Genomic DNA, 115,343 nt, shown 5'->3' on the forward strand with positions numbered 1-115,343 from the left:
CCACGCTATTTGGAGCACTTTTCCAAACAAGGTTACTTGTTTAAAGCCCTATGAGTTGGCTGATAGTCTTTTGCTTTTTCATTTCTTTAATAACTATTTTTTCAGACATAGTTTATTGTGTCATTTGGGTGAGAATTAAAAACCCGTATTCAGGGGCTCACACCATTATCAATAATAATACATGTAGGGTGTCTATACTTGTTGCTGCCAGAAATGAGGAAGAGAATATCTCTAGATGTATAGAAAGTCTTCTTAATTTGAATTATCCGCAGAATAAGATTGAAATTTTAATTGGTGATGATGATTCTGAGGATGAAACTTTATCTATTATAGATAGCTATTCATCTAGGTATCCAAATGTGAAATGCTTTAGGGTTAAAGATAAATTGGGCAATGCCAGAGGAAAGGCTAACGTGCTTGCCCAATTGGCTACACAAGCCACAGGAGATTACTTTCTTATTACAGATGCAGATATAGAGGTGCCTGTATCATGGGTGCAGCATATGATTGCGCCATGTATCACTAATCCCCATTTAGGCATTGTTACTGGAGTTACTTTAGTGCAAGGAGCAAAATTTCAACGAATAGATTGGATGTTTGCATTGGCCATGATAAAGGTATCGTCATTATTGAATAAGCCCGTTACAGCCATGGGAAATAACATGATGATAACGCGAGAGGCTTATGAAAGTATAGGAGGATACGAATCTATTCCATTTAGTGTAACCGAAGATTATGAGCTGTTTAAGCAGGTGAAGCAAAAGGGATATGGTTTAATACAATTATATAGTAAAGAGGTGCTAGCAGAATCTCAACCTATAGCAACCGTTCGTCAACTTTTACACCAGAGAAAAAGATGGATGAAAGGAGCCGTGCAGTTGCCAACCATTCATGTGGCACTGCTATTATCCCAAGCATTGTATTATTTAGTCTCAATTGTACTTTTAATTGTTTTTCCTCTTTTAGGCATATTTACTTGTGTTTTCAAAGTTATTGTTCAAACTCTATTCATTAGCTTAGCTGCTAGCAAGTTGAGGCAAAAGGTCTTTTTGGCCGATTATGTAAAGTATGAGGTTTACTCATTGCTTTTGTCAGTATCTTCGGGGTTATTCTATTTAATGCCGATAAAAGTGAATTGGAAAGGGCGTAAGTATTAATCTGTATTGCTCACTTGTGACTTTTAAATAGTTGTGAAATTATATAAGTGAAATGAGACAATTAGTAGATACACATGCACACATATACTCTGATAAATTTGAAGGAGATGTGCATGATACTATAGAGAGATCGATAGAGGAGGGAGTTTCAAAGATATATATGCCAAACATTGACCATGAGTCCATTGATGGTATGATGGAGTTAGAAGAGAAATATCCTGATAACTGCATATCCATGATGGGATTGCATCCTTGTTCTGTAAATAGAGATTTTGAAAAGGAATTGTACGTGGTAGAGGAGTGGTTGGCAAAGAGGCCGTTTAAAGCAATAGGAGAGATAGGAACTGATTTGTATTGGGATAAGTCTTTTTGGGAGCAGCAAAAAGAAGCCTTTGAAATACAGGTGAGTTGGGCTAAAAAATACAAACTACCAATAGTTATTCACTGTAGAGATTCTATGGATGAAACTATAGAGATGGTAGAGCAATTGAAATCAGATGATTTAACAGGCGTATTTCATTGCTTTACAGGATCTGTAGAGCAAGCCAAGCGAATCACAGATTTAGGATTTTATCTAGGGTTGGGGGGAGTTTGCACTTTTAAAAATGGAGGTATGGACACTGTAGTTCCTCATTTAGATATAAATGATATAGTACTGGAAACAGACAGCCCTTATTTACCACCTGTTCCACACAGAGGCAAAAGAAATGAGCCATCGTATATTCCTATTATTGCTAAAAAGGTGGCCGAATATTTAAAATGCGATATCGATCATTTGGCCGAGGTGACCACCGCAAATGCTCAAAAGTTATTTAAAGAATGAAACAGTCGACTAATATAAAAATAATTACTTCATCTAAAAGAGAACCACAGTCTTCTGTTTTATTAATATATACAGGAGGTACACTGGGTATGGTGCACGATGAATCAGGTACGTTAATACCTTTTGATTTTAGCTCCATATTATATCATGTGCCTTCGTTAAAGCAATTAGAGCTTAACCTTACTGTAATCTCATTTGATGAGCCAATAGACTCTTCTAATATAAGTATAAAAGAATGGCAGTTGTTAGGCAGTATCATATATGAAAATTATGATAAATACGATGGTTTTGTAGTGCTGCACGGCACCGATACCATGGCCTTTACAGCTTCTGCTGCCAGTTTTATGTTAGAGAACTTAAACAAGCCAGTGGTATTTACGGGAGCACAATTGCCAATATCTTCATTGCGTTCCGATGCTAGAGAAAATTTGATTACAGCATTGGAAATTGCCTCTAAGAGTGAAGAGGGAGAGCCTTTAGTGCCAGAAGTATGCATTTATTTTGATTCTTCATTGCTGAGAGGAAATAGGGCCAAGAAGGTTGAAAGTATTCATTTTGATGCATTTCAGTCAGAAAATTACCCTAAGCTGGCCGTGGCAGGAGTAACTATTAATTATAATACCGCTGTAATAAAAAAAGCAAAAAAGAATAAAAAATTAATTCTACATAATAAATTTGACCCTAATGTAGTTATACTAAAGTTACACCCAGGTATTACTGAAGGAGCTGTTGCTGCAGTACTTAACACTCCAAACCTACGAGGTGTAATATTAGAAACGTATGGTGCAGGAAATGCACCTAGCGCTAGTTGGTTTATTAATTTATTAAAGAGTGCCACTGCACGTGGAATCGTTATCGTAAACGTATCTCAGTGCCCCGGAGGGCGAGTGATGCACGGTAGGTATGGCACAAGCCAACAATTACAGCGGATAGGTGTTATAGAGGGTGTTGATTTGACTTTAGAAGCCGCAATCACAAAACTTATGATGGTACTAGGAGAGGAGGATGATATTGAGAGTGTTAGAAAAAGGCTTATGGAGCCAATGAGCGGTGAATTGACGTTGAATTAATGATTATTAAATTTATTTTATGCTTGCATAAAGCGTTTTTTATTGATTTATTTGTGCTGCTTGTGGAGCGAAAGGCTTTGCTAAATTAGAGAGGTGACCGAGTGGTTGAAGGTGCTCGCCTGGAAAGTGAGTGTGCCCCAAAAGGGTACCGGGGGTTCGAATCCCTTCCTCTCTGCTAAACATGTAACTATTTAACTAACTTTTAACTATAAATTGTAATCGTTTAACAATCTCTGCAAACTGAGAAATATTTAAAACTTGAATTATGAAAAAACTATTTACATTACTGGCGCTAGTAGGGATTTTTACCCTTGGATATCAAGCTAATGCTCAATCAGACACTACTGATACAGCATCTACAGAAGTTGATACTACAGTAGCCGAAGAGCCAGCTATGACTGAAGAAGAGCCAGTTATGACTGAAGAGACAGATGTTGAAGCAGTAGAAGAAGATGCTTCTTTCCAACAAGTAGTAAAAGAAAAATTTATAGAAGGTGGTGTAGAATGGATGACGCCAGTATTAGTTTGTTTGATTTTAGGATTAGCAATCGCTATCGAGAGAATCATTACTCTTAACATGGCTACTACAAACACTGATAAATTATTAGCAAGAGTTGAAGACGCTTTAGCTTCTGGTGGTGTTGAAGCTGCTAAAGAAGTAACAAGAAATACTAGAGGTCCTGTAGCATCTATCTTTACTCAAGGATTAATGAGAATGTCTGAAGGTATCGAAATGGTTGAGAAATCTATCATTGCTTACGGATCAGTAGAAATGGGTAGATTAGAAAGAGGTTTAGTATGGATATCTCTTTTCATCGCTCTTGCTCCAATGCTTGGTTTCACCGGTACTGTAATTGGTATGATTGGTGCATTCGACTCTATTCAGGCTGCAGGTGATATCTCTCCTCAAGTTGTGGCAAAAGGTATTAAAGTTGCGTTATTAACTACAGTAGCTGGTCTTATCGTAGGTATTATCCTTCAGGTATTCTACAACTACTTAGTATCTAAAATTGACTCTCTTGTAAACCAAATGGAAGATGCTTCTATCTCTTTGGTTGACTTATTAGTTAAGCACAAGCTTACTGGAAGAGCTTAATTAAAGCTCCTCGTTAAAAGTTAAATAAGAGAACCAATTTATTAAATTAATTAATATGGAAAATTTCATAGATATTGCTCTTTGGTTAGCAATGGGTATGGTAGCCTTAGCAATTTTAGCTGCGGTTGTACTTCCATTGATTAACTCTTTGAGTAATCCAAAAGTATTAGTAAAAGGAGCTATCGGTGTTGTAGCAATTGTAGTATTATTCTTAGTAGCTTGGGGTGCCTCTAGCAACGAAGTAACTAATGCTTATATTGATGCAAATGTGGATGCCTCTACTTCTCAATTAGTAGGAGGATCATTGCTTACCATGTATATTCTATTTATTATATCCGTAATAGGTGTAATATTTTCTGAAATCAATAAAGCAATTAAGTAATGGCTAAGAAACAAAGAGAAGAGCCTTCAATAAATTCAAGTTCGATGGCAGATATTGCCTTCTTACTTTTGATCTTCTTCTTGGTTACTACTACTATAGCTAATGACAGAGGTTTGAGTTTGCAATTGCCTCCTAGTCCTGAGGACATTGTAAATACAGACGTTAAGATACCAGAGAGAAATTTATTTACTATTCTGGTAAACTCAGCCGATAAAGTAATGGTGGAAGGTGAACCAATGGAGAACGTGGAGGATTTACGAGAAGATATCAAGACTTTTGTGCTTAATAACGGTAAAGACCCTAAAAGTTCAGATAGTCCTAAGGATGCAATCGTTTCATTTAAAACAGATAGAGGTACTAGCCAAGAGATGTTCATTGAAGTGTTAGATGCAATTCAAGGTGCATACTATGATATGTATGCTGAAAGAATTGGTGTAACTAATGAACGTTGGAGAGATATCGCTAATGATTTAGGTGATCCTGAAAATAAAAGGTTATATGATAAAGGCCGTGGCTTGAAAAATGGTGAATTGGAATTTCCAATGAACATTTCTATCGCGGAACCATCAAAAACATCAAACTAAGGAGGTTGAAGTATGTCAAAGTTTAAGAAAAAAGCGAACACTAAGCAGGAAATCCCTACTTCAGCATTGCCTGATATTATCTTCATGCTATTGTTCTTCTTTATGGTAACTACGGTTATGAGAGAAGTGACAGTAAACGTGAAGCAGAGAATTCCTGAGGCAACTCAATTGAGAAAACTTCAACGTAAATCTTTAGTTTCATACCTTTATATAGGTCAACCAAAGAAAACTGCTGAATTTGGTTCTGAACCAAAAATTCAGGCTAACGATGTTTTCATTACTCCTGATGATGTTATTCAGTGGGTAAATGAAGAGAAAGACAAGTTAGATGAGGTTGAAAGAGACCAGTTGACTGTTGCAATGAAAGTTGACGAAGAAGCAAAAAGAGGTATAGTTTCTGACGTAGAATTGGAGTTACGTAAAGCAAATGCACGTAAACTTCTTTACACTACGCTTCAAAAAACTATAGACGATTAATTTGCTTTAGAATAAAATTCACTAAAAGGGCTACTGCTTAGGCATTAGCCCTTTTTTTATTTAATTATTTTAATGGAACTTAATAATAATAAAGTAATAAACGGGTGGTGTTTGTATGATTGGGCAAATTCTGTTTATTCTCTCGTTATTACTTCAGCTATTTTTCCAATCTATTACAACAGCGTTAGTGTTTCTGCTGAGCATGGTGATAAAGTACGGTTTTTGGGAATAGAAATTACTAATTCAGTTTTATATGCCTACTCACTTTCCTTCTCATTCTTTTTTGTAGCGCTGATATTACCGTTATTGTCAGGTATAGCTGACTATAGCGGTAAAAAGAAGCTTTTTATGAAGCTCTTTATGTATTTAGGGGCATTGTCATGCATAGGCTTATATTTCTTTACAGGCCCTAGTAATGTTGAATGGGCTATATTGTGCTCGGTATGTGCAAGCATTGGCTACTCAGGGAGTATTGTCTTTTATGATGCATTTCTTCCTGAAATAGCTACTGAAGACCGATTTGATAGGGTCAGTGCCAAGGGATATGCACTTGGTTACATCGGTAGTGTATTGTTGCTCATCATTAACTTACTGATGATAGAGGGATATGATTATTTTGGCTTTAGTGATAAAGGAATAGCCACGAGGACATCTTTTTTGATGGTAGGTGTTTGGTGGATTCTATTTGCACATATTTCCTTCTCTCGATTACCAGATAATGTATATAAACGAGAAGCAAAAGGCAATATTTTGATAGAGGGGTATGCGGAATTAATAAAGGTTTTTAAAAGAATTAAGAAGCTGAAAGTAATGAAGCTTTATTTATTGGCCTTTTTCTTTTATAATATGGGAGTTCAGACTGTAATGTATCTTGCCGCTACTTTCGGTTCTAAAGAGTTAAAGCTAGCAGATGAAGAGCTCATTATTACAGTTTTAATTATTCAGTTAGTGGCCATAGTGGGGGCTTATGTATTTGCGTTTTTAAGTAAACGTAAAGGGAATAGGTTTTCACTAATGGTAATGGTGCTTATATGGATATTCATTTGCCTAGGAGCATATTTTGTTTATTCTAGTATGGAATTTTTTGTATTGGCTTTTGTGGTAGGTTTGGTTATGGGAGGTATACAGTCACTTTCCAGATCTACATATGCTAAACTTATTCCTGCTGATAGTATAGATCATGCCTCATACTTTAGCTTTTACGATGTTACTTTAAATATTTCAATAGTGGTAGGTACTTTTGCATATGGTGCGATAGAGCAAATAACAGGTAATATGCGTAATAGCACCCTCACTTTAATGATATTTTTTATAGTTGGAATGAGCTTTCTTTTACTATTAAAAATCCCAATGGATAAGGTGCTAAAAAAGAATAGAGCTTAATTCATTATATAAATACGTCTTTATAAAGTAGTATAATGCAGCATAGTACGGTAGCCAAATATAATATGGTAATAGGGAGGCCTATTTTGAAGAAATCTTTAAAATTATAGCCTCCTGGGCCGTATATAATCAGGTTGGTTTGATAGCCAACAGGAGTAAGGAATGCTGCTGATGCGGCAAATGCCATGGCCAGATAGAATGGTGCACCATTAAGGTGTAAGTCTGTAGTGATGGCCAATGCAATAGGAAAGGAAATAGAAACAGCACCTACATTCGTAATGAATGATGTTAACATGGTAGTCACTATCATAAGGCCTACAAGAAGGTATATTTTGCCATATGGAGCTAGTAGATCTACTACGGTATTAGCTAATAGTTGACCTGTACCTGTGTTTATCATGGCTTCTCCCAGTGCCAAAGATAGAACTAGTATGGCCACCATGTTTACATCTAAGTCTCGCTTTATGTTTTGGATGGTAATTAGCCTCATGGCGGTCATTAAGCTGAAAATGATCAGTAAGGATACAAAGAGGCTAAACACCTGTGTAATGGCTAATAAAGCTACCAGACCTAATATTATATATAGTTTGCTGTTTTGATTTTGAGAAGGTTTAATTTCCTTGTTCTCTCCAGTGATGATGTATAAATCTTTGTAAAGATCAACGCGGTCATTAAAATCTTCACCTGCATACATTAAAAATACGTCTCCAGCTTTTATAGTAATGCGGCCTATTTTTCCACTTAGCTTTTCTCCATTTCTATGTACAGCTACTACAGCTGCATCGTATCTTTCTCTAAAATTGCTGGTCTTTATGGTTTTTCCTATCAAGCTGCTATTAGCACTAACCACACTCTCTATGACCCTTACTCGCCCGTTGGAGGCAGGAGAAAGGTGATCTGGTAACTTTACGCCAAAATCTGCTAGCGTTAAGTCTACTATATTAGAAGTGTTTCCTGCGAAAATAAGTACATCGTCTGCCTGAATTATTTCTTTGGGGCTTACGGGTGAAATGAGCTTGTTGTTTCTAACTATTTCCACTAAATAGACTCCGTTCAAATTTCGTAATCCACCCTGAGCCACAGTTTTACCTACCAAAGGACTGTCGGTGCTTAACCTGATCTCGATAAGGTATTCTCGTTTGTTGCTTTCAAACTTTTCTATAATATCTGTATGGTTAGGAAGCAACCTTTTGCCAAAAAATGCTAGAAACGCAATACACAGAATGGCCACAGAGATGCCAGTTATGAATAATGCGGTAGTGTCCAACCCTGGCAAATTATGCTCAATTATAAAGCCATTTAAAACCAGAGTGGTGGAAGTACCTATTAAGGTAATCATACCGCCAATGATAGTGCTGTATGAAAGAGGGATAAGTAGTTTTGATGGCGAAATGCCATTTTTTTTACCCCAAGAAAATACATATGGTGTCATTAAAACTACTACAGGCGTGTTGTTTACGAATGACGATAAGATGGCTACTTTGCTCATCATGGATAGTAAAAACGATCTGTAGGTTTTTGCTTTGCCGAATATCTTATCTAAGAATAATTCTACATTGAAATTGCTTCTTATGCCTGCAGTAATTAGTATGAGTAATACTACGCTGGCTATGGATTGGTTAGAGAACCCATCGAGTACTTGTGTAGGAGTAAGTATTCCAAATAACAGAAATATAATGACGGCAAAGAGGAAGCTCGCTGATGGTTTTATTAGTTCTAAGTATATGCTTACGAATAATAGAGCAATGACAGCAAGAACAAAATAAGGCTGGTAGGCTAGTGGAATAATACTCATGGTTGATGTGAGCCGGGGTTATTGATAATTTTATCCTTTAATAATTTTAGAATCTTTTGATCTTGCATTTAAAGTTTCTCTAACTTTGCGTATGCATACATTGAATCTCCCCAAAATTGAAAGTAAAATCAGAAAAAACGAGGGGAAATTTGAAATATTTGATATCATAAGGAAGAAATATATTCGATTAACGCCTGAAGAATGGGTGCGTCAGCATTTTATACATTTTTTGATTGATCATAGAGGTTATCCTAAATCTTTAATAAAGGTAGAAACAGGTTTGAAGTATAATAGTTTACAAAAACGACCTGATATTATTGTCTATGATAAGGAGGGGAGTCCGTTTATTGTAATTGAGTGTAAGGCTTCGGAAGTTAAGATTACACAGGCTAGTTTTGATCAGGTTTCGGTTTATAATACTCAGTTGATGTCGCCTTATATTGTGGTTTCTAACGGGTTGAACCATTATTGTTGTAGTTACGACAGGTTGACCCAGAAGATAAGTTTTATTGAAGATGTTCCTTTTTGCGAAGCATAAAAAAAGGAGCAGTGTTGGCTGCTCCTTGTAATAGATTCTTCTAGCAAATTAAGCTAAATATTTATCAACTTCAGTGTAGCTTAAATCAAAAGCCTCAGCTACAGCTTTGTATACAATTTCTCCTTGAATAATATTCAATCCAAGTTTTAATTCATTGTTTTCCTGACAAGCCTTTTTCCATCCTTTGTTAGCAAGTTGTAATGCATAAGGTAATGTAGCATTGGTAAGTGCTAAAGTAGAAGTGTAAGGTACTGCTCCAGGCATGTTAGCTACACAATAGTGAAGTACATTGTCGATTACGTAAGTAGGGTCTTGGTGAGTAGTAGGCTTACAAGTTTCTATACATCCGCCCTGATCTACGGCTACATCAACTAATACAGTGCCAGGAGCCATGTCTTTTAACATATCTCTGGTGATGAGGTGAGGTGCTTTAGCTCCAGGAATTAATACTGCACCAATAATTAAGTCATGAGTACCGATAAGCTCACGGATGTTGAACTCGTTAGACATGAATGTGTTAACGTTAGCAGGCATTACATCATCAAGATATCTTAATCTCTGAAGATTGATGTCCATGATGGTAACATCAGCTCCCATACCTGCGGCTATTTTAGCTGCGTTAGTTCCTACTACCCCAGCACCAAGTACTAGTACTTTTGCAGGTCTAACACCAGGTACACCTCCAAGTAAAATACCACGACCTTGAAGAGGCTTTTCTAAATACTTAGCACCTTCTTGTACTGCCATTCTACCAGCCACTTCTGACATAGGTATAAGTAAAGGTAAAGTTCTGTCAGCTTTTTCCACTGTTTCGTAAGCTAAACAAATGGCCTTACTCTCGATCATCGCCTTAGTTAAAGGTTCGTATGATGCAAAATGGAAATAAGTGAAAACTAATTGATTTTCTTTGATGAGTTTATACTCAGCCTCTATTGGCTCTTTCACTTTCATGATCATCTCAGCGATGGCATATACCTCTTCAATGGTAGGTAAAATGTTAACACCTGCTGTTTCATAATCTGAGTCTAAAAAGCCGCTTCCTTCACCAGCGGTAGCTTGTAGATATACTGTGTGGCCCGCCTTCACGAACTCTTGCGCACCTGCCGGAGTAAGCGCTACACGGTTTTCATTATTTTTAATTTCTTTTGGTACACCTATGATCATGGCATAAATATTTTAGAATACGTCACAAATATATAAAGTACATGTACATTTTAATGAAAAAAAATGCTAATTTGAAAGGAGGGAGGTGAAATGTCTTAAAATTAAATTTCATAAAAAAATGTTTTAATGAAATTTTTAATAAGAGCTGACTAACGTTTGCGAAATTAATTAGATTCATTTCTGAATTTTGCGATTTATTAAATTTTTCACCGATTTTGTTAGTTTGAAAGCTTCTTATTTTTGATTATTTTTGCTATCCTTTCGAATAATAGTGTGATTATATAACCCCTTAAAAATCTATAGATTTGAGCGCAGTTAAGACCATACAGAAAACTTCAAAAAAAACAGCCGAAATATTACATGATTTCGAGTTGGCATGCCAAAGTAGAGAAGCCAGTCTAATAGGACGGAAAGAAGTTTTTATGGGTAAAGCGAAGTTTGGAATCTTTGGAGATGGTAAGGAGATTGCACAGATAGCCATGGCTAAAGCCTTTAAAAATGGAGATTTTAGATCTGGCTATTACAGAGATCAAACTTTTATGCTGGCTATTGGAGAGCTTACTTTAGATCAGTATTTTGCTCAGTTATATGCTCATACTGATATTGTAGCTGACCCTGCTTCTGGAGGAAGGCTGATGAATGGCCACTTCGCCACTCGTATGCTAGATGATAATGGAAACCTCAAAGCATTAAGTGAATTAAAGAATAGTAGTGGTGATATTTCTCCTACTGCAGCTCAAATGCCGCGATTGGTAGGTCTGGCCTATGCTTCTAAGTTATTTAGAGAGAATAAGGACTTACATTATCGTAAAGATTTGTCGATAAATGGAAATGAAGTAGCCTTTGGTACTATTGGTAATGCTTCTACCTCAGAAGGGATTTTCTTCGAATCTATAAATGCGGCAGGCGTGTTACAAATACCCATGTTGGTAGCTGTATGGGATGATGGCTACGGTATTTCAGTGCCTCAAGAATATCATACTACAAAAGGCAGTATCTCAGAGGTGCTGAAAGGTTTTCAGCGCGAAGAAGGTACTAATGGCTATGAGATTTTTACTGTCAAAGGATGGGATTACGAAGCTTTGCTTGAGACTTTTCAGCAGGCAGCGAAAGTTTCTAGAGAGGAGCATATACCTACTTTAGTACATGTAGAGGAAATGACTCAGCCTCAAGGGCATTCAACTTCAGGTTCGCACGAAAGATACAAGTCAAAAGAAAGATTAGAGTGGGAGAAGGAACATGACTGTATTAAGAAAATGCGTGAGTGGATTCTTGAAAATGAATTAGCGGATGAAGATGAACTTACTAAAATAGAAAATAATGCGCGTCAGTTTGCTAAAGACGCAAAGAATAGGGCCTGGAAAGCATTTAATATTAGCATTAAAGATGATGAAAAGCTGGCGCTAGCGCTACTGAAACAAGCGATACACGAAAGTGCACATAAAGATGTGCTTAAAGGTATTAGAGATGGACTGGCAAATGCCTTGAACCCTATCAGGCTAGATAGTATAAAGGCGGTGAAGAAGGCATTGCGTGTAATTAGAAAAGAGAAAATTGCCACCAGAGAGAAGTTGATAGAGTGGGTAAAGCGAGTGGAAGCGGATAATTTCGATCATTATAGCTCACATTTATATAGTGAGTCTGAAAGAAGCGCACTTAAAATTGCAGAGGTAAAACCTGTGTACAACGAAGATACTCAATTAGTAGATGGCCGAGAGGTGTTGCAGGCTTGTTTTGATCAGTTGTTACAGAATTATCCCGAAGTATTTGCTATAGGCGAAGATGTAGGTAAAATCGGAGATGTTAATCAGGCCTTTGCCGGATTGCAAAGTAAGCACGGAGAGCTTCGCGTAACAGATACAGGAATTAGAGAAACAACAATTATAGGCCAAGGAATAGGAGCCGCTATGCGTGGGCTGCGTCCTATTACAGAAATACAGTATTTAGATTATTTGTTGTATGCTATTCAAACGCTTTCAGATGATCTTTCTACATTGCATTACCGTACTCGCGGAGGTCAAAATGCCCCTCTGATCATTAGAACACGTGGGCATAGGCTTGAGGGTGTATGGCATTCGGGTTCTCCTATGGGTATGATCTTGAATAGTATTAGAGGTATATATGTATTGGTGCCTCGTAATATGGTGCAAGCTGCAGGATTCTACAACACTATGGTTAAATCTGATGATCCTGCTATTATAATAGAGTGTTTGAATGGTTACCGGTTAAAGGAAAGAATTCCAGAAAACCTTGCGGAAGTAACGGTTCCTCTGGGTAAGCCAGAAGTGCTGCGCGAAGGTGATGACGTTACTATTGTTACTTATGGATCTATGTGCAGGATTATAGCCGAGGCTGCAGATCAGCTTAAAGAGTATGGTATTACTTGCGAAATAATTGATGTGCAATCATTACTTCCTTTCGATATTGATCACACCATAGTAGAATCAGTGAAGAAAACTAACAGAGTAGTATTTGCAGATGAGGATGTGCCAGGTGGTGCTACAGCATTTATGATGCAAAAGGTGCTCGAAGAGCAAAATGCATATCGTTACTTAGACTCTAAGCCCTTAACCATTACAGGGAAAGAGCATAGGCCTGCTTATGCGTCTGATGGAGATTATTTTTCTAAACCAAATACTGAAGAGGTATTTGATAGAATTTATGAAATGATGTCAGAGGCTAATCCTGAGAAATTCCCTGACATCTATAATTAAATTAATAACTAATCCTGAAGTATTTCTTCTAGTGTGAAGGCTGGTGTTTCTACTACATTGCTGTAGTTTCCTTCTCTATCCACTATTTGAATTCTAAACTTCAGCGTCTCACTGTTAAAGCGGGCAAAAGATAATGAAAACATAGCGTATCGTATAGTACCTTCTAGTACGCTGTGTTTTCCTGTTTTGTCACTAAGCACGGGTATTCTTCCATCATAGTTACTACCGCAGTCTATTTCCGTTCTCCAATCAAAGAATCTAAAGTCTTCGCCATTTTGGAGATAATAGTTGATGAAAATATTATTATACCTTTTATTGAATTGGAAATATACGGTATCTTCTAATTGAGTGCCATCACTATAATATATCTCGGGGCTTGTGTCCCAGTTAAGGCATTCATAAATGCCAGAAAAAGGAGGTAGCGAATCTATTGAGGCGGTGTCTTGTATGGTCATTAAATTTTCATCTGCCTCAGTGCCAAATTGAAATGGCCTGCCCGTACGATTACTAAAATATGTTTTTTCGTTAAAAGGTTCTGAGGTCTCATCTGCACTTAGGCCAATGTCGCCATTACCATCTTCAAAGTCTATAAGAATAATTAAACTATCTCCTTCTTCACTTTTTTTATAAATAACGTTGTTAAAAGTTATCTTTGGGGTATCAGGATAATCCGGAGAATTATAGCATGATGTGAGGATAAAAGCGAAAGCTAAGAACAGTAAAATGTTAATCTTCATTGTTTTGGATTATCTAATACTTACAGGCTAAAGTTAGTTAACGATTGAAATCTTTTAAAAGTTTTTCGAAGAATATATTTGAAACGAATGACAACACCTTTGATGAGGTTGCTCTTGAACTGTTTTATTATCAGGCTTCATGCAATGAGGTGTATGGTAACTATGTCAAATATTTAGGTATTGAGCCTAAGCAGATTACTCGGGTTGAAGATATTCCTTTTTTGCCCATTAGTTTTTTTAAGAATCATGAGATTAAAAGTGGTAAATGGAGTGAGGTAGATGTATTTACCAGTAGTGGCACTACGGGCCAAGTTACTAGTAAACATTATGTAAGGGAAATGGAGGCTTATATTGAAAATACAGAGCATATTTTTAATAGGTTTTACGGTGATTTGTCCGAGTATCACGTTTTGGCGCTGTTGCCTGCCTACCTTGAACGTAAGGGATCTTCCTTAGTAGTAATGGCAGATCATTTTATTAAAAAGTCGAAATCTGCCTATAGTGGGTTTTTTCTTTCAAATTTAGATGCACTGGTAGATACTATAGAATTGGCCAAACAGGATAGGAAGGTGTTATTGTTAGGGGTAACATTTGCGTTATTGGATTTGGTAGAGCAGTACAATGTAGACTTGAAAGGGCATGTGGTTATGGAGACAGGAGGAATGAAAGGGCGGAGAAAGGAAATGGTGAGAGATGAGTTACATCAGATTTTGACGAGTGGGTTTAATGTAGATAATATTCATTCTGAATATGGAATGACAGAATTATTATCTCAAGCATATTCTAAAGGTAAAGGTGTTTTTGATACGCCACCATGGATGAAAGTTCTGTTTAGAGATTTAAACGATCCTCTGGATAAATCTTTTGATAGGCAGAGTGGAGGTATTAATGTTATAGATTTCTGTAATGTAGATACTTGTGCTTTTATTGAAACTCAGGATTTGGGCAGAAAGGTGGGGCAGAGGTCTTTTGAAGTGATAGGGAGATTTGATAATTCAGACATACGAGGTTGTAATTTAATGGTATTATAGTTGGTAATTATCAAAAAAAGTTGCTATTATGTACCCTTAAATATTTAGTCTCGCATGGGATTAAATGGATTTTGTTTTGAATAATAAGTTATAGTTTAATACTTTTGACTTAATTCAGCTATTGTAAAGATATTTTATTATGAAATTGAAACTTGTACTTGCTTTATTAGTAATGTTAGGGGCTTCTTCATGTAGCCAATATACTTGCCCTACATACACGAAAAAAGATGTAGAAAAGAAAGATGTAAAGGATAATACTATTCAAGAACAAAGAATTTAACACATTACTTATTTAAAGTGAGGTGAAGCGATTTTAATAAGCTTACAAGAAAAATTATTTTCCTTTTATAAAGCATACCTTTTGGTTATGCTTTTTTTTTGCGCATACGTTTCACGACCAAGGGTTAATCACAAAATTAATATTCATGAAAGTAGAAGGTATAATAGTCGACATTATTCAAAGAAGAACTTTTTCTGGTAGTATAGAATTTAATAACGGGAAAATAGTTAAGGTAAATGAACACCCAACGGACAGTAAGCAATATATTATGCCAGGCTTTGTGGATGCTCATATTCACATTGAAAGTTCAATGTTGGTGCCTTCTGAATTTGCCAAACTAGCAGTGGTACATGGTACTATAGCTACTGTTTCAGACCCTCATGAGATTGGAAATGTTTTAGGTGTGGCAGGGGTAGAATATATGATTGATAATGGTAATACTGTGCCTCTCAAATTTCATTTTGGAGCACCTTCATGTGTGCCTGCTACCAGTTTTGAAACAGCGGGTGCGGTAATTTCTCCGAAAGATATCGAATACCTTTTAAGTAAACCTGAGGTACATTATTTGGCTGAGATGATGAATTGGCCTGGTGTTTTATTTCAGGATGCAGAGGTGATGGAAAAGATTGCCATAGCACATAAATTGGGTAAGCCAGTGGATGGACATGCCCCTGGCCTTATGGGGGAGCAGGCAGAGAAATATATTGCTGCTGGTATAGTCACTGATCATGAATGTTTTACATTAGAAGAGGCATTAGGCAAGCTTAAGCATAACATGAAAATACTCATCAGAGAGGGTAGTGCTGCTAAAAATTTTGATGCTTTAATTCCTTTAATGAAAGATCATTGGCAAAATCTAATGTTTTGCTCTGATGATAAGCACCCTGATAACTTGATAGAAGGACATATCGACCAGTTGGTTAACAGGGCATTGGATCTGGGGTATGATCTTTTTGATGTGTTGACAGTAGCATCAGTTAATCCCGTAAAACATTATAACCTTAATGTAGGATTGCTTCAAGAAGGTGATGCTGCTGACTTTTTGGTAAGTGATAGTATAGATCGTATTCAAATTAAAGAAACCTGGATCGATGGAGTCAAAGTGAGTGATGGCAAGGCATTGTTTGATACCGCTAATGCTGATATAATCAATAATTTCAATGTGCAGTTAAAAAAATCAGCAGATTTTAAATTGAATGTTGAGGGGGCTAAAGTGAGAGTGATCAATGCTTTAGATGGTCAGTTGGTGACAAAAGAAAGCTGGCTAAATGTAGCAGATCTTGATCCGGTTCATCAAAATTCTCTTGCCGAAGATGTACTCAAGTTTACCGTAGTGAATAGGTACGAAGATGCACAGCCGGCAGTAGCTTATATTAAAAATTTCGGTCTGAAAGAAGGAGCTATAGCCTCTTCTGTGGGGCATGATTCGCATAATATATTGGCAGTAGGGGTTGATGATGAGAACATAACAAAGGCTGTAAACGAAGTTATTAAGAATAAAGGTGGTGTAGCGGCTATAGGTAAGGGTGAAGTTAAATCGTTGGCATTGCCCGTGGCAGGGTTAATGGCTATTGATGACGGCTATAAAGTGGGAAAGCTATACCATGGCATTGATCAATTTGCAAAAGAGCTTGGTTCTCAACTAACGTCACCATTTATGAGTTTATCATTTATGGCCTTATTGGTTATACCTGCTTTGAAGTTGAGTGATAAAGGTCTGTTTGATGGTCAGGAATTTAAATTTGTTTCATTATCTGAATAAAACTTAAATTACTTTTTGTTTTGAAGGTTCATCAGGTTTGGTGCTCGGTTTGAAGTGTTCATAGTATCTTTTGAAAAACTCGGTAAGCACTACATTTGAAAACCTACTGGGAGCATTAGTTAATACACAGATGGCGATGTCGTTGGATCTATCAAGGGCTACGCCACTTTTAAATCCATTGGCATATCCTCCGTGGTATACAAGGGTGTGTTCTGGGTATTTGATTATGCGCCAGCCTAAGCCATAATATCCATCGCGTTCTACAAATAAATGGCTGTAATATGGGTTTTTTACTCTAATGGCTATAACGGGTGTAAATACCTTGTTTAATACTGAAGTGGGAATTACTTCGGGGTGATGGCCAGTGACTGCGCTAAGCCATTGTTGCATATCGTTAATGCTGGCATTGATCCCTCCAGCGGCAGCGGTGTTATAATAGCTGGGCTTTAATGGCATTTTTACGTATTTCCCTCTTCTATAACCATGTGGAGTAGCTCTATTGCTACTCATCAACATAGAGTCATAACCGATAGAGGCAGTATTCATTTTTAAGGGTTGAAATATGCGCTGTCTCATTAACTCCAGAAATGGTGTGGACGTTACACTTTCAAGAATAGGTTCTATAATGCTATAACCTACATTCTGATAACTATGGATAAAACCCGGAGGGTTGGGGAGTTTTAAAGCCAATAGTTTTTCTATCATTAAGTCTCTGGGCTGATTGTCTTCTATTAAGGTGGAGAATGCCTGATAGGGAAAGCCGGCAGTGTGAGAAAGTATATGCTGTACCTTTATCTCTTCGCCTCCTTTGGGCATGCTGTATGGTAGGTGTTTGGAAATGTTGTCATCCCAATGAAGTAAGCTGTCTTTTACTTCTAACCCTGTTAATATAGCACTAAAGCCCTTGCTCACCGATGCTAGTCTAAATAGTGTATTGTCATCAATGGAGTCATGGCTTCCTGTTGCCTTAACCCCATACGATTGTTTAAAAACTTGAAAGCCTCCTTTGGTAATAACTACTGCGGCTCCGGGAGTATTGGTATTGTTAAATTCCTGATTAATAAATAAGGCTAAGCTATCAAAGAACTGTTGTTGTTTCTCAGATAGCTTAGGTGGTATATATTGAATTGCTTTTGGCTTACCTTTTGGTTTTTTTAAGATGTTAGCATGGTTCATTAGCCCTAAGCATATGATAGTAGTGCTAACAATGAAACACACAAATAGTAAACTCCACTTCTTCAAACCCGTTCGCTTTTTTAATTATAAATTATTGAAATAGATCAGAGCTTAAATACCTATCTCCTCTGTCACAAATAATAAAAACAATGATGCCTTGGTCAATGTTATTCGCTATTTCTATTGCCGCGGCTAATGCTCCACCAGAGCTCATTCCTGCTAATATTCCCTCTTCTTTAGCTAGGCGCTTAGTCATGTCTCGGGCCTGTTCTTCGCTAATATCAACGATTTGATCCACACGTGAAGCATCATATATTTTAGGTAGAAATTCAGGAGACCATCTTCTAATTCCAGGGATGCTTGAGCCATCTGTTGGTTGAGTTCCTACTATCTGCACCTCATTACTTTGTTCTTTTAAATAACGAGACACCCCCATAATAGTACCTGTAGTTCCCATGGCGGAAACAAAATGCGTTACTTTATGGTCTGTATCTCTCCATATTTCCGGGCCAGTAGTTTTGTAATGCATGCCATAATTGTCTGCATTACCAAATTGGTTAAGAATGAAGTACTCTCCACTAGCAGCCATTTCATCGGCAAGCTCTCTTGAGTATTCAATGGTTTTTTCTTTGGGCGTAAGGATAACTTTTGCTCCATAAGCTTCCATGGCAAGAATTCTTTCTTTTGTGGAGTTTTCGGGCATGATCAACGTCATTTGGAGGCCAAATATTTGAGCTATCATGGCTAATGCTATTCCTGTATTGCCACTGGTGGCCTCTACTAATTTGTCTCCTTTTTTTATTTCCCCTCTATCAAGCGCACCTTTTATCATTCCGTAGGCAGCTCTGTCTTTTACGCTTCCTCCTGGGTTCTGCCCCTCTAGTTTTCCATATATTTTAACACCTTCTTTTTTGTAAATGTGTTCTATTTCCACCAAAGGTGTGTTTCCTATTAAATCAAATATGTTCATGGTCAGGGTTTAAATATGATAGTGTCGGTTGTTTCTTTAGCGTCATTGTGCATGCGCGCTTTGTAATATATCTTTGAATTTTCGGGTACGCTGCCTGTTAGCCATACGTTACCTCCTATAATAGAGTTTTTTCCTATAATGGTTTTTCCTCCTAAAATTGTAGCTCCTGCATAAAGTATTACACCGTCTTCAATAGTAGGGTGGCGTTTTACGGAAGCATCATGCTTGTTTACACTTAAAGCTCCTAGTGTCACTCCTTGGTATAACTTTACAAACTTACCAATCTCGGTGGTTTCGCCAATTACTATACCCGTACCATGGTCAATGCAAAAAGACTCATCAATGCGCGCACCGGGGTGTATGTCCACACCAGTTTTACTATGAGCGTATTCTGTTATTAATCTTGGTATATGCGGGATGTCTTGTAAGTATAGTTGATGGGCAATTCTGTATGCCGCTATTGCGTAGAAGCCAGGGTAAGCTCTAACGATTTCACTTTTACTTTTTGCGGCTGGGTCTCCATTAAATGTGGCATCTATATCTGTCTGTAGTGTGTTGTAAATAGATGGTAAACTCTCGTAAAATAATGCTACGGCTTCCTCAGGAGATAGAGGGGCTTCGTCATTTTTATGTAAAATTTGAAGTAGCAATACTTCAGATTCTCTAATTCTCTTTTCAAGCTCTTCTTTGTTTTCAACAGGGCTATCTGAAAAATTGGGGAACAAAATGCCTATTAATTTATCGAAGAAAGAGTGGATGAGCATTGAAGATGCACAATGAACCCGTTCTTGATGCGCATTGTAAATAGTGTTGATGAAATTTGAATTCATAGGTTTAGTGTAAGATGAACACTCTCAGTTGCTAACGGATAAAAGCACCTTATATTATTATTTCAATTACAAGCGTATTATTAGCCGATAGCAGGGCGTTTAGATTTATTTTGGGTAAAATATAATTGGATATACGGAAGAATGTGCAATTATATTCAAAAACTTAAAGTTTTTTTAACCATAATAGAGCTGATTGTCAGGTTTGGGAATGATGGCAGTTATGTACCTGTAGTTTAAAATATGGTGATAAAGCTAATTCTACGGTTTAAAATTACCTTATTTCTTTAAAATATTTACCCAATCAATGAGTGAGGTTGGTTGAGTAATTCTGATAAATTTAAACCTTTTAACATAAGTTTAATACTATTCTTTTTAAGGGAGGTCTGTAAGAATGAGGGGCACTGTTTTATTTGATGTTTCAACTAGCATTACTCAAAATATATTTTTAACTTTGCACTCCGATTTGAACTCTCCCTTTAATAAGGTGGTTTTTAATGATCGGGATATGTTAAATTAAATTTGTTGCCTGATTGCTCTAAGGTAGCATGTAATAAGAGCAAATAAAATTATTATGTCTAACGAAGAAAAAAAAGCAGCTGAAAACGAAGCTGCAAAAGCTGAAACAAGAACTCCTAAAGCTGGAGTTAAAAGTGTAGCACCTGAGGATTTTGATTGGGAAGCTTTCGAAACCAAAGGATTTGGAGAAGGTTACTCCAAGAAGAAAAAAGAAGAGATGGCATCATTGTATGAAAATACATTGACTACTATCGAAGAAAAAGAAGTTGTAGAAGGAACTGTAGTTGGTGTTAATGACAGAGATGTTATATTAAACATTGGCTTTAAATCTGATGGTTTAGTTTCAGCTACTGAATTCCGTGATATTCCTGATTTAAAAGTAGGTGATAAAGTAGAAGTTTTCATCGAAGAGCAGGAAAATGCAAACGGACAGTTAGTACTTTCTAGAAGAAAAGCTAAGATTGTTCAAGCTTGGGATAAAATCACTAAGTCTTACGAAAACGATACTGTTATTGAAGGTTTCGTTAAGAGAAGAACTAAAGGTGGTTTAATCGTAGATATATATGGTGTAGAAGCTTTCTTACCAGGATCTCAAATTGATGTTAAGCCTATCAGAGACTTTGACATCTTTGTAGACAAGGCTATGGAAGTTAAGGTTGTGAAAATCAACTACACTAACGATAACGTAGTAGTATCTCATAAAGTACTTATCGAGAAAGATCTTGAGCAGCAAAAAGCTGAGATCCTTAACAACCTTGAGAAAGGTCAGGTACTTGAAGGTACAATTAAGAACATGACTAACTTCGGTGTATTCATCGATCTTGGTGGTGTTGATGGATTACTTCACATTACAGATATCTCTTGGGGTAGAATTAACCACCCTGAAGAAGTACTTAGCCTTGATGAAACTGTTAAGGTTGTGGTTCTTGACTTTGATGAGGATAAGAAGAGAATATCTTTGGGTATGAAGCAACTTACTGCTCATCCTTGGGATTCGCTTCCTGAAGATTTAGCTGTAGGATCTAAAGTTTCTGGTAAAATCGTTAACGTGGCTGACTATGGTGCATTCCTAGAAATTCAACCAGGTGTTGAAGGTCTTATCCACGTATCAGAAATGTCTTGGTCTCAGCACTTGAGAAACCCTCAAGACTTTATCAATATTGGAGATGAATTAGAGGCAGTAGTTTTAACTCTTGACAAAGAAGAGAGAAAAATGTCTCTAGGTATTAAGCAATTAACTGAAGATCCTTGGACTAAGCAAGATGTTCTTACAAGATACGCTGTTGGTACTAAGCACAAAGGAGTGGTTAGAAACCTTACTAACTTCGGTCTTTTCATTGAGCTTGAAGAAGGTATTGATGGATTAGTTCACGTTTCTGACTTATCTTGGACTAAGAAAATTAAGCACCCTTCAGAATTCGTTAAAGTTGGAGACGAATTAGAAGTTGTGGTATTAGAGCTTGATATCGAAAACAGAAGATTAGCACTTAGCCATAAGCACTTAGAAGAGAATCCTTGGGATACTTTCGAAACAGTATTTACTCCAGGTTCTGTTCACTCTTGTACTATCATTTCAATGAATGATAAAGGTGCTACTTTAGAGTTACCTTACGGAATTGAAGGATTCTGTTCTGTTAAGAACTTACAAAAAGAGGATGGTTCTAAGAATGAAATCGGTGAATCATTAGAATTTAAAGTTCAAGAATTCTCTAAAGATGATAAGAGAATCGTTCTTTCACACAAAGCTATGTACTCTCAGTCTGAAGAGAAGCCAAAGGCAGCTCCTAAGAAAAAAGCTAAGAGTCCTGCAGCTCCTAAAGTGAACAACGATGTAGAGAAATCTACTTTAGGTGATCTTGAGGCGTTAAGCGCATTGAAAGATAAAATGGAAGGTAAAACTTCTGATGACTCAGAAGAAGCTAATAGCTAATACTTTTCAAGTCATAATAAGAGCCCGGAGGATTTTCCTTCGGGCTTTTTTTATGTCTTATAATTAGTAGTTTATAGTAATGTGACTATTGAAATCTATTGTTCGCTAGACTTAGGCTTTCATTCAACCACTCTTTAGCTGAAAAACAATGCAAGTTTTACGGTTAAGTGCGAGGGAGTTATTTAATGAGGGTGTTGGTTTATTATCGGATGCATTGACTTATAGGGAGATATAACAAAAAAGCCTGACCATACTGTGGTCAGGCTTTTTTGTTATATTAATTTGAATCTAAATCATTAGAATTGAGATTGGTTGTCACCACCCGATTTCTGATCATTGTTCTGTATTTTACTTCTTCTCTGGCGCTGTTTAAAGTCTAGTTTACCAAATTTATAACTGAGGTTTAAGCCAATAGATCTAAATGGAACATCATATTCGCTGGTTTGGTAATAAGTGGCTCCTTTAATTTCACTGCCGAATGTTTTGTACTTGCTAAATGGCTGTGTCACATTAAGGCCAATGCTGCCTCTGTCTCCCCAGATTTTCTTTTTAATGCCCATGCTGAATATCGAGAATGATGGGTTGTAACCTTGAAGTGTCTGCTGTCTAGGTCTATAGAAGCCGAACATATCAATGATCCAGTCATTTCCTAGGCTGATATTGGAGTTAAGGTTTCCATCCCATAAAACAGCATCGTTAGATACTTGCTGCCCTGAAACTGTACCTGTAGCATTGTAAGTATATAAGTTAAACCCACCTCGTAATGTCCAGATGTCAAAAAATGTGAAAGATGAGTATAGATTGATTCCAAATGATTCGTTTTTGCCGATGTTACGATATTCGGTAAGGAAGATATCTCCATCTTTAGTTAAAATGCTTTCTATAACATCAGAGGTGTTTTTGTAGAAAATACTGGCATTAATGCTAGCCCCTTTAACGAAGGTGCTATATCCTATTTCATATTGATCTGTTAATTCTGGGTTGAGGTTAGGGTTACCAGTACTAACGTTTCTATTGTTTTGTATTTGCTGGTAAGGGTTGATAAACCTTAAGCTTGGGCGCTGTATTCTACGGCTATAGCTGGCTTTAAGGCTGTTCATTTTACCTATTTTTCGGCTTACTGTAATGTTTGGTAAGTAATTGTCATAATCATTTTCAAATGTGGTTACATCATCTCTAAAATCGCCTTTGATTTTCGTGTATTCATATCTTACACCAGCCAATAAACCATATTTAGTTCCAATCTTTACATTTCCTGATAAATAACCTGCAAATACGTTTTGGTCGTAGTCAAAAACATCACTTCTATCTTCGTCAATGGCAAAGCTTTGTGTGTCAGTGTTCCAGTTATCATATCTAAAGTCACTCGTTACTTTGCGTAATATTCCTTTAGATCCTGCTTCTAAAGTAAATTTTTCAGAAATAGGGTTAGTGTAGTCAATCTGAAAAGCGTTTTCGTTATTATCACCATCATTTACGTTCTTTTCATTCTGAGTGTATGTGTTTGTAGATTCAGCCAATATGTCTTGCTGTGTGATCCTATAGTCTTGATCTTGCGTATTCTTATCTAATTTATAAGATACTGACAGCTCGTGTCCTTGCTTTTCCGGAAACTTGTATATATAGTCTAATGACCACTCGTAGCCCCCGAATTTATTATTATTGTTAGTGATTCTATTGTACTGTTGATCAATGGTATTGTTGTTAGCAGTACTATCAAACTGGCCTAATATGTCTGTATCAGAGTCAAATTTGAACTGTCTCAGCCTGAAAGATGTAGACACACTATGAAATGCATTAAAGTCATAGTAAGCGCCTATTGTTCCAAATGTACCGCCTCTATTAGATTCATTTCCACCATCTTCGAGTTGAGTTTGTTGGGTCTCATAATCCTCAGTGTAGTAATATGATGTTCCTTTTTGAGGCCATTGTTTAAAGCCACTAACATTGGCATTCATGCCAAATCGACCAGATCCGGCAGTGATACTTGCATTACCTCTGTTAAAACGAGAGCCTACGGTAAGGTCTACATTACCAGTGAATCCATGAGCATCTCCTTTTTTAGTAATGATATTGATAATCCCTGCAGTTCCTTCTCCTTCATATTTTGCAGATGGGGTGGTAATCACCTCTACACTCTTGATGTTATCAGCAGGGATGGCCTTTAAGGCTTCTCCGGGGTTGCTAGAAAACATGCTCGAAGGCTTGCCGTTAATTAAAATTTTAACATTTTGGCTTCCCCTTAATGACACGTTACCTTCGAGGTCTACATTTAATAACGGTGCTCTTCTTAACACTTGGGAGGCATCACCGCCTGCATTGGCTACATCTTGATCAGCATTATAAACTATTTTGTCTATTTTACTTTCAACAAGTTCTTTCTTGCCTGTTACCACCACTTCATCGAGCTCTTTAGAGGTGCCTGTAAGTTTTATTGATCCCATGTTGGCATCTGGAGACTTAGGGGTGAGCTCTACTTTTCTGCTGATGGTTTCGTAGCCTACGAAAGATATGAGTAAATCATAATTTCCTAGGGGGATATTGGTTAGTTTAAAGGTACCATCGTCACTAGATATACCTCCATTAACGTCTTTGCTTGTTTCTGGGTCTCTGATGATAACGGATGCATAGGGTAGAGGTTCTCCGGTAGTGGCATCAATCAAAGTTCCGGAAACTTTGCCTTTTATTTGTGATCCGCCACCTTGAGGGTATTGGGCATACAATGCAGTGCAACATACTATTGCTAGTGCTGTAAATAGAAATCTCATGTGTAGTTATTAGAATTTACCTGTTTACTATAAGTACTGATCTTATGCCGTAAGGTTGATTAAAAATGACGAGTGGTCAGATGACTATCGAACTGGAAAACTTAGGCAGGTTAGTGGTGGCAATATTTGATCTTAGTACGGGAGTGGGTATAAGTGGGATTATGAGTCCCACTTTTTAATAATGTGGTCTATCGTAGCCATTAGCTCATCTCTGCTGTTTTCAGAAAGTAAGTACTTTCTTTCAAAAAGCCTGATGGCCATTTCATTCATAATAAAATGATTCCTTAAAAACGCTAGTTTGTCATCCACGCTAAGCAAATCTTTGTATTTATTTCTTTCGGTAGGAGATTCCATTATGAGTTCTACCTTACTTATAAATACATCTGAGTCATGAAGCATAATTAAAGCAACTTTATTTTAATACAATATATTAAATATACTTTTTAAGATGGGTCAAATGTGCATTTAATTTTTAAAAATTAATAGTTGTAATTCATGTATTTTTTGCTAGAGATATGATCGTATGGCATGTGTTGAATGTTGTATATTAAAGGTGTTAAATGGTATTATATTAACTTATTTTCATAAGGTAATTATGACTATAAATATGCTTTATTAACTCATATTCTCTCATTAACAGCCTCAGTGCTTATTTTTTTGTAGGTGTAAAGGTTTCAATGACTTGCGAAAGTTACATCATCGTTTTTGCATTTTATGTGGCTGTAATTGATGGTTTGTAAAGGAAGTGGAATGTTGATAATTCTGCCAATATCTAGTGCTGAGTCTCTTATGATGAAGGGGGATAAAAGTTTATTTTAGGTGTACAAATGATCCTAGGTTAATGATAAACTTATTATATTAATATATTTACGTTTCCCTATGAATGATAAATTCAATTATTAAATCAAAATTAAATCCTTACTCATGATTTACAAAAACGCTATTTTGAGCAAAATACTTTTGTTTTGCTTTCTGCTATCAATGTTTTCATGCGGCACGGTAGAGACCACCGACATGACAGAAGCTGATGTTCCTGAAATTAAAAGTCCTTTAATGGAGCATGAGGATGAAATTACTGCACTTATAGATAAAATGACTCTGGAGGAAAAGGTAAGCATGATACATGCTAGCTCTTCTTTTACTTCTGGAGGAGTTAAAAGATTAAATATTCCTGAGTTAACCATGTCAGATGGCCCGCATGGAGTAAGGCCAGAGCATGGAAGAGGCTGGGATCTTATAGGTACGGTCAATGATTCTGCTACATATTTGCCTACAGGTATTACCTTGGCAGCTACCTGGAACCCTGAGCTTGGCTATAAGTTTGGTAGCGTTTTAGGTAGTGAGGCCAATAAGCGAGGTAAGGACGTTATTCTAGGTCCTGGTATTAACATTATGCGTACTCCTCTGAATGGGAGGAACTTCGAATATCTAAGTGAAGACCCTTATCTAATCTCAAAAATGGCAGTGGGGTATATAAAAGGTGTGCAGGATCAGGGTATTGCGGCTTGCGTTAAACATTATATTGCCAATAATCAAGAAATTAACAGGTCATTTATAGATGTAGATATTAGTGAAAGGGCGTTGAGGGAAATTTACATGCCTGGTTTTAAAGCTGCAGTTCAAGAGGCAGGCGTGATGACACTTATGGGGTCATATAATAAGTTTAGAGGGCAGTTTGCAACTCATAATGATTATTTGATTAACGATGTATTGAAAGGTGAGTGGGGATTTGAAGGTTTAGTGGTCAGTGACTGGGGTGCTGTGCATGATACTAAACAAGCATTAGAATATGGTACTGACATTGAAATGGGGACGGATATTGGCCAACGACCAAATATTGATTATAACAAGTTTTATTTGGCTGATAGTGCATTAATAATGCTGAAATCGGGTGAGGTTTCAGAAGAATTGTTAAATGACAAAGTACGAAGAATTTTAAGAGTGATGTATGCTACACACATGTTTGACAAAAGACAAGAAGGTAGCTTTAGTACTCCGGAGCATCAACAAACCGCTGAGAAGATTGCAGAGGAGGCCATAGTGTTGTTAAAAAATGATGGTGATTTACTGCCTTTAAACAAAGATGTAAAGAAAATAGCTGTGATCGGTGCTAATGCTCATGATTTGATGTCAATGGGGGGAGGTAGCTCACAAGTAAAAGCTAAGTATGAGATTACCCCGTTACAAGGAATTAAGAATTTTTTGGCTGACCAAAATGTGGAAATTACCTACTCTACAGGGTATAAAGTACAACGTGATGGAGAGGTAGATGAAGAGTTAGTTGACGCTGCTGTAAAAGAAGCGTCAGGTGCAGATTATGTAATATATGTAGGAGGGTGGAACCACGGTTATGGCACAGCTTGGAATGAAGGAGCGTTTGACATGGAAGGATCGGATAAGCCTAACATGAATTTGCCTTTTGCTCAGGATGAATTGATAAGTAAAGTGGTAGGTGCTAACCCTAAAACTATAATAGTACTTATGGGGGGAGGGCCCGTTGATATGACAAAATGGGTGGCAGATGTACCAGGAATATTGCAGGCTTGGTATCCAGGTATGGAAGGCGGAAATGCCCTTGCTAGAGTGTTATTCGGAGAGGTAAACCCTTCGGGTAAACTCCCTGTCACTTTTCCTAAGACGCTTAATGAATCACCTGCACATGTAATGGGAGAATACCCTGGCAATGCTGATACTACACATGTTGAATATAAAGAAGGCATATTCGTAGGGTACAGGTATAATGATACTTACAATGTGGCTCCTCAATTTAGCTTCGGGCATGGGTTATCTTACACTACTTTTGAATATAGCGATATTTCTGTTTTGAAAGAAGGAGAAGAGGTAAAAGTAAAGTTGAATATTAAGAATAATGGAGGTAAGGCCGGAGCTGAGGTGGTTCAGTTGTATGTAAGTGATGTGGAGTCTACGGTAAAGAGGCCAGTGAAGGAGCTTAAAGGTTTTAAGAAGGTGTTTCTGGAGCCTGGGGCAAGTGAATCAGTGGAGTTAACATTAACTGCAGATGCTTTTAAATTTTATAGTGAAAAACAAGGTAAGTGGGTGTTAGAAGCTGGCGAATTTAATATTCTAGTAGGTAGTTCTTCAAGAGATATAAGGCAGCAAGCCGCTATAACTTTATAAAAAACAAGGGCGAAGTAAATTATCACTTCGCCCTTGTTTTTTTAATCTAATAATGAGCTTACAGTTTCGTCAATGCTATAAGCTTTAATGCCTTGTTGGATGAGGTATTTCCTGCCCTGGTTGCTTCTTCTACCGCTTCTGCAATGAAGAATAATCTCTTTATGATCTTTTAGCTCTGTTAAATGCCTTGGGAGTTCACAAAGAGGTATGTTCCGAGCTCCAATATTTCTCTCATTATATTCCCACTTTTCTCGCACATCTATGACCACGATGTCGTTGGGGCATAATTTTCTTTTTTCTTCTAGTTCTTGGACTGTGATCTGTCCCATGTTTACTAATCGGACTTGATAATTTTTTGCGTTAAAACTCTCTGCCCTTTTACCATCTGAAGTATATATAGTCCATTAGGTAAGTGGCTGATATTGAGGGTGCAAATATCGTTATTCCGATCAAGATAATAATTAAGTTTGCTGCCTTTTAAATCAATTAATTGTAAAGTTTCAAAATTTCCTTTGATTTGGAATACGCCCGTTGAAGGGTTAGGGTAAATTTCTATTTCTTCCACTACAGGGTCGTTAATTGAGGTTATGGTATCACCTTCTCCCAGTACGGGCCTCATCATTAAACTTCCCTTTAGGCTTAAGTCATCATCAGAAGCTTTTAGCCAGTCGGTATCTACTTTGTAAAAAATTTTGTCGTGCGTATCAGTGTTTTTATCAAAGCCGATAGCCATTTCCCCTGCTGTAGTTTGCTCATAGCCAATATAGAATTTCCCACTTACTTCTATTCCATAGCTGAGTTGTAATCTTACAAAAGTGTTGAGTTCACTTGGAGTTGCATAAGAGCTAGTGACAGACCGAGCTATTCCGGGCTGCCCGTTATCATCATCCCAAACCATTAAAGTAATACCTTTTCCGGATGGAGATGTTCCTACATACGGGAAATACATATCTATAGAACTTAACATATATGATTGTCCTTCAGGTATAGTAAACGCGTAGGCTAAGAAGTCTCCATTATAGTTTAAGCCAGCACCTGTTTCTGCAGTGCCATCGTCATAGGCAAAATAGTCGTCCAGCTTATAGTTTATTGTTAAGGTGTCATTGCTTCTGAAGTCTATAGGAGCATATATTTCAGGATTGTAATCACTACCTCCACCCTGTGGGGTAGCTGGTACATTGTCTGAGGCTTTTAGAATAGTGGTAACATTCACTTCAGCTGATGCATAATTAGATAAAATGTCACCGGATTGGATAATGCTGTTGTCTGTGGTTAGTGTAATACGTTCTCTAGGAGCAATTCTGCTTGTTCTTATATCATTTTTTTCTCTAGTTATTTTTACTGTGTCATCGCCATAGTTGTAAATTTCTACTTTCTGATCAAAGCTAAATGGTTGTTCTTGATCTCCAGGCTTATCTAAACTATAAATAGAGAAGTTGTTATTTACGGCTGTATATGAATCGAAAAGCTCTAGCGGCACGGAGGTGTATTCTCCAAATATACCATAGTCGCTATATGATATGGCTCTATCAGGATATGATGTATCTGTTAAGGTCCTGTTTTTGTTCATATACACATAGTCTAAGTTCCATACGTCATAATTTCCGGATTGGCGTCCGTAAGCATGAAACGAAAATTGGAAATTAGCATGAAAGTATTCTTCAGCATCAATTTGCACAATGGCTTGGTTAAAATCACCATCGCGGATAATGGCTCCGCTAATATTATTTGGCCAAATGATGTGCCAAGAGCCATCACTTTGTTTTGCTTTTACGGTAATGGAATCTGTTTCATCAGGGATTTCACCGTTTCCTCCAAATTGATAAAAGAAACTAAGGTATATATTGTCTGTAACGGTAAGCTCTGATAAGTCTATGGCTTGCGACACCAATGAATCTATAGGCCCATTACTGCTGGTATTAGCACTGTATGGGTTTCCACTTTGGTCCAAGCCATCAAATGATACCACACCTATGGTTGGAGGGTTCACTGCAAGCCCCGAATTAAGTGCTGCGCCTGTGTCAGTAACCCATAAGCTATCACTCAAAGTGCCAGTGGAAAATGAAAAGTCATCCCAAAAAGGAAGCGTTAATAGACTATCTGCCTGCTCTCTGGCGTTGGGTCTATTTGTTTTTTTTGAATTCTTGTTGGTTTGAGGTAAAGGTATATAATGCATTTGAGCCATGGTAGTGCCATAGCTCAGTATAAAAATGCTTATTATGATTAAGCTTTTAAGGTTTTGCATATAATCTAATTAGTTTCGGGTTCTTCAGAATAGGCTGGTGTAAGCCATACATCAATGGCGTCTCCAACTTTAACCTGAGAACCGGGTTCAGGGTTTTGTCTGGTAACGATGGCTTTCATGCCTGTAGTATCTCCTTCCAAAGTAATTACACCTACACCTAAGTTAGAACCTAATATGATGAATTTAGCATCGTTAAACTCATTGCCAATTAAACGTGGTGCAGGGAATACCGATTGGCCATAGCCATCACCCACTACTAGGTCTATTACTGAGCCTTTAGGTATACGAGCATCTTTTTCTATTTTTTGACCATCTACTTGCATTTCTAATACCAAATCAAAGAACTGGCTAGGTCTGTAAATGATTTCTCCTCTCTTGAGTTCATTACTTTTTAGCACTGCCTCAGCATTTCTTAAAGACCTTTCTACCAAGTCTGGCACTGGCACGGTAGGAGGCTCTACACGGTTGATAGAAATAAATATTTTTCTATTTTCCTTTACCTTACTACCTGCTTTAGGGTATTGTTTTACTATGGTTAGAGGAGGGTAGTCTTCTGAGTAAGTAGAATCGTTAACCTCATACCTTAAATTTCTTTTGGTTAAGAACTCTTCAATGTTATCCATATGAATACCAACAATTTCCGGTACAGTTATGGTTTCACCATGATTTGTATACGAAGGAAGGTATGCATTAAAAAATGTGTATGAGAAAACAATTAATAGTATAATGGCTGCTACTAACTGAATTAAAAAGCTTTTAAGTGAAGTAGGTTTTATATTCATTCTGCTTACTCTGGGTATACTTAACGTTCAAACTTACTGAATTCTTGTAAATACCTAAAATTAAATTTAGCTAGGCTTACAAAAGATAAGTGCGAATCTAATATTTTAATCTAGTAATATTAATAAATCAATTAGTAATACCTGTATTTATTTTGTTTTCTGTTTTTTAAACAATATCGAGCTGCGTGTTTACCGTGCTTATTAGTACTCTTTATTGTATGTATTAATACCAAAAGGCCTGTGAATTTGCACAGGCCTTTTGGTATTAATGAATGTATTAGTGGTTCTCAAATAGTTTTGAGACACGCTGCTGCTGTAGATCCCTTTCTTTGGCCATATTTATTAATTGGGTTAGGAGAGGGGTAAATTCAATACCTCTTTCTTTCCACATCATAGGGAACATGCTGCTATTGGTAAATCCTGGAATAGTATTTATTTCGTTGATGAGTATGTTTCCATCTTCTTGTAAGAAAAGATCAACCCTAGCAAAATCTTCACATTTTAGTGCTTGATAACTTTGGATGCTCAGGGCTTGAATTTGCTCAGACACCTGTTGGCTAACCTCTGCAGGCACATGTAGTTTTACGGCATTAGGATCTAAATACTTCGCCTCGTATGTGTAAAATTCATACGCGTCACTTATTTCAATTTCAGCAGGTAAAGAGGCTTGTGGTACTTTGTTGCCCATTACTGAGCATTCTAGCTCTCGCCCTTTTATAAACTGCTCGAAAATTATGGTATTGTCAAATTTGAAAACATCTTCAACTATACTCTGAAATTTTTCTTCGGAGTTTACCTTATGCACTCCTACGGATGAACCAAGGTTTGCCGCCTTTGCCATAAAAGGAATACCGAGTGTAGATTTTAAATGGTTGAAGTCTATAGTCTCTTTGTTGCTATATTCATACGAAATGTACTTGCTAACAGGTATGCCTGCAGACTCAAGTAAGCGTTTAGAATATAATTTATTCATAGATATAGCAGAGCCTAAAACGCCCGTTCCTACAAAAGGAATGCCCACGGCTTTTAGCATTCCCTGAATACTTCCATCTTCACCGTCTGTTCCATGCAGCACAGGGAAAATAACATCAGGGATGAGAAATTCGCTGTTGTTTAAATTATAAAAGCCTTTTTTGTCAGGGTTTAAACTAAGCATTAATTCATCTGAAGAATTGAAATTGTTATCAATTTCAGATTTTAAAAACCATTTTCCACTTTTACTGATTCCTATTAAAAGCGGGGTGTAGATGTCTTTATCTAAAAACTGGTAAACATTTTTAGCTGAGTTAATAGATATGTCGTGTTCTACAGATTTACCTCCGAAGAGGATAGCAATGGTTTGTTTTTCGTTCATTTAAGTATGTATAAAATTAATGCGTACCTTTTAAAACGACTCTTTTAACTTCTGAGTATGAGTCGCTGGTTAACTTTATGAAGTACATGCCTGAGCCTCTACCAGATAAATTTATCTGATAAGTTTGATTTAAGGTGTTGGGGTAGTTGCCTTCATATAATAAGTGGCCTGTGGCATCAATTACTTTGATGTTGGCCAGTTCTTTTTTAGGTAAATCAAACGTGATGTTGATTATACCGCTAGACGGGTTAGGGTATACTTCGTTAATTCCTGATACCTCATAATTAGAGTTGACAAATACAGAAATATCGTCTAGGTAGATATTTCGTCCATTGCCGTTAATATTTCTAAAAGCGATTTTTACCTCGTTTAAGTCGGTAAATTCAGAAATATTGATGTAAACCTTTTGCCAGTCTTCTTTAGTGGGCGTGTCGCTAAAGTCAGCGGTGTGTAAATTATCTCCACCTTCATTATACAATATATAATCGTATGATTCTCCGCAGTTGTCACTGAGAAATACGCTCAATTGATCACTGTCTTCATTGCTGCCCGAGTAAGCTCTACTGAAAGAGAGTATAGCATAAGGAGCTGAGGAGAAATCTAAAGTAGGACTTACTATCCAATCTTCTTGATTTACAGCATTATACCTTGAATTATCTACATAAATAAAAGTGTTGTCTTCTACTTTTAGCGTATCCCAAGTAATGTCTCCATCGTTGTTGGTTACTATCCATTGAGATTGGGCATAGTTTTCGAAATTTTCCTTTATAGGGAGATAATCATTGTTGCTATTGATATAGAATTCATACTGAATTATGTTGTTTTCAGTAATTATGTCTGGTTTAGATGCGGGCGGTAATGCTGATATGTTCAATATATGTCGCCCTTCTCCATACTCAGGGAGCTCAAAGGTGAAAGGAATTACTTCTCCAATGTCTAATGAGTCACCATTGCTTGCTTGCCATTTCAGCTCAGAAACTATAGTAACACTGTCTAACGAGCAAGAAATTGTAAATTCACCCAGTGCCTTAGTGCCTTGGTTTTTGATGTTAAACATAAGTTCTGAAGGATTACAGGCCACTGGCGTAGGTGAGATAATTTGGCTGATGGCCAAATCTGTCTTTTCAGATTTATTTAGTTTAATATTGTCTATGTAAATGTTATTGTCATTGGTGCCTAGAGCAATAAACGAAAGGCTAATTTTTTGTCCCAAATATGCTTGGAGGTCTATTGCATTAGTAGTCCATTCACTGGCTGATGATGGAGAGTAGTAACTAAATTGGGCTATGTTGGAGAGGTCGTCACCTGTTTTAAAGAATAATGTATCAGCGCCATCAAAGTCATCGCCACAGAAGCTGTTAGCTGTAACTAATAGACCTTCGTGATTATTTTTATTGCTATATGCGTAGGCCACATCAAAAAGCAATACAGCAACTTCTGTATCGGTTAAGTCTATGGCAGGAGATCTAAACACATCATAGTCGCCATTATTTTCATAATAACATAGCATTTGCAAAGCACTGGCATGAGACGGATCTGTATTTGATTTTTGCCAGGTAGTTCTGCCATCAGGGTTATAAATTTCCCAGTTGCTAGGTAAGCTATTAAAGTTGATGTCAAATTCTGTTATAGTAACTGGTCGCTTAACCTCTATTGATTTTAGATTGTTGTCTGCGTTGTTATCGGCACCTCCATTTACAGAAGTAATTTCGAAAGAAGCTGTATAATTAGCATTAGATCCGAAGCTGTAATTATTGAAATTGATTGTGCTTGTTTCAAGTGGAGCCAATGTAAGGGATACATTTTTTGATTCAACTAAAGCACCATCTATCTTAAACTCAATGGTGGCAGATGTAATAGTATTAGTACTATAGTTTCGGACTTGTATACTTGGCGTTATCACATCAGAGCAATCTGCTACTTCTGGGGTGAAAAGTTTTCTTATACCTAGATCGTTGGTGGTAGCAACAGGGGCTATACCTCCTTTTGCATTTCTTAAGCTCGCTCTGCGCGGGCTATTTTCTATTACAGTTCTTATTCTTTCTTTCTGACCTTCCGTAAATAAAGACATGCACGCATCTGGGGTGTAATCCATATAGTTTTGATACATATCTACAGAGCCACAAGTTTGAGGGGCTGTAATATCAGGGCATTGCGTATAAGAGGTTTGTTGGTCAGGGGTGTCATCCACATAGTCAGATACGCCACAACCTCCGTCTCCCCAAATATGTCTGAGGCCTAAATAATGTCCTAGCTCATGTGTGGTAGTTCTACCTAGGTCATAAGTGTTAGATAGGTTGGCTGTAGGGTCTTTTTGGATAGAGCCGAAGGCCAAGTAATGAATGGCTAATCCATCGGTTTTTTCGTTGTTGCTTCTGTCTCCAATACCTGCTAATAAATTCGTTTCAGGAAACTGAGCAAAGCCCAAATAATCATTAGCTAAGTTAGCGACCCATATGTTTAAATATTGATCACTAGGCCAATATGATAAGCTTTTTAATTGATAGTTCTCTGTTATGTCCCAGTTTTCTCTTTCTCCATTTGTTCGGGTTATACCATTGGTAGGTAATCCTTCCGGATCTCTTTTCGCTAAGGTGAATTGTAGTTCTACATCTGCTGCGAGTCCTTTAAACTGGGTTATCGTGTTGCTCGCATCAGCGTTCATTTTTCTAAAATCTTCGTTAAGAACATCAATTTGAGATTGGATTTGCGATGCACTAATATTAGAACCCGAACCTATTGCTTCACCTCTATGTATTACATGTACTACCACAGGAATGGTGTAAACAGTAGCGGCTTCTCTGCCTTGCTTCAATCGGGCTCTTCTTGCTACAATCTTTTCATTTAACCACGACTCAAACTCGGCTTTTCGCTGCTCACTATTTTGATTAGGCGAGAGCATTTGTTCGTACTGCACAGTGGCGCAGCGTTGCTGTGCCATTGATGAAAAAGAAATAAAAAGGGCAGAAAATAAAAAACAACCTATTGATAATAGGTTGTGTAAGGTCTTGTTTAACATGATGATAAGTTAGGCTTAGGCTTGCAGATTACATTAAATTATTAGGTAGCTTGGCGGCAGGGTCATCAGGATGAGTGATGTTGACTGCTTCAACAGCTTTTACCTGCGGTACTACTTTTCTAATAGCTTCTTCAACTCCTGCTTTCAGTGTCATGGTAGACATGGGGCACGAGCCACAGGCTCCTAGTAATTCTAGTTTTACCACAAGATCATCAGTTACTTCTAATAGTTTTACATTACCTCCATCAGTTTTGAGGTAAGGTCTAATATTATCTAAGGCTGAATCAATTAGTGCTTTTAATTCATCCATTGTTAATGAATTGGCCGTCTCCATTATGTTATTATACTTTAAATTCTACGGTCTTTGTTTCTGAAAAATTAGCATTTCTTATGGCTACCTCTCTGGCAAGCTTTTCAGCTAACTCAGAAAATGCAGCTTTTGTTACTCCTTCTTTTAATACAGCAGGATAACCACTATCTCCACTCTCTCTAATGCTTTGAACGATAGGTATTTCACCCAGTAGAGGAACATCGAACTTTTCTGATAAGTTCAGTCCACCACCTTTACCAAATATGTAATACTTATTGTCAGGAAGCTCTTCTGGTGTAAAATAAGCCATATTTTCAATTATACCTAATACAGGTACATTAATTTGAGGTTGCTTAAACATGGCTACTCCTTTTACGGCATCAGCTAAGGCCACTTTTTGTGGAGTGGTAACAATTACAGCGCCTGTTACAGGTACTGTCTGCACCATAGTAAGGTGAATGTCACTGGTGCCAGGAGGTAGATCTATGATCAGATAATCTAATTCACCCCAGTCAGTGTCAGAAATAAATTGCTTTAAAGCTGAACTTGCCATAGGACCTCTCCATACGATGGCATCTTCGGCAGGAGCTAAGAATCCAATAGATATTAGTTTTACACCATATTGCTCTAGTGGAATAATTACATTTTTTCCATTTACCTGTTTTACGCCTGGTTGTTCCCTTTCGCAGTTGAACATGGTAGGGACAGATGGTCCAGAAATATCAGCATCAATTAATCCTACTTTTGCTCCTTCTTGGGCTAGTGCCACTGCTAAGTTGGCCGCAACTGTTGATTTACCTACCCCTCCTTTTCCTGATGATACGGCAATTATGTTTTTTACATTGGGCAATAACGGAGAGCTATCTCTGGTTGTAGTTACGTTAGATGACATCTGAACGTCTACTTTTAGGTCTTTATCTACATGCTTATGAATTGCTGCGATACAATCCCTTCTAATGATCTCTTTTAAGGGACATGCCGGAGTAGTCAGCTCTACAGTGAATTTTACAACGTCACTGTAAACTTCAACATCCTTAATCATGTTAAGTGTTACCAAATCTTTTTTAAGATCTGGGTCATTCACTGTAGAAAGTGCCTTAATAATATCTGATTCTGTGAATTTCATTAATGATTCTCCCCTTCCTTTTTCCTTATTTTTAAATGGACTTGCAATTTAGCCTATAACTTTTGCTTTTTTTAATATTTGCATTACAAATTTCTTGTGGTAAAAGCTAAGTTTACTATGTAATTTGTTGAAAATTAAGCTTATATAATACTTAGTTTTACTTTTGTATGCTTCGGTACTTACTTTCATAAAAATACCGTATAAGTTTGCAATACGGATTGAACTTCGTAGAGTTTAGATTAGTTTAATGTATAATAATAAAGGGAAGGATTTTAATTGATTTCGCAAGGTACAATTGACGCTGTTAAAGAGCGTATGGACATAGAGGAGGTGATTTCTGATTTTGTTACTTTAAAACGAAAGGGGCAAAACCTATGGGCATGTTGCCCATTTCATGGTGAAAAAACTCCATCCTTTTCTGTAGCTCCCGCCAAAGGTATATATAAGTGTTTCGGCTGTGGTAAAGCCGGTGATGCCATTTCTTTTGTGGAGGAGCATGATGGCCTTAATTATTTGGAGGCTATCCGCTACTTGGCTAAAAAATATGGAATAGAGATAGAGGAAGAAGCTCAGACAGATGAACAGCTTCAACATCAGAATGAGAGAGATAGCCTGTTTATTGTGCTTAATTATGCCAAAGATTATTATAAGAAGGTATTAAAAACACATGATGAGGGTAAATCTATAGGTCTATCTTACTTTAAAGAGCGCGGGTTTAATGAGAAGACTATAGAGCAGTTTGATCTTGGTTATAGCTTAGACCAATGGGATGGTTTTTCTAAAGAAGCAGTAAAAAATGCTTACAGTGAAGATATTCTTGAAAAAGCAGGGCTTTTAATTAAAAAGGAAGATAAAAAATACGATAGGTTTAGAGGTCGTGTTATATTCCCTATTCATAATGTATCGGGCAAGGTAATAGCGTTTGGCGCGCGTACTCTTAAAAAGGATGCCAAACCCAAATATCTAAATTCCCCAGAAACACAGGTATATCATAAGAGTAAGATACTTTACGGAATTTATCAGGCTCGAAAGGCTATTCGGCAATATGATAATTGCTACTTAGTTGAAGGGTATACTGATGTTATTTCGTTGCATCAATCGGATATAGAAAATGTGGTAGCCTCATCGGGAACTTCCTTAACCGATGATCAGATTAAACTAATCAGCCGTTTTTCTGAGAATATAACGGTACTTTTTGATGGTGACCCCGCTGGTCTTAGAGCTTCTTTAAGAGGTATAGACATGATTTTGGAGGCGGGTATGAATGTACGTGTTGTGGTTTTTCCTCAGGGAGAAGACCCCGATAGTTACTCTCAAAAACTTGGTACATCAGAATTTAAAAAGTATTTAGACGAAAGCTCGCAAGATTTTATTGCCTTCAAAACTTCGCTTTACGCTAATGATGCCGCGCGTGATCCTATAAAAAAGGTAGAGTCTATAAAAGAAGTAGTGGGTAGTATTGGTAAAATACCGGACCCTATTAAGCGCTCAGTTTATATTAAAGAGACTTCTCGCTTACTCGATATTGAGGAATCAGTGCTTTTTTCTGAGCTCAATAAGATTGTAATAGGCACCAAAAAGAAGGTGGAGACCAAGCAGGCTGATGAGCAAGCCAGTGAGGCTGCACTTCAGGAGTTATTGGTAGAAACCAAAACAGAACCAGCTCAAAATGCTGACTCAATTGTTTCTTTGCAGGAGAGGGAGAGTATTAGGCTTCTGATTAACTACGGAGGGCATGAAATAGAAGAAGAATACAGGCTGTGCGATTACCTTTTGGAACAGTTTGAAGGTGTAGAGTTTGTAACTCCCATTTACATAGAAATACTAGAGACTTTTAAAAAGGAACTTGAGCAGGGACGCATTGCTGATGGGCAATATTTTATGCAGAACGGATCTTCTGAAGTTAAAAGTTTAGTAGCTGACCTGATTACTGACAGGCATGAGGTAAGTAAAAGTTGGTTTAATCAATTTCAAATATTTGTGCCAAACGAAAACGATATACTTGAAAATGTCGTATTCACCAATGTACTAAGGTTGAAGTTTAGGGTGGTGCAAAAACTAATAGCTGATAACATGGCTAAATTAAAAGAGGCCAAAGATTTAGAAACGGAAGATAAACACTTTAGAATTCATGCTGAACTGAAAAAGTCAGAAATGGAACTGGCAAAAAGTTTAGGAATAGTAATCGTGAGATAATTAATGTGGAGTGCATTGCGCCTAGGCTAATGGCAATTTTTAAACTCCATCAAAAGATATAATTTTGTTAAAACAAAGAGTTAATGAGTCAGGAAAAAATACAACTAAATACCATTGAAGAAGCTGTTGAAGATATAAAAAATGGCAAGGTAATAATTGTGGTAGATGATGAGGACAGAGAGAATGAAGGTGACTTCATCTGTGCTGCAGAGTGTATTACGCCAGAGATAGTAAACTTTATGGCTACCCACGGTAGAGGTTTAATTTGTACTCCTTTAGTAGAAGAAAGGTGTGAGGAGTTAGGGTTGGAATTAATGGTAGGGAGAAATACGGCCACATTTGAAACTCCTTTCACTGTATCGGTAGATTTAATTGGGCACGGATGTACAACAGGGATATCTGCTCATGATAGATATAAAACGATAAAAGCATTGGCCGATCCGGCTACTGATCCGGAAGAATTAGGTAAACCGGGGCATATTTTTCCTTTAAAAGCCAAAAGAGGAGGAGTACTTAGAAGAGCAGGACATACAGAAGCAGCCATTGACTTTGCAAGACTAGCCGGATTAACACCTGCTGGTGTGCTAGTAGAGATTATGAATGAAGATGGGACAATGGCCCGCCTACCAGATTTAGTGAAGGTTGCAGAAAGATTTGACCTAAAGCTAGTATCAATTAAAGATCTTATCGAATACCGTGTAAAGCAAGAAAGCTTAATAGTTAAAGAGGTCGAAAATGTAAATATGCCTACCGATTATGGAGATTTTAAATTGGTGGCCTATAAGCAAACTAACACAGGTGATAACCACTTGGCGTTAATAAAAGGTGAATGGGATGAAACTGAGCCAGTATTGGTAAGGGTGCACTCCTCATGCGTAACAGGTGATATCTTTGGCTCGTGCCGATGCGACTGTGGCGGACAACTGCATGCAGCCATGCAAATGGTTGAAAAAGAAGGTAAGGGAGTAGTGTTGTACATGAACCAAGAAGGCCGTGGCATTGGTTTGGTAAATAAACTGAAAGCATATAAATTACAAGAAGAGGGGCTAGATACTGTGGAGGCTAATCTAAAATTAGGTTTTCAGATGGACCAAAGGGATTATGGAGTAGGAGCTCAAATTCTTAGAGACCTAAACATTCATAAGATCAGGTTAATATCTAATAACCCTAAGAAAAGAGTAGGGTTAATAGGTTATGGTTTAGAAATAGTAGAAAATGTGGCTATTGAAATAGAGCCTAACGAACATAATGCAGCTTACCTTCAAACTAAGAGGGATAAGATGGGACATCAGATTCTAAAAGAAAAAAAATAAAGTGCGGAAACTCTTTCTGTGTATAATATTCATTTTAAGCATGGCTTTCGAAGGAAAATCTCAAGATTTTCCTTCGGAGTTGTGGCACGATGGGAAGCTGATACTGGTAGAAGGAGATACGTTAATAGGGGCCATAAAATATAATCTGGAAACGGATCTTGTTTTATTCAAAGATCGAAGGCCCACTATTCAAACCTATACAGCACGTAAAGTGCTATATTTCGAAATTTTTGACCAAACGGTCAATCAATATCGTGAGTTTTACTCCCTACCTTATGACCTTAACGGTAAAAATTACGATGTACCTATTATTTTTGAAGTCCTTTTTACTGGTGAAAAATTAACACTACTCTGCCGAGAACATATAGAATATCAGGTAATAAATAATCCTTATAATTCGCTGAGTAGTTACAGTAGGCAGGTGCTGGTGTATGATTATTACTTTCTAAAGCCAGAAGGAAGAATAGTTAGCTACAGTGGCAAGAAAAAAGATTTGATTTATTTAATGCCAGACCGGCAAGATTTTATAAAAAAATACATCAAAGAAAATAAGGTTAAGACAGATACCCGATTGGGGCTTATCGATATAATTAAATATTATAATTCACTTTTTGATCAATTATAACTACGCATATTTTACATGAAAAAGCCATTAATACTAGTTTCTAACGATGACGGAATCACTTCCAAAGGAATAAGAACCTTAGTGAATGTAATGAAAGAGCTAGGGGAGGTAGTGGTAGTGGCTCCTGATGGTCCACAGTCAGGAATGGGACATGCTATAACCATCGGAAATACTCTGAGGCTGGAGAAAGTAGATATTTTCGAGGGAGTAGATGCTTACGAGTGTTCAGGTACGCCTGCAGATTGTGTTAAAATTGCCAAGCATTATGTTTTAAAAGACCGCAAGCCAGATTTGGTGGTTAGTGGTATTAATCATGGGAGTAATACTTCTATAAGCGTGCTTTATAGTGGCACCATGTCCGCAGCTATTGAAGGGGCTATCGAAGGACTTCCCGCTATAGGTTTTTCATTGTGCGATTTTAGCTCTGATGCTGATTTTAGTCACGTTGAGTCTTTTGTAAAGCAAATAGCTACAACAGTTTTAGATAAAGGAGTACCTAAAGGAGTAGCCTTAAATGTGAATTTTCCAGCAAAACAAAACTCAGAAATAAAAGGTGTAAAGATTTGTAGACAGGCTAGAGCTAAGTGGCAGGAGGAATTTGAGCAGCGTTTTGATCCTCATGGAAGAAAGTATTTCTGGCTTGCAGGAAACTTTGTGAATCATGATAAAGGTGAGGATAATGACGAATGGGCTATAGCTAATAATTATGTTTCTATTGTGCCGTGTTTGTTTGATTTAACCGCTCACCATGTGGTTACTTCCTTAAATGAGGAGTGGGAATTTTAGGCTAGAAAAAAATATTTAAAAAAAATAAAAAGCAGGGGTTACCTACCTCTGCCTTTTATTATTAAGCTTTACAAGAGTTTAATTCATTTTAAAAGTGTCTCAATAGTATTTTTTAGTCTCAAGAGTTTCATTTTTTCAACTACAATCTGTAAAAAAGATTGCTTAAGCTGTTGAGACACTTTTTTCCTTCCTTCTAAAGCACAGAATTAATAACAATAATCAATTAGATATAGTTTTCCTTTTATAAAGCTTTTTGAGCTTTCAATGGTAGGTACTACTGAATGGTGAAAAATAATAAATGGGAAACTCCTATTCTAGAAGTTAATCATATACTTAATGTATAGGTTTACAGCAGGTTCAGTATTGTCAAACGCGCGGCCATATCCTGGAATAATAAAGGTTTCTATGGGCTCAAACTTTTTGTAGTCGTTCATTATTCTTAAGCTGAAGTTACCACCAGCAATAAAATTACTGTCAGTTAATTTTTTTTCTGAGCCTATAATAATTTCAAACCAGTTTGCTGACAGGTCTTTTCTAGCATATGCTTCTTTGAAATTACTCCAAAGCGAGCTGTTTATTTCATAGCTTCCCGATTCTTCAAATTGGCTAATGCCATAACGAGCTCCAACATATAATTTATTCGAATTATCAATGGGGAATAAATAATTGAACCCAAACCTAGCATAAATACCTTTGCTATTATATTCGCCATTTTCAATCATATTGGCAGGCGATAAGTTGCCACTTCCTCCTTGTGCTACTATCACAAACTTGTTTTTCATTTGAAAAGCAATGCCTGCTTCAAATTTACTTTCAAACTCTGTAGGTATAGTGAATATTTTACCATAATCAACAAATAGCTGGAGGCCTGATTTTACTTTTATTTGGGCGGTGTCTAAGATTGCTGATTTAGTATCGGATAATTCGCTTGAATATTGAGTGATTTCAGGTGCCTTTGTAATGTCAGACGAATCTTTTTCAATTATGGGAGCTTCACTTTTGGGTACAGTATCTATAGCCACTACCGTGGTGTTTTGTAAACTATCTGCTGATTGAGCTAATGAAGCTTGATATGATATTAATATAATACTAATAATAAATAATAGCCGTGCACTCATTGCTCTCATTGTTGTTTGTGGTAGAATCTTTTCTTATGTATATCAAGCTATCGTAGAAACTTAAATTTTCTTCAATCAGAAAGTTATAAGCCAATTTTTTTATTTTTCGCTCTTCTTCTACAATTGATGTGGTATAGGTGGCTTTGATTGGAAACAGGGTGTCATTTAAGTATACTCTGTATTGACTGATGTTTTTGTTGAAGTTTAAGTCAATTTTAAAAATATCAGAAGAATCTCCTGCGGTGTACGAAATCTGGTCGCCATCATCTCCTAGAGACACGATTTGATTAACGTACGTTTCTCCGGAATTGAGCGTGGTTAACAAGTTGGTGTTAACTTGTCTATCTAGGTTTAAAGAAGTTCGTATTGCGTTGAGAGAATCTTTTTGCTCCTGATAATCTTCATCATCATTCGTGAGAGTGTCATAGTTAAAGATTTCTGCATCTATTTTACTGATTAGCGTATCAATATCGGCTATAGCACCTTCAACAGAGTCTGCTCTGCTGGCATTTATTATTTGTAAGTAGAAAAAGGGAGCCGTATTACTAGTGTCTATTTCATTTTCATCACAGCTGAAAAAAAAGAAACACATCAAGCCAATGAGTGAATAGGCAATAGATTTAGATAGATTCTTCATAAAGTAATGCAAAAGTAAAAAAATGTAATTAACAATTGTCTAAGTTTAGTGCTTAATACGGGTCTACATCAAAAATGATTTTACTTGATTTTAAGCTTTTATCTTGATTTATTTCTAGTGTTAGCTGCTGTATAATTTCTTTGACTTTACCCAAGTGTACTTTAGATCTTTCTAGTTTAATCATCATTTCCATTAAATACTCATTTCTGATTTTTGAGATGAGTGGTTCTTCTGGGCCTAGTACTCTTTTAGCGCCTAGTTGCTCTTTAAGCAGGTTAGCATATTTTATGGCTGTTATCTTAGCGGCCTGTTTGTCTTTATTTTTCACAACTATGTTAATCACTCGTGTAAAAGGAGGATATTGATGTTCGTGTCGTTCTCTTAATTCTTTTGTATAGAAATCTTCGTAAGCATAATGTGTGATCTGCTCTAATATAGGTTGGGTAGAATTTCTTGTTTGAATTACCACCATGCCTTTTTTGTCACGTCTGCCTGCACGACCGCTTACTTGTGTAGTCAGCTGAAAAGTTCTTTCAAAAGCCCTGAAATCAGGAAAATGAAGCATTCTATCTATGTCAAAAATGCCTACAAGGTTAACGTTGTCAAAATCGAGACCCTTGCTTACCATTTGGGTACCCACTAATATATCTATATCGCCATTTTCAAAATCTCTGATGATGGTTTCATAGCTATTTTTCTTGCGCGTGGTATCTAAGTCCATACGCTGTATTCGGGCATGAGGAAAGAAAATTTCCAATTCCTCTTCTAGCTTTTCAGTGCCAAAGCCTATGGTTATTAAGTTGGTGGAGCCACATGCCTCGCAGGCTCTGGGGACACTGTCTTTATAGCCACAATAATGACAGGTTAATTCATTTTTGTATTGATGGTAAGTGAGACTGACCGCGCAATTATCGCATTTGGGAATCCAGCCACATTCTTGGCACATCATGTAAGGGGAGTAGCCTCGCCTGTTCTGAAAAACTATAACTTGTTCGTTTTTGTCCAAAGCAGCTTCTATCTCATGTATTAAAGTAGAGCTAAACTCACCCTTAGAAAGCTTTTTGTTTTTTTCTCTAATCATATCCGCTACTTTGAAATCAGGGAGTTGACCTTCTCCATAGCGCTGAAATAAAGTGACCAAGCCATATTTTCCTTGACGAGCCTGGTATTGAGACTCGATGGATGGAGTGGCTGAGCCTAATAATACTTTGGCGTGTTGTTGATGTGCTAATACCATGGCTACATCTCTTGCATTATACCTTGGTGCAGGATCATATTGTTTGTATGATGATTCGTGTTCTTCATCAACAATTATCAGGCCTAAATTATCGAAGGGTAAAAATATGGATGAACGCACGCCCACTACAAATTGATATTTTCCTGAAAGCACACCTTTCCATACTTCCACACGTTCATTGTCAGAGAATTTGGAGTGATAAACGCCCATTTTATCTCCAAATATTTTTTTTAATCTGTTAACAATTTGTGTGGTTAGTGCTATTTCTGGTAGCAGGTACAGAATTTGACTTCCTCCTTCTAATGCATCTTTAATAAGACTGATATAAATTTCGGTTTTACCACTACCTGTAATTCCATGCAGCAGGGTGGTGTCAAATTTTTCAAAGCTTTTGACTATTTCTTCTTTTGCTGTTTGTTGAATTTCAGATAAAGTGATTTCGGCTAAGGCTTGATCATAGCTCTGAAACCTTGAAACTATAATTGAAAACTCTTCAAAAATGCCATTCTTTATTAACGTTTTTAATGAGGAGTTGGAGATTTCTGCATTTGTAAACTCTGCCTTATCTATACCATTTATATTTAATTCTGGTTGATTAAATACGGGGATTTTTTGCAAGTAAAATAGCAGTACTTCTTCTTGTTTAGGCTTACTGCTGATTTGGTCAAATAGTAGCTGTAAATTTTCCTTGTTACCATAAGCTGAGGTGAGCCTTATTTTAGCTACTTTTTTTGGTTTATATTTTTCTTTTACCTCTTCAAAAATCAATACAGCCTCTTTATAAACTAAGGTTTTTATCAGGCTGTAAATATTCTTTTGGTTGAGGAGCTGGCTTATTTCACTATAAGAAAGTACATCTTTGTTTTGAAGTGTCTCCAAAATGATGGCTTCTTTTTCATTAAAGTCTAGTTCAGACTCGTAGTAATCGAAATGAGGGTGAAGCTGCACTTTCGATTCGCTACTTAATTTTAGCCCCGTTGGTAGGGCCACATTTAGAACCTCACCAAGGGTGCACATGTAATAGTTAGCGATCCATTGAAAGGTGGATATTTGCCCAGGTTGAATTACAGGTTCATCATCTAAAAGTTCTAGCAGATACTTGGCTTCATATTTGGCCGGAGGCGTTTGATGAATTTTGCCTACTACTCCAGTTAATACTTTCCGTTGCCCAAATTGAACAATAACCCTGCAACCCTCGGATATAACTTCGTTGTATTCTATTGGTACTCTATAAGTAAACATTTTTGGGATAGGCACAGGTAATATGATATCCGCAAAAAGTGTTTTTCTGCCTTCTTCTGGTGTGTTATCGTTAAACTCGAGCTGACTCATAAGTCAATGTTAGCAAGTATTGGTTTTGTTTACAATAGATTAAATGATGTAGCTAATCTGTTTTATGGCCTCTTCGGGTTGGTGAACAGGTAATTGACAACTTTTATCATAGCATACATGTACTGTAGATTGCTCTGACATACGAGATTGTAATAACGGCAATTCACTTATAACATTGCTTCCACAGATGATGCTGTTAGCAGAAAAATGTTTGAGAATAGTATTTTTATAAGCGATGAAATCAGGCCCTGTAATGGCAATTTCAGCTGTAGAAGTGCTGTGAAATAGGTGTAGTGTAGCCCACTGGTATAAATACCTCCCTTCAGTAAGTAGTAATGAGGTTATTTTGTTTAGCATTTTTAAGCTGATGCTTACCCATTGCTCATGGTTGAAAAGTGTACCTAAACGATATAAGTTGCAAGCCATAATTGCATTAGAAGAAGGTATCACATTATCAAATATTTCCTTTTTTCTGGCAATTAGAGTTTCTGACTGGCTACTAGTGTAAAAGAAGAAATCTTCTTCCTTATCGAAGAAATCAGTTACTACTTTTTCAGCTAGTGCTTTGGCTAGCATCAGCCAACTTTCATCAAAGGTAGATTCGTATAGGTTGATAAATGCTTCTATTACTAACGCATAATCTTCTAAATATCCTTCATTAGAAACCTTGTTGTGATGAAAATTTCTGTGCAGTGTGTTATTGTAAATTAATTTAGTTTTTATGAAGTTGGCATTTTTTAATGCGATATCTAAAAATCGATCATCTTCAAATGCCTGATAGGCTTTAAGTAAACCTGTAAGTGCTAATGCATTCCAGCTGGCAAGTATTTTATCGTCAAGTTCTGGTCTTATTCTCTGGTTTCTATTTCTTAATAATGTTGATGAATAATTACTGAATGCAGCCTTTAACGTTTCTTGGCTGATATTATGTTTGGCAGCAAAAGAATCTAAATTTTCATTACAGTGTAGAATATTAGTACTTTCCCAATTGCCTTCTTCTGAAATGTTATAGTATGTTATGAATTCATTAGTGTATTTTTCATTTGCCAATAATTCTTCGATTTCGGCTAAGCTCCAAGTGTAAAATTTACCTTCTACCCCTTCGCTATCTGCATCTAATGCAGAATAAAATCCACCATTTTCGTCTTGCATTTCTTGCGTTAACCATTCTACAGTTTGATATACAACTTCTTTGTATCTAGGCGTTTTAAATGCTTTATACGCCTCTGCATATAATTGTATAAGTTGTCCATTGTCATAAAGCATTTTTTCAAAATGGGGAGCTAGCCAGTGATCATCCGTTGAGTATCGAGCAAATCCACCCCTGATTTGGTCGTATATGCCGCCATTGGCCATTTTTTCTAGTGTATTATTTAACGATTTGGCGATATAGGCATCCTGTTTAAAAGCGAAGTAGCGCAAGGTGAATAACCATACTCCCGGCATTGGAAATTTAGGAGCGCCAGAAAAACCTCCTTCGTTGGCATCTATTTTTTGGTAGATGCTTTGAAATATGAGGTTTAATTGATCACTATTTGGCTTACTGTTGGTTTCTTTTAATTTAAATTTTATGATTTCACTTGTGGCTAATGCGTCACTAAGTTCTTGTGCTGATTTGTGAATGTCATCCTTTTTAACTTCGTAAGCTTTTGCTACTTGTTGTAGTAGTTGAATCCAGCCTTGAGGAGGGAAGTACGTGCCTCCATAAAATGGCTGTTGATTTGGTGTGAGAAACATGTTGAGTGGCCAGCCGCCATTTTGCCCCATTGCTTGAAGGGCATCCATGTATATTTGGTCTATGTCGGGTCTTTCTTCTCTATCTACTTTTATGCACACAAAGTATTGGTTCATTACTTTGGCGATATTCTCATTTTCAAAAGATTCGCGTTCCATAACATGACACCAATGGCACGAGGAATAACCAATACTTAGTATAATAGGCTTGTCTTCTTGCTTGGCAAGTGTCAATGCTTCAGTTCCCCATGGCATCCAGTTGACGGGATTGTGCGCATGTTGTAATAGGTAAGGGCTAGTACTATTGATAAGTGCATTGGTATGTTGATGTGCCATAAATTATGCCTATATGATTTGGTTTTTTATTGTTATAATTTCTTCCGAAAGGTCAGCTATATGCGATAAGCTTTCTAGTTGGGATAGCGTTTTATTTAAAAACTTTTGATGTTCTTTTGTATTAGGGTTGAACGGTCGGTGGTTAACAGACCTTTTTAATTTCTCCCATTTTTGAATAAAATCAATAGTGGTGTCATCGAAATATGCATCCTTTAATTTTTTCCATATGTATTCTTCTGCCAGTGCAGAAGGGTGAAGCATATCTGACTTGTAAAATCTGTAATCACGTAAATCATCAAGCATAATTTCATATGATGGGAAATATTCAACATGGCTATGCTTAGTAACTATTTCATGAATGCTACTTCTCAAAATACTTTTACTGACTTGGTTAAGCTCTAAAGTGTCTTTAATGTGCCTGACGGGCGATAGGGTGATTAAAATCTTTAATTTAGGATTAAGCTTTAACAATGCATCTACTACCTGGGTAAAGCCATTACTAATGCTTTCATTAGTTAATAACGATTTTGTGAATTGTTGTGATGGTACTTTGTGGCAGTTGGCTACTATTTGTTGAGTATCTTTTCTTTGGTATACATAAGCGGTGCCAAATGTAACTATTAGCCAGCTTGCTTTTTTTATTGTTTGGTGAGTGAAAGAAATCGCCTTTTTAACCTGTGATATTAGCAATTCTTTATTTTCAGAAGAAAAGGAAGAATGAAACAGATAATGGGCATATAAGCCTTGGTTGAAAACTATATCATTTTCATTTATATCATTATCATTTATGGCCAGTTCTAATAGTTGAAATATAGAAATGGGGTTGTAAACTGTGCCAAAAGGATTAGCATTAATTGCGAACTTATTATTCTTGAAGTAGTTCCCTATATTATCAGCAAAGCACGAACCTATGGACAAAATAGGTGTTTGTAATCCTATTTTATTTTGCGAGGGTTTGCAAGTTACTTCTGTTCTAAACATAGTGTAAAGGTAGAAATAACTGCCAAGGCTAGTATATTGATATATTAGAAAACTTTAAAATCTACGCGTCTATCTTTTTGTCTGCTATCTTCCGAAAGGTCCGTGCTGGCATTTTCTTCTCCATATCCTACCACAGATATTCTGTCATCAGGCACGCCCATATCATGCATGAGTTGTCTTATTCTTTCTACCCTTTGAATAGAAAGCTGCACATTGTAGTTGTCATTTCCTTTTTTGTCAGTATGGCCTTCAATTAAAATAGTTCTGCCCTGAAGTGCATATTCTACTGCTACTAAAAAGGGCTCCATGTCTACAACAGAAAATTCATCCTGATCAAAAGTGAAATAAAGAGGATCTAATTCAATGGGGTATGTTTCTAGGTTTTTCGATAAGTTTCTTTGCACCATTGCTCTTATTTCCTCCTGTTGTGGACTTGTAGGCTCGGGTAAATTGTGCATTGCCAGTACGTTTTCCTTCTTTTCTGGCTCAGGTTTTGGAGCTGGTTCAGGCTTAGGAGTGGTCTTTTGAGCTACTACCGGCTTGGGTGCTGGTTTAGGAGCAGGAGGTGGGGTGTCATTGAGGTCCACCTCCGCCATAGATCGTTGAGCGGGTTTGTTACTTTTAAATATTCCTGCCATAAAAGGCTTGTGGGGCTTCTTCTTCTTTTTGCGAATCAGAGCATGACACTGTCTTGCTGCATTAACCCTGCCTTTGCTATAATGTTTCTTAAAATACTTGGTGGAAATTTTACTTCTTTTTTGAGCGTAAGATGGTGCTGCCATCATGCATAAGCACAAAATTATGCTGGTGAGTAAGGTAAATTGTATCCAACGCTTAAGAGACATATAACGAATATTTTCTTTAAGAAAAATGATGATACTTCAGAGCTTTTTTCTCTAATCAATCTTTTTTGACTATTAAATCTTTTTTTAGACCAAAAGTAACCGCTAAAATGTATGTAAGATTTTATTGCTTTTTGTTAATTAATGAGATGAAGTCATCAATCTGGTCATTGGGAAGCGTTACAGATAGGTGATACTGAACTATTTGCCATTGATTATTACGCTTTACTAAAATGCCTGAACCTCTACAAACCCCCATCCATGTTTTTAATAATTCTGAAAACCAAACTAATTTTTGATCTTTGGTGAAATGCAATTGTCTGTCATATGGGGTGAAATCCCATGCTTCTCCTTTATCAAAATAGGGTTTTGCAAAAGCTTTAAATTCTTCCTTGTTCCATCTTTCTGTAGCATCTGTGCCTATATAAATACCATCTTCGGCAATAGCTTTAAAGTATAGTTCGGCATTGGCATCGGCTGCAGCTTGATGCCAGTCATTAAGAAAAGTGTCTACATCTTGTGCTGTAGAATTTAACGAGGTAATAACAATTAATAGAAGAGTAATAACGTAATATTTCATGATTTCATATAGCTTAAAAGCGGAAAATATGAATATTACCTTCAATAAACAAGTTACTTGAGCAAAGAGGTATGAAAAAAGGTCATCACCCAGAGGTGATGACCTGTAATTTTAAGGTTAATTTTTATTTGCAAATTCTTTCAGTGGAATCTGTTTGCCATCATATATATTGATCAAATAAGTGAAATCATCTTTTGTTTGTCCGGGGCGCATGATGCCAGGGATCTGTATGATTTTAAGATGTTTGTTGTCGTAGAACGATATTTCTCCATTATCAATAGTCTTTTTAAACAAAACATTGTCGGTTTTTGCATCTATAACCAAAAATTTAATCTGGTTAGAAGGCATTTTTGCAGACCCTTTTCTATCGCTGTATGCTAATACCAATGAAGAGTCTGGACTGTAAGTAAACTTGGACCATTCGCCTAGCTCTTTAGTGCACTCTGCATTATACGCAGTAGGTTCTTGGGTTTGGCTTACCGTGTTTTCACTGGCACATGCTCCGGATAATAATAGAATGGAAAATATGATGCTTTTTATCCTATTCATTCGTTTTAAATATTTTAAATGTGTTTTCTTCGAAGTTGCTTCTCAGTTCAATTATATAATACCCTGATTTTAGTGTGGATAAGTCTAATGGTTTAGTAGTATCCAAATTATGGTCTATATAAACTAAGCGTCCTTCTGTGTCATAAATATAAATAGAATGGTACTTCTCAGCTCCATCAATAAATATTTTTGTCTTGAAAGGATTAGGATAAACTAGAATATGCTGAGTTTGGTATTCATTAACACCTGTAACTAGTTTAACGGTGTATGACGAAGATGTGAAATTGCACTCATCTTGTTTTATAATTACAGTATAGTCTCCTGATTTTGAAGGGGAATGAGTGCTCGCTGTGGCACCTGGTATCTCGTTGCCATTTAATAGCCACTGGTATGAGTTGCCGATAATGTTGGTGGACAATGTGCCTTCACTACTTTCTGAAATGAATACATCTGTTTGGTCAAAATTAATGACGATTCCGGTAGAGTCGGTATGGCTGCTACGCAAAGTGTCGGTTGCTATTAGGCTTATCTCATGACTTCCGTCACTGTCAAAGGTTACGCTAATGGCGCCTGTAGTGGTGATCTTTTGGGGAGTAGCACCTTCACCAAAATCCCAAGCGTATGAGACTTCGGGTATGGTGGCACTCGGGGTGAATACTACAGTCTTGCTATTACACCCTTTGCTATAATCCACCTGATAATTTATACTGGCTTTTAGCGCTGGCATAGGTCCTTCTATTATAAAATTATCGATGGCGATTCCTTGCTCTTCTACATAACCGTCAGATGCAAAATAGAATTGAAATGCTATGCTAGGATAGCCCGCAAACATAGATATATCTATACTTTTGGAAATAAAGCTATCGTTAGTAGTTCCTGAAAATATAGGAAGCCCACCAAATATGGATTGCGGAAGAGAATTCATGTCATACCATTGACTTGAAACTATATCACTGCCTAGCGGATACCAATTTTCCCCTTTATCAGGTGTGAAGGTGACAATCATCCCATCCCACTCACTTTCCATTTGATAATTAGCCTCAAATTTCAAAGTGTATGATCCTGATTGGCTGAAGTCAAATTCAGGGGTGTATAGAATAGCTGTTGAATTAGAGGCGTATTCCTCATTATTAATGCCAGTTACCCAAGCATAGTCGCCACTAGCAGTTCCGCTTTTCCCAGATATGGTCGATTTTCCTAGTTCAAACGGTGTCCCGTTGATGTTTTCTGGGTAAAAATCTCCGTAATTAACTTCAAAGTTGCCTCCGTGTTCCAATGAGTAATCTGCAGCACGTGTAGGCATTACAGTTATAAGATTGTCTTTGGTGAGTATAAACTCTCCTTCATTGAGTGTTAAGGTTATGGTATAATGTCCTTCTTTAGTGTATTTATGCTTCGGTTTTTCGTCTGTAGAAGTTGTGCCATCTCCAAAATCCCAATGGAATGAATTTACATCTCCAGTGTAATCTATAGCAAAAGATATTGACTTGTTAATATATGTGAGAGAATGTGATGGTGCAAATGTGGCTATTACTTCGCTGCCAAATACATTGGAGGTAAAGAGCCCTCTACCATGAGTAGCTACTATTAATTGCTTGTCTTCGGTGCGGTATTTTATCATATCGCAACGTACGTTAGCTAACCCTTCTACTGTGGGTTCCCATTCAGGAGAGATGTCAGAAAGATTGTCTGTGGACCATATTCCTACATCTGTAGCAATAAGTGCTTGGTTTTTATCGGTAGGATGAAATAGAGCCCATCGAACAGGTACATCAGGTACGTTGCCTTCTTTACTTGTCCATGTGGTGCCCCCGTTTTTGGTTTCCCAAATAGAATTAATGCCATAGTTTGATAAGGTAACCAATAAATGATCAGTGGAGTTGCCTACTTCTATGCATGAAATATTTCCTGAAGGAAGCTGGTTGTTACTTATCTCTGTAACGGTAGGTGTCTGTTTAGGATTTGTTATCTGGTATATCTGACCATAACCGTTACCTGCAAATATTACATTATTATCAGGCGAGACTTTAATGTGGCTAATAACCGTGTTATTCATGGGTATATACTTAGCCATAAATGATGGGGTTGAGCTGCCGATGTTGCTATATATGTTAAGAGAATCAGCGCTACTTGCTGCATATAAAGTGTTGTCTATGTCGTCATAATCACACGGGTTGATAAAGCGGCCAGAATAGCTCTGATTAGGGAAGTTATAAAATGTACCACCTCCATCAAGTGAGTAATAATAGTTATTGTATACATAACTGGAGATCATAATATTGGGCTCATTTTGATCTATAAATACAAATGCTCCATCGCCTCCAGTAACTTGTTGGGTGCTATTAATGCCCATCTGCGTAAATTTTTGAGTGCCATTGTCTTGAGAGCCCGCCAAATATATACTTGATAGAGGCTGATTTACTGCTGCGCAAGAATAAAATAGCGTAGTGTTGTACCCATTGTTTGCTTCTAAATAGGTAGGGTACTCATCGTTTAAATTCTCAGAGTAAAATACACCTCCATCATTTCCAAAAATAGCAGTATTGTTATTGCCGGGTTTAAATACTATAGCGTGTTGATCTGCATGAACATATGGTGCACATGAGCCTGTCCAGTAGGAGATAAGCTGCCAGTTTGTGCCGCCATCAGTTGTTCGGTAAAGGTCTATGCCTCCCATTAACACCAAGTCTTCATTGTTAGGAGATACCTGTAATATAAGGTCAAAGAATGCTTGACCCCTGGTAAAGTCATTGAGGTCTTCGGTACAAGTTTGCTGATTTCTATAGTTTGGTATAGTTATATCTTGCCATGTTAAGCCTCCATTAATTGACTTTTTAAGCCAGGCTACATTAGAGCCTGAAGCTGCTAGAGCGTAAATTACCGCTGAATTAGAGGGGGCTGTAGTAATTTCTACTCTGTCTCCTCCTGCCATTGGAGATACGCTAACCCAAGTGGCAGCATCATCAGTTGATTTAAAAATATTTCCATTATAATCAGAGATATATACATCTCCATTAGAGGCAAGTTCTACATCAGTTACGAAGAACTCGGGTGAGGTGAGGGTCCATGTTTCTCCATTATCGATTGAAGTGTAAAGGCCTCCAGAGGTACCTGCTATTACTTTTGAATTGGTTGATACTACAATTTTCTGCACATAGCTAAATGCATCTGATTGTGTGGAGCTCAATTGGCTCCAAGTATTTCCTTTATCAGTAGACCTCCAAATGCCAGCTCCTTTAATGGTGCTTGTAAAACCTAGTCCTGTTCCGGCATAAAACGTAGATGTTTCTTCTGGGTCATAGGCTAGTGTGCTTATAGCCAAGTTGGCCATAAAGTCGTTCACGTTATGCCATGCGGAGTTCTTATCGGAGATATTGTTGTTATACCAAAGTCCGCCAGCTACTGCGCCAGCCCAAACTTTATTGCCAGTGGTGTCATTAGGGTCAAAGAATAGAGACCGTGTTCTTCCTCCTACATTATCAGGGCCTCGTTCTACCCATTTAACATCGGAGATTGCTCGGGCATTGCTAGTACTTTTTAAAAGTCCTTTGGCTTCTTGAAATGCCAATACTTTTCTTTCCGTGGGCACATAACCCAAGGTCGGATCTTTAGTCATTTCAAATTCCTGCTCTGCAGCAAGGTCGGGGCTGTCTGTTTCTTCTTTTTCCCTTTCTTCATCATCTTCATAGTTATAATGTCTTGGGAATGTGGGTTGAGGTGTATTTGAGCTCTGAAAAAAATATATCGCTACTACGGACAGAGCTACAAAAAACACTAATGCAAAATAGTTATTTTTATTCATGATAGTAGTTTTGTAATCACTACCCTAATAAAATGATATTTTGCCTTAAAAAGAAATAACAATTCTAATTTTTAAATATTATTCAGTTCTAAAAACTCCTGAACTTCTTGTTTTACATCCGTTGTGGATTTGCCATCATATGGTGCTGTAGCTATTGCTTTAAATAATTCTCCTACTACTGCAGGGTTTAAACCCAGTTTTTTGGCATAAATGGAGGCAACCTCTAGTTCAATATCTTCTACTACATTGTCAAGATATATCATGTGTACGAGATGAAAAATAGCTTCGGTTTTTTCTACTTTACTATCGGGCTCTCTAAATTCTAGTTTATCGAAGTTATCTTCAATGTGATGGAGATCGGCATGTGATAGGTTTAATTGTGCGCTCCATTTTAATAAACAGCCCACATATTTACTTTTTACCTGTTCGTCCTTTAAAAAGAATGCTAATATATTAAAAAAGCTCTTTTTTATAGATTTAAGTTCTTCTGCATTTAAAATTGCCATACTATTAGAGTTTTAGAGTTATATTATATAAGATACCTTTTTTCTCAATTAAAATCATTCTTTAATTACAATTCTTGCTGTAGAATTGTTTTGCTTTGGTATGTCCAATATTCATGGCTTTTTCCCAATTGGAGCACGCCATATGTTTTTTATTGACATGGTAAAAGGCCATGCCTCTTTGGTAGTATGGCTCGGCATTGTTTGGTCGTATGGTAATGGCCCAGTTAAAGTCAGATATAGCTTCTTCGTAATTTTGATTTCTTAGGTGAAATAGGCCTCTTTTCATGAAAAGCGTGTAAAATGTTTCAGGGGTATCTTTGGGTTTCATCACTAGTTCAAATGCTTCTCCATACACGTTGGTCTGAATTTTTTTAAATACCAGTTTTGCATCATGGTAGGCTTTGCGAGCTTCGTCATTGTTTTCGAGATCGTGTTCGTAAATGCCAGCTACTTTTAGTATGATACTTATGTTGTATTCATCATATATAAGGATATAATTATACGCATTAATAGCCTCTTTGTATTTACCTATCGAATAATAGCTTTCCGCCAGTTTTAGCCAATTATTAAGGTCTGTTTTGTCATCATTTTCAATAATTAATTTAAACTCTTTTGCTGCGTTATGATAGTCTCCTCTTTGATAATCAGATTGAGCATTGGAATTTAACTTTTCTATAAAATGTGATTTGGCTACTTCTACTTGATGGTTTCTTCTGAATTTTGATGTCATTTCATTCATTATAGTCAACCCTAAGGCGTAGTCTTTTATGTTGAAGGCCGAATCTATTTTAGAGATATGACGATCTATTTCCTGAGCTAGTTCGATTTTATCTTTATTCTCGTAGTATGAATTTATGGAGGTGACAATAACAACAACAACGGTTATAGCGCCTACAAATAAAATGGATAGCAAAATTGAATACAGGTAGGTCTTATCCACCTTGTAATAGGTTTGTGGCTTCGGTCTGGGACGATACTTATAATTTCGGGGTCTTGTATCTCTACGGTTTGAGCCTGTAGGTTGTGAATATGATTGAGGAGGAGGATTGTAATGATGTTGAAGTCTATTGTCGTATGCCTGTTTCTTGTACGGGTCTTTTAGGTTCTGATAGGCTTCGTTGATTTCTTTAAATTTTTCATCACTGTAGGTATTGCCTGGGTTTTTATCTGGGTGATATTTTATTGCCAATTTTTTGTAGGCTGATTTCACTACAGCTATGTCTGAATATCTGGCTACATCTAGTACATGGTAATAATCAATCATATGAAAAAATAAACGAGGATGATAAAAGTGGTAGTGTTGATTTTATAGGTAAATATAAATTTAAACTTGTTTTTGTTAGATGAAGTGTTGGTAAATTAATTTATAAAATTAAAATAATTTCATAAAACATATAATCAGCCCATTAAATCTGTAGTTTCTTTTGAAACAAAAGGCTATGGCGCTTCTTTGTGTTATGATTTCAAAAGGAGTGGTTTACATGCTAGTGGCAGGTTTCTGTTTTGCCCTAATGAATGCTTTTGTTAAAATGTTGCCCAATATACCTGCGGTAGAAATAGTCTTTTTTAGATCTGTAATTTCGCTTGTATTGAGTTTTGTTTTTTTGAAGACTTCTGGTGTTAACATTTGGGGTAATAATAAAAAGATACTCATTATGCGAGGTGCTGCAGGTGCTATTGCTCTGGTATTATATTTCAAGACTATTCAAAAGATACCCTTGGCAAGCTCTACTACCATACAATTTTTAGCGCCTATTTTTACTTCTGTATTGGGAATGTTTATCGTAAAAGAAAAGGTGAAACCATTACAATGGTTATTCTTTCTGGTGGCTTTTCTTGGTGTGCTTGTAATAGAAGGGTTTGATCAGCGTATAACACCGATCTATGCTACTATGGGATTATTTGCTACCTTATTTGCAGGGCTGGCGTATAATTTTATTAGAAAATTGAATACATCGGAGCATCCATTGGTAATAGTATTTTATTTTCCATTAGTGACGCTGCCCATAACTGGGTTGTACAGTGTGTTTCATTGGGAAGAGCCGCAGGGTATGGAATGGTTTTATCTGCTGGTGGTTGGGGTGCTTACTCAAATAGCTCAATATTTAATGACTAAGGCTTATCAGGTAGAAGAGCTGTCTAAAGTGGCTAGTCTCAAGTATATTAATATTATATATGCACTGGGCCTCGGCTGGATTTTCTTTGATGAGTCTTTTAACTTTATGACTTACATAGGTATGGTAGTAGTGTTAGCCGGAGTGGCGGGTAATGTGTGGTATAAAAATCATTTGTCAAAGAAAAAACTTGCAGAAAAGGAAGGATAGATATGTCAGGACATAGTAAGTGGTCAACTATAAAAAGAAAAAAGGGAGCTTTAGATGCTAAAAGAGCTAAAATTTTCACCAAGCTTTTGCGTGAAATATCTATAGCGGTAAAAGAAGGAGGGAGTGACCCGGATGGTAATCCCAGGTTAAGATTGGCTATACAGAATGCAAAAGGGCAAAATGTACCAAAAGATAATATTGAAAGAGCCATTCATAAAGGCGAGGGGGGAGATGAGGGAGATTACACGGAGCTTACTTATGAAGGATATGCATCGCATGGAATAGCAATATATGTAGAGTGTGCTACTGATAATTTAAATAGGACTGTAGCGGCTGTGCGAGCTGCTTTTAGTAAATATGGAGGTGGCTTGGCAGTGAACGGGTCTGTTGATTATTTGTTTGAAAGGAAAGGTATTTTTGATATTAAAAGACCTGAAAACTCTATACAAGATGAACTAATGCTTAAATTAATTGATGCTGGAGCAGAGGATGTAGCCTTTGATGAAGAATATATTCATGTGACCACTGCTATGGAAGATTTTGGTCGTTTTCATCAAGCTGCCGAAGCATTTAATTTGGAATGTGAAACTGCTGAACTTCAGCGCTTGCCTATGAATAGAATGACGTTAGCTGATGAGGAGCTAGAGGATGTTTTAAAGTTGATAGAGGTATTAGAAGATGATGATGATGTGCAGAAAGTCTATCATAATCTGGATATAACGAATGAGCAGCTAGCGGCTTTGAGTTAATTTTATTGTAAGCGTATATCTATCTGTTTGGTGCTATTTGAAATGGTAAAGCTAGCATCTTCAAATGAAGGAGGGCCAAGAAGGCCTTTGGCGTTGTTACTAAATCCATAATCTTCTGTAGGAATCCCTAGCATGTTTTTATCCATCTCGCCATTTCCATTTTCATCATGAAAGGCGCTAACGGCATAGGTGCCTTCAGGTAAATTTTCAATAGTAAGGGTGGCTTCTTTTCCTGGGGTAATTTCTATAAACTTACCAGTATACTCTTTGTGCTTGGCTAAGAAAGATGACTTGGAGTTAAATATGGCTACAGCCACATTGCCATGTGTGTTTTTTAAATTAGAGACAGTAATATTCAGTGTGCACTGATTTTTCTGGATAGGAGAAACTAAAACACTAAAAATTGAAAGTATAAACGAGTAGATCATGGCTATTCTGTTTTAGCATGAGGGTTAAACAAATGAAATGCCAAAAGGAGGGGATAAAAAAAGAGTAATAACTTATAGGCTATTACTCTTTTAAAAATTATTCTTAATTAAGCTAATTTAGCAATTAAGTCAGCAACTCTGTTAGAGTAACCAGCTTCGTTGTCATACCAAGAAACAACTTTTACTAAATTACCGTTTGCTGAAGTCATTTGAGAATCGAAGATAGATGAGTGAGGGTTACCTACGATATCAGTAGAAACGATAGGATCTTCAGTGTACTCAAGTATTCCTTTCATAGGACCTTCAGCAGCCTCTTTCATAGCCGCGTTGATCTCTTCTACAGTTACTTCTTTCTTTAAAACACAAACTAAGTCAGTTAATGAACCTGTTGGTGTTGGTACGCGAACAGCGTTACCATCTAATTTTCCTTTCAATTCAGGAAGTACTAAACCTACAGCTTTAGCAGCACCAGTAGTAGTAGGTACAATGTTTAAAGCAGCAGCTCTTGCTCTTCTTAAATCTTTGTGAGGAGCATCTTGTAAGTTTTGATCAGCCGTGTAAGCGTGGATAGTAGTGATAAATCCTTTCTCTAAACCAAACTTATCGTTAAGAACTTTTGCTACAGGAGCAAGACAGTTAGTAGTACAAGAAGCGTTAGATAAAACCTCTTCTGAACCAGTTAAAATTTCTTCGTTAACACCAAGTACTACAGTAGGGATATTTCCTTTTGCAGGTGCAGAGATAACAACTTTTTTAGCTCCGGCAGTGATATGCTTTTTAGAACCTTCTTCATCTACAAATCTACCTGTAGACTCAAGAACGATATCAACACCAAGATCTCCCCAAGGTAATTGTGCAGGATCTCTCTCAGCTAAAACTTTTATTGCTTTACCGTTGATAACGAAACCTTCGTCATTAGTTTCAACAGTACCGTCAAACTTGCCGTGAATTGAATCATATTTTAAAAGGTGCGCAAGTGTAGCAATGTCAGTTAAGTCATTTATAGCTACAACTTCAACGTTATCTTTTTGCAATAATGATTTAAACGCCAAGCGGCCTATTCTTCCAAATCCGTTAATTGCTATTTTAGTCATTTTGTTTGGATTAAAGTTGTCATTTTTATTACGCGCCAAAAGTACATTACTACATGTCTAAAATCAATGAAAGAGAAACTTAAATGCATGTGTGCGAAAAAAAAGAAATTTTTTCTACAATTGTTTTGCATATAAAATTTGAAGTATTACATTTGCAACTCCTTAAACAAAACGGTCCGTTCGTCTAGGGGTTAGGACGCCAGGTTTTCATCCTGGTAACAGGGGTTCGATTCCCCTACGGACTACAAAAGTGCTTCGCAGTAGCACTACACGCAGAGAAAAGCTTTGTGTTAAATAGTTTAAGGGTCCGTTCGTCTAGGGGTTAGGACGCCAGGTTTTCATCCTGGTAACAGGGGTTCGATTCCCCTACGGACTACTAAAGCCGTTTGCTGAAAAGTAAACGGCTTTTTTTGTTTCTGGTAACTTCAGGAAATGCTAGGTTCTGCACTTTTAATTTACATTCAAATCTTTCTGTGTTTTATGCATTAATCTTCCTTCCGCAAATAGGTTTTATAGTATGTGAATTCTAAATGAAGTTTACAGCCTATTTTTAGCGTTATGAATTGTGTAGCAGTGATTATGCTTCATGCGATTCGGAGTCTTTTAATTGATTTTTTGTAAAGAGTGAAAAATAGCTAGTTTCTATATGATGACGGGGTATTCCCGTGAAATTCTTTAAAAATTTTGGAAAAGTGGGAGATGTTAACAAATCCAAGAGTGTAGCAGATATCTGAAATACTTAGTTGCGTTTTTTGTATGAGTTCCTTTGCTTTTGTTAAACGTTTTTCTCTAATATAAACTGCGGGTGGCATATTATAAATACTTTGAAACTCACGCTTGAAGCTCGATAGGCTTTTTCCTGAGAGATAAGCTAAATCAGGGATGCTAGCTGGTGTTGCATAGTTTTTCTCGACAACTTGCCTTATATCTGTTGGAATTGGTTTGTGAAGTTGCAAGATCTGATAAAATAAATTTTGATTTATAATGGAAATATTATACAACATCTCCATTATTTTTATTCTTAGGAGTCCAGGTAAAGCTTTGCTTTTATTTTTAAAATATGGTTTTACGGATTTTGCAAACGAAATTAAAAAATCATTCATTGGAAAAACTGAACTTTTAACCTCAGCAGCAATATCCTTTTTAGAGACATCAACATCTGCTGTGGATAGAAAACTAGAAATTAACTCATCTTTTAGAGAAAACAATAAGCTGTAATGTTTAGAGTCATTTTCCTGATTGAGATGTTTTATGTAATTAACAATAGTTGCTTTTCTTAGCAAAATCATTTCGTTTTCATCTACAGTATATTCTTGATTGCCATAATTCAGGATTATTTTTCCAGTTAGTACAAAAAGTAACAAATGCTCATTCAAATACATATCACCTTCTTTTGCTGTATTGTTGTAACACTGTTCAATTATCGAAAACCCATCAAGATCTAAACCTGATTCAGTTAAAGTACAGCTAGCTAAAGGTGTTTTTATTATTGTATTCTTAATCATAAAGGTTACAGTTTTTGATAAAATACAAAATAAGTCATTGTGTGATTTTAATCACATGATTATCTTTTCATATTACATGATATTGACAAAATAATTAACCCTAGCTAGAATTCTTTTAGCCAGAATTAATTATTTATTAGCCAATTAGGCTTACAAATTTTTATTGAAAAAGGAGTGTCATTTTATTTAATGCTTGTGAAACGTATGGTTCCTTCCAATATGTTTCTATGTGAGTTGCTCCATCAATTTTATAAAATTCTTTTTTTGTAGAATTTGTTACATTTTGAAATATCTCATCAGTCATATAATAAGTATCTGCATTACTTCCTGCCATCATTAATAGAGGTTGAGTCAATAAATCCATATTTGTATTTACGTCAAATGCGGCAAGATCAAGGAGACTACTCATTGTATATCTAAATGTAGAATTGGGGTGCTTGTGTGTTTTGTAGTAGTAATAGTATACTTGTCTATGAAGTTGAAAGGGAAGTTTGTCTGCTTCTTCATCTGTCATATCCTCAGCATATGGGTAGAAATAACGCACCTCTCCTGTTTTAGCTTCTAATGCTCTTGCTTCAGAGGCTAATTTAAGTCTTTCTTGGATCGTAGAAATTTGTGAATCCTTTAATCCATTTCTTCTTATAGAACCAGAATTTAGTAAGCTCAAAGTTGTAACCGCTTTAAAGCGTTTATCTGTTTGTGCAGTTTTTATTGCGTAACCTGCACCACCACAAATTCCAAGAAGCCCTATTTTGTCATCATCAACTCCAATATAATTTGAGATATAATCTGCCATTCCCCGTATATCTTCTATTCTATTAGATGGTCTATCCACATTTCTTGGAAATCCTCCGCTTCCGCCTTGATATGATGCATCTGCTACAATAGTAATGTAGCCCTGTTCTGCTAATAATTGAGCATAATGCCCCGCAACTTGTTCTTTTACTCCACCATTGGGGTGAGCTATAACAATTGCAGCATATTTTTTAGAAGGGGTGTAATTTGCCGGTGTATATACATTAGCCGCAATATCAATATCGTGTAACTTGTAACTTACGGGGTGAATATTTACTTTTCCAGATATGTTTTCTTCTATTGCGTTATCATACACAAGTGTAAATCGATTCTGTTTTTTTAACTTTTCAAGTTGAGTATATCTGTCGTCTTGTCCTGTTTGAGCTAAAACGTTAAATGAAAATATTGAAGCTGTCATAACCAGTATCCAAAATCTTAAATTCTTCATAGTTTTTTTTATTGCAAACTTAGGATGTGCAACTATCTGTTGATTTTCAATCTAGTTCTTTGTTTTGTGTTTTTTGGTTCAATTCACTCGAGCTATTTTGATGAATAAATTAAATTCTTATACCAAAGTTGGATCTTTTCTTCATTAAGTGAATGCTGGCTATATGGGTAATGTTGAATTGTATATGGTCACTTTTGATTTTTGGAATTTCATATGTTGCTGGGGCTCTGGTATGAGTGTGTCTGTGTTAAAGTATTGAGAATGCTTCAGGAGGAGGAGGTATATTTTTAAAATTGAGTAAGTTACAAGGGCAGCTGTAAGCTATTCATGAATGGGGAGATCTAAGTCTGGAAAAGGCTTAGGGGGTTCTGTAGGGATAGCTTGTGATGTTAATTATTCAAAAATCTCTTGCCTCCATATCACTGCCACTGCTGTAATGATGGGAAAAAGTCCGTGTAGCATCGCAAATGCCACACTATCACTAGAGGTCTTGCGATTAGCTTGCTTTTCGAAGATTTTACACTTGTCTAATGGGCTTTATAGGTGGGTGTTGATTGGTTAGGGGGGAAGTGTAAAATTCCAATTAGCATGTATTTATACATGCTAATTGGAATTTTGATTAATAGATTTGGTCCTGATGTTATAAAAATAGGAAGCATAAATCCTGCCCATATTGCATTGGCAGATAAGCTCTGTAATAGGGAAATTGCATTATCTTGGTTAAATACTAGCGCAGCAATCGCTACAATATCAAGTTCAATCGAACCCTGACGAAGAGAATTAATTTGAATCCTTACAAGAGTATCCTCGTGCCCAAGAGTTTGTTGAATATGAAACTGTATTAATTCCTCTTCTTGCTTTTAGGCCGTTCTGCAATGAAAGACAACGATCATGTTTGATGCGTTTTGATACAGTTTAAGTTTTGTTAGGTGATTTTTTCTTTAGTTTTATTCCTGGTTTTCCAGTATTTGAGTTTTTTTCAAATGATTTAAAACCATATCCCTTTTTAATCAATACTCTTTGAAAGTTAGTTTCGTAGTAAATTTTCCAACCTTCATATTCATTCATTGTTGTATCCGCTTCTTTGAAATACAACGTTCTGTACTTTCCATTGTCAAAGTAATTTCCTTTTCCATACCAAACTTGCCCATCATCAGTTGTATAAAAGTGTTTGAGTGTTCCATCGGGATAGAAGGTGTATTGATTACTGAACATTGAAGCATCACTTTGTATGTAAACAGTACTGTCCTGAGCTTTACTTATAAAGCTAATCATGGACATAATCATTATTGCAAATATTTTCTTCATTTCTAATTCTGACTAACCTTCTTACTAAACGGAGGTGGCGGTCAAAGAACGTCCACCTAAAATAGGGAAAAGGATTGATAAGTCAATCCGCCAACCACTAGCCAATTCCGTTTAGTTGTTGTGTGTGCCCAGTATGGGCATCAGGTTTCGAGTATACCAAATTATTCCAAAGGGTGAGAGTCCTGTAAGCACCGGGGTCGTGTCCCGAAGCATTAGCAAGTCGCAAGGTGGTTTGTCGTGAGGCATGCACTGAAGGAAGCGAGACTGCAAATCCCGGTTCCAACGAACAGGAACTGGATACTTAATAGATTGAAATTCTGTATTTGGCATGATTGGAAAAAGCCATAGCGAAAACGTAAAAACCTCGTCCAATTAGGAGTGAAACAAGGACAGGCTTATGCCTGTAGTAGAACCAGAATGGGAGGTTGGGCGGTAACCCAAAGTCCTATTCTTAGAACTACTATTACCGTATCACGACTAAGAAAGAAAGGTTATAAAAGCATGCTGGATTATTACCTCAAACTCCAACCCGAGATACAATGAACCGCGTAGTAAGAGACTCGTACGCTACGTGGTGTGTGAGGCGCACCGTGGGCTTACAGCTCACGGTCGTCTACACGATTAGCTCACGTTATTTTTTATTTTTTTTCAATGATTGCTTTATCAGGCTTAAAATATATTCCATTTCTTCGTCTGTCCGCATTACAATTTCATAGTCACCATTTCCCCAATGTCCGACCGAAGAAACGTCTCTTGCAATTTCTTTCGGGTCGTCAAGGTTGCCTTGTTGTATATTCAGCCACATTTTTAAAGCGTTCTTTTGAATGTGAATGTCCACTACGTTAGAGCCTGATACAAAAGCAATGTATTTTTTCTTTGGTTTTACTTCTAATTCGTCAAGATTTAAAATGGCACTTTTAAGAGTCTCATAGAGTTCTTTCGTTGCTTCCGTTCCTTTTTCTAAATGCTCGTCTTCTGTGTAAACTTTTATTTCCTTCGTTACTTTTTCAATCGCTTCATCTTGACGGCTAATGGTCTTGACACTTTCCTGAGCACCTGAAGTTTTTATTTGATTGTAATTAACCGTTTTGTTGTCATAACGCTTGATTTCCCAAAGTTCAATCGGTAAGTCTTTGAAATTGATTGCTTCTTTTTGATAAGTCGTAAATGAGGGAGAAATAAAAATTACTCTCGATTGCGACCAATCAACGTCATTTCGTTTTAAAGTCTCTTTTGAATTTTCGTTGTATTCAAGAATGAAGTCCGCTTTGTTGTTAAGCATTAAAGACAAATAGGCGTATCCTTGGTCAATTACGCTAAAGTTCTTGTCCCGTTTGTATTCGATTATTACAAAAGTGCCTGCGTCTTTGTCGAACGCTAAAGTGTCGATACGAAAATTGTTTAGGCTAAATTCCGATTTTGTAAAGTCAAGTCCGAAAATTGATTTAAGATTTTTCTCTGTCAGCGATTGAATTTCTTTTTCGAGCTTGAAAGGTTGTTCCTTTACGTTCTCAAGTCGCTCGTTATCTTCTATTTTAAAAAGTGCCATTTATTTCGTTCGTGACGTTTTTACATTTGATTAAATACTCCATCATAATCTATTGGATATATGATTTCATAATTCCAATCATCTTTTGCAGTATTCAATCTTTTAATTATTAAACTATTTTTTAAAAGTCCCTCTTGATTCAGAATGTTCATAATCATAGGGATTGACTTTTTCCATTCGGTAACTTCAAATAACATATTTGCTCCACCTGGACCTAAATCTCCTGCAACCCATTCGCCTATTCCGTTGCTTTTCAGTTTTTCATGAATCTTTTCCTCGATTTTATGTCTTAAGTCCAAAACTTGAAAGTCATTTTCGTTTTTTGGTTGCATTTGGACGAAAATGATTTTTCCGAAATTATCAAAATTGTCCCTGTAACCTTTTTCCTTAAGATTGGAATTTATTGAGTCGATTTCAGATTCCGATATTGATCTTTTATTCTTAATTGTCTGAAGAGTGTTGTGATTTTCATCGAAACGAATTTCTCCTTCTATCAAATTCAGGGTAGAGCTGTCTTTTACAATTCGACTAAATTCAATCTTATCTTCAGTTTGGTTTTTATAATTTGAACTGATGTATTCAATTTCCACTTTTTCGGACGGTTTTTTATTCGTTTGATTATTACAGCTCAAAAGAAGAAATGTTAATAATCTTATTCCTATGTTCTTCATTTTTAAAATGCCCTACAACGCTTCAGGTAAGAATCGTGGCGTGATTTAGTAGTAGTTCGTTTCAATTTTCAAAGTAGCGAATTCTTCGAATTCGCGGGCTATCAAGTACCCACAAACCTCTCGTGCCCCCCTGACACGACATGGTTTCTTACCCATTACCCATTGTGGTGTGCCTTGAATGGTGAATATAGCTCAAGAAATTGAGTGATCCAAAGGGTGAGAGTCCCGTAAGCACCGGGGTCGTGCCAGGAAGCCAAGCAAGTGGCGAGGTGGTTTGTCGTGAGGTATGCACTGCAGGACGCGAGACTGCAAATCCCGGTTTTAACGAATAGAAAATATACGAATGGTTACGTAATAGACTGAGATACTGTATTTGGCATGATGGGAAAAAGCCAGAGCGAAAACGTAAAAACCTCATCCAATTAGGAGTAAAACAGGGGCAGGCTTATGTCTGGAGTAGAACCAGGATGGGAGGTTGGGCGGTAGCCCAAAGTCCTATTCTCAGAGCTACCATCACTGTATCATGGCTAAGAAAGAATGGTTATAAAAGCATGCTGGATTATTACATTAAACTCAACCAGAGGTTCAATAAACCACGTAGTGCGAGAACTGTATGCTACGTGGTGTGTGAGGCGCACCGTGGGCTTAAAGCTCACGGCCGTCTACACGATTATGTGCTTTTTTACAATCTCTTATTTTCTGTTCATAAATAGCTTGCAAACTATCTTTCAAGTCTTCTGTGAAATATTTGTCACGATTTATCCATTTGTCAATTCTAAGCGTTCTTACCTTATAGCTGATCTCACTTTCGTATGAATTATCACTAGATGATGCGGACATAGTTGACCAACCACCACCACCGAAAACACCTAAAGAATCTGGATCAATGCTTTTGAATACTTCTTCAGACATATTCCATGTTTTGAATTCATATATCCATGATGGTTTATCAATGGCATCTAGTTTGTAAGTCCAATTAATATATCCAGCGTCAAGGTTTCCTTGATAGTAGACTATCCCATCTTTAGGGATATCAATTATCTCCCTTCCATTTTCTACTCGAACAGGTTGCCCGCATTCAATAGGGAAGAGAACCATAACTTGTCCCTTGAATCCATTGGGTATCCGATATTCTATTTTTTGAGCTAATTTAGGTCCTAGATATGAGTTCAAATACATAAATCCCATGAAACCAGGATACCATAGTAGTATAGGGGTGATGGTTATAATAAGTTTTATTTTTTTAGATGCTTGTCCTAACCATAATAGAATACACCCAATTATAAAAATAGGTAATATAAAAAGTAAAATGTAAGGGTTTAATGAAACCAAAAATGATGCTACGATTATTGCTATTCCTATTTTAGATTTCATGTTTCATAGTTGCATACAACGACCAGCTAGCAGGAGTGCGCCCCGAGCTTAGCAAGTTCTGATAAAACTAATGAATCTGCCGGTGCTTCCAAAGTATCAGGTTGCTACTGCGTTCAGAAAGATGAAAAAATCCTGCGAGCTGAAATAAGTAGAAAGCACAGACCTTTCTCAGTGGCTGATTCATGGTGAAGTTCGCACTGAAACTGTAAAGTGGCAGTAGGCGCATTCGTGCTAGCGCTTGTGTGTGCCTTGAATGGTGAATATAGCTCAAGAAATTGAGTGATCCAAAGGGTGAGAGTCCTGTAAGCACCGGGGTCGTGTCCCGAAGCATTAGCAAGTCGCAAGGTGGTTTGTCGTGAGGTATGCACTGCAGGACGCGAGACTGCTAATCCCGATTTTAACGAATAGAAAATATACGAATGGCTACGCAACAGTCTGAGATACTGTATTTGGCATGATGGGAAAAAGCCAGAGCGAAAACGTAAAAACCTCATCCAATTAGGAGTAAAACAGGGTCAGACTTATGTCTGGAGTAGAACCAGAATGGGAGGCTGGGCGGTAGCCCAAAGTCCTATTCTTAGAACTACCATTACCGTATCACGACTAAGAAAGAAAGGTTATAAAAGCATGCTGGATTATTACCTCAAACTTCAACCCGAGATTCAATGAACCGCGTAGTGCGAGAACTGTATGCGCAGTGGTGAGGGCCTCATTCTGAATCATTTTAACTCAGGTTGGGCTACTCAATTGTAGTCGGTTTGATTAGTAATTGAGTCCAATAAGTTTCCCTCCTTATCAAATTTTTTTGAATAGATAGGTCCTAAATGATCTGTATCCCACAATTTTTCAGATTTGATTTTGCCATTCTGAAAATATTCACGATAAATGCTGTCTTGAATATTATCTTTATAATAAGATTCCGATTTTAGCTGTCCATCACTATAATAAAACTTTTCCATTCCATTTTTTATACCATTGAACATTCCCGAAGGATCGAGAGAATTAATTAATTTCATAATCCCTCCAATATTTGCACCTTTGGTTAAATTCAATTTAATGCTATCAGTTTTATCAAATGGAGGGGCTTTATAATCTATTTCCCAAACCAACATTCCTTTATCATTATAGTGTTTTTCATGTCCGATGTTTATATCATTATAGAAAGAAGTTTGTTGTGCAATTTTTCCGTTTTCATGATAAAATTTTAAGTCACCATGCTTTTTTCCATTAAAGTAATTCGTCTTCATTCTTACCTTTCCATATTGATTGTAAAACTCAAATGAGCCGTTTAAAAGACCGCTAGCAACATTGGACTTTACTGCTAACTGTCCGTTTGGGTAATATTCATTAAACAGCCCCTCTCCGTTGATAATTGTTAAACTGTCAAGTTTATTGCCAACACTGTCATAATTTGCTATTAGTTTCCAAATTCGGTCATCTTTATAATTGATTTCATTTCTGAGATTTCCGTTGTCGTAGTATGTTTTACATGTCCCGTTGAGTAGGCCATTCATATATGTGAACTCTTCTTGAATTTTACCATTCTCAAAATAGTATTTATATTCTCCTTGATATCGATCATTTTCCCAATTTGAAATCTCTGCAACTTGTCCTTTTTCATAATAAGCCTTAGCTGGACCTTCCAGTTTGCCATATTCATAATAAGCTTCTTGCATGAGTTTTCCACTCTCGTAATACTCTTTATATAACCCATGCTTGATTTTAGTCTCTTGTCCCACTTCATTAGTTTTAAGCATAATGAAATATTCTGCTTTTTTTTTCTCCTGATTACCATTTTCGTCATAATAGTAATCAATTGTTTGGATGAGTTTGCTTTTTTGTGAGTTTCCACTGCAAGCACAAAGAGCAGAGGATAAAATAATTAATTTAAGGAGTCTGTGCATTTTTTTTCTAATTGGCGACAACGGACTTGTGTATTAAACGTAACGTGCAAAGACACTAACTTTACAGGTTAACACAGAGTCGAAATTTTTAATTTTGTTTTAAAAAGCAAAATTAAAAATTTGGAGGTCTTTGTAAAAAAGTACAGACCTTTTGGTTTAGCAGTTATTAGCTATGTTTTATGCAATGTGCGTGGCCAGCATGGCCATCAGGTATCGAATATACCAAATTATTCCAGAGGGTGAAAGTCACTTATGCGTGGGAGTCATTAGTAAGTCGTAAGAAGGTTTGCCTTGAGGTATTTACTGAAGGAAGGGGGACTACAAGCCTCGGTTGCAAAGAATAGGAATTAAACGAATGGCTACGCAATAGACTGAGATACTGTATTTGGCATGATTGGAAAAAGCTAGAGCGAAAGCGTAAAACCTCATCCGATTAGGAGTGAAACAAGGGCAAGCATATGTCTAGGGCCGAACAATAATGGGAGATTGGGCGGTAGCCCAAAGTCCTATTCTCAGAGCTACCATCACTGTACCATGGCTAAGAAAGAAAGGTTATAAAAGCATGCTGGATTATTACCTCAAACTTCAACCAGAGATTCAATGAACCGCATAGTACGAGAACAGTATGTACAGTGGTGTGTGAGGCGCACTGTGGGCTTACAGCTCACGGCCGTCTAAACGATTATGTATTTTTTTATTCTGCTATAGAGTTATAGTACTTATTTTCTAATTCTATTACTCTTTCTATATTGTTTCCTGAAATATTTTCAGTCAACATACATTCAAATGAATCTTCTTTCCAAAGTCCTCCACCAGCTGAGATTAGTTTGTCAATCAAATTTAAAAGGTCGTTTTCAGTATTTACTGTGAAAGGAGCACTAGCAAGTACATATCTTTCGGATTGAATATTTTTTATCAATTTTAATAGGTTGTTTTCGTATCCTTTAAAAACAATCCCTTCATTTTGATTACTTTCTAATAACTGAGAAAATTTATTACCAATGCTATGTCCGATATTAATAAAAACAGTTAACGGCCAATGATTATCGTTAAGTTCAAAAATAACTCCTGATACCTTTTTAACTTTGGGGTCTCTACGAGTAACTCTTGAAGCACCAATCACTTCCCAAGATTCTTCAATAGATAAAGATGTATTTAATAACTCTTCTTCTTTTTTAAATTCTAGGAAGTCATTAATATCTTCATATTCTTTTTTAAGGACAGGAGTTTTAAAAGGTATTTTTATTAATGGATAACAAAAAATCCCAGAACTTTCTTGATTTATATTTCTATGATTTGGTTCAAGAGAAAGTCCATCTTTCAAAACTATTTCCTTAGAACCAGCATCTATAAAGTGTATGAATTTCATTTTTTTAGAATTATACATAACGCCCAGATATGGCGCTGTGGCCTCCGAGCTTTATTAATTCTGATAAAAGTAGCTTATCTGCCGGTGCATTCAAAGCATCAAATAGGTACTGCGCTCTGAAAATAAAACTCCCACGAGCAGAAGATGGTAGAATGCACTTCAGTTTCTTGGCGGTAGATAAGTGGGATGTTATGCAGACTCTTGGTAGATGGCTAAGTAAGGCCATGCGCCATCATCGTTTGTTATCACCATGTTATTTCATCTGATTTTTGCCTGATTGACTTTTCCGCATTTTCAACCAATACAGAAAACGTTTTGTACTGTTCCTTGAATTCATTAGTAATACCTAAAAGAGTGTTAAACTGATGAGAAAGTCTTTTGCCAAGCTTTGCTATTTTTTTTCCTATATGATGCGATTTGAATAATTGGGTATCAACCAAATATTGTTGGTTTGGTCTTATTATTTCATCGTATAGTTTTTGTAATTCACGTTGGCCTGCAATTTCAGAGTAGTATTTAAATATAGATCCATTCATTATTTCATATGCCTCAGATGGAGTCTCTCCCTTTTCAGGCTCTTCATGATCAACAAACTCTGCAATGAGATCAAAATATTCATAAATGTCGGCTTCTAAGGTTATTCTATGTTGTTTTGTATCTGTGACAACTTTTTCATGATAATATTGAACTTCGTCCAATAAATGTTTTAGAAATTTAACTTGACTAATGACGTCTGAAAGAGCTTTTTTGTTGGCTATAGCATTGTGAAGTTCTGCAATATCAACATGCAATATCCTTTGGAAATCATTTGAAAGTAGTTTGGGTGGTGTGAGTGGAATTCCAGTATCTATTGTAGTTTCAGTTGAAAAATCTAAGTATCCCTTTTTAAGTAGAGGGGTATGTTTTTTTAGCATTTCATCGATATGATGCTTTACATAAGACCTCATTTCCTTTCGGAAGATTTTCTTGTCTCTTCTCTTTATCAGTAAGTTGGCAAGAATCCCCAATGAGAATATTAAAATGGTTATCAACGTACTGAATAGAGCATCATTTGATATGAAATTGAGAAAATCTTTCTTTTCAGTTGCTTTAATTATCGCTGATTCAATTTCTGTTAGCTCGTGATCTAGATGAAAGTCTATTGAATCTAATCTATTAGATAATGTTCCAATATTTGATCTAACATCGATAGTATCTAATTCGATAACAATATTATTGATTTTGTCCATGCGGAAAATTGGTGATAACATCCGTATAACCGAACATTTATGTCCCTTATATACCTATAATGATATTAAGTTAAGTAAAAATGTTAATTTATGTAGTAAATCAGTCTATTTTAAATTGATTAAGCTATATTTTGCTGTAAGTGAGTAAATTAATTAGCGGTATATTATCCGGATACTATACGTATAATATTCATTTCTTCGTGGTGTTGCTTAAGTCTGTAATTATTAAAGATTATTCAACTAATATATAAACCATCCTTAAGTTGAAGTTTTGTGTGATGTCTCGCTGCATTTAGCTTTTTTTAAATGATTTGCTAATACTATTGCGGAAGGTTATTGATGGCTTTGTTGGCGTCATTCATGTTTACAATTACATTATTTTGTAAGTGGATGTAATGTAAGCTGCGTTGTCAATGAAGGTTTCAATAGTTTTTTGATTTGAATTGATGTTTACGCGGTTGAAAGAGACCTTTTTTTGCTTTATTGGTATATTACTTTTTAACTGAATTGTTATTTCATTTTTATCGATAATGAAATAGAATTGGATAGTGGAGTTGTGGGTGTTTTTTATTTTGAGGTCTTTGTTGCCAAAAGCTACCGTGGCATCAGAACCTAGTGGTGCGAAACGTTCTTCATCTGTATAGATGTCCATGGAGTGGTTGTGGCGCTCTATAATTTTGAGGCCTCCCATTAGACTGATATAATAGATTAGACCAGATAGCTGACAGAGGCCACCTCCAACAGAGCCTGTAACCTTGCCGTTTACAATGGACCTGCTAGTAACGTAGCCGTTTGCGGTGGTGGGGTGTCCTACAATTTTCCAGAAAGAAAATGTTTTTGAAGGAGGAATAATTACTTTATTAATCTGGCTGATGGCATTGTTTAAATTGATCAGTTTGGCATTATTAGGCTTTAAGTTCTGGGTGATTTGAATATGATGACTAAGTAGCGGTAAGTCCTTTTTTGATGCTTTGGCGTAGGAGAAAGTTCTACCAGTTAATAAGTCATAACAAGTATTGCGTAAAATCTTGATTTGTAGCTTAAGTTGAGGAGGGGTTAATTTTGCAATCATATTTAACTAAACACTATCTATTTAAAATTAAATATATTGATTTATTGCTTAAAATTATAATTAAAGCAATTTTTTAGTGATTAGATAGTAAGTTATTTTAGCTTTAAACAAGTGTAGTTAATTGATAGTCTCGCTAAAATAACTTACTATTTATTCTATTATCGTTAGCTCGCCTGAGTCTGTATTAATTTTTAAACATTGGTGTAAATACCAATTGATGCTTTTTGCCGGGAAGTCACTGTGTTTGATATAATAATTATCTCCTTTTCTTACAATGTACGTCTCAGCTTTGTCAGCATTCATATAAATATAGGTGCCATGAGACGCCAGTTGAGGAGATGCTATGCGAAGTGCTTCGCTAGGTTGTATTTTTAGTCCGTTAATATGGCTCTCAGGGTCTACATAGTAGGGTTTGCTGCCGGCACAGGCTGCTATAATTAAAAATATAAACGTATACTTATACATATTTTTATATTGAAAATTTTCCTGATGGTACATTATCACCTGTAAATGTTAATTCCAAAGTATCGCCCACGTTTATAGGTAGTAGGTTTTTGGTGTCGAAATCACTTTCTTTCCCCTGGAATAACACCTTGCTGCCTACTTCAAAAGTAGCGCCATCTAATTTGTAATCATGCACAGCCATGGCGCCATTTAGTATATATTTCGGGTTTTTACCCGATTTATCAATGTCTGTTTTGTTGATGCCTATAACTTCTCCTTTTACGGTTAATGTCCACATATTTAGTGTTAGATAAAGCTTTTATGATTGTATAAGCCGATTGGCTTATAGTGTAGTAGTTATGCTGTTAAAGTTAATTCTTTTTTCTTTCAGAGCCTCCTTCTACAGTAGTACCTGCAACGGTGGTTGTTCCTTTTTTCTTATTATGATTTTTAACTATGCTTTTATACAGTTTATCGGGGTAGCATATGCCTAATATACCCATTCTAGGAGGGTTGACACCTCCAGCCTGAGCAGCTTCTTTGGCAAAGGTGGTGCAGTTGTAGTAAAATACGGAGTATTGCGCTCCGTGTTTAGAATCAGCGTAATTCATTACTGCTTTAGCTTGGTCATGTGTGATGTCATAGCTTTGTGTCGCTTTCGGGCTATGTAAATTATCGGGTTGTACAACTTGACCTGCTACATAAGAATTAAAGGGGTTGGATGAATAGCCTACGCGCTCTCCGGGAGGTAACGTTGCCCATGATTCTGTTACCTGATCATAAGCTCCAAACATTTTAGGCCAGAAACCAATAGGGTTGGCTTGCGTGCCACCTCTTGCTAGCAGGTTTCTGTGTGGGGCACTGATATCTGCTGGTACATTATCTTTGTCTATCCACTCAATGGAAATCCAGGCATGACCTACATTTCCAGAAGTTAATTGATCTATTAAAGCCATTCCCGGAGCATCTAGGTCAGCATGTACGTGTAGTTTAGCTACTTTGCCATTGTCATCTTTTTCCTCTCTTTGTATAGTAACTAATTGTGCGGTATTGCCATTGTCTAAGGCTACGGCATCGTTGGCAGTATTGGCATAAAATGATGTGGCTGTCAGTTGAGCAGCTTTAGCTCCCATTACATCGGCTTCTTTTTCTAACCCTTGGTTATCATTGATATTAACCTTGCCTTTCATTTGCTTGGTAGGTTGAACCCTGCCTTGTTTCTGTTGTACCACGTGCCAAGCTTCGTGCGCTAAGTGTTTTTCTTGGCCAGGTCCTAAATGTATATCGGTGCCTTGAGCATAGGCATGTGCTTGTAATTGAGCAGGTTTGTCTGAGTTGCGGTGTACTTTTACATCGTCCATGCTATAGCCCGATAGATTTTCAATGCCTGATTTTAATTGGTTAGGCAGCCCGGTGTTATTTGCCTGCGCCTGAGTAGTGGTGGCATTGTCTGCTTGCTTTTGTAGCTGAGTTAGCTTTTTATTCGTAGGGCTTTGGTCTGACTTTAGCTGCATTGCGTGTAGCTGTTGTACCTGTGAGCTGTTATCAGCGTAGTGCTGCTGTTTTTTGAGTTGAGCAGTGGTTGTAGTGTTTGAGCTAGTAGGTGATAATGACGTATTGGCCTTGCTGAAAGATGGCGTATTTAAAGTCTTTTTATTAGTTATTGAGCGCATGGTAGGTAAGGTCAGGTGAATACATTAATTAAATGTATATGCTTTTTCGGTTTAATTGTTCTAATCTAATAATTATTGAGATTTTTAGCTAAATATATTTGGAAATTAATGGTTGCGTAAAAAGAGTTAGACCATTGGTTCTTCTACTACTCTTGTCTTTGATAGTTTGTCGTGCCAGCCAACTGGTCTTTTGGTTATAAATGAGAGGGCATCTAACGGAATAAGCCTTGCTAATGACCTGACCAATGCGTGTACTACGGAAGGGCGACCGCCTTTAATGTCAACCACTTTGGTTTTTGTTATTATTTTGCCTACGGTGCGTCCTAGTGTAGCCTCCATAATAAAGTAGTAACTTACTCGCATCAGCGATATAATGAGGTAATTATCTGCAATAAATGCTATGTAAGGTATATGGGTGCTGGTCATCACCAACTTGAATAAGAGAAATATTAATATAAAAACACCTCCATCAATTATGTAGTTTAAAAATCTTTTTTGATCGGAGGCTAAGTGAGTTTTTACATAACTACCGTTGATGTATAATGGGTGTTCAAATGTATTTGGGGTGGTCATGTTTTATAGTTTACAGTATATTAGATGAATTGTTTTCTACATCATCAATTACTCTTGTGTTAGATAATTTATCGTGCCAGCCAATTGCTTTTTCTCCAAGAAACGAAAAGGCTTCGAAGGGGATGATTCTAGCAAATGACCTTCCAATGATTTGTCCTGCATTAGGTTCTTTTCCCTGAGCGGTGATCACTCTGGTGTTGGTGATAAATTTGCCAATGGTTTTGCCAAATATTATTTCCATAGTACTAAAATAGATGACCTTCAGTAAAGAATTAAAAACAATGCTATAGGAAAAAAATCCACCTATGGTTATTTCTGTATTATCTATAACAAAGATTAGGGCCACTTCTATTGCCATACAAACAATGTAATCAATAAGAAAGTTGGTAAATCGTTGACCTGCTGTAGCTAAGTTTATTTTTACAAATTTTTCTCCATCTATTTTTTCTATGGAGTAATCAAGAATGTTTTCCATTGGATATAATTATTAAGTTCGCAATATAATGTAATTAATCTTATAATAAAATGATTTAATTGCATCTGTTAATTACGTAAATATTGTCTCTAGTTATCTTCTTTGAATGAGTTTGTGCACTGCAATGAGAAGGTAATTAGTGGTTTATATAAAATTATTTCAATTCAAGTGAAACTATTTCATAGGTGTGATCGTTTTGCTTACTAAAATAATAGTAATACTATCAATTTGTGAATTAATGGAAAGTTTACCTGTTGAAATTCAGTCTAATCCCAATACATATTTAAAAGATCCGCTTTCGAGCGAATTGGGCAAACGTATACTTACTGGTAGCATTAATTTATTAGATGAACTAGGCTTTGAGAGTTTTACCTTCAAAAAATTAGGGAAAGAGATTGGATCTACTGAAGCTTCAATTTATAGGTACTTCGAGAGTAAACATAAGTTGCTGTTATATCTTACGGCTTGGTATTGGTCATGGCTGGAGTATCAGCTGGTATTTGGTTTGGCTAATATTGACTCTCCAAAAGATAGGTTTAAGAAGGCCATAAGTATTCTTACCGAAGAAATTAAGGAAGATAAAAGCGTTTCTCATATTGATGAAGTCAAGCTTTTTTGGATTGTAATCAATGAGGCGCCAAAGGCTTATTTAACTAAAGCAGTTGACCAAAATAACAGCGAAGGTTTGTTTTTGGGGTTTAAAAACTTAGTTAACAGAGTAAGTAAAATTATTTTGGAGATACGCCCCGACTATCCTTATCCTCATATGCTGGTTTCTACCATTATTGAAGGAGGGCATAATCAAAGATATTTTGCAGAGCACTTACCTCGACTCACAGATTTTACCAAAGGCTCTGATTCTATTACTACATTCTATACTGAATTGGCATTTAGCGCTATTAAACTGGATATATGAACGCAGACACTACAAAACTAACAGCTACACAACGATTTTGGCGCTTGTTAAAGCCCGATCGTAAGGAAATTCGAAATGTTTATATTTATGCAATTTTCACTGGTTTAGTCAGCCTTTCTTTGCCATTGGGTATTCAGGCAATAGTTAACTTTATTCAAGGCGGACAGATAAGCACATCGTGGATAGTGCTGGTGTTTTTGGTGGTGCTTGGCATTGCGGTAACAGGCATTTTGCAAATATATCAGTTGCGAATAACTGAAAACCTTCAACAGAAAATATTTGCACGGGCTGCTTTTGAGTTTGCTTATAGGATGCCTCGAACAAAAATGGAAGAGCTATATAAGCATTATGCTCCAGAATTAATGAACAGGTTTTTTGATATTATCTCTGTGCAGAAGGGCTTGTCAAAGATATTGATAGATTTTTCCGCTGCATTGCTTAATGTGGTTTTTGGCCTGCTGTTACTTTCTTTTTATCATCCGTTTTTCATCTTGTTTAGCTTATTTCTAGTGATATTAATAGCTATAATTATTCGATTTACTGGTCGTAAGGGAATGAGTACTAGTTTAGATGAATCAAAATACAAGTACAAGGTGGCTTATTGGCTAGAAGAACTCGCAAGAACCAATACTACATTTAAGTTGGTTGGAGATACTGATCTGGCGCTGCAAAAGGTGAACGATCATGTAGGTAATTATTTAACTTCCAGAGAAAGTCACTTTAAGGTTTTGGTGCAGCAATATTCCCTCATGGTGGTTTTTAAAGTTTTAGTAGCTACAGGGCTTTTGGCTATAGGTGGTATTTTGGTAATGGAGCAGCAGATGAATATAGGTCAGTTTATAGCTGCTGAAATCATTATTTTAACTGTGATGGTGGCTGTAGAGAAGTTGATCAGAAACTTGGAGACTATTTATGATGTATTGACTTCTTTAGAAAAAATTGCTCAGGTTACTGACCTTGAACTAGAAGAAACCAAGGGAGTTGATTTGGCCACGGGAGACGAGCCTGGACTTGCTATGGAATTAGCCAAAGTATCTTTCTATTATCCTACACAAAACGAACCTACATTGAACCAAGTGAGCTTAAAGGTAGAAAGTGGCGAAAGGGTAGCTATTACCGGGAAGAGTAATTCTGGAAAACGGACCTTGCTTTACATTATAGCGGGTCTTTACGAAACGCAAAAAGGAAATATTACCTATCAGGGTTTGCCTAAGGGTAACCTCAATATCAGCTCGTTACGTTCGGTTATGGGTGATTATCTATCCCAAGAGCAACTTTTTCAAGGTACTATTCTTGAGAATATTACAATGGGAAGGGCCTCAATTACATTAGATGATGTAAAATGGGCAGCTAAAAACCTTAATTTGGAAGGTTTCATTAAAACTCTTAAGGAGGGATATGACACGCAGGTTGATACACAAGGGCAAAAATTCTCTGGTAGCATTGTGCAAAAAATATTGCTCGCAAGAAGTGTGGTGAGTAAGCCAAAAATTCTAATCCTTGAAGATTTAAATATGCACCTTGACGAGACAGAGTATAAGAGCATAATAGATTTTATTACTAGTAAAGAAAACTTGTGGACGGTGATTGCTATTGCTTCTGAGCCTTATTTGGCAGCTAAGTGTAATAAGGTTGTTTACATGGAAGAGGGGCAAATTATTAAAAATGGCTCATTTGAAGAGTTAAAATCTTTTTTAAACTTAAAATCTAACGGGCATGCTTAATATTTCAAAAAACAGTATCGGTCGGTATATAGATCGTAATAAATATAATGCCCTTAAAAATGTAGAAAAGAAGAAATCAGGGCGTGTTTTGTTAAGGCTAATAAGTTTTACATTATTGGTGGGGTTGGTTATAATTTTCTTGCCATGGACACAGAATATTGGTGCTCGTGGGTATGTTACAGCGCTGCGGCCGGATCAACGACCTCAAACTATACATTCTGTCATTGCGGGTAGAATAGAAAAGTGGTATGTGCAAGAAGGTGATTTTGTTGAAAAAGGAGACACTATTCTCTACATTTCTGAGATAAAAGATAGCTATTTCGATCCGCAACTTCTGAATAGAACCAAAGATCAGTTGACCGCTAAAGAGCTGGCGGTGAAGTCTTACATGGAGAAGGTTAAGGCATTAGATAATCAGATAGATGCACTGGCGCAAACAGGAGAGCTGAAGTTAGAACAAGCCCAAAATAAACTACAGCAAGCGCGGCTTAAAGTAGTGAGTGACAGTATCAGCTATGAAGCATCTATTACTAATTATAATATAGCCAAAGAACAATATCAGAGACAAGAGAAGCTGTATGAAAGTGGATTGAAGTCATTGACTGATTTAGAAAAAAGGAAGTTGACTCTTCAGAAAGCGCAGGCAGAAATGATTTCTTATGAGAATAAGTTGCTGGTGAGTAAAAATGAGGTGATTAATGCTAAAGTGGAGCTTACATCTATAAAGACTAAATATAGAGAAAGTGTGGCTAAGGCTGAGTCAGATAAGTTTTCGGCTATGTCTAACATGTACGATGCCGAAACCACCGTTTCTAAGCTTCAAAATCAGTACATGAACTATTCTGTAAGAACAGGTTTATATTACATTACTGCACCTCAGAATGGGTATGTTACCAAAGCCATACAAACAGGAATTGGAGAAACCATAAAAGAAGGCGCTAGCATTGTCAGTATTATGCCTTCAGACTATGATCTGGCCGTGGAGATGTATGTGCAGCCTATAGATTTACCTCTTTTGGAAAAGGGGCAGCCTGTAAGGGTACAATTTGATGGCTGGCCTGCAGTAGTATTTTCTGGCTGGCCCAACACCAGCTATGGAACCTATGGCGGTAAGGTTTATGCTATAGACAATTTTATAAGTGCTAATGGTAAGTATCGTGTGTTGCTAGCGCCAGACCCTGATGATCATCCTTGGCCAGGAGCTATAAGGGTAGGGGCAGGTACACGTAATATGGTGCTACTGAAAGATGTGCCTATTTGGTACGAGCTATGGCGAAATATCAATGGTTTCCCTCCTGACTATTACAAAACAGGGCTGCAAGGAAAAGATACTAAGTCTAAAAAATAAATAATATCTATGCGCATTAATATTAGAGTATTATTCATGTTTTTGAGCTTGTTGGGCTTTGCTAATTATGATGCTTTTGCTCAGGCTGATGATACTACCAATGTAGCCGTACTCACATATGAGGCTTATATGGATTTGGTAAGAACTCATCATCCGGTGGCGATTCAATCTGAATTGCAGCTGCAAAAAGGTGAGGCGGAAATTATGAAAGCACGTGGTGCGTTTGACCCTAAGGCCTCTGCTAAAGTAGCTGAGAAGTACTTTAAAGATAATCAGTATTATAGTCTCAATGATTTTGGGTTAAAGGTGCCTACCTGGTTTGGTATTGAAGCTAAGGCAGGATATGAAGAAAACCATGGCAAATACCTTAACCCAGAACATAGTACTTCGGGTGCTGGCTTGTGGTATGGAGGTATATCGGTGCCTGTGGGCAAGGGTTTATTTATTGATAAAAGAAGAGCAGAACTTCAGCAAGCTAAAGTATACCAGCAGAGTACAGAGGCACAGAGGCGAGCTATGCTTAACCAACTTCAGTATGAAGCCGGTAAAGCTTATTGGGATTGGTTTGTGGCTTACCATGCCGTGCAAGTGTATGAGGAGGGGCTAGTTTTAATAAAAGAAAGGCTGCAGGCTGTAAAAGAGAGTGTGGTTTATGGAGATAAAGCGGCTATTGATACCTTGGAGGCTGGCATTCAGGTACAAAATAGACAAGTGTCACTTCAGCAGGCACAGTTGGAATATGCCAACGCTATGGCTTTACTTTCTGTTTATCTATGGTCTGAAGGAAATATCCCTTTAGAAGTAAGCAGTGCTACCATTCCACCATTGCTAGGAGAGGCTGGCGTTGGTAAAGTTTCATCAGATTTTAATGGGCAGTTTTATAATATGATAGAGCAGCACCCTGAATTGCAACAATATGAATATAAGGTAGCTACTCTCAGTATAGAGCAGAGGTTGAAGAAAGAAAACCTGAAGCCAGATTTAAATTTAAATTATTATGCTTTAAATAAAGCTGTAGGCAATGATCCATTATACCACTATAGCTCATCTAACTATAAGTGGGGACTGGACTTTAGTATTCCCTTGTTTTTAAGAAAAGACCGGGGAGCGTTGAAGTTAGCCAATTTAAAAATTCAGGAAGCAGAACTTTCATGGGTGCAAAAGAAAGCGCAACTTACCTACAAGGCTAATGCAGCTGTAAATGAGTGGAACAATACATTTGATCAAGTGCAGGTGTATCAAAATACTGTAAGAGACTATGGTAAGCTCGTTGATGGAGAAAGACAAAAATATACTTCAGGAGAAAGCTCATTGTTTTTGGTGAATTATAGAGAGAATAGCTATATCAATGCAAAGAATAAGTTGATACAAATGATAGCAAAGAATAAAAAAGCAGAAATTAATGCTAACTATGCTCTGGCTGGTTTTGATCTTGTTTTGGAAGAATAGTAGTATGCTTCAGAACTTTTAAATATCAGATATATCACCTATTTCTGAATATTATCATTCAGTTCATTATAGGTTATTCCAAACTGGTCGTAGGTTAAGCGCAGCGGTCCTACGACCTACCATGAGCGAGAGCATATGCTCGGAATAAGATAAGTAGATGTCTGAAGCCACACTGCTTAGTCAGTATTTCATGAATATGAATTTGTGCATAAAGAGAGGAATTTGAGCGGATGCTCAAGTAAATTATGGATCGTAGCGGACGCTACGACCAGTTTGGAGGAATGTTAACACTGTATTTAAGTCAAAGCAAGGCGAAGAGTACTTTAATACACAAGTTGAAACGTATGATAACTGATTAAAATAACTAATGGAAGAATTAAAAACTTGCCCATGTTGTGGCTATTCAAAATTAGAAGAACCTGTATTTAAATCTGAGTTGCCAAACTTTGGTTTCATCTGTCCATGTTGTTTTTACGAGTTTGGTATTGAGGAAGAAACATTTGCTGAGTACAGGACAGAATGGATTGCAAATGGAGCCTCTTTTCGAGATGACAAAATATGTCCAAATGAAGAATGGACTCTCACAAAGGCTATAAGTCAACTTGATCAATTAAAAAATATTCAGTGGGAGTTAATGCCTGAAAAGATGAAAAAATTAAACCCTGATTGGACACCTGAATTTGATAAAAAGGCATTGGAAGTAAATTGGTAGAAAAATAGAGCCCTCACTGGTCGTAAATTAAGCTCAGCGATCCTACGACCAACCATGAGCAAGAGCATATGCTCGGAATAAGATAAACGGAAGGCTTGAGCCACAATGCTTCGTCAGCATTTTAATAAAGATGTTTTTTGCATTAAAGAGAGAATTTGAGCGGATGCTCAAGGAACGTATGGATCGTAGCGGACGCTACGACCAGTTGGTGGTTTCCTTTCTTACAGTAGATTTTCCTGCTTTATTAAATAATTTAAGCATCTTCCTGTTGATTTTCAATTGTTGATCCACCTTCAAGTAAAATTCTTCAGTTTTTAACCGCAGCTCATATTGAGCAATAGATTTACACTTGGCAGAACAGAATATTTTATCTTTTCGTCCAAAGACCTTATCTCCGCATGTTGGGCACTGTCTAGTTTTCATAGAAGAATGTTATACGGATAATATACTGCTAATTAAATCACTTATTTACAGAAATATGTGGTTTAATCAATTTAAAATTGACCATCTTCGTTATAAACTAATATTTTTATTTAATTTTATATTAGTTGTATGAGGGACATAAATGTTCACTTACACGGATGTTGCCACCAATTATAAAAAGCGACAACTAAGAACAAAATTATGGAACAATTACAAGTAAGAATTTTACTTCAACACGTTCAAGGAGAGAAAATTGCGTATTTCTACAATCGTGAATCATTTGATTTGTTGAACATCGAACGACATACTTATGACGAATCTCAATTTATAAAAATAGGAAACACAATCGAGTTTGAAGGTGAAAAGTATGTAGTGAAAAACATAAATTTCAAAATGGAGAAACAACTTTATGAAATGGACAACAAGTATGGAATTAATATGTATTCACCAACTGACCCGTCAGACTACAATTGTCAAATTGGTGTTTTTGTAGATAAAGCCTAAAATATGCCATTTACATTTTCGCATCCAGCAATAGTTTTACCGTTGACATTTTTGCCTCGGCAAGGGTTGTCATTGGACTAGCTACAAAATATGGTACAAAAAACATCAAGCTGCTTTGTTATAAATTAATTTTAATTGCAATTCTTTTTCTAGTGGTGTTGTATAGCCAAGTGCAGAATGTAACCTCTGATTATTGTACCAGTTAATATATTTTTCTATGCTACAGAAAGCATGTAAATAATTGCAGAACTTAAACCTGTTTAACCATTCGTATTTCATTGATTTAAAGAAGCTTTCAGCTACTGCATTATCCCAACAGTTACCTTTTCTTCCACTAGTCGTAGGTTAAGCGCAGCGGTCCTACGCCCAACCATGAGCATTTGCCCGGAATAAGATAAGCAAATGTCTGAAGCCACAATGTTTAGCCAGTATTTCATGAATATGAATTTGTACGTTAAGAAAGGAATTTGAGCGGATGCTCAAGGATGCTAAGACCAGTTGAGGCTTTAGTTCAAGAATGCACTTCAGTTTAATATAGGTCATAATTAACAACTCGTGTTCAGTTGAAGCGTTAGAGTGAATACTGTCATACAATACGGAGTTTGATGAACCAAAAGCGAATTATACCACGGGTTTTTAAATCATTAACCGATTTTCATAGGGTTTTCGGTCTTCCTGAGCCTTTACATCCTTTGGTGAGTTTTATAGATATTAGAGATGTGCGCCTCAAGCCCAATGAGCTAACAGATTCATTTATACTTGATTTTTATAAATTATCTTACAAAACACAGCTCTGCTCTCAGGGTGGAGCGCGTTATGGTCAAAATTTTTACGATTTTGGAGAAGGTGGTTTAGTCTTTACCGCTCCTAATCAGCTGTTTGAAAGTCCTGAAGGAGCGCAGGGAGCTGGATGTATGCTACTAATTCACCCCGATTTTTTGTTGTCCTACCCATTAGCCTCAAAGATTAAGCAGTATGGTTTTTTCTCTTATGCCACTAATGAAGCATTGCATTTGTCAGAAAAAGAGAAAGAAACTATTATCAATATATTTAAAATTATAGATGAGGAGCTAAAAGGACGAATGGATGATTTTAGTCAGGATGTAATTATCTCGCAAATAGAATTGTTGCTTAACTACAGTAATAGGTTTTATAGGCGACAGTTTATTACTCGAAAGGCGGTTAATAATGATATTTTATTGAAAATGGATGATCTTTTAAATGATTATTTTAATAGTAACCAAGCCGTAAATAACGGTCTGCCTACTGTTAATTATTTGTCAGATCATTTAAATATTTCTGCTAGCTATTTGAGTGATATGTTGCGATCATTAACGGGCCAAAATGCTCAGCAGCACATCCATGGAAAGCTTATAGAAAAAGCTAAAGAACGTTTAACCACTACCAATTTGAGTGTGTCAGAAATAGCCTACGAATTGGGTTTCGAGCATCCGCAATCTTTTACACGCTTGTTTAGAAAAAAAACTACTCAAGCCCCAATGGAATTTAGAAAGTCTTTGGGGTGATGAGTCCTATATTTCAAATTAAAATTTAACATCATCATTTAATTGTTGTACTAAGGCTCTAATTCATGGCTATTAAGGGCAGGGAAACGTGAACTTGGAAACAAGCCTGGTTTTATTTTAGGAAGTGGTATTAATAGGTATGAATATATTTCTCAAAACGAGTTAATATTAAACCACTGGTACCAGCTTACTATGGTAAGAGAGGGCGGTAAATTTCAGCTATATGTAAATGGTGTGTATAATGGAAGTATAGAGTTAGACCCGAGTACCGTACTTAATGCTACCAATGCACCGATATACATAGGCCGACTGGGAGTAAGCGGCTACAATACTAAAGCCGCATTTGATGATATGAAAATATACAACTATGCCCTAAGCGCTAACCAAATATGGCAAACCTACAACGGTAAAACCCTAGAAGAAATAGAAGAAGAGAGCACAGAACACCGTTTAGCCCTCACCAACTACGATTATGGGTTTAGGATCTATAATCCGGCTATTGGAAGGTTTTTGAGTGTGGATCCATTGACGAAGGATTATCCTATGTTGACGCCTTATCAGTTTGCTTAAAATCAACCTATTTGGGCAATAGACTTAGATGGATTGGAAAAATTTGTTATTCATGCTGAACGACTTGCTAAATTTGGTGGAGTTGATTTAGGTAGTGAAGATTCAAATGTAATTGCCTTTAGATTATCGTTTTCTATTGAAGAGCCAGGTAAGGAAGCAATAATATTAAGTACCAAAGATCCTATTCTAATAGTCGAAAGGAAGGATAAGTCATCAGGTCCGGATTATGGAATTAATGGATTGATTGATGGGCAAGAATATCAATTGGAGTGGCAAGTATATCATAATAATATTGCTTTGTACATTGAATCTCCAACTGGTGTTAAGTATAGCGATAATACATTTATTCATCCTACAGCGGGGTCAGATTATTTAGCTGGTTGTAAAGGTGTTGGTTGTGAATCAAGATCTAGTCTCGGGGAAGGAGATTTTGCTCTTCAATTATTACCATCAGGAACTGAAAATGGTAATAGCAATAGAAACGAGGGAATTAAATTGTTGAATCAAATAAGAGAAATATATCTTGATAATGGGGATAAACTTGGAGATGATCAATTTGGGCCAGGGAATGATTATACTTTTGATCCTAACAGATCTGAAAAAGCTGTATTAAGTGTAGATGCTCCAAGGGAAAAACAAACAGTACCAAAAAAGATAGAAAGAAAAGGTTTTGAAGATTTGTAATTAAAGGAAAAAGTACATTATGAAGATATTACTGCAAACTACCATTCTTACAATTTTACATTTAACAGTATGTTATTCTCAAGAATATATATGCAATAGTAGTACATGCTTGATCAAATTTAATTTCCAAAATAGTGATAGCATTGATTTATACTTTCCTGATAAAAGTCACTTGGTAAAATTTGAAAATATTAGACAAACACATCAAGAATTAAAATTAGGTTCCATGTCTAAAAATGAAGATATCAAAATTTTTTTGGAAATTGATTCCATAGGTGAAAATATTAAAATAGAGAAGGTTGGGTTTAGGAATGCTTTGATTAATGGTAAAAAACCAATAGGAGCACATTTTGGGAGTCCCTATACGAGGATAGTCAATTTTAAATTGATTGTAAAAGGTATTGAAATTAAAGTTGAAGCTAATCAATACAATGATTTATATAACTTATTGTTTACTGAGTCATCAAAGACTTTAGCTAAGGCATTTATATCGGAAGATTCGGAATATGTTTATTTGTATCTTTTTGGTGGGTATGCTTCAGATACATATCTAGTGAAATATATATTTAAAGAAGGGGTATTCTTAAGAAGGTTTGTAATTAATTCGTTTGAGAATATTAAGTTATGTGAAGAGTGTTTTTGAGTATATTCCCTCCCGTTGTTCCGCGTATGTCTCTAGCCGTTGGCGCGCTGTTTTCAACGCGTGCTATCCCTCTCCCGCTGGTTGTAGGTTAAGCGCAGCGATCTTATGACCTACCAAGTACAAGAGCATTTGCTCGGAATAAGATAAATCGATGTCTGAAGCCACAATGTACAGTCAGCATTTTAATAAAGATGTTGATGGGATTAAAGAGGGAATTTGAGCGCACGCTCAAGTAAATTATGGATCGTAGCGGACGCTACGACCAGTTGGGTGGGGAGAAACATTAGATAATTATTGATGAAAGCATTGAAAAGGATTAAGAATTGGATTGATAAAAACCTTAGATACCCTGAAATAACGGATTCTGAACTAAATCGCTATTATCGCCGTGGCGAAATGGATCAAGAGAAGTTTTTGAAAATTAGGAAAAGAACTGGCCTTATAGCCCTCATTATCGCAGTAATATTTTTTTTAATAATAATGTTTTTATAAGGCCTACGCTGGCGCCAGCTTGTAGCTGGTGACCCTCTGAACGATATCGTAAATCATCACTTAAGCTGTTTTTAGTCTTAGCGAAGCGAGACTGAAAACTATAAATGAGCCATGAGGGTCTCCGACCCGTATAGTTTTGCAACCAGAGTTTTAATGAGCCAATTTTTGTCCCTTAGCTGTTGCACGGGTGCTGCGTGTATCCATGACCGGGTTACTTGGCAAAAGCCTGTTTGGTTTTATGGTAGCTGAGCGCCATGTCCAGGACATAATACACCCCACACTGGTCGTAGGTTAAGCGCAGCGATCCTACGACCTACCATGAACAAGAGCATATGCTCGGAATAAGATAAGTTGATGTCTGAAGTCACAATGCTTAGCCAGTATTTCATAAATATGAATTTGTGCGTAAAGAAAGGAATTTGAGCGCACGCTCAAGTAAAGTATAGGTCGTAGCGTCCGCTACGACCAGATGTTAGATTCTTAAATATAATTTAAATCACCACTGGTCGTAGGTTAAGCGTAGCGGTCCTACGACCTACCATGAGCAAGAGCATTTGCTCGGAACAAGATAAGCAAATGTCTGAAGCCACAATGTTTAGCCAGCATTTCATGAATATGAATTAGTGCGTAAAGAAAGGAATTTGAGCGGACGCTCAAGTAAAGTATAGGTTGTAGCGGACGCTACGACTAGTTGGGATTATATTCCCCATACAGTTAATGCTAACAATATGTTAAAAAATATGGGTGATGGCTAGACAGGAGATAAGTTAAAAGAAGCTCATAAGGAAGTTTATGATAAAAGGACTGATGCTGATAAAGCTAGGATTAAAGATGCACATGTGACTATCAATGATTAAAATGAAAGACATAATGAAGTGGGTTCTACTTATTTTTAGTATATCGCTTCTTGTCAGTGCGTGCATTGAAGGAAATAATGATGTAAAGCATAAAATTGAGTATTTTGATGAGCTAAATAGTTATGTGGTCAAACATCACCATGAATTTGATTGGAAAATTGCTGCAGATTCTTTTAAGTTGAAATTTCCAGAAACAAACAACGCAATAAGTAAATTGATAAAAGACTTTGAACTAACAGAAATTCAAGTTCATGAGGTTAAGGGCAAAGGGTCTCCATTGGGAATTGCTTATAGGTTAGGCTCCAGGGCACAAAAACCCTTTAAATATCTATTATATTCAAGTGATGAAAAAATTAAAAGCAACTTTGAGAGTTATGAGCAATTTGTAGAATGTGGGACAAAAGAACAGATAAAACCTAAATGGTCAATAGTTACTATCACAGATTGTACGGATTAGATCTTACCCCCCCCCTGGTCGTAGGTTAAGCGTAGCGGTCCTACGACCTACAGTGTGCAAGAGCATTTGCTCGGAATAAGATAAGCGGATGTCTGAAGCCACTATGTACAGTAGGCATTTCAATAAAGATGTTGATGGGATTAAAGAGGGAATTTGAGCGCACGCTCAAGTAAATTATGGATCGTAGCGGATGTTAGGAACAGTTGGGGTATAATGACTAAATGAAATTAGTATGAAAATATTAATCTATATCTTATTTGGAATGTTCTTTATATTTAATTGTTCGTCTCAATTTGGGCAACAGGAGAAGAATATAAAGAGGACTTACTATGAAAATGGTAATATAAAAGCAGAAGCCACTTATAATGCAGATTCTGTCAAGCACGGGTATGGTAAGTTGTTTTACGAATCAGGTCAACTTGATTACTATGCAGAATACAAAAACGGGAAAAAACAAGGAATTCATAAAGGTTACTATGAAAATGGCTCTTTAGAATTTATAGGTTATAATATAAATAATAATCCTGTTGGAGAGCAATTAGATTACTATAAACATGGGATTTTAAAAGACTATTTATTTTATGACCCTGTAGGAGAGCCACACTTTAGGAGGAGTTATGATGAAAGAGGTAAATTTTTAGATGAAGAAGGGAGTAGAAATACTAATATAGTCTCAATTACCATTACCGACAATAGTTTTGAAATTGGAGATACTTTGCAGATTAAAGTTTACACCCCTCAACCTCCGGATGTTAAAATTGAGCTAAAAGCATTTGTCTTTAACAACAGTAACAAAGCTATTTTCGATCAACAACTCATTCTAGATAAAGGTCAAGCAACTTTTTCTAGGACACTAGAGGATACTGGAGAATTTACTTTTAAAACAGAATTGACTTACAATGATACTGTTCAATCTGAGATTTCAACTTATGAGAACTCTTTTCAATTTATTGTAAAATAATCTTATCTAGTCTGAGTATACTTCATATTGCCCCTGGTCATAGATTAAGCGCAGCGATCCTGCGACCTACAGTGTGCAAGAGCATTTGCTCGGAATAAGATAAGTTGATGTCTGAAGCCACAATGTTTAGCCAGTATTTCATGAATATGAATTTGTGCGTAAAGAAAGGAATTTGAGCGGATGCTCAAGTAAAGTATGGATCGTAGCGTCCGCTACGACAAGCTTGAAAATGAAAACAAAAGCTTTAGTTTTAATCAAACTCCGGTATCATGGAAATTGAATACCATCATACCTATATTTATCGATCACCTACTTATTTTAAAAAGTAATAATTCTTGGCTTTCGTTAGGTAATAAGGTGGTGCCAGTGAGGGTGAGGCCTAGTTTTTCTAGTAGTTTTTGCGAGCCGATATTTTCTTTATTGGTAATGGCGCACACAGTGGTTAAATCAAAATCTTCAAAGGCCGCTTTTAACACGGTAGAGGCAGCCTCGTAGGCATATCCCATTTTCATATATTCGGGAAGAAAAGCATAGCCTATGTCTATGTCTTTAAGTCCGTCTCTGTCATACAGTCCACAAGAGCCTATTTTTGCGCCATCTTCTTTTCTTATAATAGTGAAGTTGGCAAACCCCAATCGTGCCAGTTGGGTTCGTATTTTATTATTGATATAGTCACGTGCCACCTCTACAGAACTGATATTTCTATCGCCAATATACTTAAGCCAAAGTGGGCTGTTCATTAATGTGAAGATAAAGTCTGCATCTTGCTCTTCAGTAGGTCTAATGATTAGCCTTTCCGTTTCAAGTGATTTATAATTCATAGCTTGGCCTTTTTGTTATTTGATGTACGATTTATACTTTTCTATTTTCTCTAATAGGCGGTCAGCTAGGTAGGCGCACCCTGCACTGAGATGGTGGTGTATAAGCTTGGCTTCATTTATATATGCCTGTTTTTTGTTGTTACCCCAATAATAGGGAGGAGCATATAAGTTACAGATTCTGTCGGCCATTTTTACAGCCCAAACTTCTTTTGGTTGCTGTTTTATTCTTTCTAAGCTGTCAAGCATTTTATCAGATATGGTCGCGTCTTTTTCTCTTTTAGTTAGGGCATCTACTCCCATTGCTACCTGGTGGCCAAAGCGGGTGGTAATTTCTTCAATGGTAAGTTGGGTGTCTTCAATAGTGTCGTGCAACAAAGCGCATTTTATGGCTAAGTCTGCATCTAAAGTCGAATCTATTTCAGTGGCTTTTATTACTTCAAAAGTAACAGCACCTATATGGTTAATATATTCTATTTGTTGGCCTTCATCTTGCCCGCCATACTTCTGCCCATCGTGAGCTAGGCTGGCGAGTTTCCAAATTTCCTGCAAATCATCTATAGACCATCTTTTTTGCATACCTCAGTGCTTTTAATGTTGAATGACTAAAGTTAAAGCACTAGACGTTATTGGCCTACATACTTCCATAGTTTTAACATATTAATAAATAATTTTATAATTTCTATGTGATGTAGGCCAAGCTGTGCTATTTATTCATGGCTAGTAGAATAATTGACACTATAAAAATTCCTACCAAATGGTATGAGCTTGTAATTAATCCATATAAAATGGGCTTGGGTATATTTGGGTTAATGGCAATGTTGAAAGTATTAGCGACCAAATATCCTATGCCAACTATTGCTGAAAAAAGTGCAGCAGTAGGGTAGTTGTCAATTGCTAAAACTTCCATCATAACAGCGGTAGCAATGGTAATTACTAAAATGCATGGTACAGGCCCAATGATAAAGATGGGCGCAGGTTTTTCGGGCATTTGGTTTTCTTTACCCAAAGCTATGGCATACTGTTTTTTGAATAACCCAGTAAACCAGATAGCGCCTAATAAAGAATAAGTAATAAAAGCTAGTAATACACCTAGCCAGTTGATCGATGTAAAAGATACTGTCATTGATATTTTGTTTTTTTTCAAAACTAATGTGTGTAAATGACAGCGGTATGTCAGGGGTGTTTATCTATTTTGATGATACTTTTCAAAGTATTCTTGCAAGGTCATATCATGAGGAGCAAATCTATTGCTACTTACCTCTAACTTGGATATACGATCGAGCCGGAAAAATCTAAATTCTTCTCTCAGGTGACAATATGCCAATAATATCCAGTTTTCTGTGCTCAGTAGGGCAAACGGCTCTATTACTCTTTCGGTAGCATTACCACCCTCATTTGTGTATGAGATTTTGGAGAGGCAATAGTTGGTTATGGCAAACTGCAGTGTAGTGAGGTTGTTGCTTGTTCTTTCAGTATTCTGGTTCAGTTTGTGGCTGGTTCTGTCAGAAAGTAGGTTAGCTTTATCTTTGACCTCAACTCTTAAAACAGCTTTAATTTTATCTATAGCAGCGGTGTATTCTTTTACTAAAGAGGCATCCTTATTTTTTTGCACCAGTTGTTCGGCCATTATCAGGGCATTGGCTTCATTTTCGGTGAACATAACAGGTGGTATTCTATAGCCCGGCATGAGTGTGTAGCCTTTGCCTTCTTCGGTAAATACAGGTACACCCGCTTGCTCTAGGGCTTTGATATCACGATAAATGGTGCGGACACTCACGTCAAATTTTTCAGCAAGGCTGGTAGCCGTTACTAGTCTTTTAGTTTGTAAAATAGTAAGAATGGCTGTGAGCCTTGAAATACGTTTAGTGTCTGAGGCTTTCATTTATGCAAATCAGAGTATTACGGTGTATGGTTAATATTGTATTGGTGCTGCTGTAGCAAACTATTTGATTGATAAACAAAGTTAATCTTTCCACTGTAATTTTTTCCTGTAAACTTTTCTGCAATTAACTCCTCCACAGCGTTTTTCATCATGCTTAGCTTGCCAGAATCTTCCATAATATTATGCTTCAGTCTGAGTATGACAGATATGTACAGGCTGTTGGCCTGCTTGTCGGTTAGGTTGTACACTTTAACGTCTGCCGTGAAATTTTGCTGAAAATGGTCTTCAAGAATTGATGCTAGCGCATTTGAGCTTGTGGGGGTGTAAGCGCTTTCATTCAATGTTGGTTCGCTAAATGAATTCGATTGTAAAGTCAGTATAGGGTAGGTGAGCGTAAATATCAAGCCATATGAAATGACGAAGGCCAGTATTATCAATATTGGATTGTTGTTTTTTTCGCGTTCTGGCTCATAGGTTACTACTTCTGTGCCAGCTACTCGGTCACCGAGCCTTCTGTTAGGCGTGCTCAGTGTTATAATCACCTCCAGAGGCCATATCATAATAAATAAATTTCTTACCAAACATTTTAGGGGAGAAGCAACTTTGCCAGTTTTGTAGTCGATTACCTGGTGCTTTAAGGCTCTTTTGCCTATACTTCTACCCCCAAAGCTATCTTTACAGATATATAGGCTAAAGCCTAAAATCATAAAGTAGAAAGCCTTGCCAAAGATATCAGAAGGCATAGGATTGTGTGTAACTTCAAATGCAGTAATAAATACGGGTATCATAGAAGGAATTATAATAATGCTTGAAAGCATGGTCATAGCAAAATGATCAATAAGCATTGATCCAATTCTATCTCCTGTATTTAGATTTCTAGTCATATTGAATAGTGTGTTGGTTTTGGTGAAAGGGGGGTATGTGAAGTAATAATAATATTAATTGATGAATTTTGTATAATTTCTAGGTGAAATTGTTGTAATAACTAAGTGTGGTAAACAGAAGTACTAAAGAAAATGAACGAACAGACGATAGAGTATAGAAGGAGGCTGAATGATATTTTTAAGTATATAGAAGATCATTTGGATAGTGATTTATCATTAGAGGTGATAGCTTCTATTGCTTCATTTTCTCCATTTCATTTTCATAGAATTTTTAAAACCATTACCAAAGAGACTTTAAATGAGTATGTTGTTAGAAAACGTGTTGAAAAGGGAGCAGCTTATTTAGTTAGAAACGAAGAAATGTCCATTACATCAATAGCTCATGTTTTGGGTTTTACTGATAACTCGTCCTTTACTCGATCTTTTAGGAAATTTTATCAGCTCAGTCCATCAGATTTTCGGATTCAAAATAAAAGTAAGTATAGCAAGATTGGTCAACAGCCGAGCAATTACGAAGCCTACCTTAGTATCATTGATAATTTAAAAAACTGGTTTGATATGAATTTAACTACAGAGGTGAAGCAGCTGGAAGCCATGGAAGTGGCCTATGTTTCTTGTATAGGTGAGGGAGACATCAAAAATGGTTATGATAGGTTGTTACTATGGGCAGGGGCGCATCAATTGCTTACAAATGATGCTAAAATGGTTACCATCTATCATGATAGCTTTAAGATTACCGATGCCCATAAAGTAAGGATGAGCGCTGGCATAGTTTTAACTTCCCCTATAAAACCAGAGGGTGAGGTCGGACTTACTACAATTGCATCAGGTAAGTATATTATTGGGCATGGTGAGCTAGGCCTAGATGAATTTGAAAATAGCTGGACAGCGCTATTTATGTGGATGAACGATAATGGTTATATCAAGGCAGAGTCAGATCCATATGAAGTGCACTATAATGATTTCAATACCCACCCAGATAAAAAGTGTATTGTAGATTTATGCATTCCTGTTAAGTAATATATAAATAGGCAGTACCAGTTTGTGAAGAATGATAAACTACATTGTTTAGCCGGCCTATGTGGGTGTGCCTACGGGTTTATTACGTATGAAAAAGTAATTGTTATTACTGGTGATTAAAGCTTGAAATTCAATGAATTACCAAGGTATTTGCTTTCAGGAGGTAATTCATTGAATGATTAGGAGCTGTACCTATTTGATTTTTCTAAACTCATTATTAAAAAATGCAAGTTGGTATGCTATGGCATTAGCCCAAAAATCCCATGTATGTCCACCAGGGCTGGAAGTAAATCGGTGTGGAATATTGTTGTGTAGTAATTTATGATGTAAAGCTACATTTACATCATAAAAGAAGTCACTAGTGCCACATTCTATTGTGAGGGCTAGTGAGTTAGGGGTTAGCAGGTGCGTCATTTCTATTACACTATTTTTGTCCCATCGTTCGGGGTATTCTGCATATGAGCCGAGTAGTGCGGTCAAGTCCCAGTTGTTGGGGAAAGGGCGCAGATCTACACCTCCGCTCATGCTGCCGGCACTTGCATATACCTCCTGATGTTTAAAGGCTAGATATAAGGCTCCATGTCCACCCATGCTTAAACCAGTGATAGCTCGTCCTTCCTTTTTCTTTATGGTGCTGTAGTTTTTATCTACATAGCTTACCAGTTCTGAAGCTATGTAGGTTTCAAATTTTGAATTTTCTTTTACAGGGCTGTTGATGTACCAGCTGCCGTAGTTACCATCAGCACAGACTAGAATTATGTTATAGTAATCTGATAAATCTTTGATTTTTGGTGCATTGGTTACCCATTCTTTATAATTACCCGAGTAGCCATGGAGAAGATATACTACGGGATATTTTTTGTTTTTGTTATAGCTTTTTGGGGTTATGATTACGGCATTAATATCTTTATTCATGGCCTTGCTATGAGTGGTAACGGTATCGACCTCTGCCGCCCAAGTACAAGAAGATATCAATAATAAGATGAATAGGTGTTTAAGAAATAACTTCATTTTACTTTGTTTATGTTCAATAAATAAACTCATAGGTGAAAGGTTTATGTGCCAATTGTTATTACCTCTACATTTAGGAGCTGATGTTGTGGTTAATCCGTTATTGCTCTTTTAATGAACTGATGCTGATGTGTTTTAACGGAATAAAGCTACTTAGTAAATACGATAGCAAAGTGTATTTAATTTTAGCCAAAGTAGTAGGTTTATCAGATGAAAGTTAAAGCTTTATTTTGGTATAATGTGGATGTTTATTAAATGTTCTTCGGGCCGATTCATTTCATAAATCATATTTGTGATTTGGCTCATGTTGTTTTTCCACATTTGTCTTATTTCAGGAAACCTAGCGGTTTGATAAACCCCCATTTTGGTAGGTAAGAATCCCTCTTTATTATAATTAGCCATGTCAAACGCTTTTTGTGAATCATTAAATAGAAGGCCTTTTGGTTTTAAGAAATTGAACTGCACCCAATAATATTGGCGTAGTTTGTTTTCTATTTCAGCTCTTAGGTCGTTTAGGTGCATAATGTTTTTAGCCTGTTTGTATTGTGGTGTGGCGGATAATAGCGCTATGTTTATGCCTTTTTCTAAGCTGAAAGAAGAAACGGTAGTAATGGCCTCATTATCAATATTTAGTTGGTATAGGCCTGGGCGTAGGTTTTTAACTACTATTAGCTCTTGGTCAAATTCTTTAATGAAAGGGTATACCAATGAAGCTTCGGATTGTTTTTGAGGGTTGCCCCACATTGAAGATACCGAGTCGATAGGGAAGGGCAAGGCATTTGCCTTGTATGAATAGGTAACACTGGTGTTACTATGCGTTTTAAGTTTAACTTTTGCATTTACTGATTTTAATACCTTTCCATTGTTGGCATCTATTTCTATATCACTGATAGGAGTATTGGCTAGTCCTTGTGCTTTCAGGAAAAGTGCCGCCATGATTAGGTGCCCTGGTTTGCCCGGGTGAATACGATCGGGACCAGTTATGGTATAGCTGCTGTCTGTGGCCTGTTCGCGCTTAGTTATGGCTAACATAGGATGGTAAATGTCTAAAAAAGCCCATTTTTGGTCATTGGCTATGCTTTTTTGAAAAGCTATGATTTCTTCCATAGCCTCCTGTTTGCCTTTAAAATTATTACTGCCTTCTATTTCTGCAGTATAATCAAAAGGAGAAGAAGTCATTATGATTGGGCGTATATTGGGGTGGTTCTTAAATTTGACAACTAAATTTTTGAAGTGTTTTAATGAATTGCCAATGCGTTGCTGGGCTGTTTGTTGCGCATCTTCTTTCCAAAACTCAAAATAACCACTGTCATTCATGCCAAAAGAGAGTACAACATGTGTTGGGTTTTGACTTAATACATCGACCTCGAAACGAGCATTCATCAGCTCTGCGGTATCCCCACCAATGCCATTGTTGAATATAGTTATGTGCCTATCAGGAAAGTGAGTCAAATAATATAGCCAGATATAATTTTCATAAAATCCGGCCTCAGTAATGCTGTTGCCCAAAAAGGATATACGATCACCATTTTTAAATGACGGTATGCTTTGTGAGTAAACACTTTGAGCTATTAAGGAGCATAATATTATAAAGAATAATTTTTGTGACATGAGTATTTGGTGTCTTATACATAAGAGGGCGTGCAGCTCCATACCTCACTCTTTTATGACGTATTTACTTATTTCATTATTCGTAGATTAAATAATGTTATGGCGCACATTTACTGTTAAACCCTTTTATGTACTGTTAAATTATGAAAATCAACTTTCTTTTTTTTCAAATTATTACGACTTTTAGTGCACCCATATTCTTAGATTATTACAATGTTTCACAAAACCCAAGTTAATCCTATCACACAATAATTTTCAATAAAACCTAAACCTTATGTTACAAAAAACCTATGCGAAGGGCAGGATGTTATTACTAATTCTGCTTCAGTTCGCTATTTGGCCTGTTTATGGTCAAATCTCGTGGCCCCAAGGGCAATTGTTACCCAGTTTTCCTGCTACGGCACAAACGCAAGACCTCTTTATTCTACGCGATGAGGGACTTGGATGGGAAGCTGAAGGACCTAATTTTGGTCATAATACTGGTCATAATGATGGTGATGGTTGGTTGTGTCAAGTAAATGTAGACGCGGCTAATCAACACATGCTTTATGGACCTTATGTTAATAATATTCCTGCAGGTGGTAACACTGTTCATTTCAGGATTAAAATTGACAACAATACGGCAAATAATGAAGCTATGGTGACTGTCGATGTGCGCGATGCTACCACAGGTCAGGAGTTAGCTAGCCGGGTTATCAATAGACAAGATTTCAATAGTGTTGATTATAATACTTTTGATCTGGGTTTTAATGTGCCCGCAGATGGTCATTCATTAGAATTTCGAGTGTTTTGGCACGGTGGAGCTTACATTAAAGTAGATAGAGTATGGGTAGACCGTAGCCAATCTACTGACGAAATGATTCTTTTCGCCTCTTTAAAAGGTATTGTGAATAAGAAACAGCCTCGTTTGTTTTCTTATGAAGGAGATGCCTTTGCTGAGGGTAAACACGCTTGGTTAAATTCACTTGGCCTTGGTTATAACGAATATAACAACAAGTGGGATTTAGTAAGTAAGTATCTTAACGAGATAGAGGGTATTATCGTTTATGATAACAGCCAGCCACAGACTATCAACTTAGCCACCACTATTGCAGGGTCTCGTAATGCCTTAATTGTAGCACCTTCTTTGGTAAATAAACTGACTTCAGCACCTTATAATTTACCAGTAGTAATGGATATGAGGGGACAGTTTAGTAGCAAATTGGATGTGTACGAAAGAATGTACAACGATTATTGGCCAAATATTGATAAGCGTATTTTAATAGGTTTAGCACCTCGTATTCATACTGCTGCTTTAAGGGAGTATGCAGTAGCTATGGGTGCAGCAGTAGTATGGTTAGATCCAAAGGTATCTGGCGAAAGCGAAATGCTAAACAGGTTTTTAGCTTCTATGCCTGATGGTGCCAACTACATGGGCTGGTGGCCTGAAGAAGGACCTGGTGTAGAAAGAGCCTCCAATTATGGTGTGGCTACAATTGCCAGTGATTGGTCTACTAACCTTACTGTGCATAGTGGTATGCCACGTACTGTAAATGTAAAACCAGCGCCAGCTAAACCTGCTTTAGAAAATAAGCTTTATGTAGCATTTATTTTAAGTGATGGAGATAACCTTCAGTATGTAGAGCACCTTATGCGAAAGCTGTGGGCTAACCCTGATAGAGGTAGTGTGCCAATGGGCTGGACGCTTTCTCCGGCTATGTTAGATGCCATGCCGGGCGCATTAAACTATTATTACGAAACTGCCTCTGATAATGATAACCTTATTTCAGGTCCTTCTGGCTATGGTTATACATACCCTAACTTTTGGCCTGATGCTAATGCGCTCAATCGCTTTATGCAAACCACCGAAGATTATAATACTAGGGCTGGTTTTAGAGTGGTTACAGTGTGGAATACCATCACTGGTGGTATAGATCAAAATGTAGGACAGGCCTTTGCCACTTATGCCCCTTCTACTTTAGGACTAACGGCTCAAAATACAGGCGGAGGATTGTCTATTTATAACAATAGTATGCCAGGAATGGCTCTTAGCTGTAATTATTGTACTAATGAGCAAGCCATTAAAGATCATATTGGATATGCTTCTGAAGGGTGGGATGGTAACTCACCAAGGTTTATAATTATACAGGCTCAGCCTTGGCAAGGAGTAACACCTACTAGTTTTAAAAATGTAGCTAATTCATTGAATGGCAATTATAAAGTAGTGCGCCCCGACCATATATTCCAATTAATAAGAGAGCGTCATGGATTGGTGGTAGACCCAAATAGTGATTTGCCTACTCCACCTGAAGGTTATTCGGCATGGAGGTCGCACAACTTTTCGAGTAGGTATATCAGACATGCGGCATCAAGAGGTAGAATAGATGCTAACATAGCTCCAAAAGAAGATGCATATTGGAAAATGGTGCCCGGTCTTGCTGGAGCAGGTGTTTCATTCCAATCAAGAAATTACCCAGATCGTTATTTGAGGCATCGTGGAGGAGAGGTATGGTTAGATACTTACGAAGAGTCTGATGGTTATAAGCAAGATGCTACATTCTACGTGCGCGGAGGTTTGGCTGATGGTGCTAAGCAGTCTTTCGAAGCTTTTAATATTCCTGGTGCTTATATACGTCATCGTGATTCTGAATTATATGTAGAGGGGATAACTAGTGATTTAGCCCGACAAGATGCTACTTTTATGCAAGTAGGAGGAAGTAATTTAGGGTCTTCCACATTCATAGAAGCAGAAAGCTTCACCAGCATGTCGGGTATAGAGATCGAAAGCTGTTCAGAAGGAGGTAGCAATGTAGCTTATGTCGATACAGGAGATTGGATGGCTTATGCTAACATCAACTTTCCTACTTCGGGTACTTACACTATAGAATATAGAGTAGCCAGCGAAACTGGTGGAGGCGTAATTTCTACTGACTTAAATGCCGGTTCTATTGTGCTAGGTACTGTCAATGTAAATTCTACCGGTGGATGGCAAAATTGGACTACAGTTTCGCATACTGTCAATGTAAATGCAGGAACTTATTCTCTTGGTATTTACGCCCAAACAGGTGGTTTTAATTTAAATTGGATCAGGGTGACAGGTAGTCAAGGTGCTAGTGCAAGGGTAGTAGGAGAAGCCTTAAGCGAAACGGAAGGTGATTTGGTGGTATACCCTAACCCTATTACTAACCAACTAAGTATACATGGTTTAAATAGTAAAACAGAAGTTATTGTATATGATCTTTCTGGTGCTTTAATAAAACAAACCACGGTGAATGTAGGTGAAGCAATAGATATGAGTGCTTACAAAACCGGAACTTATTTGGTGAAGATAAATACTGAAAATGGACCTGTAGTGAAAAGGTTTATTAAACAGTAAGGATTGGATAATCAATATTAAAATAAAAAAGCTGCCATTTCTGGCAGCTTTTTTATTTTAATCACAATTTTGGTTGTAAAATGAAGTGATTTCGAATAAATCTTTCTTTTTAAAAGTTTTGTTATTTATAGCTTCTATAAGAGCTGGACACTCTGTTAGGAAATTTTTGATGTCTTTTTTGAATCCTTTTTTTTTGCTTTTATGTAAAGGTTCATCTCCTCTTTGAAAGTAATAATCGTGACTGATGGCATTATCGTTGTTGCCATTATAAACGTATGCATTTGCAAAATAATAATGCGAAAATAATTTCAGTTCGCCATCAACTTCTAATTTTAAAAATACCGACCCCCTTTCTTCATTGATTTTTCTTGAGAGTAAGCGAATAGTTTCTCCATTAAACTCGAACCTCACCTCATCAGCATCTGAACTTTGAAGTCTGTGTTTGGTTTGATCGCTGTCAAAATATTTTATTGCAAATTCCATTTGAGCATAGTTAGGTTCATTTTTAAGAAACCGTTTAGGTATTCTTAGGGTAACCTCTTGAGTTTTCCCTCCTTTAATAATTTGCCCTTTAATTTTGTCAGCATACGTTTGAATCGCGAATACTGAACTCAATAGAATAGTAAACAATAATTTTTTCATTAATTCAATTTCTTTTTTTTGTGAAATTAATAATTATATGAATAAATCATTCTTATATATTTCTTTTTTAATTATTGATTTAATTTTTTGCAATTATAGCATTGAGAAATAGTTGTTTAGGTTAACTCTTCCTGTTCATTGCTAACCCAGAAAACAACAAGCCCATGCCGGTAAGGAAAGGACCATACATTATTACATACACACGGCCAGAATTCATAATGCCAGTGTAAGTGCCAATAGTTAAAATAGCTCCAATGGCAATTAGGGTAATGCCTATGTATATTAATTGTTTGCCTTTATTGTTGTTCTCTTGAAGGTGTAGGCGTTTTTGAAGATCATTGTCAACCAACCTTATTATAATTCTAATTTCCTCTTCAGGAACATTGTTAGCTTCCAGTTCTTTACGAACTTGATCTATTTGGAAACCGGGCTGTTGTGACTGATGAAGATAGTGATCAATTATTTTCGCTCTACTCATTTTAAAAGCAGTTTAGATTTTATGTGTGTTAAAATAGTAAAATAAAGTGATTGTTAATATTATTTCATTCTTTCTGAGTCTTTTGATCAACTGCTGTTCAATTTAGAGCTTAACTAACATCAATAGACTTTGTGGAAACTGATGGGGTGTTTTAATTATTCATCATTTTTTTGCCAGTCTATTTGTTGCGTTTTATTTGATGTCAATATGCCGGTGGCTAAGGGGCTTTCTTTTTTAGTCTCCTTGTGATAAGATCGATATTTCATTTGATCTCCATCTTTTTCAAGTTTTAAAAACCGTTTTTTCTTAAATAAGCCAGGCTTTTTTGATACCATAGTAATAGTGTCAGCCTTATAAATGAAGGAGTATAATTTAACTTTACTTGGTTTAACCTTTAGTTTGTTTCCATCCTTATCATGTGCTATTACACCCTTCTGCATTTCGTGGTAATCCAACGATTCTGTAAATACGTTATAGGGTATTTCAAGTATTACAGTAGCTTTTTTATTGGATGATTCGCAAGTGCCCGTCCTAAAAATAGTAGCCTCATCCACAGCTGGCATGAAAAGGCTCTTAAAAAAGGCGATTAGTATAAATTGTTTCATAATACTTTTTAAGTGAGTCATTTGTTGTAAATCTTAAGCAAGACTACAATATTGTATCAAATTAAAAATTATCTTAAATCAATTAAGGAAAAAATGGTGTTAATCCATGTGTAAAGTGTCAGGTGTTCTAAATGCAGTTAGGTGGCGTGGGATTGCTCTTGTCATTTTTTATCGTCTAGTCCATTTTAGTGATTGAAAACCATTAGTAATTGAGATAAAAATAACGCAGGGGTTGAGGGTTGTTGCTTTGGTCTCACGAACCAATTGGCATTTGCAAACAATGGTTGATGTATGTTATAATTTGAGCGAGTAGATAGGGAAGTTCCATTAACCACTAAAAAATAAATATACATTAGGGATAATAGGAAGTGAGCACTCTAACAATTTGTTGATAGTGAGAAAAAGAGCAGCCTCAGAAAAGAAACTCATTTTGAGGCTGCTCAGTAAGCTATTGTTTGAAGAATATTTTTTCAGTAATTACTTTCTTGCTACCAGTAGTGGTAATGGAAATAATATATAATCCATCATGGCTAAAGGTTGAAGTTTTGATTTTAAAAGTGTTTAACCCGTAGCTTAAATTATACTTTTCTGTTAAAACTGTTTTTCCTTGCAGATCAGTTATTTCTAAATTCATCAATTGGTTTTTATTATCTTTTTCATTGAAATAAGTGATAGAAAACTCATCTGAAGTAGGGTTAGGGTATGGTTTTATCAATTGATTGCTCGCATTATTACTGTCTGCCTTCGGAGACTGGCTTATTGCACTTCCTACGGGAGCTTCTATAAGTTCAAAAATCCATTGCTGGGCATTTGTACCGTTGTCTTCCCAAATTCTAATGTTGGTTCCATTTTCATCAGTACCATCAGCTACATCTATGCACCTATCAGATGATTCGGGCTTTATTTTATAAATGTTGTCATATAAGTGTATAATTCTCCATCGTTTTTGGTATTCACCATCATAAGTCCAAATCTGAATATTCTCACCGTTAGCATCATTGCCAGCATTAAGGTCTAGCGCTTTGTCGGTGGTATGTTGTGGCACGAGCTTATAAATACCGTTGCTAATGGCGGATACCTGCCACCTTTGGTTGCTGCCGTTGAGGTCGTCCCACAGGTGAACGTTGGCTCCAGCATCGGGGCTTATTCCTGCCACGTCTATACAACGGTGGGCGGGTAGGTTAGATTTTATTTCATAAATGCCATTGTTAATTAGCGTGTTGTTGGTGGTGCTAAAATCCATATATGTGGTGAGGTAATCTCCATTTTCACATATAACAGTAACTGTAGCAGTATAATTAGTGCCAGGTTGAAGATCATATAAATCAGTTTCAGTACCTGTAAGTCCAGAGGGGCCAAGTATCCAAGTGCCATCGGCTTTATCTTGGTAATAAATATAATAACTGCTAGCTGCTGCACTGGCATTCCATGATAAATGCACGGAAGTGTTGGTGATGTTACTGGCTGTATAATTTTCCGGGGCACTACATTGTTCTGTTTGTGGCTCGCCCAGGTCTACTTCGTATATGCCTCTACCATAAGTTGCAGCTCTTAACTTCATTTGGGCATAATTAATATGCAGGTCATTAATAGTGGTGTGTGGCAGACTTTCTCCGTACACTTGCCAGCTACTCATATTATTGTCTTTATAGAAAACGCCAAAATCAGTTCCGATATACAGCATATCATTGGTGCTATTTTGATATACAATACTATGAACGGGTATGTTAGGTAAGTTGGCAGAGATATTTGTCCAGGTTTGACCCGCATTGGTAGATTTGAAAACCTTATTGCCATTGGCAAATTGAGAACAGGTTACGTATACCACATTGGCATTATTAGGGTTAACACAAATATCACTTATTTCTTGATCGAAATAGCTTTCACTCCAGCTGCTACCTCCATTGGTGGTGTAATGTAGGGTGCGACTCTGAGCTGTGTAGATATAATTGGAGTTAGATGGAGCAACAGCGATGGTGCGGCAGGCATTCCAATAATCATTGGCAGCCGCAAAATCCGGGCTTATTTTTGTCCAGCTGTCGCCTCGGTTGGTTGATTTATATACAGCATGGTAAGCTACTATTATATTATTAGCGTTATTAGGATCAAGTACGTAAGGTATTACCCACCAAGAGGTAACATTATCATTGGGCTTTACTTCCGTAAAATTTCGCCATCCATTTGTGGTTCTGATGATGGCCGGAGAAGGATTGTAGTTAGAGTAGGCAACATCAGCATTTCTGGGGTCTATGGCTTGTGTGCCAGCATCGCCACCGTTGGTGTTTATCCATTGCATATTAGCCAGTCTTCTCGAACCTCCATTGTCTTGAGAGCCCACATCTACTATGCTGCCATCAGTGGAGCTGGCTGCTGAATAATACTGAGGAATAACAAGGCCATTGCTTAGCCGAGACCATTGGTTAGAGTTTTCATTATACTTATCTATACCGCCATCGTTACAAGAGAAAATAGCTCCGGTAAGCGGGTGGGTAAAACTGTTTCTATGGTCGGCATGTACTTCCGCTACGGATCCACTGGCGCAGCACCAGTCTCCTATCTGATACCAGCTTTGTCCATTGTTGTCGGTACGAAAGAAATCTACAGCTCCACCAAAAATTATATTATCATTAAAATCAGAAATGACTAATGTTTCGGGGGTATCAGGAGGTAAGGCGGCCTGTGTCCATGTATTACCTGCGTTAGATGAGGTGTATATGGCAGAATGAGACCATATGAGTATTTTGTTGGCGTTAGCTTTTGTTACATCCAAATGGGCGATGCCATTATTGGGCAGTGTAGGGGCGTTGCCTACCGCAGCAAATGAGCTACCTTGGTTTGTGCTTTGGTATAGCTTTCGGTTAAGCATAGCATAAACGGTATTACTATTGTCAGTTTTAAACTCTATATCGGTGCACCTCGATGAACTTATTCTTGACCAAGAGCTACCAGCATTTGATGACCGATACAGTCCTTGGCTCGTAGCTGCGAATATTATTGATGAATTAGAAGGTAGTATTTTCAAATCGTAAAAGCTTACCTGATCTTCTAGGTTTCTGATTAAGCCTGTTGGGTTCCATGTGGCGCCACCATCGGTAGATTTGTATACGCCCATGCCTATCCCACCAGTATGGTCTCCGGTGCATATATAAAGGGTGGAAGGATTGTTATTATCAATAGCGAGTGCACCAGCACCTAAAAATGGTAATTCATCACCTAGAGGTTGATAAGATTGACCTCCGTTGGTGGTTTTCCAAACACCTCCAGTTTGTCCACAAACATAAAATATATCGGGATTAGTGGGGTGAAATGTGATCCAGCTTGTACGGCCCATACCATAATAACCTCCTGCATTGGTGGTGCGAGATATGTTTTTCCATGAATTGCTAGCCGTTCTCGAAGATTTTTTCTTGCTAACAAGGCGTTGAAATGTTTGGTAACTTTCATTTAACTCATTGCCGCTGGGCAAAGTGCCATCGGGGTTAATATGGGAGTTCATGTACCATTCCCATCTTCGGTATTTGTTGTATTCATTTTCCTGAATAGGGGTTACGTTACGTGTGCGACTGTAAATACTGATGTTTTCTTTTTTCTCTTCCTCTATCTCTTCAGAAAACTCTTTTCTGATTTTAAAGAAGTTGGCTTTAGGGGCTAACATTTCATCTTTCCAGTGATCTTCATCTTCTTGAGCCATACTGATATTGCCAGTGAACAATATAAGTATCAAAAGGGCATAAAGCCTGTACACAATAAAGCTATTGTTAGTCATGAGGGTTTAGGTTGTTTTAAGTAGTTAATTAATTTAAAAATGAAACTGAAAGGTAGCGTATTTTGAGAGGTTGGGCTTGTGCTATTGTCCCAAAAGCTTGTATTAATGTCTTATGTTAGTGTCTATTTGTTTCTGTAAAAGGATTTTACTTCACATTTACCTACATCCGCGTCAGATTCGGATACTTTTTCTTATGAGGCGATCCTCAACTTTGTTGAAAGAAAAAAACGAAGTATATGAAAATTATAATCACCGGATCGTTAGGTCATATCAGCAGGCCTTTAGTGCAATCACTTTTGGATAAAAAACATGATGTAACCGTTATTAGTAGTAATCAAGAAAGAGTAAAAGAAATAGGAACATTAGGAGCAAAGGCTTTAATAGGCTCTTTGGAAGATAAGGATTTTGTGGCAGGTGCTTTTAAAGGAGCTGATGTAGTTTATACTATGGTGCCGCCAAATAACTACTTTAATCCTGAGTTGGATTTGCTGTCATATTACACCACATTAGGTGAAAATTATCATTATGCCATTGAGGTCAATGCCATTAAGTTTGTGGTTAATTTAAGTAGCATTGGCGCACATATGCAAGAAGGTAATGGCATATTGAAAGGGGTGTATCAGGTGGAACAAGCGTTAAACGGCCTTTCTAAGCAAGTGAATATTACTCATATCCGACCAATGGCGTTTTATTATAACTTGTATGGTTTTGTAGATATGATTAAGCAAACCGGCACTATCATGGCTAATTATGGAGCCGATGATGTGCTGCATTGGGTATCTCCATTAGATATTGCAAGCGCTGTGGAGGAGGAAATAATGAATGCCCGAGAGGGAAGACATATGCGCTATGTGGTGAGTGATACACGTACAGGAAATGAAACTGCCAAGGTAATTGGAGCGACTATTGGAGTGCCAGAATTAACTTGGAAAATAATATCTGGTGAAGAGATGTTGAAGGGGTTAGTAGCTGTTGGAATGAATGAGGAAATAGCAGCAGGGTTGGTAGAAATGTATGCCAGAATGCATGATGGTACATTAGAAGCCGATTTTCAGAAGCATAAACCTTTGTTTGGCAAGGTGAAGTTAGAGGAGTTTGCTAAAGAGTTTGCTGCAGCATTTTAACTGCATAATGTTAAAGTATAAAAAGAAGTAGAGGATGGAAGAATTAAGGCCACGAAGAGTGAAAACTATCACTGAAATGCACGCATTGAGAAGTATGCCCAAACCTGAGCATCCTTTAATTAGCATTATTAATTTTGATGAAGCTCAGGATTATGATATCGCAGATGCCAATGCTATTGTGCAGGATTTTTATTCCATAGCTTTAAAAAGAACTACCAATGCTACTTTGAAATACGGTCAGCAGCAATATGATTTTGATGAAGGAGTGATGTTTTTTATTGCTCCTAATCAAGTTTATGCTATAGAGACCGATGGTAAAATACAACATACAGGGTGGGTAATGATGATTCACCCTGATTTTTTATGGAATACACCATTGGCAAGGAAAATGACTAAAAGTGATTTTTTTAGTTATTCGGTGCATGAGGCGCTTTATCTAAGTGCTAGAGAAGAGCAGGTGATTGTTAACCTTTTCTCTACTATTCATCAGGAATATTGTACTAATATTGATCAGTTTAGTCAAGATATAATTATTGCTCAAATAGAAGTGCTGCTCAACTATTCTGATCGATTTTATAACCGCCAGTTTCTTACTCGCAAGATCACTAACCATAAAATTTTAGAGAGATTTGAGCTTATTTTAGCAGATCAGTTTAAAAACGATGAGCTATTGAAAAATGGATTGCCGGTTGTGCAACAAATAGCCTCTGAACTTGGTGTTTCGACCAGTTATTTAAGTAGAATACTAAAGATGCTGACCGGTAAAACTACACAGCAGCATATACAGGCAAAGGTTATAGACGTAGCGAAGGAAAAGCTTAGTACTACTGATCTATCGGTAAGCGAGATTGCTTATGATTTAGGTTTTGAGCACGCACAATCATTCAATAAACTCTTCAAGGCAAGAACCAAGCAGTCTCCATTAGAGTTTAGAAGAGCTTTTAATTAAGGGGGGAGATTCATCTATGTTGAATGTTATATCTTTTATGTATTCATCATCCGTTACGGAAAAACTCTTTACCCCTTCAGGTAGATAAAATTGCCCTAAGTAATCGGTTTTAAAAGTATCGGTTTTTGTTTTAATTGTAAATTGATTATTGTATCCTATGGCTGCAACAAATCCATTAGAGTCACTGTAATAAAAGTACAATTCTTCAATTGATTTAGTTAGGTCCTTCATTAATAATGACGTAGAATCAATAAGTCGCTTTCTCAACAATAGCTCTAAAATGAGTTTATTTTCAATTGTATGAGTGGACCAATGGACGGATTTCAACCAAGGATGTGATTTTAATGAATCTACATTAGATAATTGAATATCAATAATCTCACCATTTATATCATATTGTTTTTTAAATGAATTTGTGATTAAGTTATTCATGGAGTCGTAGTTTTGGCTGAGTTGAGTGGCCCTTTTTAAATTTTCAGCCAAAGATTTTGGGTTGCCCCTTTTTAAGTATTCTGCCTTTAAATTTAATAAACGTTTTGTAATGCTGTCCTGAGCTAGTACTTTTTGAATTTTGGATATTTGATGATAATCATCAAGGATTTCCTTTGAATTCTGCGTTTTGCATGAAATAATTAGGGCTAAACTAAGGTATGTTAATAGTATTTTATTCATAGCTTACTTTTTTGGTATCAATGTTTATCCACTTTGTCTTAAATCTTGATTTATAAAAATCGAGAGAGTCACAAAAAGCAGAGTTGGAGGTTTCAAAGAATACCTTATCAATAAAGCCAAGTTTGTATTTATCAGGACTGGAAAGAGAACGAAATAGGTGTATTTGGTTGGTGAAATGTAAGGAACAAAAACTGACTTTATAAAGTGACTCCAGTAAACACTGTGATTTAATATATTTAATTAAAATTTTGTCATTGCAATTGTTTTTCAATGAATCAATTAAATTTTTTGGGGTGGTTGCTTTTAGCTTATTAATAGATGTGGTTGAGCAAAATGAGCTGTCATTCTGTAAATATAAATTGTAGGCTTTTTCTAGCTCAATTAAATCTTGTTTTCTTAAGCCTGTGCCTTGAACTGTGCCCATTATTTCTAACATGTATTTATCATTTAAGTCATCGTAGTAGTCTTCATAATATTTGTTTAAATCAATTAATTGGTTGAAATAAATTTCATCAGAGCTTGGTGAGCAGCTAAGGACGATTATACTCAGCACAATAATTGATGCTACATTTTTGATATTCATTACTATATAACGTATTGACACGTTTTTCAATGTACAGAAATGATAATTAAAAAGCTGCTATATGAGCAGCTTTTTAAATGTTAGTTAATCATATAGATGTGTGTATGAGGCTACAGGCCTATAAAAACCACGATTGATTTTTAAACTAGGTGTTTCCGCAATATCATTATCTAATTGTTCTGAATATATTGGATCATTCACTGCTCCAATCCACGCATTGTAAGATTGCCATTTTGCAACATTAATTAGCTGAAATTTGCTGTTGGGTAATATGGATTGATACAAGTTAGCTGAAATATGGCCTGGCATTTGGTCCATGACTTTTGAGCGGTTTTTCCAGCTTTCTATAAATGTATCAACATCCTTATTTTCAATTTCAAATACATTGATAAATGTAAATGGCGCCTCAGGATTTTTTACATTTGGATCTCTTTCAGTAGCCATATTACTCGCCTTTAGGTGTTCCAAAATCGTCTTTTACGTCATCGTAAGTAACATCTTTCCATCTGTCAGAGAAAAGGTTGTACGCACCTGTTCCCATATATACTCCATGACAAAAGGCAATTCTATCAAAGTCGTAGTTTAATAATTTGTGTACAGAGTTGACCTCGGTTTCTACATTTTCAAAATTAGGAGGTAGCTCCATGTTGCTGTGCAGGTTGGTTACAGCATCTCCTATAAATAATAATTTATTTTTTTTGTAAAATATAGCTTTGGTGTCCTAAGCAATGACCTGGCGTGGCCACCACAGTTATGCCTCCCGCCAAAGGTATGATGTCACCATCTTTGGTTTTGTGCTGCACATCAGCTTGCATAAAGGGTGCTAAGTTCTTATAAATTGATCCGTCTTTTTGGTATACCGTGCGGTAGTCTACATCTTCATCTTCCAATATGGGTGCATCAATGGCGCTCATCCATATTTCAGCATTGCTGATGTCCTGCAAAACTCCTGCATTACCAAAATGGTCGGGGTGTGCATGAGTTATTAATAAATGATCTACATCTTTTGGATCTATGCCCATTTGCATCAAGCCCTTAAGTAGAATGTTACCATCACTATCAGTAGTACCAGGCATGCCCGTATCTATAACTATAATTCCATCTTTATCATCCTTTATAACATAGGCATGTACAAAGTCTAGCAAAATTTGGTGTACCCCACTTTCTATTTCTTTAATTTCTAACTCAGGAGCATTGGGGTTAGGGCTAACTGTAGTGTTGTCATCGTCATCATTACAAGCAGTAAACAAAAACACTGCCGCTGTAATCATCATTAATAATTTTTTCATCGTATCTAGTTTTTTACAAAATTGCTGATGCGGTGAAACTTATATAAGGTTAGGATTTCGGAGATAATGTTCTAAATGTCAGATATTTGGTCATTTATTTTAAAGTCAATCAAGCTTTAGCTACTTCATGAATGGCTGATGCTTTGCCTCTTTCAGAGAAAAAGACTAGAAAAGAATGATATTTAATAAGAGCAACAAGTAAAGAAATAATAGCCATCCACTATTTTCAGCGTTACCACACGAAAGAGGATGAAAACTTTGTACCTTTGATTTTTACAAAATTAACCATGTAAATAGAGGTGTGATGAGAAGTAGGACGTTAGACGATTTTTATAGAGACACTTTCAAAGATCATGAGGGCGAACTAAGTAAGCTTTTGCCATCAGGTATCACTAAAGATATTGGTCATTTTAATGTTTTTGATATTGCTACTACCATAAGGGAGGTGATGAAGAAATCTGGAATGCCTTATGATAGAAGATCATACTATAAAATAAGTCTAATACGGGGTAGAAGCAGGGCAGAATATGCAGATAAAGTGGTTGAGATAAAGGAACGTGCGCTATTATTTGCAACTCCTAAGGTTCCATATCGCTGGGTGCCAGAAGATGATATGTCGGGCTCTTTTTGTGTGTTTACAGATGAATTTTTGCTAAAAAATAAGAGCGGAATAGTACTTGATGAACTTCCTATTTTTAAGTCAGGAGGATATCCTGTTTTTGAAATTACCAAGCAGGAAGAGGAAGAAATGACTTATATTTTCAATAAAATGCAGAAGGAAATCAGTTCAGATTATGAATTTAAATATGATTTGCTTCGCAATTATGTAATGGAATTGATTCATTATGGACAGAAATTACAACCTGCTAGCTTGCTCCATGCCCAATCTACAGCCTCGTCTAGAATTACTTCATTGTTTATAGAATTATTAGAACGTCAATTTCCTATTGAAACTACATCTCAACGCTTGGCGTTACGAACAGCTAATGAATACGCAGAAAGGTTAGCAGTGCATGTTAATCATTTAAATCGGGTACTGAAGGATAGTACTGGTAAAACAACTACCGAGTTAATTAAAGGTAGAATTTTGCAAGAGGCTAAAGTGCTACTTAAGCAAACTGACTGGAGTGTTTCTGAAATTTCGTATAGTTTAGGCTTCGAGGAAGTAGCTCATTTTTCTAATTTCTTTAAAAAATTCGCGTTCTTAACTCCATTGGCATTCAGGTCTTAGTTATTGTTTGATTTGCGCAAACTACTGTTTGATACGTGCAAACCCGAGCATAGGTGCTGTCACTAGCTTTGCATTAAATAATTAAACAAAACAAAGATGACAATGAGTAGTAAAATAGCACTTATAACCGGAGGAAGCAGAGGTTTAGGCAGAGACATGGCACTTAGTTTAGCCAATGATGGCGTAGATGTTGTTATCACTTATAATAGCAGCAAAGAAAAAGCCGATGACGTAGTGAAGGAAATCCAAGCATTGGGGAGAAAAGCATTTGCTGTTCAGCTTAATACTGGCGACTTAAAGTCTTTTGATGCCTTCTTTAAAACGGTAACGGATCACTTGAAGGAAAATACAGGCAGTTCCAATTTTGACTTTCTTATCAATAATGGAGGTACTTCACTTTACTCTCCATTTGCAGAAACCACAGAAGAGCAGTTTGATCAAGCTTTAAATGTACATTATAAAGGCGTTTATTTTTTAACACAGAAAGCTCTTCCTTTTATTAATGATGGAGGAAGAATCATTAACATATCTTCGGGGCTTACCAGAGTTTCCGTGCCGGGCTCATCTGCTTACGGATCTATTAAAGGAGCTGTAGAGGTGATGACGAAGTATATGGCGCTAGAGTTAGGCGCTAGGCAAATTACTGTTAACGTAATAGCCCCAGGAGCTATTGAAACAGATTTTGGTAACGGACATTTAAGAAATGATAAAAATCTTCAGGAATATATGAAAAGTGTAACGGCCTTAGGACGAACAGGTAAGGCTGAAGATATTGGAGGTGTAGTGGCGTTTCTTTGTTCCGAGAGGTCGGGCTGGGTTAACGGTCAGCGCATCGAAGTGGCAGGTGGTATGTTTTTGTAATATTGAAGTAAACCATAACTGTATAAGAAGGAGCAGTATCGATTGGTGCTGCTCTTTTATTTTTTAGGGATAATACTATTCTTGTATTGATAGAGGGGAAAGAACTAAATATGCCTAAAGAATCGTTTTGCATGCTGATTATTTAGTTTTGTAATATGAAAAAGGTCGCCCCAGAAAAAATAACTTCAATAAAAGCATACCATAGTTTAATGGGGCTGGCCGAGCCGGTGCATCCACAGATAAGCCTCATTGATTTAGAACATATGACTAAATTGCCTGAGGGTGGAGTAGTAAATGTGGTTTTGAGTTTTTATTCCATTGCGTTGAAGAAGAATTTTAATGGTAAAATAAAGTACGGCCAACAAGACTTTGATTTTGACGAAGGCATGCTAATTTTTATGTCGCCAGGACAAGTGCTAAAAATAGAATCTGAAGGTAATTCTATTTTGGAGCATTCAGGGTGGTTGCTATTGGTGCATCCCGATTTTCTATGGAATTATTCGCTTGCACAAGAGATTAAGCAATATGATTTTTTTGATTACGCTGTAAATGAGGCTCTTCACCTTTCGGAAGCCGAAGAAGATATAGTAAGAGGCATTTTAAGTAATATTGATAAGGAGTGTATTGGTAAAATAGATCAATTGGGCGCCAAAGTTATTGTTAATCATATTGGCTTATTATTGTCATATGCTGATCGATTTTATCACAGGCAGTTTATAACCAGAAAGCCGCATAATCACCTGGTGTTACATCGGTTAGAAGCTCTGCTAGAACAGTATTTTTCTGATGGGGCTAAGTTAACTGAGGGAATTCCTTCCGTGCAGTTAGTGGCCGATTGCCTTCACATGTCTCCTAACTATTTAAGTGGATTGTTGAAGACTTTGACAGGTAAAAGTACTCAGCAGCACATACAAGATAAGCTTATCGAATATGCGAAGCAGAAGTTGTCGACCACTTCTTTAACTGTAAGCCAGATTGCCTATGACCTTGGCTTTGAGCATAGTCAGTCGTTTAGTAAATTATTTAAAAATAAAACCAACCTTTCTCCTCAGGCATTTCGCCATACATTTAAGTAGTGAGACTTGGCTACAATCACCTTAGATTGGGCTACATAATATGGCTGTTCAATCATGAATTTTGAACTATAATATTCATTTAATTAATAGATTATGAAAATTGTAGTTACAGGTTCATTAGGAAATATTGGTTTGCCACTTACACAACAGCTAGTAAAGACGGGCAATGCAGTTACGGTGGTGAGTAGTCATATGGACAGAAAGGTGGCCATAGAAAACATGGGGGCTACTGCTGCTATCGGTAAGGTAGATGATGCGGATTTTCTTAAAGGTGTTTTTAAAAAAGCTGATGCTGTATTTTTAATGATTCCTCCCAATTTTGCTGAGGCTGATGTTGTGGCTTATTACCAAAGGGTAGCCAATGCTTATAGTGCAGCTTTAAAAGATTCTGAGGTTAGGCGCTTAGTACACTTAAGCAGCTATGGAGCACATTTAAGTGAAGGTACGGGTTTTATATTGGGGTCTTATTATTCTGAAAATATCATTAACAATATTCAAGGGGTTGATATCACTCATTTAAGAGCAGGTTTTTTTTATAACAATCTGTTTGGGTTTAGTGATATGATTAAGCATGCAGATGCTATTATGTCTAATTATGGAGGCGATGATAAAATGATATTAGTGGCGCCAGAAGATATTGCTAAGGCAGCTGCAGAGGAGTTGCAGCAAACGAAAAGTTCTATTAGATATGTGGTAAGCCAAGAGGCTACTTCAAATCAGGTGGCGCATGCCTTAGGAAAAGCAATAGGTAAACCCAAATTAAAGTGGATAAGGATAAGTGATGAACAGGCTAAAGCTGCCATGTTGAAAAATGGTATGCCCAATTTTGTCGTGGATAATTTTATCCAACTAGGAGCCAGCCTCCATAGTGGTTTGCTTTTATCACATTATGAAAATAATAAACCACAGCAATATGGTGCAGTTAAATTAAAAGACTTTGTCGAGGTGTTTGCCTCTCAATATTAAAGCGTTTTATAAGTGTGGGTCGTGAGCAGTATGTAGAGGCATACTGCTTTTTTGTTCCATTTGGAAAAACTTTTCTATATATGGGAAAATGAGGAGATTGAAAAGTCATGTTTTAGGCTAATTATTACATATAATTGTGTCTTGTACATTTATTGCACGCTTTGTATTACATTTTTTAATCTCTAACGTATGTCACTGAATAAAACTTATTTGGCTTTAATTTTTTTCGGTATTTTTTCATTATCCCTGTTAGTTGGTTTAATCGTTTTTAATTACCGATATGAAGCTTATGGTCAGCAGGCTATATATTACCTCAATGCTATAGAAACAACAGAGAAGTTAAATACAGCAGGAATATTGGCTTTGAAATCTGACGGTTCTGCCAAACAAAAGGAAAAGGCTGTTGCTAGTTTTAATACTGTAAAAGCTTCTTTGGAAGATATTCAAAGGAATAAAGATGAATTTTTTCAAAGGAATAAAGATGATAATTGGGCTAATTTATTACGTAACAGCAAAGCTGCTTCTGGCTTAGTGGA

108 protein-coding genes, 3 tRNA genes and 2 pseudogenes (2 of these 113 running past the window's edge) are annotated in these 115,343 nt (G+C 36.8%); 50 read left to right on the plus strand and 63 right to left on the minus strand.

Going from position 1 to position 115,343, the window contains the following annotated elements:
- The 10 genes from ACXACQ_RS11415 to ACXACQ_RS11460 all read left to right on the plus strand — a co-directional run.
- A protein-coding gene (locus tag ACXACQ_RS11415; RefSeq protein ID WP_474976077.1) for a polysaccharide deacetylase family protein crosses the window boundary here: on the plus strand, positions 1-54 show its final stretch. 513 nt of this gene lie to the left of the window's left edge; 54 of the gene's 567 nt are visible here — the last part of the coding sequence; its start codon lies off the left edge, out of view; its stop codon occupies positions 52-54.
- Positions 55-128: 74 nt separating this feature from the next.
- The gene (locus ACXACQ_RS11420; RefSeq protein ID WP_474976078.1) at positions 129-1,157 is read left to right on the plus strand and encodes a glycosyltransferase; all 1,029 of its coding nucleotides are present in this window, start codon (positions 129-131) and stop codon (positions 1,155-1,157) included.
- Between the two features lie 52 nt (positions 1,158-1,209).
- Positions 1,210-1,980, plus strand: coding sequence for a TatD family hydrolase (locus tag ACXACQ_RS11425; protein ID WP_474976079.1), 771 nt, complete (start codon positions 1,210-1,212; stop codon positions 1,978-1,980).
- The gene (locus tag ACXACQ_RS11430; protein ID WP_474976080.1) at positions 1,977-3,050 is read left to right on the plus strand and encodes an asparaginase; all 1,074 of its coding nucleotides are present in this window, start codon (positions 1,977-1,979) and stop codon (positions 3,048-3,050) included. Before ACXACQ_RS11425 ends, ACXACQ_RS11430 begins: the two co-directional genes overlap by 4 nt.
- An 87-nt stretch (positions 3,051-3,137) precedes the next feature.
- Positions 3,138-3,225, plus strand: a tRNA-Ser gene (locus ACXACQ_RS11435).
- A 90-nt stretch (positions 3,226-3,315) separates the two neighbouring features.
- Positions 3,316-4,146: a MotA/TolQ/ExbB proton channel family protein gene (locus ACXACQ_RS11440; RefSeq protein WP_474976081.1), complete on the plus strand. Its 831-nt coding sequence runs from the start codon at positions 3,316-3,318 to the stop codon at positions 4,144-4,146.
- A gap of 55 nt (positions 4,147-4,201) precedes the next feature.
- Positions 4,202-4,528 (plus strand): hypothetical protein, encoded by a 327-nt coding sequence (locus ACXACQ_RS11445; protein WP_474976082.1) that lies wholly within the window; start codon positions 4,202-4,204, stop codon positions 4,526-4,528.
- The gene (locus tag ACXACQ_RS11450) at positions 4,528-5,112 is read left to right on the plus strand and encodes an ExbD/TolR family protein (RefSeq protein ID WP_474976083.1); all 585 of its coding nucleotides are present in this window, start codon (positions 4,528-4,530) and stop codon (positions 5,110-5,112) included. Before ACXACQ_RS11445 ends, ACXACQ_RS11450 begins: the two co-directional genes overlap by 1 nt.
- A 12-nt stretch (positions 5,113-5,124) precedes the next feature.
- Positions 5,125-5,589 (plus strand): ExbD/TolR family protein, encoded by a 465-nt coding sequence (locus ACXACQ_RS11455; protein WP_474976084.1) that lies wholly within the window; start codon positions 5,125-5,127, stop codon positions 5,587-5,589.
- Positions 5,590-5,661: 72 nt separating this feature from the next.
- Complete coding sequence (locus tag ACXACQ_RS11460; protein ID WP_474976085.1) at positions 5,662-6,972, plus strand: MFS transporter; 1,311 nt, start codon at positions 5,662-5,664, stop codon at positions 6,970-6,972.
- A gap of 4 nt (positions 6,973-6,976) precedes the next feature.
- Here the strand turns inward: ACXACQ_RS11460 and ACXACQ_RS11465 are convergent, their stop codons facing one another.
- Positions 6,977-8,767, minus strand: a complete 1,791-nt coding sequence (locus ACXACQ_RS11465; RefSeq protein ID WP_474976086.1) for an SLC13 family permease — start codon at positions 8,765-8,767, stop codon at positions 6,977-6,979.
- Between the two features lie 91 nt (positions 8,768-8,858).
- On the opposite strand from ACXACQ_RS11465, the gene ACXACQ_RS11470 reads away from it, so the two are divergent.
- Complete coding sequence (locus ACXACQ_RS11470) at positions 8,859-9,305, plus strand: type I restriction enzyme HsdR N-terminal domain-containing protein (RefSeq protein ID WP_474976087.1); 447 nt, start codon at positions 8,859-8,861, stop codon at positions 9,303-9,305.
- A 48-nt stretch (positions 9,306-9,353) separates the two neighbouring features.
- Here the strand turns inward: ACXACQ_RS11470 and ald are convergent, their stop codons facing one another.
- Positions 9,354-10,469, minus strand: a complete 1,116-nt coding sequence (ald, locus tag ACXACQ_RS11475; protein WP_474976088.1) for an alanine dehydrogenase — start codon at positions 10,467-10,469, stop codon at positions 9,354-9,356.
- A gap of 305 nt (positions 10,470-10,774) precedes the next feature.
- On the opposite strand from ald, the gene ACXACQ_RS11480 reads away from it, so the two are divergent.
- A complete protein-coding gene (locus tag ACXACQ_RS11480; RefSeq protein ID WP_474976089.1) occupies positions 10,775-13,183 on the plus strand; it encodes an alpha-ketoacid dehydrogenase subunit alpha/beta in 2,409 nt (802 codons plus the stop codon).
- Positions 13,184-13,191: 8 nt separating this feature from the next.
- On the opposite strand, the gene ACXACQ_RS11485 is transcribed toward ACXACQ_RS11480, so the two are convergent.
- Positions 13,192-13,920 (minus strand): hypothetical protein, encoded by a 729-nt coding sequence (locus ACXACQ_RS11485; RefSeq protein WP_474976090.1) that lies wholly within the window; start codon positions 13,918-13,920, stop codon positions 13,192-13,194.
- Positions 13,921-13,964: 44 nt separating this feature from the next.
- Between ACXACQ_RS11485 and ACXACQ_RS11490 the strand changes: the two genes are divergently transcribed.
- The 3 genes from ACXACQ_RS11490 to ade all read left to right on the plus strand — a co-directional run bounded on the left by ACXACQ_RS11490 (position 13,965) and on the right by ade (position 16,993).
- Entirely contained in the window at positions 13,965-14,951 is a 987-nt protein-coding gene (locus tag ACXACQ_RS11490; RefSeq protein WP_474976091.1) for an acyl transferase, read from the plus strand.
- Between the two features lie 139 nt (positions 14,952-15,090).
- Positions 15,091-15,231 (plus strand): hypothetical protein, encoded by a 141-nt coding sequence (locus ACXACQ_RS11495; RefSeq protein WP_474976092.1) that lies wholly within the window; start codon positions 15,091-15,093, stop codon positions 15,229-15,231.
- 145 nt (positions 15,232-15,376) lie between these two features.
- Positions 15,377-16,993 (plus strand): adenine deaminase, encoded by a 1,617-nt coding sequence (ade, locus tag ACXACQ_RS11500; protein ID WP_474976093.1) that lies wholly within the window; start codon positions 15,377-15,379, stop codon positions 16,991-16,993.
- Positions 16,994-16,996: 3 nt separating this feature from the next.
- Here the strand turns inward: ade and ACXACQ_RS11505 are convergent, their stop codons facing one another.
- Genes ACXACQ_RS11505 through ACXACQ_RS11515 form a run of 3 tightly spaced genes read right to left on the minus strand, consistent with a single transcriptional unit; the run spans position 16,997 to position 19,969 of the window.
- Positions 16,997-18,235 (minus strand): serine hydrolase domain-containing protein, encoded by a 1,239-nt coding sequence (locus tag ACXACQ_RS11505; protein WP_474976094.1) that lies wholly within the window; start codon positions 18,233-18,235, stop codon positions 16,997-16,999.
- Between the two features lie 25 nt (positions 18,236-18,260).
- A complete protein-coding gene (gene cysM / locus ACXACQ_RS11510) occupies positions 18,261-19,139 on the minus strand; it encodes a cysteine synthase CysM (protein ID WP_474976095.1) in 879 nt (292 codons plus the stop codon).
- Positions 19,140-19,141: 2 nt separating this feature from the next.
- A complete protein-coding gene (locus tag ACXACQ_RS11515; RefSeq protein WP_474976096.1) occupies positions 19,142-19,969 on the minus strand; it encodes a serine O-acetyltransferase in 828 nt (275 codons plus the stop codon).
- Between the two features lie 571 nt (positions 19,970-20,540).
- Between ACXACQ_RS11515 and rpsA the strand changes: the two genes are divergently transcribed.
- The gene (rpsA, locus tag ACXACQ_RS11520) at positions 20,541-22,415 is read left to right on the plus strand and encodes a 30S ribosomal protein S1 (protein ID WP_474976097.1); all 1,875 of its coding nucleotides are present in this window, start codon (positions 20,541-20,543) and stop codon (positions 22,413-22,415) included.
- A 296-nt stretch (positions 22,416-22,711) separates the two neighbouring features.
- Here rpsA and ACXACQ_RS11525 read toward each other — a convergent pair whose 3' ends face one another.
- Both ACXACQ_RS11525 and ACXACQ_RS11530 read right to left on the minus strand, forming a co-directional pair.
- Positions 22,712-25,183 carry a TonB-dependent receptor domain-containing protein gene (locus ACXACQ_RS11525; protein WP_474976098.1) on the minus strand — a complete coding sequence of 824 codons (2,472 nt, stop codon included), beginning with the start codon at positions 25,181-25,183 and terminating at the stop codon, positions 22,712-22,714.
- Between the two features lie 159 nt (positions 25,184-25,342).
- A complete protein-coding gene (locus ACXACQ_RS11530) occupies positions 25,343-25,582 on the minus strand; it encodes a hypothetical protein (RefSeq protein ID WP_474976099.1) in 240 nt (79 codons plus the stop codon).
- Between the two features lie 525 nt (positions 25,583-26,107).
- On the opposite strand from ACXACQ_RS11530, the gene ACXACQ_RS11535 reads away from it, so the two are divergent.
- Positions 26,108-28,321 (plus strand): glycoside hydrolase family 3 C-terminal domain-containing protein, encoded by a 2,214-nt coding sequence (locus tag ACXACQ_RS11535; protein WP_474976100.1) that lies wholly within the window; start codon positions 26,108-26,110, stop codon positions 28,319-28,321.
- 41 nt (positions 28,322-28,362) lie between these two features.
- Here the strand turns inward: ACXACQ_RS11535 and ACXACQ_RS11540 are convergent, their stop codons facing one another.
- From ACXACQ_RS11540 to ACXACQ_RS11570, 7 genes are all read right to left on the minus strand, one after another.
- Entirely contained in the window at positions 28,363-28,650 is a 288-nt protein-coding gene (locus ACXACQ_RS11540) for a rhodanese-like domain-containing protein (protein ID WP_474976101.1), read from the minus strand.
- A 5-nt stretch (positions 28,651-28,655) separates the two neighbouring features.
- On the minus strand, positions 28,656-30,566 hold the full coding sequence (locus tag ACXACQ_RS11545) for a T9SS type A sorting domain-containing protein (protein ID WP_474976102.1): 1,911 nt from the start codon (positions 30,564-30,566) through the stop codon (positions 28,656-28,658).
- Between the two features lie 5 nt (positions 30,567-30,571).
- Positions 30,572-31,348 carry a PASTA domain-containing protein gene (locus ACXACQ_RS11550; RefSeq protein ID WP_474976103.1) on the minus strand — a complete coding sequence of 259 codons (777 nt, stop codon included), beginning with the start codon at positions 31,346-31,348 and terminating at the stop codon, positions 30,572-30,574.
- Positions 31,349-31,625: 277 nt separating this feature from the next.
- The gene (locus ACXACQ_RS11555; protein ID WP_474976104.1) at positions 31,626-32,702 is read right to left on the minus strand and encodes a D-alanine--D-alanine ligase family protein; all 1,077 of its coding nucleotides are present in this window, start codon (positions 32,700-32,702) and stop codon (positions 31,626-31,628) included.
- A gap of 16 nt (positions 32,703-32,718) precedes the next feature.
- Positions 32,719-35,643, minus strand: coding sequence for a choice-of-anchor J domain-containing protein (locus ACXACQ_RS11560; RefSeq protein ID WP_474976105.1), 2,925 nt, complete (start codon positions 35,641-35,643; stop codon positions 32,719-32,721).
- 106 nt (positions 35,644-35,749) lie between these two features.
- A complete protein-coding gene (locus ACXACQ_RS11565; protein WP_474976106.1) occupies positions 35,750-36,055 on the minus strand; it encodes a NifU family protein in 306 nt (101 codons plus the stop codon).
- Between the two features lie 7 nt (positions 36,056-36,062).
- On the minus strand, positions 36,063-37,157 hold the full coding sequence (locus tag ACXACQ_RS11570; protein WP_474976107.1) for an Mrp/NBP35 family ATP-binding protein: 1,095 nt from the start codon (positions 37,155-37,157) through the stop codon (positions 36,063-36,065).
- Between the two features lie 276 nt (positions 37,158-37,433).
- Between ACXACQ_RS11570 and dnaG the strand changes: the two genes are divergently transcribed.
- From dnaG to surE, 4 genes are all read left to right on the plus strand, one after another.
- Positions 37,434-39,353 carry a DNA primase gene (gene dnaG, locus ACXACQ_RS11575; RefSeq protein ID WP_474976108.1) on the plus strand — a complete coding sequence of 640 codons (1,920 nt, stop codon included), beginning with the start codon at positions 37,434-37,436 and terminating at the stop codon, positions 39,351-39,353.
- An 83-nt stretch (positions 39,354-39,436) separates the two neighbouring features.
- Entirely contained in the window at positions 39,437-40,666 is a 1,230-nt protein-coding gene (locus ACXACQ_RS11580) for a bifunctional 3,4-dihydroxy-2-butanone-4-phosphate synthase/GTP cyclohydrolase II (RefSeq protein WP_474976109.1), read from the plus strand.
- 40 nt (positions 40,667-40,706) lie between these two features.
- Positions 40,707-41,291 (plus strand): hypothetical protein, encoded by a 585-nt coding sequence (locus tag ACXACQ_RS11585; protein ID WP_474976110.1) that lies wholly within the window; start codon positions 40,707-40,709, stop codon positions 41,289-41,291.
- 15 nt (positions 41,292-41,306) lie between these two features.
- A complete protein-coding gene (surE, locus tag ACXACQ_RS11590) occupies positions 41,307-42,077 on the plus strand; it encodes a 5'/3'-nucleotidase SurE (protein ID WP_474976111.1) in 771 nt (256 codons plus the stop codon).
- Positions 42,078-42,391: 314 nt separating this feature from the next.
- Here surE and ACXACQ_RS11595 read toward each other — a convergent pair whose 3' ends face one another.
- The 11 genes from ACXACQ_RS11595 to ACXACQ_RS11645 all read right to left on the minus strand — a co-directional run bounded on the left by ACXACQ_RS11595 (position 42,392) and on the right by ACXACQ_RS11645 (position 56,995).
- The gene (locus ACXACQ_RS11595; RefSeq protein ID WP_474976112.1) at positions 42,392-43,204 is read right to left on the minus strand and encodes a DUF6048 family protein; all 813 of its coding nucleotides are present in this window, start codon (positions 43,202-43,204) and stop codon (positions 42,392-42,394) included.
- Positions 43,167-43,832: a hypothetical protein gene (locus ACXACQ_RS11600; protein ID WP_474976113.1), complete on the minus strand. Its 666-nt coding sequence runs from the start codon at positions 43,830-43,832 to the stop codon at positions 43,167-43,169. The genes ACXACQ_RS11595 and ACXACQ_RS11600 overlap by 38 nt, the downstream gene beginning before the upstream one ends.
- Before the next feature lie 52 nt (positions 43,833-43,884).
- Positions 43,885-46,401 (minus strand): replication restart helicase PriA, encoded by a 2,517-nt coding sequence (gene priA, locus ACXACQ_RS11605; RefSeq protein WP_474976114.1) that lies wholly within the window; start codon positions 46,399-46,401, stop codon positions 43,885-43,887.
- Positions 46,402-46,440: 39 nt separating this feature from the next.
- Positions 46,441-48,471: a thioredoxin domain-containing protein gene (locus ACXACQ_RS11610; protein WP_474976115.1), complete on the minus strand. Its 2,031-nt coding sequence runs from the start codon at positions 48,469-48,471 to the stop codon at positions 46,441-46,443.
- 9 nt (positions 48,472-48,480) lie between these two features.
- Complete coding sequence (locus ACXACQ_RS11615) at positions 48,481-49,452, minus strand: GSCFA domain-containing protein (RefSeq protein WP_474976116.1); 972 nt, start codon at positions 49,450-49,452, stop codon at positions 48,481-48,483.
- Between the two features lie 44 nt (positions 49,453-49,496).
- Positions 49,497-50,237: an OmpA family protein gene (locus ACXACQ_RS11620; RefSeq protein ID WP_474976117.1), complete on the minus strand. Its 741-nt coding sequence runs from the start codon at positions 50,235-50,237 to the stop codon at positions 49,497-49,499.
- Positions 50,238-50,418: 181 nt separating this feature from the next.
- A complete protein-coding gene (locus ACXACQ_RS11625) occupies positions 50,419-50,874 on the minus strand; it encodes a nuclear transport factor 2 family protein (protein ID WP_474976118.1) in 456 nt (151 codons plus the stop codon).
- A 117-nt stretch (positions 50,875-50,991) separates the two neighbouring features.
- Complete coding sequence (locus ACXACQ_RS11630) at positions 50,992-51,423, minus strand: hypothetical protein (protein ID WP_474976119.1); 432 nt, start codon at positions 51,421-51,423, stop codon at positions 50,992-50,994.
- On the minus strand, positions 51,416-55,225 hold the full coding sequence (locus ACXACQ_RS11635; protein WP_474976120.1) for a PKD domain-containing protein: 3,810 nt from the start codon (positions 55,223-55,225) through the stop codon (positions 51,416-51,418). Before ACXACQ_RS11635 ends, ACXACQ_RS11630 begins: the two co-directional genes overlap by 8 nt.
- Positions 55,226-55,296: 71 nt before the next feature.
- Positions 55,297-55,731: a hypothetical protein gene (locus ACXACQ_RS11640; protein WP_474976121.1), complete on the minus strand. Its 435-nt coding sequence runs from the start codon at positions 55,729-55,731 to the stop codon at positions 55,297-55,299.
- Between the two features lie 61 nt (positions 55,732-55,792).
- Positions 55,793-56,995, minus strand: coding sequence for a tetratricopeptide repeat protein (locus ACXACQ_RS11645; protein ID WP_474976122.1), 1,203 nt, complete (start codon positions 56,993-56,995; stop codon positions 55,793-55,795).
- 193 nt (positions 56,996-57,188) lie between these two features.
- On the opposite strand from ACXACQ_RS11645, the gene ACXACQ_RS11650 reads away from it, so the two are divergent.
- Together ACXACQ_RS11650 and ACXACQ_RS11655 are read left to right on the plus strand one after the other, a co-directional pair.
- Positions 57,189-58,055 carry a DMT family transporter gene (locus tag ACXACQ_RS11650; RefSeq protein WP_474978474.1) on the plus strand — a complete coding sequence of 289 codons (867 nt, stop codon included), beginning with the start codon at positions 57,189-57,191 and terminating at the stop codon, positions 58,053-58,055.
- 2 nt (positions 58,056-58,057) lie between these two features.
- A complete protein-coding gene (locus ACXACQ_RS11655; protein WP_474976123.1) occupies positions 58,058-58,804 on the plus strand; it encodes a YebC/PmpR family DNA-binding transcriptional regulator in 747 nt (248 codons plus the stop codon).
- Positions 58,805-58,806: 2 nt separating this feature from the next.
- Here ACXACQ_RS11655 and ACXACQ_RS11660 read toward each other — a convergent pair whose 3' ends face one another.
- Positions 58,807-59,232, minus strand: a complete 426-nt coding sequence (locus ACXACQ_RS11660) for a DUF2141 domain-containing protein (RefSeq protein WP_474976124.1) — start codon at positions 59,230-59,232, stop codon at positions 58,807-58,809.
- A gap of 107 nt (positions 59,233-59,339) precedes the next feature.
- The gene (gene gap / locus ACXACQ_RS11665; protein WP_474976125.1) at positions 59,340-60,326 is read right to left on the minus strand and encodes a type I glyceraldehyde-3-phosphate dehydrogenase; all 987 of its coding nucleotides are present in this window, start codon (positions 60,324-60,326) and stop codon (positions 59,340-59,342) included.
- A gap of 173 nt (positions 60,327-60,499) precedes the next feature.
- Here gap and ACXACQ_RS11670 point away from each other — a divergent pair.
- Positions 60,500-60,571 (plus strand) — tRNA-Glu (locus ACXACQ_RS11670).
- 59 nt (positions 60,572-60,630) lie between these two features.
- A tRNA-Glu gene (locus ACXACQ_RS11675) sits at positions 60,631-60,702 on the plus strand.
- Between the two features lie 259 nt (positions 60,703-60,961).
- Here ACXACQ_RS11675 and ACXACQ_RS11680 read toward each other — a convergent pair.
- Complete coding sequence (locus ACXACQ_RS11680; RefSeq protein ID WP_474976126.1) at positions 60,962-61,831, minus strand: helix-turn-helix domain-containing protein; 870 nt, start codon at positions 61,829-61,831, stop codon at positions 60,962-60,964.
- Between the two features lie 160 nt (positions 61,832-61,991).
- Positions 61,992-63,074, minus strand: coding sequence for an alpha/beta hydrolase (locus ACXACQ_RS11685; RefSeq protein WP_474976127.1), 1,083 nt, complete (start codon positions 63,072-63,074; stop codon positions 61,992-61,994).
- A gap of 331 nt (positions 63,075-63,405) precedes the next feature.
- Here ACXACQ_RS11685 and ACXACQ_RS11690 point away from each other — a divergent pair, with 331 nt between their 5' ends.
- Positions 63,406-63,636 carry a hypothetical protein gene (locus tag ACXACQ_RS11690; protein ID WP_474976128.1) on the plus strand — a complete coding sequence of 77 codons (231 nt, stop codon included), beginning with the start codon at positions 63,406-63,408 and terminating at the stop codon, positions 63,634-63,636.
- 353 nt (positions 63,637-63,989) lie between these two features.
- Here the strand turns inward: ACXACQ_RS11690 and ACXACQ_RS11695 are convergent, their stop codons facing one another.
- Positions 63,990-64,349, minus strand: coding sequence for a hypothetical protein (locus ACXACQ_RS11695; RefSeq protein ID WP_474976129.1), 360 nt, complete (start codon positions 64,347-64,349; stop codon positions 63,990-63,992).
- Positions 64,350-64,760: 411 nt separating this feature from the next.
- On the opposite strand from ACXACQ_RS11695, the gene ACXACQ_RS11700 reads away from it, so the two are divergent.
- Positions 64,761-64,925, plus strand: coding sequence for a hypothetical protein (locus tag ACXACQ_RS11700; protein WP_474976130.1), 165 nt, complete (start codon positions 64,761-64,763; stop codon positions 64,923-64,925).
- Positions 64,926-65,013: 88 nt separating this feature from the next.
- Here ACXACQ_RS11700 and ACXACQ_RS11705 read toward each other — a convergent pair whose 3' ends face one another.
- The 5 genes from ACXACQ_RS11705 to ACXACQ_RS11725 all read right to left on the minus strand — a co-directional run bounded on the left by ACXACQ_RS11705 (position 65,014) and on the right by ACXACQ_RS11725 (position 71,249).
- Positions 65,014-65,931, minus strand: coding sequence for a DUF5655 domain-containing protein (locus ACXACQ_RS11705; protein ID WP_474976131.1), 918 nt, complete (start codon positions 65,929-65,931; stop codon positions 65,014-65,016).
- A 20-nt stretch (positions 65,932-65,951) separates the two neighbouring features.
- Entirely contained in the window at positions 65,952-66,602 is a 651-nt protein-coding gene (locus ACXACQ_RS11710) for a hypothetical protein (protein WP_474976132.1), read from the minus strand.
- Positions 66,603-67,247: 645 nt separating this feature from the next.
- Entirely contained in the window at positions 67,248-67,781 is a 534-nt protein-coding gene (locus tag ACXACQ_RS11715) for a DUF6843 domain-containing protein (RefSeq protein WP_474976133.1), read from the minus strand.
- A gap of 938 nt (positions 67,782-68,719) precedes the next feature.
- On the minus strand, positions 68,720-69,880 hold the full coding sequence (locus ACXACQ_RS11720) for a toxin-antitoxin system YwqK family antitoxin (RefSeq protein WP_474976134.1): 1,161 nt from the start codon (positions 69,878-69,880) through the stop codon (positions 68,720-68,722).
- Positions 69,881-70,574: 694 nt separating this feature from the next.
- On the minus strand, positions 70,575-71,249 hold the full coding sequence (locus ACXACQ_RS11725) for a hypothetical protein (RefSeq protein ID WP_474976135.1): 675 nt from the start codon (positions 71,247-71,249) through the stop codon (positions 70,575-70,577).
- Between the two features lie 29 nt (positions 71,250-71,278).
- Here ACXACQ_RS11725 and ACXACQ_RS11730 point away from each other — a divergent pair, with 29 nt between their 5' ends.
- Positions 71,279-71,515 (plus strand): hypothetical protein, encoded by a 237-nt coding sequence (locus ACXACQ_RS11730; protein WP_474976136.1) that lies wholly within the window; start codon positions 71,279-71,281, stop codon positions 71,513-71,515.
- Here the strand turns inward: ACXACQ_RS11730 and ACXACQ_RS11735 are convergent.
- The 7 genes from ACXACQ_RS11735 to ACXACQ_RS11765 all read right to left on the minus strand — a co-directional run bounded on the left by ACXACQ_RS11735 (position 71,495) and on the right by ACXACQ_RS11765 (position 76,715).
- Entirely contained in the window at positions 71,495-72,478 is a 984-nt protein-coding gene (locus ACXACQ_RS11735; RefSeq protein ID WP_474976137.1) for a hypothetical protein, read from the minus strand. The two genes, ACXACQ_RS11730 and ACXACQ_RS11735, sit on opposite strands and share 21 nt — an antisense overlap.
- Positions 72,479-72,848: 370 nt before the next feature.
- The gene (locus tag ACXACQ_RS11740; protein ID WP_474976138.1) at positions 72,849-73,550 is read right to left on the minus strand and encodes a VanW family protein; all 702 of its coding nucleotides are present in this window, start codon (positions 73,548-73,550) and stop codon (positions 72,849-72,851) included.
- A 150-nt stretch (positions 73,551-73,700) separates the two neighbouring features.
- A complete protein-coding gene (locus ACXACQ_RS11745) occupies positions 73,701-74,015 on the minus strand; it encodes a hypothetical protein (protein WP_474976139.1) in 315 nt (104 codons plus the stop codon).
- A gap of 4 nt (positions 74,016-74,019) precedes the next feature.
- Positions 74,020-74,292: a hypothetical protein gene (locus ACXACQ_RS11750; RefSeq protein WP_474976140.1), complete on the minus strand. Its 273-nt coding sequence runs from the start codon at positions 74,290-74,292 to the stop codon at positions 74,020-74,022.
- A 73-nt stretch (positions 74,293-74,365) separates the two neighbouring features.
- Positions 74,366-75,667 carry an eCIS core domain-containing protein gene (locus ACXACQ_RS11755; RefSeq protein ID WP_474976141.1) on the minus strand — a complete coding sequence of 434 codons (1,302 nt, stop codon included), beginning with the start codon at positions 75,665-75,667 and terminating at the stop codon, positions 74,366-74,368.
- A gap of 126 nt (positions 75,668-75,793) precedes the next feature.
- Positions 75,794-76,240, minus strand: a complete 447-nt coding sequence (locus tag ACXACQ_RS11760; RefSeq protein WP_474976142.1) for an RDD family protein — start codon at positions 76,238-76,240, stop codon at positions 75,794-75,796.
- Between the two features lie 10 nt (positions 76,241-76,250).
- On the minus strand, positions 76,251-76,715 hold the full coding sequence (locus ACXACQ_RS11765) for an RDD family protein (protein ID WP_474976143.1): 465 nt from the start codon (positions 76,713-76,715) through the stop codon (positions 76,251-76,253).
- Between the two features lie 238 nt (positions 76,716-76,953).
- Here ACXACQ_RS11765 and ACXACQ_RS11770 point away from each other — a divergent pair, with 238 nt between their 5' ends.
- The 5 genes from ACXACQ_RS11770 to ACXACQ_RS11790 all read left to right on the plus strand — a co-directional run bounded on the left by ACXACQ_RS11770 (position 76,954) and on the right by ACXACQ_RS11790 (position 82,864).
- Complete coding sequence (locus tag ACXACQ_RS11770; RefSeq protein ID WP_474976144.1) at positions 76,954-77,631, plus strand: TetR/AcrR family transcriptional regulator; 678 nt, start codon at positions 76,954-76,956, stop codon at positions 77,629-77,631.
- Entirely contained in the window at positions 77,628-79,355 is a 1,728-nt protein-coding gene (locus ACXACQ_RS11775) for a peptidase domain-containing ABC transporter (protein ID WP_474976145.1), read from the plus strand. Before ACXACQ_RS11770 ends, ACXACQ_RS11775 begins: the two co-directional genes overlap by 4 nt.
- Positions 79,348-80,703: an HlyD family secretion protein gene (locus tag ACXACQ_RS11780; protein ID WP_474976146.1), complete on the plus strand. Its 1,356-nt coding sequence runs from the start codon at positions 79,348-79,350 to the stop codon at positions 80,701-80,703. Before ACXACQ_RS11775 ends, ACXACQ_RS11780 begins: the two co-directional genes overlap by 8 nt.
- A 9-nt stretch (positions 80,704-80,712) precedes the next feature.
- A complete protein-coding gene (locus ACXACQ_RS11785) occupies positions 80,713-82,152 on the plus strand; it encodes a TolC family protein (protein ID WP_474976147.1) in 1,440 nt (479 codons plus the stop codon).
- Positions 82,153-82,519: 367 nt separating this feature from the next.
- A complete protein-coding gene (locus ACXACQ_RS11790) occupies positions 82,520-82,864 on the plus strand; it encodes a hypothetical protein (RefSeq protein ID WP_474976148.1) in 345 nt (114 codons plus the stop codon).
- 195 nt (positions 82,865-83,059) lie between these two features.
- On the opposite strand, the gene ACXACQ_RS11795 is transcribed toward ACXACQ_RS11790, so the two are convergent.
- Positions 83,060-83,287, minus strand: a complete 228-nt coding sequence (locus ACXACQ_RS11795) for a hypothetical protein (RefSeq protein ID WP_474976149.1) — start codon at positions 83,285-83,287, stop codon at positions 83,060-83,062.
- 201 nt (positions 83,288-83,488) lie between these two features.
- Between ACXACQ_RS11795 and ACXACQ_RS11800 the strand changes: the two genes are divergently transcribed.
- Entirely contained in the window at positions 83,489-83,791 is a 303-nt protein-coding gene (locus ACXACQ_RS11800; RefSeq protein ID WP_474976150.1) for a hypothetical protein, read from the plus strand.
- A gap of 3 nt (positions 83,792-83,794) precedes the next feature.
- Positions 83,795-83,872 (plus strand): DUF4184 family protein, encoded by a 78-nt coding sequence (locus ACXACQ_RS11805; RefSeq protein WP_474978475.1) that lies wholly within the window; start codon positions 83,795-83,797, stop codon positions 83,870-83,872.
- 24 nt (positions 83,873-83,896) lie between these two features.
- Here the strand turns inward: ACXACQ_RS11805 and ACXACQ_RS11810 are convergent.
- Together ACXACQ_RS11810 and ACXACQ_RS11815 are read right to left on the minus strand one after the other, a co-directional pair.
- A pseudogene (locus ACXACQ_RS11810) lies at positions 83,897-84,121 on the minus strand (integrase core domain-containing protein); the annotation flags it as partial.
- Entirely contained in the window at positions 84,091-84,228 is a 138-nt protein-coding gene (locus tag ACXACQ_RS11815; RefSeq protein ID WP_474976151.1) for a hypothetical protein, read from the minus strand. The gene ACXACQ_RS11815 and the pseudogene ACXACQ_RS11810, both read right to left, overlap by 31 nt.
- A 168-nt stretch (positions 84,229-84,396) precedes the next feature.
- Here ACXACQ_RS11815 and ACXACQ_RS11820 point away from each other — a divergent pair, with 168 nt between their 5' ends.
- The 4 genes and pseudogenes from ACXACQ_RS11820 (at position 84,397) to ACXACQ_RS11835 (ending at position 87,214) form a co-directional block, all read left to right on the plus strand.
- A complete protein-coding gene (locus ACXACQ_RS11820; RefSeq protein ID WP_474976152.1) occupies positions 84,397-85,317 on the plus strand; it encodes a helix-turn-helix domain-containing protein in 921 nt (306 codons plus the stop codon).
- A gap of 108 nt (positions 85,318-85,425) precedes the next feature.
- Positions 85,426-85,887: pseudogene (locus ACXACQ_RS11825) on the plus strand (LamG-like jellyroll fold domain-containing protein); the annotation flags it as partial.
- A gap of 33 nt (positions 85,888-85,920) precedes the next feature.
- Positions 85,921-86,571 (plus strand): hypothetical protein, encoded by a 651-nt coding sequence (locus tag ACXACQ_RS11830; RefSeq protein ID WP_474976153.1) that lies wholly within the window; start codon positions 85,921-85,923, stop codon positions 86,569-86,571.
- A 226-nt stretch (positions 86,572-86,797) separates the two neighbouring features.
- Positions 86,798-87,214 carry a hypothetical protein gene (locus ACXACQ_RS11835; protein ID WP_474976154.1) on the plus strand — a complete coding sequence of 139 codons (417 nt, stop codon included), beginning with the start codon at positions 86,798-86,800 and terminating at the stop codon, positions 87,212-87,214.
- 728 nt (positions 87,215-87,942) lie between these two features.
- Here ACXACQ_RS11835 and ACXACQ_RS11840 read toward each other — a convergent pair.
- On the minus strand, positions 87,943-88,095 hold the full coding sequence (locus ACXACQ_RS11840; RefSeq protein WP_474976155.1) for a hypothetical protein: 153 nt from the start codon (positions 88,093-88,095) through the stop codon (positions 87,943-87,945).
- Between the two features lie 481 nt (positions 88,096-88,576).
- Here ACXACQ_RS11840 and ACXACQ_RS11845 point away from each other — a divergent pair, with 481 nt between their 5' ends.
- Together ACXACQ_RS11845 and ACXACQ_RS11850 are read left to right on the plus strand one after the other, a co-directional pair.
- Positions 88,577-89,020 carry a hypothetical protein gene (locus ACXACQ_RS11845; RefSeq protein WP_474976156.1) on the plus strand — a complete coding sequence of 148 codons (444 nt, stop codon included), beginning with the start codon at positions 88,577-88,579 and terminating at the stop codon, positions 89,018-89,020.
- Positions 89,021-89,252: 232 nt separating this feature from the next.
- Entirely contained in the window at positions 89,253-89,981 is a 729-nt protein-coding gene (locus ACXACQ_RS11850) for a toxin-antitoxin system YwqK family antitoxin (protein ID WP_474976157.1), read from the plus strand.
- A 305-nt stretch (positions 89,982-90,286) separates the two neighbouring features.
- Here the strand turns inward: ACXACQ_RS11850 and ACXACQ_RS11855 are convergent, their stop codons facing one another.
- From ACXACQ_RS11855 to ACXACQ_RS11875, 5 genes are all read right to left on the minus strand, one after another.
- Entirely contained in the window at positions 90,287-90,802 is a 516-nt protein-coding gene (locus ACXACQ_RS11855; RefSeq protein WP_474976158.1) for a GNAT family N-acetyltransferase, read from the minus strand.
- Between the two features lie 15 nt (positions 90,803-90,817).
- Positions 90,818-91,378 (minus strand): HD domain-containing protein, encoded by a 561-nt coding sequence (locus ACXACQ_RS11860; RefSeq protein ID WP_474976159.1) that lies wholly within the window; start codon positions 91,376-91,378, stop codon positions 90,818-90,820.
- A 127-nt stretch (positions 91,379-91,505) separates the two neighbouring features.
- Positions 91,506-91,925, minus strand: a complete 420-nt coding sequence (locus ACXACQ_RS11865) for a DUF1761 domain-containing protein (protein ID WP_474976160.1) — start codon at positions 91,923-91,925, stop codon at positions 91,506-91,508.
- Positions 91,926-91,985: 60 nt separating this feature from the next.
- Complete coding sequence (locus ACXACQ_RS11870) at positions 91,986-92,684, minus strand: helix-turn-helix transcriptional regulator (RefSeq protein ID WP_474976161.1); 699 nt, start codon at positions 92,682-92,684, stop codon at positions 91,986-91,988.
- A 17-nt stretch (positions 92,685-92,701) separates the two neighbouring features.
- Positions 92,702-93,568: an RDD family protein gene (locus ACXACQ_RS11875; RefSeq protein WP_474976162.1), complete on the minus strand. Its 867-nt coding sequence runs from the start codon at positions 93,566-93,568 to the stop codon at positions 92,702-92,704.
- A gap of 132 nt (positions 93,569-93,700) precedes the next feature.
- Here ACXACQ_RS11875 and ACXACQ_RS11880 point away from each other — a divergent pair, with 132 nt between their 5' ends.
- Positions 93,701-94,588 carry an AraC family transcriptional regulator gene (locus tag ACXACQ_RS11880; protein WP_474976163.1) on the plus strand — a complete coding sequence of 296 codons (888 nt, stop codon included), beginning with the start codon at positions 93,701-93,703 and terminating at the stop codon, positions 94,586-94,588.
- A 192-nt stretch (positions 94,589-94,780) separates the two neighbouring features.
- Here the strand turns inward: ACXACQ_RS11880 and ACXACQ_RS11885 are convergent, their stop codons facing one another.
- Both ACXACQ_RS11885 and ACXACQ_RS11890 read right to left on the minus strand, forming a co-directional pair.
- Positions 94,781-95,599, minus strand: coding sequence for an alpha/beta hydrolase (locus ACXACQ_RS11885; protein WP_474976164.1), 819 nt, complete (start codon positions 95,597-95,599; stop codon positions 94,781-94,783).
- A 225-nt stretch (positions 95,600-95,824) separates the two neighbouring features.
- On the minus strand, positions 95,825-97,210 hold the full coding sequence (locus tag ACXACQ_RS11890; protein WP_474976165.1) for an SGNH/GDSL hydrolase family protein: 1,386 nt from the start codon (positions 97,208-97,210) through the stop codon (positions 95,825-95,827).
- A 274-nt stretch (positions 97,211-97,484) separates the two neighbouring features.
- On the opposite strand from ACXACQ_RS11890, the gene ACXACQ_RS11895 reads away from it, so the two are divergent.
- Entirely contained in the window at positions 97,485-100,565 is a 3,081-nt protein-coding gene (locus tag ACXACQ_RS11895; RefSeq protein ID WP_474976166.1) for an AbfB domain-containing protein, read from the plus strand.
- A gap of 57 nt (positions 100,566-100,622) precedes the next feature.
- Here the strand turns inward: ACXACQ_RS11895 and ACXACQ_RS11900 are convergent, their stop codons facing one another.
- From ACXACQ_RS11900 to ACXACQ_RS11915, 4 genes are all read right to left on the minus strand, one after another.
- The gene (locus ACXACQ_RS11900; protein ID WP_474976167.1) at positions 100,623-101,207 is read right to left on the minus strand and encodes a hypothetical protein; all 585 of its coding nucleotides are present in this window, start codon (positions 101,205-101,207) and stop codon (positions 100,623-100,625) included.
- Positions 101,208-101,328: 121 nt separating this feature from the next.
- Positions 101,329-101,685, minus strand: coding sequence for a hypothetical protein (locus tag ACXACQ_RS11905; protein WP_474976168.1), 357 nt, complete (start codon positions 101,683-101,685; stop codon positions 101,329-101,331).
- Between the two features lie 155 nt (positions 101,686-101,840).
- Complete coding sequence (locus tag ACXACQ_RS11910) at positions 101,841-102,290, minus strand: hypothetical protein (protein WP_474976169.1); 450 nt, start codon at positions 102,288-102,290, stop codon at positions 101,841-101,843.
- A gap of 448 nt (positions 102,291-102,738) precedes the next feature.
- Entirely contained in the window at positions 102,739-106,056 is a 3,318-nt protein-coding gene (locus ACXACQ_RS11915) for a VPS10 domain-containing protein (RefSeq protein WP_474976170.1), read from the minus strand.
- 236 nt (positions 106,057-106,292) lie between these two features.
- Between ACXACQ_RS11915 and ACXACQ_RS11920 the strand changes: the two genes are divergently transcribed.
- Positions 106,293-107,180, plus strand: a complete 888-nt coding sequence (locus ACXACQ_RS11920) for an NmrA family NAD(P)-binding protein (protein ID WP_474976171.1) — start codon at positions 106,293-106,295, stop codon at positions 107,178-107,180.
- 34 nt (positions 107,181-107,214) lie between these two features.
- Positions 107,215-108,129: a helix-turn-helix domain-containing protein gene (locus ACXACQ_RS11925; RefSeq protein WP_474976172.1), complete on the plus strand. Its 915-nt coding sequence runs from the start codon at positions 107,215-107,217 to the stop codon at positions 108,127-108,129.
- On the opposite strand, the gene ACXACQ_RS11930 is transcribed toward ACXACQ_RS11925, so the two are convergent.
- The 5 genes from ACXACQ_RS11930 to ACXACQ_RS11950 form a co-directional block, all read right to left on the minus strand.
- Positions 108,103-108,801, minus strand: a complete 699-nt coding sequence (locus ACXACQ_RS11930; RefSeq protein WP_474976173.1) for a hypothetical protein — start codon at positions 108,799-108,801, stop codon at positions 108,103-108,105. The two genes, ACXACQ_RS11925 and ACXACQ_RS11930, sit on opposite strands and share 27 nt — an antisense overlap.
- On the minus strand, positions 108,794-109,384 hold the full coding sequence (locus tag ACXACQ_RS11935) for a hypothetical protein (protein ID WP_474976174.1): 591 nt from the start codon (positions 109,382-109,384) through the stop codon (positions 108,794-108,796). Before ACXACQ_RS11935 ends, ACXACQ_RS11930 begins: the two co-directional genes overlap by 8 nt.
- 84 nt (positions 109,385-109,468) lie before the next feature.
- Positions 109,469-109,828: an antibiotic biosynthesis monooxygenase family protein gene (locus ACXACQ_RS11940; protein WP_474976175.1), complete on the minus strand. Its 360-nt coding sequence runs from the start codon at positions 109,826-109,828 to the stop codon at positions 109,469-109,471.
- A gap of 1 nt (position 109,829) precedes the next feature.
- On the minus strand, positions 109,830-110,030 hold the full coding sequence (locus ACXACQ_RS11945; protein WP_474976176.1) for a hypothetical protein: 201 nt from the start codon (positions 110,028-110,030) through the stop codon (positions 109,830-109,832).
- Between the two features lie 43 nt (positions 110,031-110,073).
- Positions 110,074-110,673, minus strand: coding sequence for an MBL fold metallo-hydrolase (locus ACXACQ_RS11950; RefSeq protein WP_474976177.1), 600 nt, complete (start codon positions 110,671-110,673; stop codon positions 110,074-110,076).
- A 304-nt stretch (positions 110,674-110,977) separates the two neighbouring features.
- On the opposite strand from ACXACQ_RS11950, the gene ACXACQ_RS11955 reads away from it, so the two are divergent.
- The 5 genes from ACXACQ_RS11955 to ACXACQ_RS11975 all read left to right on the plus strand — a co-directional run.
- Positions 110,978-111,904 (plus strand): helix-turn-helix domain-containing protein, encoded by a 927-nt coding sequence (locus ACXACQ_RS11955; RefSeq protein WP_474976178.1) that lies wholly within the window; start codon positions 110,978-110,980, stop codon positions 111,902-111,904.
- 102 nt (positions 111,905-112,006) lie between these two features.
- A complete protein-coding gene (locus ACXACQ_RS11960) occupies positions 112,007-112,765 on the plus strand; it encodes an SDR family NAD(P)-dependent oxidoreductase (protein WP_474976179.1) in 759 nt (252 codons plus the stop codon).
- Between the two features lie 155 nt (positions 112,766-112,920).
- Complete coding sequence (locus tag ACXACQ_RS11965) at positions 112,921-113,841, plus strand: helix-turn-helix domain-containing protein (RefSeq protein WP_474976180.1); 921 nt, start codon at positions 112,921-112,923, stop codon at positions 113,839-113,841.
- Between the two features lie 93 nt (positions 113,842-113,934).
- The gene (locus ACXACQ_RS11970; protein ID WP_474976181.1) at positions 113,935-114,807 is read left to right on the plus strand and encodes an NAD(P)H-binding protein; all 873 of its coding nucleotides are present in this window, start codon (positions 113,935-113,937) and stop codon (positions 114,805-114,807) included.
- A gap of 189 nt (positions 114,808-114,996) precedes the next feature.
- A protein-coding gene (locus tag ACXACQ_RS11975; RefSeq protein WP_474976182.1) for a PAS domain-containing protein crosses the window boundary here: on the plus strand, positions 114,997-115,343 show its 5' portion. It continues 2,266 nt past the right edge of the window; 347 of the gene's 2,613 nt are visible here — the first part of the coding sequence; its start codon is at positions 114,997-114,999; its stop codon lies off the right edge, out of view.

The organism is Fulvivirga sp. AWR4_260 (genome assembly GCF_056158185.1).

Coding starts and splice junctions, on each gene's coding strand:
- ACXACQ_RS11425 (WP_474976079.1), top strand. CDS start 1,210: ATGAGACAATTAGTAGATACACATGCACACATATACTCTGATAAATTT.
- ACXACQ_RS11430 (WP_474976080.1), top strand. CDS start 1,977: ATGAAACAGTCGACTAATATAAAAATAATTACTTCATCTAAAAGAGAA.
- ACXACQ_RS11440 (WP_474976081.1), top strand. CDS start 3,316: ATGAAAAAACTATTTACATTACTGGCGCTAGTAGGGATTTTTACCCTT.
- ACXACQ_RS11445 (WP_474976082.1), top strand. CDS start 4,202: ATGGAAAATTTCATAGATATTGCTCTTTGGTTAGCAATGGGTATGGTA.
- ACXACQ_RS11450 (WP_474976083.1), top strand. CDS start 4,528: ATGGCTAAGAAACAAAGAGAAGAGCCTTCAATAAATTCAAGTTCGATG.
- ACXACQ_RS11455 (WP_474976084.1), top strand. CDS start 5,125: ATGTCAAAGTTTAAGAAAAAAGCGAACACTAAGCAGGAAATCCCTACT.
- ACXACQ_RS11460 (WP_474976085.1), top strand. CDS start 5,662: ATGGAACTTAATAATAATAAAGTAATAAACGGGTGGTGTTTGTATGAT.
- ACXACQ_RS11465 (WP_474976086.1), bottom strand. CDS start 8,767: ATGAGTATTATTCCACTAGCCTACCAGCCTTATTTTGTTCTTGCTGTC.
- ACXACQ_RS11470 (WP_474976087.1), top strand. CDS start 8,859: ATGCATACATTGAATCTCCCCAAAATTGAAAGTAAAATCAGAAAAAAC.
- ald (WP_474976088.1), bottom strand. CDS start 10,469: ATGATCATAGGTGTACCAAAAGAAATTAAAAATAATGAAAACCGTGTA.
- ACXACQ_RS11485 (WP_474976090.1), bottom strand. CDS start 13,920: ATGAAGATTAACATTTTACTGTTCTTAGCTTTCGCTTTTATCCTCACA.
- ACXACQ_RS11495 (WP_474976092.1), top strand. CDS start 15,091: ATGAAATTGAAACTTGTACTTGCTTTATTAGTAATGTTAGGGGCTTCT.
- ade (WP_474976093.1), top strand. CDS start 15,377: ATGAAAGTAGAAGGTATAATAGTCGACATTATTCAAAGAAGAACTTTT.
- cysM (WP_474976095.1), bottom strand. CDS start 19,139: ATGAACATATTTGATTTAATAGGAAACACACCTTTGGTGGAAATAGAA.
- ACXACQ_RS11515 (WP_474976096.1), bottom strand. CDS start 19,969: ATGAATTCAAATTTCATCAACACTATTTACAATGCGCATCAAGAACGG.
- rpsA (WP_474976097.1), top strand. CDS start 20,541: ATGTCTAACGAAGAAAAAAAAGCAGCTGAAAACGAAGCTGCAAAAGCT.
- ACXACQ_RS11525 (WP_474976098.1), bottom strand. CDS start 25,183: ATGAGATTTCTATTTACAGCACTAGCAATAGTATGTTGCACTGCATTG.
- ACXACQ_RS11530 (WP_474976099.1), bottom strand. CDS start 25,582: ATGCTTCATGACTCAGATGTATTTATAAGTAAGGTAGAACTCATAATG.
- ACXACQ_RS11535 (WP_474976100.1), top strand. CDS start 26,108: ATGATTTACAAAAACGCTATTTTGAGCAAAATACTTTTGTTTTGCTTT.
- ACXACQ_RS11540 (WP_474976101.1), bottom strand. CDS start 28,650: ATGGGACAGATCACAGTCCAAGAACTAGAAGAAAAAAGAAAATTATGC.
- ACXACQ_RS11545 (WP_474976102.1), bottom strand. CDS start 30,566: ATGCAAAACCTTAAAAGCTTAATCATAATAAGCATTTTTATACTGAGC.
- ACXACQ_RS11550 (WP_474976103.1), bottom strand. CDS start 31,348: ATGAATATAAAACCTACTTCACTTAAAAGCTTTTTAATTCAGTTAGTA.
- ACXACQ_RS11555 (WP_474976104.1), bottom strand. CDS start 32,702: ATGAACGAAAAACAAACCATTGCTATCCTCTTCGGAGGTAAATCTGTA.
- ACXACQ_RS11560 (WP_474976105.1), bottom strand. CDS start 35,643: ATGGCACAGCAACGCTGCGCCACTGTGCAGTACGAACAAATGCTCTCG.
- ACXACQ_RS11565 (WP_474976106.1), bottom strand. CDS start 36,055: ATGGAGACGGCCAATTCATTAACAATGGATGAATTAAAAGCACTAATT.
- ACXACQ_RS11570 (WP_474976107.1), bottom strand. CDS start 37,157: ATGAAATTCACAGAATCAGATATTATTAAGGCACTTTCTACAGTGAAT.
- ACXACQ_RS11580 (WP_474976109.1), top strand. CDS start 39,437: ATGAGTCAGGAAAAAATACAACTAAATACCATTGAAGAAGCTGTTGAA.
- ACXACQ_RS11585 (WP_474976110.1), top strand. CDS start 40,707: ATGGCTTTCGAAGGAAAATCTCAAGATTTTCCTTCGGAGTTGTGGCAC.
- surE (WP_474976111.1), top strand. CDS start 41,307: ATGAAAAAGCCATTAATACTAGTTTCTAACGATGACGGAATCACTTCC.
- ACXACQ_RS11595 (WP_474976112.1), bottom strand. CDS start 43,204: ATGAGAGCAATGAGTGCACGGCTATTATTTATTATTAGTATTATATTA.
- ACXACQ_RS11600 (WP_474976113.1), bottom strand. CDS start 43,832: ATGAAGAATCTATCTAAATCTATTGCCTATTCACTCATTGGCTTGATG.
- priA (WP_474976114.1), bottom strand. CDS start 46,401: ATGAGTCAGCTCGAGTTTAACGATAACACACCAGAAGAAGGCAGAAAA.
- ACXACQ_RS11610 (WP_474976115.1), bottom strand. CDS start 48,471: ATGGCACATCAACATACCAATGCACTTATCAATAGTACTAGCCCTTAC.
- ACXACQ_RS11615 (WP_474976116.1), bottom strand. CDS start 49,452: ATGTTTAGAACAGAAGTAACTTGCAAACCCTCGCAAAATAAAATAGGA.
- ACXACQ_RS11620 (WP_474976117.1), bottom strand. CDS start 50,237: ATGATGGCAGCACCATCTTACGCTCAAAAAAGAAGTAAAATTTCCACC.
- ACXACQ_RS11625 (WP_474976118.1), bottom strand. CDS start 50,874: ATGAAATATTACGTTATTACTCTTCTATTAATTGTTATTACCTCGTTA.
- ACXACQ_RS11630 (WP_474976119.1), bottom strand. CDS start 51,423: ATGAATAGGATAAAAAGCATCATATTTTCCATTCTATTATTATCCGGA.
- ACXACQ_RS11635 (WP_474976120.1), bottom strand. CDS start 55,225: ATGAATAAAAATAACTATTTTGCATTAGTGTTTTTTGTAGCTCTGTCC.
- ACXACQ_RS11640 (WP_474976121.1), bottom strand. CDS start 55,731: ATGGCAATTTTAAATGCAGAAGAACTTAAATCTATAAAAAAGAGCTTT.
- ACXACQ_RS11645 (WP_474976122.1), bottom strand. CDS start 56,995: ATGATTGATTATTACCATGTACTAGATGTAGCCAGATATTCAGACATA.
- ACXACQ_RS11650 (WP_474978474.1), top strand. CDS start 57,189: ATGATTTCAAAAGGAGTGGTTTACATGCTAGTGGCAGGTTTCTGTTTT.
- ACXACQ_RS11655 (WP_474976123.1), top strand. CDS start 58,058: ATGTCAGGACATAGTAAGTGGTCAACTATAAAAAGAAAAAAGGGAGCT.
- ACXACQ_RS11660 (WP_474976124.1), bottom strand. CDS start 59,232: ATGATCTACTCGTTTATACTTTCAATTTTTAGTGTTTTAGTTTCTCCT.
- gap (WP_474976125.1), bottom strand. CDS start 60,326: ATGACTAAAATAGCAATTAACGGATTTGGAAGAATAGGCCGCTTGGCG.
- ACXACQ_RS11680 (WP_474976126.1), bottom strand. CDS start 61,831: ATGATTAAGAATACAATAATAAAAACACCTTTAGCTAGCTGTACTTTA.
- ACXACQ_RS11685 (WP_474976127.1), bottom strand. CDS start 63,074: ATGAAGAATTTAAGATTTTGGATACTGGTTATGACAGCTTCAATATTT.
- ACXACQ_RS11690 (WP_474976128.1), top strand. CDS start 63,406: ATGGGGAGATCTAAGTCTGGAAAAGGCTTAGGGGGTTCTGTAGGGATA.
- ACXACQ_RS11695 (WP_474976129.1), bottom strand. CDS start 64,349: ATGATTAGCTTTATAAGTAAAGCTCAGGACAGTACTGTTTACATACAA.
- ACXACQ_RS11705 (WP_474976131.1), bottom strand. CDS start 65,931: ATGGCACTTTTTAAAATAGAAGATAACGAGCGACTTGAGAACGTAAAG.
- ACXACQ_RS11710 (WP_474976132.1), bottom strand. CDS start 66,602: ATGAAGAACATAGGAATAAGATTATTAACATTTCTTCTTTTGAGCTGT.
- ACXACQ_RS11715 (WP_474976133.1), bottom strand. CDS start 67,781: ATGTATTTGAACTCATATCTAGGACCTAAATTAGCTCAAAAAATAGAA.
- ACXACQ_RS11720 (WP_474976134.1), bottom strand. CDS start 69,880: ATGCACAGACTCCTTAAATTAATTATTTTATCCTCTGCTCTTTGTGCT.
- ACXACQ_RS11725 (WP_474976135.1), bottom strand. CDS start 71,249: ATGAAATTCATACACTTTATAGATGCTGGTTCTAAGGAAATAGTTTTG.
- ACXACQ_RS11730 (WP_474976136.1), top strand. CDS start 71,279: ATGGCGCTGTGGCCTCCGAGCTTTATTAATTCTGATAAAAGTAGCTTA.
- ACXACQ_RS11735 (WP_474976137.1), bottom strand. CDS start 72,478: ATGGACAAAATCAATAATATTGTTATCGAATTAGATACTATCGATGTT.
- ACXACQ_RS11740 (WP_474976138.1), bottom strand. CDS start 73,550: ATGATTGCAAAATTAACCCCTCCTCAACTTAAGCTACAAATCAAGATT.
- ACXACQ_RS11745 (WP_474976139.1), bottom strand. CDS start 74,015: ATGTATAAGTATACGTTTATATTTTTAATTATAGCAGCCTGTGCCGGC.
- ACXACQ_RS11750 (WP_474976140.1), bottom strand. CDS start 74,292: ATGTGGACATTAACCGTAAAAGGAGAAGTTATAGGCATCAACAAAACA.
- ACXACQ_RS11755 (WP_474976141.1), bottom strand. CDS start 75,667: ATGCGCTCAATAACTAATAAAAAGACTTTAAATACGCCATCTTTCAGC.
- ACXACQ_RS11760 (WP_474976142.1), bottom strand. CDS start 76,240: ATGACCACCCCAAATACATTTGAACACCCATTATACATCAACGGTAGT.
- ACXACQ_RS11765 (WP_474976143.1), bottom strand. CDS start 76,715: ATGGAAAACATTCTTGATTACTCCATAGAAAAAATAGATGGAGAAAAA.
- ACXACQ_RS11770 (WP_474976144.1), top strand. CDS start 76,954: ATGGAAAGTTTACCTGTTGAAATTCAGTCTAATCCCAATACATATTTA.
- ACXACQ_RS11775 (WP_474976145.1), top strand. CDS start 77,628: ATGAACGCAGACACTACAAAACTAACAGCTACACAACGATTTTGGCGC.
- ACXACQ_RS11780 (WP_474976146.1), top strand. CDS start 79,348: ATGCTTAATATTTCAAAAAACAGTATCGGTCGGTATATAGATCGTAAT.
- ACXACQ_RS11785 (WP_474976147.1), top strand. CDS start 80,713: ATGCGCATTAATATTAGAGTATTATTCATGTTTTTGAGCTTGTTGGGC.
- ACXACQ_RS11790 (WP_474976148.1), top strand. CDS start 82,520: ATGGAAGAATTAAAAACTTGCCCATGTTGTGGCTATTCAAAATTAGAA.
- ACXACQ_RS11795 (WP_474976149.1), bottom strand. CDS start 83,287: ATGAAAACTAGACAGTGCCCAACATGCGGAGATAAGGTCTTTGGACGA.
- ACXACQ_RS11800 (WP_474976150.1), top strand. CDS start 83,489: ATGGAACAATTACAAGTAAGAATTTTACTTCAACACGTTCAAGGAGAG.
- ACXACQ_RS11805 (WP_474978475.1), top strand. CDS start 83,795: ATGCCATTTACATTTTCGCATCCAGCAATAGTTTTACCGTTGACATTT.
- ACXACQ_RS11815 (WP_474976151.1), bottom strand. CDS start 84,228: ATGAAATACTGGCTAAACATTGTGGCTTCAGACATTTGCTTATCTTAT.
- ACXACQ_RS11820 (WP_474976152.1), top strand. CDS start 84,397: ATGAACCAAAAGCGAATTATACCACGGGTTTTTAAATCATTAACCGAT.
- ACXACQ_RS11835 (WP_474976154.1), top strand. CDS start 86,798: ATGTCTAAAAATGAAGATATCAAAATTTTTTTGGAAATTGATTCCATA.
- ACXACQ_RS11840 (WP_474976155.1), bottom strand. CDS start 88,095: ATGAAATACTGGCTAAGCATTGTGACTTCAGACATCAACTTATCTTAT.
- ACXACQ_RS11845 (WP_474976156.1), top strand. CDS start 88,577: ATGAAGTGGGTTCTACTTATTTTTAGTATATCGCTTCTTGTCAGTGCG.
- ACXACQ_RS11850 (WP_474976157.1), top strand. CDS start 89,253: ATGAAAATATTAATCTATATCTTATTTGGAATGTTCTTTATATTTAAT.
- ACXACQ_RS11855 (WP_474976158.1), bottom strand. CDS start 90,802: ATGAATTATAAATCACTTGAAACGGAAAGGCTAATCATTAGACCTACT.
- ACXACQ_RS11860 (WP_474976159.1), bottom strand. CDS start 91,378: ATGCAAAAAAGATGGTCTATAGATGATTTGCAGGAAATTTGGAAACTC.
- ACXACQ_RS11865 (WP_474976160.1), bottom strand. CDS start 91,925: ATGACAGTATCTTTTACATCGATCAACTGGCTAGGTGTATTACTAGCT.
- ACXACQ_RS11870 (WP_474976161.1), bottom strand. CDS start 92,684: ATGAAAGCCTCAGACACTAAACGTATTTCAAGGCTCACAGCCATTCTT.
- ACXACQ_RS11875 (WP_474976162.1), bottom strand. CDS start 93,568: ATGACTAGAAATCTAAATACAGGAGATAGAATTGGATCAATGCTTATT.
- ACXACQ_RS11880 (WP_474976163.1), top strand. CDS start 93,701: ATGAACGAACAGACGATAGAGTATAGAAGGAGGCTGAATGATATTTTT.
- ACXACQ_RS11885 (WP_474976164.1), bottom strand. CDS start 95,599: ATGAAGTTATTTCTTAAACACCTATTCATCTTATTATTGATATCTTCT.
- ACXACQ_RS11890 (WP_474976165.1), bottom strand. CDS start 97,210: ATGTCACAAAAATTATTCTTTATAATATTATGCTCCTTAATAGCTCAA.
- ACXACQ_RS11895 (WP_474976166.1), top strand. CDS start 97,485: ATGTTACAAAAAACCTATGCGAAGGGCAGGATGTTATTACTAATTCTG.
- ACXACQ_RS11900 (WP_474976167.1), bottom strand. CDS start 101,207: ATGAAAAAATTATTGTTTACTATTCTATTGAGTTCAGTATTCGCGATT.
- ACXACQ_RS11905 (WP_474976168.1), bottom strand. CDS start 101,685: ATGAGTAGAGCGAAAATAATTGATCACTATCTTCATCAGTCACAACAG.
- ACXACQ_RS11910 (WP_474976169.1), bottom strand. CDS start 102,290: ATGAAACAATTTATACTAATCGCCTTTTTTAAGAGCCTTTTCATGCCA.
- ACXACQ_RS11915 (WP_474976170.1), bottom strand. CDS start 106,056: ATGACTAACAATAGCTTTATTGTGTACAGGCTTTATGCCCTTTTGATA.
- ACXACQ_RS11920 (WP_474976171.1), top strand. CDS start 106,293: ATGAAAATTATAATCACCGGATCGTTAGGTCATATCAGCAGGCCTTTA.
- ACXACQ_RS11925 (WP_474976172.1), top strand. CDS start 107,215: ATGGAAGAATTAAGGCCACGAAGAGTGAAAACTATCACTGAAATGCAC.
- ACXACQ_RS11930 (WP_474976173.1), bottom strand. CDS start 108,801: ATGAATAAAATACTATTAACATACCTTAGTTTAGCCCTAATTATTTCA.
- ACXACQ_RS11935 (WP_474976174.1), bottom strand. CDS start 109,384: ATGAATATCAAAAATGTAGCATCAATTATTGTGCTGAGTATAATCGTC.
- ACXACQ_RS11940 (WP_474976175.1), bottom strand. CDS start 109,828: ATGGCTACTGAAAGAGATCCAAATGTAAAAAATCCTGAGGCGCCATTT.
- ACXACQ_RS11945 (WP_474976176.1), bottom strand. CDS start 110,030: ATGGAGCTACCTCCTAATTTTGAAAATGTAGAAACCGAGGTCAACTCT.
- ACXACQ_RS11950 (WP_474976177.1), bottom strand. CDS start 110,673: ATGAAAAAATTATTAATGATGATTACAGCGGCAGTGTTTTTGTTTACT.
- ACXACQ_RS11955 (WP_474976178.1), top strand. CDS start 110,978: ATGAGAAGTAGGACGTTAGACGATTTTTATAGAGACACTTTCAAAGAT.
- ACXACQ_RS11960 (WP_474976179.1), top strand. CDS start 112,007: ATGAGTAGTAAAATAGCACTTATAACCGGAGGAAGCAGAGGTTTAGGC.
- ACXACQ_RS11965 (WP_474976180.1), top strand. CDS start 112,921: ATGAAAAAGGTCGCCCCAGAAAAAATAACTTCAATAAAAGCATACCAT.
- ACXACQ_RS11970 (WP_474976181.1), top strand. CDS start 113,935: ATGAAAATTGTAGTTACAGGTTCATTAGGAAATATTGGTTTGCCACTT.